Source organism: Clostridioides sp. ES-W-0016-02 (genome assembly GCF_020641035.1).
Lineage (GTDB): Bacteria > Bacillota > Clostridia > Peptostreptococcales > Peptostreptococcaceae > Clostridioides.
This window is the reverse complement of record NZ_CP061361.1, coordinates 1,228,597-1,343,939: the sequence shown is the minus strand read 5'-3', so window position 1 is coordinate 1,343,939 and position 115,343 is coordinate 1,228,597. Positions and strand designations below refer to the sequence as shown.

Genomic DNA, 115,343 nt, shown 5'->3' with positions numbered 1-115,343 from the left:
TTTATCTTTGCAAGCTCTTCTAAAAGTTCTGGTAATCTTTCTTTACCATATAAATCAAAACCATACTTTGTAGTATCTTGAGCTATAACTACGAGTTCTTTTACTCCAGATTCAGACAATTTATTCGCTTCTTTAATTATATCTTCAAATTTTCTACTTCTATATTTACCTCTAAGCTTAGGTATTATACAATAAGTACAATTATTGGAACATCCCTCTCCAATTTTTAAGTATGCCATATAGCTAGGTGTAGATAGATATCTTGGTAAGTCCTCATTAAATACAAACTCTATATCATCAAGGCTTACAATTTGATGTTTCTCACTCAAATCTTTAAGTATGTCATCTATATTTTGGTAGCTTCCTGTACCAACTATTGCATCTATTTCTGGAATTTCAGTTTTTAATTCCTCAGAGTATCTTTGAGCTAGACATCCTGTTACTATCAATAGCTTTAGATTACCAGTCTGTTTTAATTCTGCAAATTCTATTATCGTATCAATTGATTCCTGCTTAGCTGACTCTATAAACCCACAAGTATTTACTATAATTACATCAGCTTCTTCAAAATCTCCTATTAATTTATAACCCTTTTTATTTAAAATTCCCATCATTATTTCTGCATCCACCAAATTTTTTGAGCATCCTAATGATTCTAATGCTATCTTTAACATTTTTTCTCTCCTTCCAATATGCTCTCATATAAGCCTATAACATCTTCTAGGGCTTTTTGTGTGTCATCAAAATTTACAATTTTATTGTACTTATATTTTTCCACTGAATGCATATAAAGTGGGTCGTAATATTCTATAAGATATTTTTTTACAAGCTCTTCATATTTACCTGATTCTAATAAATCAATATATCCATCTACTTCTTTATGACCCAATCTTTTTCTGAATTTATTTATACACTCTTTTAAAACCAATATATTATCTTCACCTTTACCATAAATATAATCTCTACAAAGCCTATTGACTCTATTATCAATATCACATTCCAGTAGTATATGATACCCATCTCGTATCATTGCATCGAAGATTTCATTAGGAACTATGACACTTCCAACTCGCTTACTTTCACTTTCAACAAATATATAATCCTTCTTTGAGAAAAATATACTTTCAAATAAATTAGTTTCAAAGTTCTTTTGAGATGGTGGCTTCTCATCAAATGTTATAAAACCAAAGGTTGAACCACTATTTTTAGCTATACCTTCTAAATCTAATACATCTATTTCTTTTTTCTTCAATAAATGCAATAAATCAGTCTTTCCTGAACCAGTTAATCCATGCACAGATATAAAGTTCTTTGTATTCATTATATTTCTTAAGTAATCCAATACAAAGTTTCTGTAAGCCTTATATCCACCTTCAAGTTGATAAACATTTACACCTAATGATGACAATACATTTACTATACTTCCACTTCTCATTCCGCCTCTTGCACAATATATGACGATATTATCATAATTTGCTGCAAGCTCTGCTGCCTGTAAATATATATCCTTTAGCTTATATGATACATAATCAAATCCTTTTTGTATTGCTTCATGTTTTCCCTGCATCTTATAAATAGTTCCGACTTCATTATGCTCATTGTTTTTAAAAAGAGGCATATTAAAAGCATTTAATATATGGTCTTCTTCATATTCCCCTTCTGTTCTTACATCTACAAAAACTACTTTTTCTAGCTTAAGTGCTTTTTCTATTTCTATAACTGACAATTCTATTCACCTTCTAAATTCTGCAAATCTTGTTTGCTTATTAGTACCTTTCTCGGTTTGCTTCCCTCGCTAGCTCCAATTATACCTCTTTCTTCCATAGAGTCAATAAGTCTAGCCGCTCTATTAAATCCTATTTTAAATCTTCTTTGCAACATAGAAGCAGATGCTTGACCACTATCTACAACAAATTCTATTGCCTCACTTAAAAATTCATCCTCATCACTAGATTTTGATGTGTTAACTTTAGATATAGTTTCAATTATATCTTCCTCATACTTTATTCCATCCTTAACTTGGTCTTTTACAAAATCAATTACTCTTTCTGACTCACTTTCTGATATAAATGCACCTTGAAGTCTAACTGGTTTTGCCGCTCCAAGTGGGTAAAATAGCATATCACCTTTACCTAAAAGTTTCTCTGCTCCACCCATATCAAGTATTGTTCTTGAATCAGTTTGAGATGACACTGCAAATGCTATTCTAGATGGTATATTAGCTTTTATAACACCCGTTATGACATCAACAGATGGTCTTTGTGTAGCTACAATCAAGTGCATTCCAGCAGCTCTGGCCATCTGAGCTAGTCTACAAATATAATCCTCTACATCATTTGCGCTTGCCATCATTAAATCTGCTAACTCATCTATTATTATTACTATTTTAGGTAATTTTTCCTCTGATTTTTCATTATAACTTGTTACATCTTTTACTTGAGCATCTGCAAATAATTTATATCTTCTATTCATTTCTGTCACTGCCCAGTTTAAAGCATTAGCAGCTTTTTTAGGGTCTGTAACTACAGGTATCAGAAGATGTGGTATTCCATTATAATTTGCAAGTTCAACTACCTTTGGGTCTATTAAAAGTAATTTTACTTCATCAGGGTTTGCCTTATATAATATACTACTTATCAAAGTGTTTACACAGACACTCTTTCCTGAACCTGTAGAACCAGCTATAAGTAAATGTGGCATCTTACCTATATCTCCAATTATAATTTTACCTGCTACATCTTTTCCAAGTCCCATTGCAAGAGGTGAATCAAAATTATTAAACTCTTCACTTTCTAGAACTTCTCTTACTCCAACCATTTGAGCTTCCTCATTTGGAACCTCTATTCCAATTGCACTTTTCCCAGGGATTGGTGCTTCAATTCTTATACTTTTAGCTGCTAAACTCAAAGCTATATCATCAGTTAAGTTTACAATTTTACTTACTTTAACCCCTGGACTTGGTTGTATCTCATATCTTGTTATAGTCGGACCAACTGTAACTTGATTAATCTTTGCTTCCACTCCAAAATCTGAAAGTGTCTTTTCTAAAAGAGAGGCATTTTTTAAAACCTTCTTTTTGCCATTTTCATCAGATTTTTTATTTACTTTATTTAAAAGTTCAACACCAGGTTTTTTATAATTTGAATAGTCTTCATTATTTGACTCTGATACAATGCTTATTGGTTGAGTTTTTTCTACAGCTAAATTAGATTTGCTTATATCAACTTTCTTTTCTGGTTTAGTCTCTACAACTGAATTTTCATTTGTAGCTTTCTGTAACTCTTTTAAAACATCTAGTTCTGGCATACTTTGAGTTCCTTCTAATATTTCTAAATATTCATCTTCTGCCTTGTTAAAACCAACTATTTTAATAGTTTTATCGTCTACACCATCACCATTTTCTTCTTCTAAATATTCATCTTCTTCATCTTCATTGTCACGACCTTTTGACATTAGCCCTTTAAAAAATCCAGGCTTCTTGTTTACAGTAGTATCATCCACTTCATCAGTTATCATATCTATTGCAGATTTTTTCATATTTGAAATTTTATCTTTAAAAGTTAAATTACTGTCTTTTGATGTTTTAGATTTTGACTTTGCATTTGATACCAAGTCTTTTATAGAAATATTAAATATAAACATTATAGAAAGTATAAGAGCAAATATACTTATTAGCCATCCACCTGCTATACCAAATATTTTACTCATATAATACGCAATGGTTGTTGCTATTAAACCACTACCTTGTCCACTTACACCCAATTTCATAACATCATCAAACATATTACCTTTTAGTGGGCTATCTACAGGAAGAGTTCCTGCATTTAACAATCCATAAAATACAAAAATAAATAAAATAATTATGTAGTATAATTTAGTCTTTCTCAGTCTATATATATATTCATTTCCATCAAAAAATCCTAGAAGTCCTGTTATAATTACTATAAATGGTATTGCTATGGAAAGTCCTCCAAATAATCCTTTAAAGAGATTTTGCATTATCACAGGTATCCATCCCATAGAATTAGAATTTAAACTATATAATAAAAATACACCTATAAATATGGTTATCAAATTATGATATTCTGCATTAAAGCTTAAGGTATTTACCTTCTTTTTTTTCTTCTTTTTCGTGGCCATTAATATCACTCCTTATTTTTAGCAAGTTTTACCCCTTCATAGCAAAAAGTGCTAATGCCTTAACACTAACACTCCTACTTTATTACATCATTATATCATAAATTTTATTATTTAAACAAATTTTAATCATTATTTTTTTCTTCCTCTGACTCTTTTATAAGCTCTTTTAATTTTTTAATAGCATCTTTTAATCCACCAACTTCATCTATAAGCCCATAATCTACAGCTTCTTTTCCTATTAGAACACTACCCACATCACTTATAAGCTCATCTTTCTCATGCATAAGTTTATCAAGTATATCTCTTTCGATATTAGATGTTCTTATGATAAATTGAATTATTCTCTCTTGCATCTTTTTAAAATACTCGAAAGTTTCATTTATACCTATTACAAGTCCAGTTGTTCTTACAGGATGTATAATCATTGTTGCAGTTGGAGCTATAAATGAGTAATCACCAGCAGTAGCAAGAGGAACACCTATACTATGACTTCCCCCTAATACAAGAGTAACTACTTTTTTGGATGTACTATTTAAAAGTTCTGCAATAGCTAGACCTGCCTCAATATCTCCTCCAACAGTATTTAAAACAACTAGTACTCCTTTAACATCATTACTTTCTTCAATTGAATAAAGCATTGGAATTATATGTTCATACTTCGTAGCTTTTTTCTGAGGATTTCCTATAAAATGACCTTCAATTTCTCCAATTATAGTTATACATTGGGTATCTTTAGGAGGCTGAGGAGGCATCTCACTAGTGCCAAATTGTTTTATACATTCTCTTTCCTCACAGCTAGAATCTCTTCTACAATTATCTTTATCAAATGTTTCATTATCATCTTTATAATCTTTCATAAAAAAACTCCTATCAAAATATATTTAACTTAGTTTTACCAAATAAATCAAATATATTAAGATATAAGCAAAATTATTAAATTTTGAATAAAAGTAATTGTATTACGATTCTTATTTTACATAAAATTGTTGGTGTATTGCATGTACTGCTGTATGCATATCTTCTTCACTAACTAAACAAGATATAGTCATATTTGAATCTGATGTTTGTAAAAGAGATACTCCTGCTTTTGATAACCCTCTAACTACTTTTGACATGATACCAGACATTTCATCAGCTATTCTTGAACATATCAATGTTACTTTAGCACAATCTCTATTTACTTCATAATCTAATTCAAATTTATCTAGTATTTCTTTTAATTCTTTTATATCAGCATCTTCAATAACAAAGGCTTTTTCTGATATAAAGAAATTTATCATATCTATATTTATAAGTTTCTTTTCTATTTCATTTAATACTTCTGTAAACACTTCTTCTGCTGATTTAATCTTAACTTGAGCAACACTATCTTTATTTGCAACAGCAACTTTAAGGTCTTTTTCTTGTTCATATTCTATATTTTGTTCTAAATGCTTACATAAAGAACCTATTTTTGTACCTTCAAAAGTTGGATTCATTGTATTTTTTATTGCTAGAGTTATATTTCCACTTTTAGCCAACTGTACTGCTCTTGGATGTATTACCTTAGCTCCTTTATCTGCCATTTGAAATACTTCTTCATAATCTATAAAACTCAATACTTTAGCATTTGGTTCTACTCTAGGGTCTGCAGTCATTATACCATCTACATCAGTGTAAATTTCAACTGTCTCACATTCTAAAGATTTACCAATAGCAACTGCTGATGTATCACTTCCACCTCTTCCAAGAGTCGTTACTTCACCATCATCTGTTACACCTTGAAATCCAGCTATAACAACAACTTTACCATCATCTAATGCTCTTTTTACCTTTTTAGGGTTTATATATTTTATTTTTGCATTAGAATACTCATCACTTGTAATTATACCTGCTTGTTGACCAGTAAAGAAAACAGATTCTATACCTTTTGCATTTAATAAATTAGCAAGAACTGTCCCTGATATTATTTCACCACAAGACATTATTAAATCAAGTTCTCTTTTATTTGGTTCGTCATTTACTGAATTACATAGATTTATAAGTGTATCTGTGGCATATGGAGCTCCCTTTCTACCCATTGCTGAAACTACTAATACTAATTGTAACTCTTCATCATTATCTCTGTATGCTTTTACTATTTTACATACTTCATTCATTTTTTCATATGATTCTACTGATGTCCCACCAAACTTTTGCACTAAAATACTCATTTTTTCCTCCTAAATATATCCCTCATATTCTATAATTATCATATCATTGCCTATTTTTTTTACATTTCTCCATGGAACTTCTAAAAATGACTTATCTTTTCTTCTGGCAAAAAAGCCTTTTTCTTTTGGAATTAAAAGCGCCAATATCCCGCCTGTAGTTTCATCTAGTATAAGGTCACACTCTCCAATAACTCCTAATCTTTCTCCTGTGACTAAGTTAACTATTTCCTTACCTGCTATTTCAGATAAATTCATATTTTATACCTCCAGAGATTTACTTTTTAAGATATTAATCCAAGTGCAGAATATCTTCTACATCTCTTCCCACTATACATGTACCAATATTTTCTATATTGAATACCTTATCAACAACTTTTTTTACTGAATTAATATCAACATTATTTATACATTCAAGTATTTCATCTGTAGTTTTTACTTTTTTACTCAATAACATAGATTTACCAGTAGACATCATTCTACTGCTAGTACTTTCTAAATCCAATATATAATTACCTTTTAGTTGCTCCTTACTTTCAAATATTTCTTTTTCTGTAAGATAATTTTTTCTTATATTTTCAATTTCTTCTTTTATTAAATTATAAACATCTTGTAAATTTTCTGTACTCATACTTGCAAATATACCCAATTCACCACATTTTCTGTATAGTGTTTGTGATGAATATATTGAATATACTAACCCTTTTTCCTCCCTTATCTTCTGAAAAAGTCTTGAGCTTATACTTCCACCAAAAATATTGTTTACCACTGCCATTGAATAAACTTCATCATCATTTTCAAATGGAATACCTTTTAAACACATAGCCAAATTTACCTGTTCAGTATCTTTATTTTTTGATATAAAACAAGGATTAAACGTAGCCTCAGTTACGTCTATATTTAAATTTCTCTTTTTCCAGTTTCCAAATTTAGATTCAAGTTTATCTACCATATCATCAAAGTCAAAGTTTCCAACTATAGAAATGACTGCATTATTTGGAATATAATATTTGTTTAAGTACTCTAACATAGATTCCTTAGTTATATTGTATAGAGAATCTTTTGTCCCAATTATATTCATCCCTAAACCATCATTAGCATATATATTTTCGACTAATAAATCATAAGATAAATCGTCTGGAGAATCTTCATACATCTTAAGTTCCTCCAGTATTATAAGTCTTTCCTTATCTATATCATTTTTATCAAATCTAGAATTTAGTATCATATCACTTAATACATCTATTCCTGTATCTATATGCTCATCTATTAATTTTACATAATAACATGTACATTCTTTACTTGTAAATGCATTGATTTGCCCACCTAAATTGTCAATTGTGCTAGCAATCTCTTTTGAGGTTCTATTTTTGGTTCCTTTAAACATCATATGTTCTATAAAATGAGAAGTTCCACTTACCTCTTCTTCTTCTATTCTAGACCCTGCATTTATCCAAATACCTAATGTTATTGACTTTAGATATGGTATTTCTTCACCAATTATTGTAAGCCCATTTTCCAGTATTTTTGTCTTATACATTACATTCTCCTAAAAATTTATTCTTTATTTTACATTGGATTATTGAAAACACTATGTTCTAATTCTATTTATTTTTATATGTATTACATTATAAGTCAGTCTTTTAATTAATTCAACTACAACTTATACAATCTTAATCAAATTTTTATACTTTGTCTACTTAAATACATCACTAAGTTTACCTGGTTTTAATCCTTTTTCTCTTACAATTGCTATAATATCATCAATACATTTTGTCGTTGCATCAGTTGGATGCATTAAGATTATACTACTATCTTTAATATCTTTTTTCTTCATTCTATCTATAATTACTTCTGGTTGATCTTTATATTTCCAGTCTATAGTATCAGCATCCCATTTAATTGAAGTATATCCTAATTCTTTAGCTGCCTTCACTGTTTCTGCTCCAAAAGAACCTGCTGGAGCTTGAAAAAACTTAGTCTTTTCATTTATAATTTCTTCAATTATCTTTTTAGAGGTTTCTATTTGTTTATAGTTATCTTCATATGATAGTGTCGAATAATCTAAGTGTTTGTATCCATGATTTCCTATTTCATGTCCTTGTTTCTTTATCTTCAATAGTTCATCTTTGTTTTTTTCTGCCCACTTCCCAGTTACATTAAAAGTAATTTTTACATTCTCTTTTTTGAGAGTTTCCAAAATAGATTCTATGTACTCTGTTTCCCATCCAAGGTCTACGTTGCATGTTAATGCAACGTAGCCACTTTTATCTTTTGTGCCTCTCTCATATGGTAAATCTACTCCATTAAATAAGTTGAAAACGGGCTTATTGTTAAACAATTTTAATACCATTACCCCTCCTGACAATCCTAATAATATCACTAAAATTAGTATTATAATTTTTTTGAGCTTACTCTTATTAAGTACCATCATTATCATTAAAACTCCCCCTAATTATGTACAAATTGTTTCTTATTTAATACTATTAAAGGAAAGCTCTATTTATGCACTAAATATAACATAAACCTTTCTCTGTATATCAATAAAAAATTATCTTAAAAATCTCTTAACTAAACCTCTATTATTAAAAAAATTTTAAATTAGCTATTTATTTTTCCTATTATTTTAGAATTTCCTATAGTACTTCCTTCCATTACCTTTAATATAAGAGGACATAATACATTTTATATAAAAAGCCTCTGTTAGCAAAAGTAACATAGGCTTTTAATTTCATATTCAAAAGTTTAATTTCATACTTGAAAATTTATTATAATAACTAGAACATGTTTATGTAATTGTGCTTTTAAAATCTACAAATCAGCTTTAGTTTGTTGATTTCTTTAAACTTTTTCTTTCTATAAAAAAGAAAGCCACTAAAAGCTGAACTACTGCAACAATTGAAATACAAATAAATGCAACATCCATTCCAAATACATTTGCTGTAGCATTTGTCATACCTCGTGATGTTACTGTAGCAGTTGTCATTACTGCAACAAAAACTGCTGAGCCAATAGCACCAGCTATTGTACGCAATGAAGTAAGTAATGCTGTTCCGTGAGCAATATTTTTTTCACCAAGCACACTCATTCCCCAGGTAACAATAGGCATCATAATTAATCCAATAGCTATCAGACGTATAATATAAAAAGCAGAGATATACAATACTGAAGTATCTTCTCCTACAAAAGATACACCAAGACAACTTATTGCCAAGAATATACTTCCACATACAACTAGCTTTCGTATTCCAAACCTATCATAAAATCTACCTGCAAAAGGACTTATAAGTGCCATTACAAGAGAACCTGGCATCATAATGAGACCACACTTAGTTGCTGAAAATCCTCTTACTGTCTGGATATATATTGGAATTAAAGTGGATCCTGCCATCATTACAACATATAAAAGCATACTTATAATTACAGCAAGCCTATAACTTTTATTTTTAAGAATACGAAGTTCTAGAAATGGCTCTTTTGAGTGAATCTGACGTAAAGAAAATACTATAATTGATACTATCCCTACAAATAATGGTAAAGCAATATTTATACTAAAAAACTCAGTTGTCCCAATATTCCCAAGCCCAAGTAAAAGACCACTAAATCCTACTGCACATAAAATCATAGAAAACGTATCAAATGATTGTTTTTTTGTCTCTATTACATTTTGTAACACTCTAGATGCTATAATAATATCAATAATACTTATAACTAAAGAAAACCAAAAAATAGCTTGCCAATTAAAAATATCAATGACAATTCCTGCTAGAGTTGGAGCAAATATTGGAGCAGCACCAGCAGCCAAACCATATATACCCATTATAGAGCCCATTTGCTCTGCAGGATAAATTGTTAAAATTATTACTTGTGTCATGGATAGCAACACTCCATTCCCCATTGCTTGCAATATACGCCCAAACAAAAGGGGTGTAAATGAAGATGCACTAGCAGAAAGCAACAATCCTACAGCAAAAAGACTCATAGCACTAATGAAAAGTGGTTTTGTTGGAAATCTCCTAATCAAAAATGCAGTGGCAGGAACCATAATTCCCATAGCAAGCGTATATGCACTAGTAAGCCATTGAGCTGTTGTGGCTGATATATTTAAATCCCCCATCATAACTGGCAATGCAGTAGTAAGAGATGTCTGAAGTAATGAGCCAACTATAGAACCAATCAATAGTACAGCAAAAATCATATTTCTAGATTGCTTATTTAAACTCATGTCTTTACCTTCTTTCTGTTTTTATTAGCAACACTTAAGAAATATCTCTATTTTTTATCTTCAAAAAACTTTATAATCTTTTTTTGAATACGTATGTAAGCAATAGCATCTTCTGGACCTAGTGCTTTTAAAAATTCAACTGTATACTCTAAAAATTCTTTTTCATTTATTTTCTGCTGTTGTATTCCCTTAGGCATTAATTGAACTAGTGTCTGTCTACCATTTTGTGGGTCAACACAGCGTTCAATCATTTCCTTTGATTCTAATTGATTAAGAATAGCAGACATTCTAGCAGTACTAACATTCATAGTACTACTTATTTCTTTTGGATTTACTTTTTTATTATTTTTAGATAAATAACCCAATACAAATTTTTCACCACTTTGTATATCTGCAATTTTATCTTTATGCGGTATTTTTACCATCAACGTCTTAACCTTTCCAAGTTCAAGTGCTAATTTCATATAGTCCACATTATCACCTCCTTGATTGCTAATACTATTAGTAATTTACCATATGTTGTAAATAAAATCAATATTAACACGATATTTAATAGTCATTATCATATTAGCAATAAAAAAAAGCAAAACCCTAGGATTTTGCCTTTAATTATTTAATATATTATTTATTTTTATGCTCTGGTTTTGGTAAAAGAACTTTTCTGGATAAGTTAACTCTTCCTTTTTCATCTATTTCTGTAACTTTAACTTCAACTTCATCTCCTATATTTAATACATCTTCAACCTTAGCAACTCTTTCATGAGCTATATGAGATATATGAAGTAATCCTTCTTTTCCTGGAAGTATTTCAATAAATGCTCCAAAATTCATTATTCTACTTACTTTACCTTTATAAGTTTTTCCTACTTCTGGTTCAATAACTATATTATTTATAAGTTCTTGAGCTCTATTAATCATATCAATTTCAATACCTGATATGAATACTTCTCCAGTTTGTTCAATATCTATCTTAACTCCAGTTTCATCTATTATCTTAGTTATTATTTTTCCACCAGGTCCTATTACATCTTTTATTTTGTCAGGATTTATTTGCATTTTAACAATCTTAGGTGCATATGGTGAAAGCTCTGGTTTTGGTTGAGATATAGTTTTTCTCATTTCTCCTAGTATATGGATTCTACCTTCCTTAGCTTGTTTTAAAGCACGTTGTAGAACTTCTTTATCTATACCATCTATTTTTATATCCATTTGTATCGCAGTTATACCATGCTCTGTTCCAGCCACTTTAAAGTCCATGTCTCCTAAGTGGTCTTCCATACCTTGTATATCTGAAAGCACTGCTACTTTACCATCATGCTTTATAAGTCCCATTGCTATACCTGCAACCATGTCTCTTATAGGTACACCTGCATCAAGCAGAGATAATGTTGAGCCACATACACTCGCTTGAGATGTAGAACCATTTGAACTCAATACTTCAGAAACTAATCTAATAGCATAAGGGAAGTCTTCTTGAGATGGTATCACTGGTAGTAAAGCTCTCTCAGCTAAAGCACCATGCCCTATTTCTCTTCTACCTGGACCTCTTGATGGTCTAGCTTCTCCAACACTATATGATGGGAAATTGTAGTGATGCATATATCTCTTGTTTTCTTCTTCATCTAATCCATCTAACTTTTGAACATCTCCTAAAGCACCTAAAGTAGCTACATTAAGTACTTGAGTTTGTCCTCTAGTAAATATAGCTGAACCATGAGCTCTAGGTATCATACCAGTTTCACACCATATAGGTCTGATTTCTTCTAATTTTCTATTATCTGGTCTTACATTTTCATGCACTATAAGTTTTCTTACTTCTTCTTTTATTATATCTTGTAATACTTCCTCTATATCACCAATAAGTTCTTCAAAATTTTCAATAGTTTCTTCAAAATGAGCTAGAGTTTCTTCTTTAACTCTATCCATCTTTTCCATTCTTTCTAGTTTTTCAAAAGTTTGAACTGCGTCCTTCATCTTAGCAGTTGCAAATTCACGAACCAATTGAGTTATTTCTTCTCCTGCATGGTATAATTCAACAACAATTTTTTCTTTTCCAACTTCTGCAACTATACCATCTATAAATTCAACCACTTTTTTTATTTCTTGATGAGCGAATAAAATAGCATCAAGCATTATATCATCTGGAACTTCATCTGCTCCAGCTTCAACCATCATTATTGCTTCTTTTGTACCTGAAACAACTAGATGCATTGAACTTTTCTCTCTTTGCTCTGCATTTGGATTTACAACAAATGCACCATCTACAAGACCAACACATACTGAACCTGTTGGACCATTAAATGGTATATCTGATATAGAAAGTGCTATAGATGAACCTATCATTGCTACTATATCTGGTGTGCAATCTTGATCTACTGATAAAACTGTTGCAACTACCTGAACATCATTTCTAAATCCTTTTGGAAATAATGGTCTTATTGGTCTATCTATCAATCTTGATGTAAGTATCGCTTTTTCTGAAGGCTTACCTTCTCTCTTTAAAAAACCTCCAGGTATTTTACCTACAGAGTATAATTTTTCTTCATAATCTACACTTAAAGGGAAAAAGTCTATTCCGTCTCTAGGCTTAGCTGACTTAGTTGTATTTACCATTACCATACTGTCGCTGTATCTAACTATACAGCTACCGTTAGTCATTTCACAAATTTTTCCTATTTCTACAGAAAGTTCTCTCCCTGCGAAATCCATTTTAAATATTTTATGTTCAAACATTAATGCTTGTCCTCCTCTTATTAAAAACACGTATATCACTCTATTTACTATATTATCAAAAATACTATAAATTAACAATATAAAAATTATCTTTGCCTATATATGCAAGAAGCTTATATTCCTGCTAATTAGAACAACTTATAGCTAATATATCTGGCCCTGTATGAGAGCAAATAGAAACTCCACCTCTAGTAAACAAGACTCTTCTTGCTTTTATTCTTTTATTTACTTCTTCTTTTAATATTTTACAATCATGTAGATTATCTCCACAGCCTATTGTTACTATTTTCCCTTCTAAAGACCCTTCATTCATTTCTAAAATTATATCTACTAGTTTACTTGCTATATTTTTTACTCCTCTGACCTTGTTTACCAACTTAGCTTCCCCATTATCAAAGAAAAATATAGGTTTTATATTCAACATATTTCCTATTAAAGCAGTTGCTACTGGAACCCTTCCACTTTGTTTTAAGAAATCAAGGGTATATGGAGCAAAAAGTAATCTTATACTGCTACGAATGTTTTCTAACTCATTTATTATTTCTTCAAACCCCAAACCTTCTTCAACAAGTTCACAGGCTTTTATAACATATTGCCCACTACCAAGTGATAAGTTTCGAGTATCAAATATATGTATTTTTTCTTTTTCATTCATATCATTCTTAGCTATTACAGCACTTTGAAAAGTTCCTGAGGCATTTGATGCACCTGTTAAACAGATTATATGATATCCCTCTTCTATAAACTTATCAAATACTTCTTTAAACTCCATATATGTAGCTTGTGAAGTCTTAGGTATTTGTTTTATTTCTTTTACTTTCTTGTAAAACTCTTCTTTATCTATATCCACTCCTTCTATGTATTCTCTATCATTAAAAATAACTGTAAGTGGAACTATTTCTATATAATCTTTCTTTGATATTTCATCTGGAATATCGCACAAACTATCACATACTAACTTTATTTTCAAAATAATTTCCTCCTTATTCTAACTAAATATTATAGTATAAAGTTTCTATATTTATCTTGTCTTTCCTTTTTAATTGCTTATGTATTTATATATTACCTTATATTCTTACCCAATATTATTCATTTTATAATTTTTTATAATGTATAAATTACTTTTATTATTAACTATTTTACTCTATAATAAATTAACTATAAAAAAGCAGGTATACACTATACCTGCTTTTTTATAAAGAATGAAATTACTTTCTTAATCCTAATTTAGCTATTAATGCTCTATATCCTTCAAGATCTTTTTCTTTTAAGTAAGCTAATAAGTTTCTTCTTCTACCAACCATTTTTAATAGTCCTCTTCTTGAATGGTGGTCTTTCTTATGAGTTTTTAAATGTCCATTTAGATCATTTATTCTAGCTGTTAATAAAGCTATTTGTACTTCTGGAGAACCAGTATCTCCTTCAACTCTTCCATATTCTTTGATTATTTCTGTTTTGTTTATCATTTAGATTACCTCCGTATTTTTTTAGAAACGCCTATTACTAAGCATTGATTGGAGTATTCAAAAGCTGAGTAATGGTTATTTTCCTTAATCATTTTATCATACATTACCTGTTTTTGCAAACATAGTTTTCATATACATAGTTTATGTCATTAGACAATTGATTTTTTAAGTCATCTATTGAATTAAATTTTCTCTCATCCCTTATTCTTTCCAAAAATTCAACAATTATATTTTCACCATAAATATCTCTGTCAAATTCTAAAATATTTGTTTCAATAGACAAAGATTTTCCATTAACTGTTGGGTTGTAACCTACATTTGTAGCACCAAAATAAACCTCATCTCCAATATGTACAATAGAAGCATAGATACCTCTCTTTGGAATGAGCATATTATTCTTAAGGTCAATATTTGCTGTTGGGAATCCAATAGTTCTTCCAAGGTGTTTAGAATGTATAACACAGCCTTCCAACTTGTAATTACGACCTAAATACTCTTTGACATTAGTCATATCACCTTGGGATACTAAACTTCTAATATAAGTACTACTCACTCTTACATCATTTATTTTGATTGGTTTTATTACTTCCACCTCAAAACCAAATTCATCTTCTAAGCTTTTTAATAGATTGACATTACCTTCCTTCGCTCTGGCAAACGTAAAGTCATGTCCAATTACTATTTTTTTAGCTTTTAATTTTTTTACTAGTATCTCCTCTACAAAATCCTTTGCAGGTATTTTGGTCATATACTCATCAAATGGTATGATTACAACTATATCTATTCCCAATTCTTCCAATAATCTTATTTTGTCCTCATTGCTTATAATATTTTTTGTTGAGTTTGGTCTAAAGTAGTTTACAGGATGATTTGCAAATGTAAATACAATACTCTGTATATTTTCTTTTTTTGCATATTCAACTGCTTTTTTTATAAGAACTTGATGTCCTTTGTGTATGCCATCAAAATTCCCTATGGTAATGACACTTTCTTTTATGTTTGCTATTTCTGCTATAGATTTTATAATCACCATAATAAATTTTCCCCGCTAAAATTATAATTTACTCTTAACTTATTCACAAACTATTATAGCATAAGTAAAAGAGATAGACTATAGAAGTTATTATAGTACTATCTCTTTTGGTGTTTTTTCAAATACATTGATTATACAAACATCTTATCACTTTTAACACTTATTGTATTATTATGTTTTGATAATTTTCCTAATCCTAAGAAGTTATCTTTACTGTATACTCTTACAAATTCATCATCTTTACTGAGATTGTTCTTTAAAAATCTCTTATCATCTATTGAACCACCATTACTATAATATTTTATAGCATTAGGGTTTAATACAATATAATTAAACGAATCCAATACATAATCTATATCATATAAATGTTTATCCAGAGTTTCATTTGCATAAAATAATTCTAATTCTTCCAGCGTTATCGAATTTTCCAAGTTAAATTTGCCAGAAGATGTTCTATTTAAAAACGACATATGTCCTCCACACCCTAGATATTCTCCTATATCATGGCAAATGCTTCTCACATAAGTCCCTTTAGAACACTCAACATAAAACATTACTTTATTACCTTTTATACTAAGGATTTTTATATCTTTTATGTTTATTCTTCTAGTTTTTAAAGTAATCTCAGAGCCTCTACCACTTCTTACTAAATCACACATTCTCTTTCCATTTACTTTTAAAGCTGAGTAAATTGGAGGAAGTTGATCTATTTCACCTTTTTGCATATCAAAAGCTCTTTCTATATCTTCATTACTTAACTTAAAATCATCAACTTTTTTTATAATTTCGCCAGATGAATCATAGGTATCTGTACTTATACCTAAAGTAAGTTCACATATATACGATTTATCTTTGTTTAAAATAAGTTCACATACTTTTGTAGCTTTTCCTATACATATTGGTAAAACACCTGATGCATCTGGGTCAAGAGTACCTGTATGCCCAACTTTTTTCATATTTAAAATCTTTCTTACCCTACTTACAACATCATGAGACGTCATACCTGTAGGCTTCAATATATTTATAATCTTATTCATTTTATTGTCACCTTAAATTGATTTTAACACTGCCTCTAATACCATTTTTTTAGCATTATCAATACTATCTTTGATAGTGCATCCAGCAGCTCTTATGTGACCACCGCCACCAAATACCTTAGCTATTTCACTTACATCAACATAATTTTTTGACCTAAAACTCACTTTAATTTCATCTTGTTTTTTTTCTTTAAATAAAATTCCAACTTCAATATCCTTTATATCTCTAGTATATGTTGTTATACCATCAACATCATTGAAACTCATGTTATTCCTATTCATCATATCCTGAGTTAAAATTATACTAGATACCTTTGAATCAAATATCTCCAAAGATTTCAAAGCTTCACCTAATAATTTATAATAATCAGAAGAATTACTTTGATATATATTTTGTATTATAGTATTTTTTTCTGCACCCAAAATAAGTAAATCCTTTGCCATTTCAAAACTACTTGCATGCACATTTGAATAGGAAAAATTTCCGGTATCAGTTACAAGACCTGTGTATAAACATGTTGCTATGTCTTTATTTATAATCTTAATGTCTTTTATTTCTTGAAATCTAACCAATAAATTATACACTAGTTCACAAGTAGAAGATGCATCAATATCTACATAGTTTAAGTCTCCATATGAATCATTACTCGCATGATGGTCAATACAGATTACTTTTGATGCATTATTTTTGATTTCATCACTTACACATATTCTCATCTTATCTCCACAGTCAAGTGCAATTAGAGAATACTTATTTATATCAAATTCATGAGACTTATAAATTTCTATACCTTCAACTAAAAACTTTAAATTCAATGGAGCTTCATCATCAAGTACATAATATACATTTTTCCCTAAATTTTTTAGTGTATAATACATTGAAAGTGTGGAACCAATATTATCTCCATCTGGACTAATATGAGAGGTAACTATAAAATAGTCACCTTCATATATATAATTTATAATACTATCAATATTATTCATCATAATTTTCATCCTCATTTTTTTGAGTATTTTTTTCATTTACTCTCTTTATAAGGCTATCCATATACATTCCTTTTTCTATTGAATCATCAAGTTTAAATATTATCTCAGGAATATATCTAAGCTTTATATTTTTTCCTACTTCTCTTCTTATATACCCTCCAGCACTCTTAAGTCCTGCTAATGTGGATTCTTCATCTCCACCTAGAATACTTACATATACATAAGCATATCTTAGGTCATTTGTAACTTCTACATCAGTTACACTTACCAAAGATGTTATTCTAGGGTCTTTTACTCCATTTATAAGCATAGTGCTTACTACTTTTCTTATTTCTTCTGCAATTCTTCTTGTTCTATTATATGATGCCATACCATCGACCTTCTTTACTAACTGATTTTCTTTGATACGAATTTATAATTTTCTTTCTACTTCTTTAGTTATATAAGCTTCTACTATGTCGCCTTCTTTTATGTCATTATAATTTACAAAACTCATACCACATTCGTATCCAGAATTAACTTCTTTTACATCATCTTTAAATCTCTTAAGTGCTGCCAGTTCACCTTCATGTATTATTATACTATCTCTAACTAATCTTATTTTACAGTTTCTAAATATTTTACCATTAGTTACATAACATCCAGCTACTGTTCCAATACCAGATATTTTATATATTTCTCTTATTTCAGCTTTTCCTGTTTCTTCATCAACATATTCAGGGTCTAACATACCAGTCATAGCAGCTTGTATATCTTCTATAGCTTTGTATATTATAGTATATGTTCTTATATCAACATTTTCCTTCTCTCCTAGAGATTCTGCACCTGGAACTGGTCTTACATTGAATCCTATTATTATTGCATTAGAGGCTGCTGCAAGTAATATATCTGATTCTGTTACAGCTCCAACACCTCCATGTATTACTTTAACCTGTACTTCTTCATTTGATAATTTTTCTAAAGATTGTTTAACTGCTTGTACTGAACCTTGTACATCTGCTTTTATAACTATGTTAAGGTCTTTTATAGCACCTTCACTCATTTGACTAAATAAAGCATCTAGTGATAATCTTTGAGTTGATTTTAACATCTCATCTCTAAATAATTGTTGTCTTCTTGCTGCTACACTTCTAGCAATTTTATCTGTTGGAACCTCAACAAATTGGTCTCCACCTTGTGGAACTTCTGATAGCCCTAATATTTCCACTGCTGTAGATGGACCTGCTGTTTTTACTCTTTTTCCTTTTGCATTTATCATTGCTCTAACTTTACCACATGCAACACCTGCAACAATTGGATCACCTACTGTTAGAGTACCACCCTGAACAAGTACTGTTGCAACTGGACCTCTTCCCTTATCAAGCTCAGCTTCTATAACAGTTCCTACTGCTCTTTTATTTGGATTGGCTCTTAATTCTTCTATTTCAGCAACCAACAATACCATTTCTAAAAGTGTATCTATTCCTTCTTTTTTCTTAGCTGATACTGGAACTGCTATTACTTCTCCACCCCAGTCTTCAACTAATAATCCCTGGTCTGCTAATTCTTGTTTAACTTTATCTGGGTTTGCACCTGGTTTATCTATTTTATTTATAGCAACTATTAAAGGTACTCCTGCTGCTTTAACATGGTTTATTGCTTCTACTGTTTGAGGCATTATACCATCATCTGCTGCAACAACTAATATTGCTATATCTGTAACTTGTGCTCCTCTTGCTCTCATTGATGTGAAAGCCTCATGCCCTGGTGTATCTAAAAAGACTATTTTTTGTCCATTAATTTTAACTTCTGAAGCACCTATATGCTGAGTTATTCCTCCAGCTTCACCTGAAATTACATCAGTTTTTCTTATTGCATCTAGTAAAGATGTTTTACCATGGTCAACATGTCCCATAACTGTAACAACTGGTGGTCTAGGTTTTAAATCCTCTTCATTATCTTCTTCAATTTCCATTAAAGCTTCTATTTCTAAAGCTTCTGTATCATCACTTTCTGCTACTGTTAATTCAAATCCATAGTCTTTGGCAGCTAAAGCAGCAATCTCAAAATTTATCTCTTGATTTATTGTTGCCATAGTTCCCATTTTCATAAGCTTCATAATTATTTCTGATGGAGATTTATCTAATTTAGTTGCCAATACTTGTACTGTCAACTGTCCATCTATTTCTATAATATTTCCATTTTCTTGAGATGAATCTTCACTTAACACTTCAAGTGCTAATTCTAACGCTTCACCTTCTAATACTGAATCTTTGTCAGTTACATTAATATCTAATTCAGCTAACTTATTTATAAGCTCTTCATTTGATATATTTAATTTTTCTGCTATTTGGTATACTCTTGTTTTTGACACAAGATCACCCCCTATTTTATTTTAAATTTCTATTAGTTCAATTATCTTTTTAGCAAAATTTTCATCTTTTATTCCTACGACTGCTCTTGGAGATTTTCCTATTGCAAATCCTATTTCATCTTTTGTTGAAAAAAATAGATATGGAATATTTCTAAAAGTTGATTTATCTTTAAAAAGTTTTTTTGTGTTATTTGATGCATCTTCTGCAATTAAAATTAATTTTACTTTTCCTTTTTTTAAGTCAAGCAAAGTTGAATCATCACCAGACACTATTTTCCCTGCACGAGTTGCGAGTCCTAAGAACGAGTGTATCTTTTCTTTATTATTTTTCATATTCTTCTAACTCCATAAGTAGATTATCATAGACTTCATCAGGAACATCAATTTTAAAAGCTTTATTTAATGCTTTGCTTTTTATAGCTTTTTTTAGACATTCAGAGCTTTTGCACACATATGCTCCTCTTCCATTAGCTCTTCCTGTTGGGTCTAAAAATATTTTTCCTTCTTTATTTTTAACTATTCTTATAAGCTCTTTTTTAGAGTCTCTATCTTGACACGCTATGCATTTTCTTTGAGGCACTTTTTTTACTTTTTTCAAAGCCATCCCTCCTTACTCTTCTTCTTTGAAATTATCGTCTGAGATATCTAACTCATCTTGATTGATAAATTCAGCTTTAATACCCTCATCTTCTATTTCTTTGGAATTTTCAAGATTTATCATTTCTTGTTCTGCTTGAGATTCGCTCTTAATATCTATCTTCCAGTTTGTCAATTTTGCTGCAAGTCTTGCATTTTGGCCTTCTTTACCTATAGCAAGTGATAGCTGATAATCTGGAACAATAACTAAGGCAGATTTTTCATCTTCATTTATATCTACTTTAACAACTTTTGATGGGCTAAGTGCTGCTGATATAAACTCTGCTGGATTTTCACTATATTTTATTATATCTATTTTTTCATCACCAAGTTCATCCACTATATTTTTTACTCTAAGTCCTTTTGGACCTACACAAGCTCCAATTGGGTCTATTTTTTCATCTATAGATCTTACTGCCATTTTAGTTCTTGACCCAGCTTCTCTTGCTACTGATTTTATTTGAACTATACCCTCATATATTTCAGGAACTTCTTCTTCAAATAATCTCTTTACTAGACCTGGATGACTTCTTGATACAACTATTTGAGGTCCTTTGTTAGTCTTTTTAACTTCAAGTATATAGAATTTTATTTTTTGACCTGCTTTATAATTTTCAAATGGGATTTGTTCACTTTGAGTCATTATCCCTTCTATTCTTCCAAGATTTACATAAACAATATTTTTATTTGCTCTAGCAACCTCTCCTGTAACTATTTCATTTTCTTTTTCTATAAATTCATTATACACTATTTCTCTCTCAGCTTCTCTTATTCTTTGAACAACTACTTGTTTTGCTGTCTGAGCTGCAATTCTCCCAAAGTTTTTAGGTGTAACTTCATGCTCTATAATATCACCCAGTTCATAATTAGGGTTTATTTCTCTAGCATCTGCTAACTCTATTTCTAAGAAAGTATCATACAAGTCTGATTCATCGACAACTACTCTTTGAGAAAACACCTTTATATCGCCTTTGTCTCTATCAAACTCAACTCTAACATTTTGTGCTGAACCAAAGTTTTTTTTGTATGCAGTTAAAAGAGCTTGCTCTATAGTATCTATAAGTATTTCTTTATCTATACCTCTATCAACTACTAATTCATTTAGTGCTTCCATAAATTCATGATTCATTTTTTATTTCCTCCCTATTTAATATACCACTAAAACTTTATTGCTAATCTAACAATAGCAACATCTTTTCTATTAAATTCCATTTCTTCACCATTTATAATGATTTTTATATTATTGTCTTCTGTTAATCCTACAAGTTCACCTTCAAATTGTTTACATCCATTTAATGGTTTATATAATTTTAAATCTACATCTCTACCTTGGTATCTAGCAAAATCTCTGTCTTTTTTTAGTGCTTTATCAAGCCCTGGAGAAGATACTTCTAAGAAATAATTTTCTTTTATAGGGTCTTTTTCGTCTAATATTGGGCTTAGTTCTCTACTAACTAATTCACATTCGTTTAAAGATATTCCTTCTTCTTTATCTATGTATACTCTTAAGTAGTATTCTCCCGCTTCTTTTACATATTCAACATCAACCATTTCAAATCCATGTTCATCCGTTATTTTAGTTACAATTTCTTCAATTGCTACTTCTAAATCTTTTTTCATTAAATTACCTCCTATTCAATTGTAAATGACTATTTTAAATTTATTAAATAATTTTTAAATTAAATGTATTTAATAAATTTAAACTAGTTCTTAATAATATATTTAAAATAAAAGAGTGAGAACAGCTGTCTCACTCTTAGTTTCTGCAAAGTATACTATTTTCTATACTATGATATCATAAAATTCTTTTATTTGCAACTTTTTGAACTAACCTAAAACAGTGACAATTGGTTTTCATCACTCATATTTTCAAGTGAGCCATGATTAGTAAGTGTTTCTATTACTGTTTTTGATACTTTTGCTCTCTTTCTTAAATCTTCTTTTGATATAAACTCACCATTTTTTCTTTCATTTTGAATATTTAAAGCTGCATTTCCTCCAAGACCTTGTATTGCTGCCATTGGTGGAAGTAATGTTTTTTCTCCAACAACTATAAAGTCACTTGCATCCGATTTATATATATCAACTGGTAACAGCCTTATCCCCCTTGCATACATTTCAAGTGCAACTTCTAATACGGTCAACATACCTTTTTCCTTTGTAGTTGCATCATTTCCCAATGCTTCAATCTCATTTATTTTTGATTTTATAGTATCCAAACCTTTAACAATTAAATCTGCATCAAAATCTTCCACCTTTGTAGTAAAGTAAGTTGCATAAAAGGCTTCTGGGTAATGTACTTTACAATATGCAATTCTAAATGAGGTCATAACATAAGCAACAGCATGTGCTTTAGGGAACATATATTTAATCTTTTTACACGAACCTATATACCATTCTGGAACATTATTTTTCTTCATTTCTTCAATATGTTCTGGTTTTAAACCTTTCCCTTTTCTTACACTCTCCATTATTGTAAAACTCATCTTAGGAGGTAAGCCTTTAAATATTAAGTAGTTCATTATGTCATCTCGTGTAGATATAACATCTTTTAATCCCACTATATCTTCTCTAACTAAATCTTGTGCGTTATTTACCCAAACATCTGTACCATGAGAAAGACCAGATATACGTACGAGCTCTGCAAACGTAGTAGGTTTTGTATCAAGGAGCATTTGTCGTACAAACTTAGTTCCAAATTCAGGTACAGCAAGACATCCTATAGGACAATTTATCTCTTCTGGTGTAACTCCTAACGCTTCTGTAGATGTAAATAAAGACATAGTCTCTTCATCATCTAGAGGAATTTCAGTTATATTTATTCCAGTAATATCTTCAAGCATTCTTATGATAGTAGGACCGTCGTGTCCAAGTATATCAAGTTTAAGTATCCTACCACTTATTGAATGATAATCAAAGTGAGTAGTTATAACGCCACAAGAAGTATCATTTGCTGGATATTGTATAGGTGTAAAATCATATACATCTTTATAGTCTGGTATAACCATAACTCCACCAGGATGCTGTCCTGAGGTTCTTTTTACGCCAGTACACCCATTTGAAAGTCTAAGTACCTCCGCATTTGGTACACTTATATTATTTTCTTCTACATATTTTCTTGCATATCCAAAAGCTGTTTTTTCTGCTACTGTACCTATAGTTCCTGCTCTATATACATATCCCTCTCCAAATAATTCTTCGGTGTATTTGTGGATTGTTGGCTGATAATTTCCTGAGAAATTTAGGTCTATATCTGGTTCTTTATCTCCTTCAAAACCTAAGAAAACCTCAAACGGAATGTCATGACCATTTTTAGCAAGTTTTCTTCCACATTTTGGACAATCCTTATCTGGCAAGTCAACACCTGACCCCCATTCACCTATTTCATAAAAAAAGGAATATTTACAATCTTCATTTTCACAAATATAGTGAGCTGGTAGAGGATTAACTTCTGTTATATCACTCATAGTAGCTGCAAATGATGAACCAACAGAACCTCTTGAACCAACCAAATACCCATCTGAAAGAGATTTTGCAACTAGTTTTTGAGCTATAATATACATAACTGCATATCCATTACTTATTATTGAATTTAATTCTCTATCCAATCTTTTTTGAACTATTTCTGGTATTGGCTCTCCATAAATCCGTTTAGCTTTTTCATAGCACATTTCCCTTAATTCTACATCTGAACCTTCTATAATTGGTGGATATGTATCATCTGGTATAGGTTTTATATTTTCAACCATATCAGCAATCAAATTACTATTTTCAACCACAACTTCATATGCTAATTCTTCTCCAAGATAACTAAACTCCTCCAACATTTCATCTGTTGTCCTAAAATGTAAATAAGTCTCTTCTTCATCTACCTTAAATCCTTGAGAATACTTTAGAACTTTTCTTAAAACAGCCTCATGTTTATCTAAAAAATGCACATCTCCAGTAGCTACTGGAATTTTATTAAACCTCTTAGCTGTATCAATTAATTTTCTATTTAATTCTCTCAGCTCTTCTTCATCCTTTACTTCTCCTTTATCAATCATAAACCTATTGTTATCTATAGGCATTACTTCTATATAATCATATAAATCTATTATTTTTTTCATTTCTTCATCAGATACATTTTTCTTTACAGCTTGAAAAACAACCCCTGCTTCACAAGCGGAACCAATTATGAGACCCTCCTTATACTCATTTAAAATACTTCTAAGGATTCTTGGGGCTCTAAAAAAATGATTTACATGTGCATCTGAAATTATTTTATATAAGTTTTTTATACCTATAGAATTTTTTGCTATCAAGGTTATATGATTTGTACTAAGCTTTGTATAATCGATTTTTCCAAGAATATTATTCACATCACTTAAAGTTTTGGCACCTTTTTCTGTAAGCATCTGTAAAAATTTATTAAATATAAGTGCAGTTGCTTCCGCATCATCAACTGCTCTATGGTGGTTTAAAAGAGGTATGCCAAGCTCTTTAGCAACAACATTTAATCTATGTCTTTTTAACTTGGGAAGCATTACTCTGGCTAACATAAGTGTATCTACTTTTTTGTGATTATACATTATCCCCTGTTCTCTACACTTTTGTGATATAAATCCAGTATCAAACTCCGCATTATGTGCAACTAGTACACTATCTCCAACAAACTCCATAAATCTTGGAAGAACTTCTTCAATAGTTGGCTTATCTTTAATCAATTCATTAGTTATTCCTGTTAATTCTTGTATCTTATACGAAATATCTTTTTCAGGATTTATTAATTCACTAAATCTATCTACAATTTTAAAATTTTCTATTTTTACAGCACCAATTTCAGTTATTTTATCATTTGTATTAGAAAATCCAGTAGTCTCTATATCAAATACAACAAACGTCTGAGAAAGTTCTTTATCATTTGCATCTTCTATAATAAGAGAATCATCTTCAACTAAATACCCTTCTACTCCATAAAGTATTTTTATGTTGTTTGCCTTACCAGCATTCATAGCATCTGGGAATCCCTGTACAACACCATGGTCTGTTATAGCAACCGCTGGATGTCCCCATTTTGCTGCACGTTCTACAAGTTTTTTAACAGAACAAATAGCATCCATAGAAGACATCTGAGTATGTGCATGAAGCTCCACCCTTTTTTCTTCTGAAGTATCTTTTCTCTCTGGTCTAGCTTCTTGTCTAATTCCACTAATCATCATACTAATTTCTCTTTGATATGTATCATAAACTATGTCACCTTTAAGTTTTAAATAAGCTCCTTTTTTAACATTTTCAAGTACTCCATCTTTATTGGTATCTGTTAAAAATAGCTTACAACTTATTGAACTAGTATAATCTGTAATTGATGCTATCATAAGTATTTTTCCATTTTTAAGTTCTTTAGTCTCAACATCAAATATATCTCCAACAACTGCAACTGTTCCAGAAGAGGCATTTAAGCCAGATATATTTTCAATCATAGAATTTGCATTATCTCCATAGACTAAATTTTCGTCAACTTCTGATTTAATAACATAGCCTTCTTCTTCATTTTCTTCACACTTATTAATTTGTCCAATTTCCAATGCTCTAATTTTTTCTTCCATTTCTCTATCATTTATTCTTATAAGTCTTTCTACATTTACCTTTTCATCAACAGCTTTTTCAATAGTTATATCTAAATCCAATCCCAATTCTTCACTAAGAACAGTTTTAAGTACATGAACTACATTTTTTTTTATTAATCTCTCATAAAATATACCCTTTGGGAGTTTTATTTTTAATTCTTCATCTAAACAAAGAAATTCAACTTGCTTATACCATCCTGCAATGGATGGACACAGGTACTTTAATATATACAAGATATTATTCCAATATTTTTTTATAACATCTTTGTTAGATTTTCTTTCAAACCCAGTAAATCTTATTTTCATCTTTATATCTTTAAAATAATCAAGCTTATACATCAATTCTTCTCTAAATTTATCTAAAAGTTCATGTGAAACAATATCTTTAGATGTCAGGTAAAAATAAACAATTTTATTTTCTTTAAAATAAACTACTCTACTTATGTAAACTTCTTTAAGTTGCTTTCCAAGACCGCTGTTATTAATTTCTAATTTATCTAAATATTCCTTAACACTTTCCATTTATATCCTCCTTTCCTAACATTATATATATATTATTACCACTTTTTCTCTATTTCTATCTATTACTCATTTATATTTACTTAGAATTAATATTATAGCATAAAAATTTTGCTAATATTAAGATTTATATCTTGTAAATTATATACAAAAAGACTACAGATAATTTAAACAAAATGAAAAACTACCCATAGTCTATATTTTTTACTTATGTATTACTTATATTGTGGTACCTCAAAGACTAAACTACTTCCACCACTATAAAGGCCAATTAAATTTTCCATAATTCCAGAAATTCCATTAGCCCAATTTACATCAGTTGCATATTGGTGCCATGTATAATCATAATTCCACTTCATCTTGTAAATAGTATTTTGATTATACTTAGAACTATTTACATAGTTTTGAGATATCCATTTTGCAGAACCATCTATCGTAGCTTCAATACTAGTCCATCCATTAGAATATGCTGCCTCTGCTCCTGAAACATTGGCACTTTTATCTATTGCTCCTATTCCAAAAAAATTATACACTTTAACTGGTTTGCTAAGAGCTTGGCCTTTATAAGAAGTCAATGTCTGACCTTGTGCAAGTGTAGATTTACCATAAGCAGTTTCCCACATAGCATGAGATACTAGATATACTACATCTATATTATACTTCTTAGCAGCGTTTATAAATGCGGCTCCTTGATTCTTAAATACACTAGAAGATAATCCATTAAGGTATGAATTTAAGCTTGACTCTGATATACCACTTCTATAGCTATTAATTTTTAAGAATTGCATCATACCTTTTGTAGTATTTGTAAAGTTTTTAGGATTTAAATAATATTCTATGTCACTTGAACTAGCATTTACAAATGAACTTGTTCTTTGTGCTGAAAATGTACTAAATTCAGGACTTGGGGTACTTTTTCTATTACCTGGAGCTATTACATTCCCTCCTGCTGTTGCTTTCTCAACTTGTTTACTTACATGAGAAGCTAGTGTATAGTTTAAAGATTTGTAATCAATCTTAGCTCCACTTATATTTGCCATACCATTTACTTGTCCTGACGTTGTAGAATCATTATTTCCATTATTATTGGAATTGTTATTTGAGTTATTATTATTTGTATTATCATCTGATGTATCTGTCGAATCAGCTAGATAATTCCCCACAACAAATGCTTCTTTATTGTTAAAATTAATTTTAGCCCATCCACTACTTTCTGACATCACAGTTACTTTGCTTCCCTTATAGACTTTTCCTAATTTACTATATGTAGAGCCTGGACCACTTCTTACATTTAAAGAGGCTGTATTTACAAATTTATTAGTATTTTTTTTATCAGTATCTTGGCTAGAATTATTTGTATCACTCTGACCTGCATCTGATAAATACATACTAGATACATATCCATCTTTTCCATTATACTTTATTTTTGACCATCCATTAGATTCTGATATTACTTCTACCTTACTTCCTTTTTGTAACTTACCTAATACACCATAGCTTGTATTTGGGCCACTTCTTACATTTAGTGAAGTTGTATTTACCTGCTTAGTTTTTGATTTATTAGTTGAACTTGATACATCTCCTAGATAAGAACTCGATACATAACCTAGTCTTCCATCATATTTGATTTTTGACCAGCCATTGCTTTCTGATATTACTTCTACTTTTTGTCCCTTTTTTAATACAGTTATAACTCTATAGCTTGTTCCTGCTCCATTTCTCATATTTAAACTATTTGAGGTAACCTGTTTTTCTTTATTTGTAGATGTTCTTAAAAAGTCACCATTAGATTTTGCTATATATTTTGATGAAGCCCAACCTTCTTGTCCAGATTCAGCTTTTATTTTATACCATCCATTAGAAGAGTCTTTTATTAAAACTTTATCATCTTTTTTAGCAACAAAAGATATACTACTTTCGGCAGTTGGTTCATTTCTTACATTTAAATAATTTATAGTCACTATACCTATTTCTCCATCAGCATGTGCATTTACCATAGTTAATGGCAATACAGCTAATGTTGCTAAAGCTGCTTTTTTCTTCACTTACTTCCCCCGCCCTTCTTTTAACACTAAAACAATTTTAATATAATTATACGACAACTTATGATTTTAGTAAATATTGTCTATTTATATTATGTATACATTTTATTTATACTTTCTTTATTTTCATTTCTGATTTTAATTTATCTATTTATATATTGAAAAATATAAACTCTTTTAGCTCATATAATTTTATTTATGCCCACTCTTTAAATTGATTTGTAAAACATTAAGAAGATACTCAGAATCTAATAAAGTAACATAAACTTTATAATATGTAGTACAATCTATATATAATAATTTTGGAGGTGTAAACTATGGATGCAAATAACCTAAAAGACTTAATATCTAATCATAATAATATAGTATTTTTTGGTGGAGCAGGTGTTTCAACTGAATCTAATATACCAGATTTCAGAAGCTCTACTGGACTTTTTAGTCAAAAACTCAATAAACAATTTACTGCTGAGCAATTAGTTTCACATACTTTTTTTGTTAAATATCCAGAAGAGTTCTTTGAATTCTACAAAGATAAACTGATATATCCTAATGCAAGACCTAATAATGCCCATATAGCTTTGGCAAAGCTAGAAGAAATGGGCAAACTTAAAGCTGTTATAACTCAAAATATTGATGGACTTCATCAAATGGCTGGAAGTAAGAATGTTTTAGAACTTCATGGTTCTGTACATAGAAATTACTGTACTAACTGTGGTAAATTTTTTGATTTAGAAGCTATGCTAAATCTAGGAGGTAATATTCCTCATTGTGATGATTGTGGCTCTATAGTAAAACCTGATGTAGTGCTTTATGAAGAAGCTCTTGATGGTGATGTTATTACTAAGACAATTTCTGCTATAAGTAATGCTGATTTACTGATTATAGGAGGTACATCATTGGCTGTATATCCAGCAGCTAGTTTTATAGATTATTACAAAGGTAAATATATTGCTCTTATTAATAAGGCAAACACAGTTTATGATAAATCTGCATCTCTTGTAATTAATAGACCTATTGGAGAAGTTCTATATGAAGCTGTATTAAGACAAATATAGATTTATTTCAATATTTTTATTATATATATGAGTTTTTATGTTGAATTTAAAGTTTCTTTTTATTATTATTTTTGTTATAGTATTTTAGTATAAATATATAATTTGAAAGGAGCTTTTTATGAAACTAAAAACTATATCTTTACCAGAACTTAATAATTTAGACCCAACACTGGAATCTACATTTATCAAAATGGGTGAAGAGCAAGGCGAACTAGCTGAATGTATAGGCAAATTCAGAAATCTAAGTGGAGAAAATAATGACTTAGATGAAGTTGATATTATAAAGAAAACTGCTAAAGAATTGATGGACGTGGCTCAAACATGTGTAACTATGATGTTTAAACTAGAAGAACAATATGGTATTAATCTTGATGAAATACGCAAAGAACATATAAAAAAACTAGAAAAAAGAGGCTACATAAAAAACCTAGATAAGTAAACATTCTATCTCTAAATATTTATTAAAATAAATTTAAAGTCTGAAATGTTTAATTTCTATGTAAATTTGCTATTAAATGGTATCTCAAAATGATTTTTTAAATTGTAATTGAGATACCATTTTTTATTTTATTTGTGTATATTATTTAATATTTTCATAAACAATTAAATTTTATCCAGTATAATGAGTTTTTGTCAGCAAAATTTTATTTTTAACTTCTATATTGTTCTCTCTTATTTTCATAAATTTTACTATATTCTTCTATCGCTTCATCCCATGCTTCTATATCTGTTATCCCTTTTTCAATTGCTAATAAATGAACTATCTCAGCTAACTTTGATGCTGATTCTATTATTCCCATTTGTTACACCCTCTCTATTGTCAAATACTTACAAAAACTGTTAATTAGTTCTAATATTTGTTATTATTATTCCCAAAAACTTTAATAAATAAAAATATTTTTATTTTTTGACACGATTCTAATATGGCCACTATGACTACGAAATTTAAAAACTTTTATCTCTTTAAATTTTCTATATAAAATCTTAACTTTATTAAATTTTTTATATATTAAATTGACAGAGGATGAATATATTTATATAGGTACATATTAATTTATTATAGGAGAGAATGCTCTATGTTTAAAATTTTTCTTTTTTCTAGTGAACAGTTTGTAAGTCTTTTTATATTCGGATTATTTCTATATCATTGTCCAAAGCTAACAAAAAATATTTTACCCTATAGTTACACAGTTGAAAAAATACTTTGTACCTTAATGGTAATAGTCGTTGCTTTAGAACAAATTTTAATTATTTCTTCAGGGAATTATAGCACCTTGAATTCCTTACCAATTGGAATTAGCCATATTTGTATCTACATATGTATAGCTATATTAGTTTTTAAACAGTATCATTTTTTTAACATATTTTTTTCTTGGAGTTTAGTTTGTTCTGTTGGAGAACTTATTTTTTCTAAAAACTTAGGATACGAATTTCCTAGCTTCATATATTTTCTATTTATCTTCTCTAAATGTTTGATAATATATGCAAATATTTATATGGTTGATGTAAGAAAATTTAAAGTTAACAGACATGCATTTAGAGATAATTTTGGAATTTGTCTTATTTATTTTTCATTTATATTTTTACTAAATACATTTACTGATTCACAATATTACTATAGCTTTTTAAGTTACAATACAACTACCATTTTCATATTTATTTTTGCTACTAGCATTGTGTACATACTTCCTCTTTTATCCAATATAGATACCTTTATCCTTGAAAAAAAGAAAAAGAGTAAATAATTTGTTTAAATTTATAAATAAAGCCACTTAGATATTTTTTAAGTTTTAAAAATATCCAAGTGGCTTTACACATTAAACTATAGTTTTTGTAATATATAATTTTATACCTCTGCTAAATAATACAATGTCCTAACAGGCTCTCCTGTCGCTCCTTTTGATTTATATCCCTTTGATTTTGATGATGTACTTGTACCTGCTATATCCATATGTATCCATGGAGTACTGCCAACAAATTCTCCAATAAAGGCTCCTGCTGTTATGCATCCAGCATTTTTACCTCCAGTATTTTTAAGGTCTGCTTCTTCTCCCTTTACCATATTTTTAAACTCATCATAAAGAGGCATCTTCCAAACTCTTTCTCCAGATAAAGTAGATGCTTTTTCCAATTCACAATAAAAATCATCATTATTTGTTACTACAGGAGTTGCAACATTACCTAATAATGTTAAAGCTGCACCAGTCAATGTTGCTACATCAACAACTTTTGTTACTTTTTCATTATTAATAATGTAATATATTGCATCGGCTAATGTAAGTCTACCTTCTGCATCTGTATTTAAAACTTCGATAGTTTTTCTTGCCATAGAGTTAATTATATCTCCTGGCTTATATGAACCTCCCGATAAAGCATTTTCACATGCAGCTACTACTGCTATAACATTTTTCTTTAATTTACTCTGAGATATGGCACACATAGCTCCTATTACACTTGCAGCTCCAGCCATGTCTGTTTTCATATCTAGCATAGATGCATTTGATTTTAAAGAATATCCACCAGTATCATAAGTCAATCCTTTGCCCACTAGACCTAGTATATCTGAATTCTCTTCATCTCCAAAATATCTCATTACTATAAATCTTGGTTTATTAACTGAACCTCTTGATACAGCAAAAAAAGCTTCCATACCCAATGCTTTTATTTTTTCTTCTTCATAAATCTCAACATTAAATCCATACTCTGCCCCAAGTCTAACTGCCTCTATTGCCAATGTCTTTGGGTATATTATATTTGATGGTTCGTTAACTAGATTTCTAGCTATTATAGTTGAATTAGATAGTATTCTAGCTTTTTCTATTTGACAATCTGCTTCTTTTTCAGTGAATATAATTATATTCTCTATTTCTCTTTCTTCAAATTCTTTACTTTTTGTCTTATATTTATCAAATTTATAGTTTCCAAGCAATATTCCTTCTGAAAAAGCACCTATCTCTTCTATATCTAAATTAATATTTATTATGTTAATATCATTATTTTTACATACTTTATTTCTCAATATACTTTTTATTTTTTTACATAAATTGCCCCCTATGATTCTAAGTTTTTCCTTATCTAAAGATTCTTTCTTACCAAGACCAACTAGACAAATGTCTATTAGATTTTCATTTTCGAGCAATGTCACAATCTCTATGTTATTTTCTTTAGCACTGAAGTTTTTACTTACAATATTTAATTTATCAAACATTGTAGAAACATTCTCATCTTCAAACACAGTAACTACAGTTATAGCATCATCCAAGCTTTTTAATATTTCTTTAGAACATTTTATCTGCATATCAAATTCTCCTTTTTAAAATAATTGCTCAATTATATTTCTAGAGTCTTCCAAAGAATCAAATAATTTATCTTTGTTTTTTACATCTAAACAGTTCATTTTATCACTTATTATAGATATAAATTTTAATATTTCATCATCTAATATTTTTTCTCCACTTTCAGTTATTCCATAAAAAGTATTTCGTCTATCTCTACTATCTTCTTCTCTATATACATAGTCTTGCTCAACTAGCTTATTAAGCAATATACACAAACTAGAAGTAGATACATGTAAGTCTCTACTTAAATTTTTAAGTTCCATTTTATTATGCTTTCTTATACTTACTAAAGCAAAAAATTGCCTTTCTGTAAGTACTTTACCTTTTTTATATCTTTCATTATTAATAATCTTTATTAAATTATGAAAGTTATTCATACTTTCCAACAACAAAATAGATAACTCTTTATCACTCATAAAATTCACCTCAAAATTAATAATTGGGACTCCCTCTTATCCCCCCAATATGTTTATATATCTCTAATATAATACTTCTTTTCTTTTTATAATTATACTATAGATAAACTTTATTATCCATTTAAATTGTTTTAAACTAAAATATTATTAGGTATAAAGTAAAAAACATTTAAATTACATTATAAAATAGTGAGACTTATATCAATCTCACTATTTTACTTAAGGATATATTTTATTTTCAAAAGTATTCTAATCTTATACTACATATTATTCTTGTCTGTATTTTTATTATTTTGAGATATATTCTGAATTTTTTCTAATACTCTAGGAGTTATAGACAAGATATTATCTACTAGATTAATATTACTATCTAAACTCATTATTCTAGTTTCTCCACTTTCAACTACTACAAATGCTACTGGTTGTACAGATATAGCTCCTGCACTACCTCCTGCAAAATTTGTATCTGCTTTTTCACTTTTTATTTCAATATTTTTATCTTTCTCATCATATCCTTTTGAATATTCTCCTCCACCTATACCAAATCCAATTGTTACTTTTGATATAGGAACAACTACTGTAGTATCTGTTTTTATAGGGTCTCCTATAATAGTATTTGCATCTATAGAACCTTTAATAGTTTCAAGAGTTGTTTCCATAAGACTTTGTATCGAACCTGTTGCTCTCATTACTATCACCTCCCTTATAATTTCCTTTATTTTTATTCATAACCTTATTAACCATTATTATAAAATGAAATAAATCTTTTATTCTTGACCTTATATGTATCCTTACATTTCCCAAAAAGTAATCTTTTGTAAAATTTGGATTTACATTTAGATATATTTTTTCTGCATCAATTATATTAAATAAATTTCCATATAGAGTATTTATTAATACATACACAGAAGATGTCAAACTTACATTTTTAGTTCCAAAATCAATGTTTGAATAAAATTCATGTATTTTTATCTTTTTTAATAGTCTATAAATACTTAAAAGGTCATCAGCTAATAATATACTAGAGTCTATATTATTCTTCATCCCCTCTTTTTTATCATTATTGTTACTATTTTCAGCTGGATATAGTTGTCTATTTATATTTATTAAATCAAACATGTATTTTATATTAAGTTTTAAGCAAACATCTTTATTGTTTATATCTGCTATTAATAAGATATTTATATGAGACATTAAAAACAATACAATTATACTTATTATAAAAATTATTGCTATTATTAAGTATTTAAAATTAAGTAATTCATTAATCTCCATGTCTATATTATCATCAAAAAATTACTATTTATACTTAATTAACCATATTTATTTTACCAAAAGCACTTTTTTATATTCAAACAAAAAAACACAATAACTTAGAGTATTTTAAACCTTCTAAAAAATTTAAAAATATAAACTAAATTACTGTGTTCTCCATATTTTTATTTTAAAATTAACATTTCTATTGTAAAATTAATATTCTCTTTGTATAACATTTTATTCATTTGTTAATGCTTCTTGATAAGTTTCTATAGCAGGCAACTCTTCAAGACTTTCTATATTTAGCAACTTTAAAAATTCATCTGTTGTCTTATAAATTATAGGTTTTCCTATTTTATTAAGTCTACCAGCCTCTCTTATAAGTTGATTTTCAAATAGAGTTTGTAGCACCTTATCACATTTTACTCCCCTTATATCTTCTATCTCTACCTTCGTTATTGGTTGTTTATATGCAATTATAGTAAGAGTCTCTAGTGTAGCTTGACTCAAACTTTTCTTTTTCTTTGGTTCAATAATTTTTTTTATATATTCTGCATAATCTTCATTTGTACACATTTGATATTTGTTTTCCAATTTGATTATTTGAATACCTCTATTTTTTTCTCTATATTCATCAATAAGTAAATTTAACATAATCTCTATCTCTTTTGATGAAAGTTCTTTATTTATTATATAATTTAATTCTTTTATACTTATTGGGTCACCATATGCAAACATAATAGATTCTATAATACACTTTATATCTTCTCTTTTCATTTTAACACTCCGAACTTTTTCTAATTAAAATATCATCAAAAAATATATCTTGTACCACTACTATCTCTTTTTCTTTTATAAGCTCCAATATAGATAAAAAAGTAGCAATTATTTCATCATTTTCATATGATTTTATGATATTTGTAAAAGTAACTTCTATTTTCTCTTTTATGACATTTCTTATATACACTATTTTTTCTTCCACAGATATTATCTTTTTTCTCACTATTTTATCCAATTTTTCATCATTAGTATTTTCAATTTGTGATGTTTTAACCTTAAATATATATGGAAGTATATTTTTTATTGCCTCTATTGATATATCTTCTAAATCTACATTATCATCAATAACTATTTCTTCTTTAGTTCTATAAAATCTTTCATTAATATAAGTTATATTTTCCTTTATATCTTGTGATGCTATTTTAAATTTTCTGTATTCTTCTAATTTCTCCATAAGTTCTATTCTTGGGTCTTCTTCTTCATCCTTTTGTTTGTAAAGTAAGTATTTAGATTTTATCTCTAAAAGCTTAGATGCCATAGTTATAAATTCGCTAGTTATCTCTAAATCCATTTTGTCTAACATTTTTAGATAATTAAGATATTGCTTAGTTATATCTATAATTGATATATCTTTTATATCTATCTTATGTTTAGTTATCAAGTCATACAGCAAATCTAATGGTCCCTCATAAACTTGTAATTGTATATTATACTTCATATTAATCCCTCTTTAAGTTATTTATTTTATTAAACAAATAAATATACTATTCTTAGTAATACTGTATATATTGGTGTTAATATTATTTGATATATCCCTGTAAATAAAGCAATCAACAAAATTATATAACTCATATTTTCAAATTTATATACATATTCATTCCATTTATATGGAACAAGTGTAGATATAACTCCCCATCCATCAAGTGGAGGTATAGGCAGTAAATTAAAAGCTGCAAATCCCATACTATATAAGAATACATATTCAGCTATTGTATTTATCGCATACATGTGCACATATTTATTTATAATGACACAGACTATAGCGGTCAGAACATTACAGAAAACACCTGCAAGTGAAACTATCAAATTGCCTATCTTGTAATTTTTAAAATTATTAGGATTTACTGGGACTGGCTTTGCCCATCCTATTCTAAGAATAAACATAGCCAAAAGACCAATTGGGTCGACATGTCTTACAGGATTTAATGTCATTCTTCCATAAGCCTTAGCTGTATCATCACCTAATAAATGTGCCGAGTATGCATGACCAAACTCATGTATTGATATTGCCATGGCTATACCAACCAAACTTGCTACGATTTCTCCTATATTCATACTTAACATTAATGTACATCTCCTAAATTAAATTTTTAATACTATTATAACAATTAAATAACTTATAATCAAAATTATTTTATATTATAATAATTGTGTGTATAAGCATAAAATTAAAATTCATTTTTTACTTTATAACTTTTATTATTATATCATATTAGCTGTAAAAATATAATAATTACACTTATTGGTAGTATAATATTATATTGACATAAACTGACATTGTTGTTATCTTATTGGTGTATTACAAATGAAGGTAACAACAAAATGAATAGTACTGTAGAAAATAATGAACTAAAATTTAGATACACAGTTGAATCAGATACAAACCTTTTATTAAAATTTATAAAAGAACTTGCTTCTTATGAAAACATGTTAGACGAAGTTATTGTAACTGAAAAAATACTTAATCATTAACTATTTGTAAAGAAAAAGGCAGAAGTTTTAATTGGTTAGCAAAATAAATTACATATAAATATTATTTAATTTGACAACTAAAAAAATTAAGTTGTCATTTTTTTAGTTGTTCTTAATTTTTAGTCAATATCATACAAGAACTACAAAAAAATATATGTTACACTTTATACATTATGAAAGGAGGTTGTCCAGTTGAAACAAGAAGAACGCACAGTATGTTTTGATAGTGAATTAGAAATTGAAGCATATAGATTCAAAGGTATTATGCAAAATTTTCCAAACCATTTTCATGAACACTATGTGATTGGTTTTATAGAAAAAGGTCAAAGATATTTATCATGCAAAAACAAAAAGTATACCACAAGCACAGGAGATTTATTACTTTTTAATCCTTTTGATAGTCATACTTGTGAACAAATAGATAATGAAGTTCTTGATTATAGATGTATTAATATTAAACCAGAAATAATGCAAAAAGCTATATTAGAAATTACAGGGAAAAATTATTTACCTCAATTCAATCAGCAGGTAATATTTCGTAGTGAATTAGTACCTTTACTACAAGAACTACATCATATAATTATGGAAGAACAATTAGATTTTAAAAAAGAAGAAATATTCTTTTTCCTAATTGAACAAATAATCAATGAATATACAGAGCCAGTTTTACAATCTAACTCAGAAAAAATAAATACAGAAATTCAAATAGTCTGTGATTATTTAGAAAATAATTATGCTGAACGCATAGCACTTGATGAATTAAGTTATCTAGCAAAAATGAATAAGTACTCATTACTTCGTAATTTTACAAAATTAAAAGGTATTACACCCTATAGATACCTTGAAAATATAAGAGTAAATAAAGCTAAGAAACTTTTAGAAAATGGAATAGAACCTATAGATGCTGCTATACAAACAGGCTTTGTGGACCAAAGTCACTTTACAAATTTCTTTAAAAACTTTATTGGTCTTACACCTAAACAATATCAAAATATATTTATAAACAATGATAAAAATAATTTTAAAGAGGATAAAAAGGAGAATTGAAAAATGGAAAATAAAAATGTAAAATGTGTTATGGTAATAGATGAAAATTTACCAATGGGAATTATATCAAATACAGCAGCAGTAATGGGAGTTACACTAGGTAAATATACTCCAGAAATAGTAGGTCCAGATGTAGTTGACAAAACAGGTAATAATCATTTAGGAATTGTTGCTATACCTGTTCCTATCTTAAAAGGAAACAAAGAAATTATAAAGAATTTACGTAAAAAATTATACACTCCTGAATTTGAAGGATTAACTGTTGTAGATTTTTCAGATGTTGCACAAGGTTGTAATATTTATGAGGAATTCACACAAAAAATTGCCACTGTCCAAGAAGATGAACTACAGTATTTTGGTATAGGAATATATGGAAATAAAAAGCAAGTAAATAAACTTACAGGCAGTATGCCTTTACTTAGATAATCATTGTAAGCATATGCTTATAACAATCTTTAATATATTAAATAAAAATACCCATATAGTACTTCTATACGGGCATTTTTTATGTGAATTATAGCTGTATCTTATCGCAAGTTATTATATCATATTATCAATTATTCTTTGAAGCATTTGTAGGTAACTTGCCTTATTTATATCTTTATTATTTATTAATTCTACTTCACCTATTACTTTTTTATCTTTACATATCTTTATCTTTCCTAAAACAGTACCTTTTTTAATTGGCATTTTAGGATTTTTTACTATTTCTATTTTCTTTTCAAACTTTTTAGAACTTCCTTTTTTAATAAGAGCATTTAAGTCTTCTTTAGCAACTAATTTGACTTTATTTTCATCAGCTTTATCTAATGTAAGTGTAGCGATATTATCTCCCTTACTACACAGCTTAACGCTTTCATAATTTGCAAATCCATAATTTAAAAGACTAGATGCATCATTAAATCTTTCAGGAGAAGTTTCTGCACCCAAAGTCGCCGCAACTAAATGAGTATTACCTCTTTTTGCTGATGCTGATAGACAATATTTAGCTTCTTGAGTAAATCCAGTTTTAACACCAGTAGCTCCTTGATAATGCTTTATAAGCTTATTAGTATTTGCAAGACCTACTGTAACTTGTTTTTTACCTACTACAACCTTATCCATCCATGTAGTTAAGTATTTACTTATCATTTCATGTTTTAATAATTCTCTAGACATTAAAGCTATATCATGAGCAGATGTATAGTGATTTGCTACTGGAAGTCCATTTGTATTTGCAAAATGAGTATCATTCATATTTAGCTCCTTTGCTTTAGAATTCATCCTATCAACAAACCCTTCAACACTTCCAGCCAAGTGTTCAGCCATAGCTACACAAGCATCATTTGCAGACGCAACAGCTATACCTTTTAATAAAGTATCAACCTTTTGAGTTTCTCCTGGTTCTAAAAATATTTGACTACCACCCATACTAGATGCAGTTTCACTCACTTGTACTTCATCATCAAGTTTAATATCACCTGAATCCAAAGCTTCTACAATAAGTAACATTGTCATTACCTTTGTTACACTGGCAGGAGGAAGCTTCTTATGAGCATCCTTTTCATATAAAATTTGTCCACTACCAACATCCATCAAAATTGCCGATTTTGAAGATATATTTAGTTGGTTGGCATCAGCATTGTCCTTACTATTTGCAAAAGAAAAACTCAAAGGAGTAAATGCAAGTAATATAGCCAAAGCAGTACTAGCTAATTTTTTCATAGATGTCACCTCTTAAAGTTTATTTAAACTTATTTTCTCACAATTAACTTTTTTTATTCTAAATGCCTAGATATACCTTGACCTAAATTTTTTTTCTTTTCAAGCTTTTTAAAATAACCTTCTAAAACACCTTTATTTGATGCATTTTCTATTATTTCAAAGGCATCTTCATAATTCATTCCATATTCTCCTGCTATTTCCATCTTAGTTTGTTTTAAAGCTTTTCTAGCATTTTGTTTTGAAATATTATCCATAAATATCCTCCTATTAATAAAATTTATATATAAGTAGTTTTTACTAATAAAAGATTGTTATAATTGGTATTTTATGTAATATCTAAATTTTTCAATATTAAAAAGACCTCTTGTAATTCTTAAAATGATATCAATTTAATCTTTTGATATCATTTTAAAAATTACAAGAGGTCTACTTTTCAATTTTATAAACTTTATATCCTATACTTCCATTATTATAGGAAGTATCATTGGATTTCGCTTAGTTTTTTGATATAAATACTCTTTTAGGTTTTCTTTAATATTATTCTTTAAATAAGCCCATTCTTTAATATTTTTCTCTTCACACTCGTTTAGAACGTTTTTAATTATATCCTTTGCTCCATCCATTAAATCTTCAGACTCTCTTACATACACAAAGCCTCTAGATATTATATCTGGACCTGCTAAAACTTTGCCTTCATCTTTAGAAATAGTTACTACAACTATCATAAGACCATCTTCTGATAAATGCTTTCTATCTCTTAAGACTATATTACCTACATCTCCTACACCTAATCCATCAACTAGTATATTTCCTGTTTGTATACGATTTGCTACTTTAGCAGAGTTTTTATCTAACTCTAAAACATCTCCTGTTTGCATGACAAAAATATTTTCCTTGTCCATTCCAAGTTGTTCAGCTATTTCAGCATGTCTTTTTAACATTCTATATTCACCATGAGCTGGCATAAAAAACTTTGGTCTAACTAATGCATGTATAAGCTTTAATTCTTCTTGACAGGCATGTCCAGAAACGTGTATATCCGCTATATCACTATATACTACTTCTGCTCCTTTTTCAAATAAGAAGTTTATTACTCTTGATATTAATTTTTCATTTCCTGGTATTGGATGAGCAGATATTATAACTAAATCGCCACTCTTTATTTCTACTTTTTTGTGTTCTGAAAAAGCCATTCTAGCAAGAGCTGACATAGGCTCACCTTGTGAACCAGTCGTTATTATCACTAACTCGCCATCTTCATGCTTGTATATATCATTTAAATCTATTAGCATATCGTCAGAAATATCTAAATATCCTAATTCCTTGGCAACTCCAACTACATTTACCATTGAACGACCTGATATAGCAACCTTCCTATTAAACTTTTCAGCTGTATTTATTATTTGTTGTAATCTGTGTATGTTAGATGCAAACGTAGCAACTATAATTCTTCTACCATTTCCCTTTGCAAATAACTCATCAAGACCTACTCCAACAGTTTTTTCAGACATAGTAAATCCTGGTTTTTCTGCATTAGTACTATCTGCCAACATTAAAAGAACTCCTTTTTTGCTCAACTCACAGATTCTATGCATATCCATAACATCACCATCAATTGGAGTTAAGTCAATCTTAAAGTCTCCTGTATGGTATATTATCCCTTGGTCTGTGTGTACTGCAATAGAGTAAGCATCTGGTATACTATGGTTATTTTTCAAAAACTCTACTTCCATATTATCAAGCTTTATAACTTGTCTTGGAGTTATGACATTTAACTTAACATTATTCATCTTATGTTCTTTCAATTTTACTTGTATAAGACCTATACTAAGTCTCGCTCCATATACAGGAACATTTATCTTTTTTAGTATATATGGAAGAGCTCCTATATGGTCTTCATGTCCATGTGTAATAAATATACCCTTTATTTTATCCCTGTTTTTGACTAAATAAGTTATGTCTGGTATAACTATATCTACTCCTAACATTTCATCTTCTGGAAAACTAAGTCCAGCATCTATAACAATTATTTCATCTTTATACTCAACAACAGTCATATTTTTTCCAACTTCGTTAAGTCCACCTAAAGCCATTACCTTTATCTTGTTGGTGTTCTTTTTGAACAATTGCATCATCTCCTTCTGTCTATTTAATTTTTTAACACGTTCTACAATCTTAAATAATATCAAATCACGCACTCGCTACCAGTTATTCTTATTGTACCATAATTCGTATCATATTTTAAGCTATATTTAAAATACATTTAACGTATTATTTTGACAAACCTATTTTATTTTGATATCCTCTAAATATTATATGATTTAATATCTGATATTTTAGGAGGATTTATGCGTGGTAAAACTCATTGTGCAATAGGAATTTTAACAGCTATCCAGACATCTTTAATTTTTAAAATTCCTATATCTCTAGTAGATATTTTAGTTTCAGCTACTTTTGCAGTACTGCCCGATTTGGATAAATCTAATTCTATGGTCTCAAATTTCATTCTAAAAAACAATATATCCAAATACATATATAGAATTTTTATATACGCTATTAATATTATTATTTTCTTTATTTCAATAAATATAAATGATAATTTTTATTTAAGTGCAATAATTACATTTGTTGCAATTATAATTATTGAGGCAAAACTAACCCATACATTTCTGAGAAAAATCTTTCTATCATTAATATTTATACTATTAGCTATATGCTTATACATCGTAGAAGTTGAAATATATTTTATAATTTTTTGTCTAATGTTGTCAATTTTTCCCTGGCTAAAGCACAGAAGCTTTTCTCATAGTATATTTGCAACCATCATAATATATTTTTTACTAAAACAAATAGAATTAATCACTAGTATTAATAATTTATCTTTTTATGGAACACTTGGCTATGCAAGCCATATGTTTTTAGGGGATTTATTTACAAAACAAGGAATACCACTTTTTTATCCACTAAGTGAAAAAAAGATTTCCTTAGGATTTTTAACAGTTGGAGGACCATTTAGTAATTTTATAGAAAAATCATTTATTTTCATACTTATAGGATTAATTATATTTTCAATATTAAAATTATAAAAAGCTTTAAAGCTATTTATATTTATACTATATATTTAAATTTATAATAAAAAATGGAAGAATAGCATAGAATATAAAAGTTCTATACTATTCTTCCATCAACATTAAATTACAGAAGAATTATTCTTCTGAATCACTTATTTTATTGCACTCATCACATAATCCATAAAATTTAACATCATGATCAAGTATTTTAAATTTGTACAATGATTGTATTTCTTTTTCTATATTGTCTAAAAGGTCTTCTTTAGCTTCCATTATCTTTCCACAATTTTTACAAATAAGATGATGATGATTATGACAGTCTTCTTTATGTAGACTAATCTCATATCTTATACACCCATCATCTAAGTTTAGTTTTGATATTAATCCTATTTCGTCTAATAACTGCATTGTTCTGTATACAGTAGCTAGACCTATTTCAGGACAGTCAACCCTAACTAAATCATAGATTTCTTCACTACTTAAATGTGAATGGTCATGTTGAAGCAATATCTCAACTATTGCTCTTCTTTGTGGCGTAATCTTAAAACCAGTTTCTTTTAACTTGTCTTTTAATAAATCCATTGTGTTTGCCATAACATCACCCTTACTATTTTCAATTGATAATCTTTATTAAATAATATTGTAATTGATAATTCTTTTTTTGTCAAGACATTTGAAAAAATTTAATTTCTTCTCATAATATAAATATATACCCATAAAAGATATATTATTCACCAAAATCTATAAATTTTTTAATAAAAAACAAAAAAACAGATATATACTATAAATACTTTTTACAATTAATAATTCTTAATTAAAGTAAATACAGTAAAATACCTGATTTTTTATATACAAACTTAATTATTTACCTAGTTAAGTCCATTTGATTCATCTTCGTCGTAATTTAAACCTTCTTCTTCCATTATAGCAGTATATACAGCTACAACAGTTTCATACTCTTCATCACTTTCTAAAGGTATTAGTATTTCTCCTTCTTCATCTTCATCAATTCTAAATATTAAAGCTTCTTCAGCCTCTTCATCATCTAAAGGCATTAATATTGCATATTCTTTTCCTTCTGCTTCTAATGTTAATATTATTTCAAATTGGCTTTCTACACCATTTTCATCAATTAAATTTATTATATTTTCTTCCATAATGTCATTCACCTCAAATTTATTTTTATTTTTATTATTTATATTATATATCATAAGTATTCAATTTTATAGTTCTTTTATGAATTTATTTTAAAATCTAAATATCCTTGTAAAATTATTACTGCTGCCAACATATCTATAACCTTTTTTCTTTTTTGTCTACTAACATCCGCTTCTAACAAAGATCTCTCTGCCGCTACTGTAGAAAGTCTCTCATCCCAAAACTCTACATCAATTCCTGTTTCTTCTTTTAATAATTCACAAAACTTAATTACCTTTTCTCCTTGTGGTCCTAAAGTACCATTCATATTTTTTGGTAATCCTGACACAATTTTATTTACTTGTTTTTCTTTTATTATAGCTTTTAATTCTTCAATATCCTTCTTCTTGCCAACTCTTCTTACCGTTTTTATCCCTTGTGCAGTTAATCCCATTAAATCACTTACAGCAACTCCAATAGTTTTATCTCCAACATCAAGACCCATTATTCTTCCATCTAACATATTTTCTCCTTTTATTTACCTTATTTTATAAAACATATACATTTCATTAATTACAAAAATTGCAATATGAATTTTTGATGTAAGCTGTTTGGTTTACATTAATAATCATATTGCAACTTTTTATTCAAAGCATATATACATTAAAAAATTTTTAGTTATTTTTTTCAAATATTATCATGTTTATGCTTATTATTATAAGTGGTATAAGTATATATATAGATGCTGTAGATGCAGCAACTATACCAGAGTCATTAACTAAAAGAGTAATTATACAACCAACCATAGATGCAATGAATCCTTTAAACAAAATTGGAAAATTATTCATTATCTTTCTAAAGTGTCTAGATGGTTTAAATATAAGTACTGCAATCACAGCAATTCCCACAAGTAAAATATTTACCCATACACTTGTCTGTGCTAATTGCATATTCATTTGAATTTTTCTTCCAAATGTCTGCAATATCTCTCCTGGTCCATTTAAGAAAATTCTTTGTACAAACATTCCTAAGTGAGATTCACTACCTGAGATTATATCTAGAGCTGCAAATGCACAAACAACAACCACAGCTGAAATAGCTAATAGTGCAACTTTTTTAATATCTAGTTTAGCATCATATATAAGCATTATAAACAACAAATATGCTACACATTCTGATATTGCTCCACCAACATTTGCCCCCATAGAAGGATATGCGCTAGTTATAAGTATTATTAATGAAAATATTACAACAAGTGGCTTAGAAACCTTCTTGTAATGTAATAAAACTGCTAAACCAAATACTGCACTTGCTATGGTTACACCTTCATACTCATTTCCTACACCATAGTATCTGGCACCAATAACAGCATCATAACTCATTATATTATTTTGCATTAAGTATGTTCCAAATACAGAATCTATGACTATTATTAAAATAGTCAGTGTTGCAAAAAATCCCATATGTTTTATATCATTGTCTTTAAATAACTTTCGACCTAATAAGTATAACACTAGTGTAGTTACAAATATTCCCAAAGATATTGTAATTGGGGTCTTAAAATTCATCAAAGGAGCCAACATAAATGACAGAGGCATTATTATACCCAATTTTATAAACTCCTTAAGTACTTTGAATACACGCTCTTTATGTGGCATGTAATTTCTAAAGAATATTGCAAACATTGCAATCACCCAAGAGGCAGATATTACACCTACAAATCCATTTATGATACTTGACCTTATAGATGATATAGATACTATCTTTTTATAAAGTGATTTTAGGTAACTAGCATTATCTTCTTTGTCAACCAAAGTATAACTTCTACCCACCATTTCATCATTTTTAAGACCAAACTCATTTAATATGTCCACTCCAACATCTAAGTTTGCAACAATACCAGCTTTTCTTGTTGTAGCAGATTCCAATAGACCCTTTCCTTCTCCACTAAATTTTATTATTGGAGAAAGTCTTCTCTTATTTTTATAATCTAAATCACTTGGAAAAGCACTTGATACATAAACAGTATCATTTTCTCCAACCATAGAAAATACTTCTTTAAGGTATTTATCTATATTTTTTACAATATTTTTCTTCATTGCAGCATAAGTATTATCATTTAAACTCAATCTATACATATCTAATCTATATGTATCTCCAAGTTCTATAAATATAGCATCACTATTTTTATAAGACTTTTTAGTTTCATCTAATAACTTATCGTAGTCTGTAACTATTCCAAACGGCATCTTAGAATCTTTTTTGTTAATATCATCAATATTCCCAGAATCAATTCTTCCATATTGATCCATAGCAACTAAACATAAATTTCTATTTTTAACCAATTGGTTATTTTCAATTATATCAGCATTTCCAATTACGGATGTTTTTAGTCCATTTTCTGATAAAGTTTTTCCCAATGAACCTAAGGTTGCTCCATATTCTCCATACTCTAGATTTTCATTTATTGACCTATTAATACTTAAATTATTTATCTCTTTAGCTTTTTGACCTGTTGCAACTTCAAAAGTTTTAGCAGTATCTTGGTCTACTTTTTGAAAATTGATATAGTCTTCAGTAGTTACATCAGCTCTTACTCCTGCACCCATACTAGCATAAGACCTTCTATCATCAGTACCTTGATCCCCTCTTATATTCATAAGAGCTATATGACCTCTCTTTTCTAGCTCACTCTTTAAGATTGGAACCTTCAACATACTTCCAAGATTGGTCCTATTCATATCAATAAATATGACTTTGCCCTTTTCTTCAGCAGAACTGTAGCTAGCAGTTGATACAAAAATCATAATAACTACTGCCAACAATGACATAATCTTTTTTCTCATTTATTTGACCTACTTTCTATTCAGATAGTGCGTGATTACTTCTTCAAGTATCTCATCTCTTTCAAATTTTTTAATTATAGCTCTTGCATTTTTATGACTAGTTATATAACTAGAATCGCCAGAAAGGAGATACCCTATAATTTGATTTATAGGGTTATATCCTTTTTCAACTAGTGCTTTATATACAAAATCTATCGTATCTCCCACACTCATTCTATCTTCTGGTATTCCTTCAAATTTCATAGTGTAGTCTAAATCTTTTTCCAAACTAAAAACCTCCTTAAGTGAATGTTATTTAACTTGTGTCTTAATAACCTCACTTGCATAGCTTAGAGCTTGGTCAACCTTAGATATGTCACTAGCTCCTGCTTGTGCCATATTAGGTCTTCCTCCACCTTTTCCTCCAGCTATTTTTGCAACTTCTCTAACTATATTCCCTGAATGTATTCCTTTATCTAACACATCTTTAGTAGCAGTAACTACAAAGTTAACTTTATCATCTACTACATTTGCCAATACTACTACACCAGAGCCAAGCTTATCTCTTAAATTATCTGCTGTTTCTCTTAGTGTATCCATATCCATACCTTCAAATTTATTAGTTATTAAGTTAACTCCATTTACTTCAAGCTTAGAATCAAAAATAGAATCAGCTGATTGTAAACTCATTTTAGTCTTTATATCATGTAATTCTTTAGATAAATTTTTATTTTCTTCTAATAAAGAACTTATTCTTTGAATTAAATTATCTTCTTTAGATTTTAAATTTACACAAACTTCAGATATAATTCCTTCTTTTTCTTTTAAGTATTCATAAACAGCTTTTCCTGTTATTGCTTCTATTCTTCTTACTCCTGCTGCTACTCCACCTTCAGACAATATTTTAAACATTCCTATCTGAGAAGTATTTGTCAAGTGAGTTCCTCCACAAAGTTCTGTAGAATAATCTCCCATAGAAACTACTCTTACTTCATCACCATATTTTTCACCAAATAGTGCTGTAGCTCCTTTTTCTTTTGCTTCTTTTATATTCATAATATCACATTTTATGTCTAAAGATGATAAAATAACATTATTTACTTTTTCTTCTATAACTTTTAATTCTTCATTTGATATAGCTTCAAAGTGAGTAATATCAAATCTTAATCTATCTGGAGTAACTAAAGAACCAGCTTGATTAACATGCTCTCCTAATACTTCTTTTAGTGCTTTATGAAGTAAATGTGTAGCACTATGGTTTCTTGCAGCAGACATTCTAACATCTCTATCTACTAATGTCTTTACTTTATCTCCATTACTTATTTTTCCTGATTTTATTATACCTATATGTTTTATACTATTATTAGCACCTTTTTTAGTATTTAATACTTCCACTACTAAATTTTCGTTGGTTATTAATCCACAATCACCAACTTGTCCTCCACCTTCAGGATAGAAAGTAGTATTGTCTAGTACTATAGATACTTTATCACCTTCTTTTGCATTTTGAACTAATTCATCCTCTTTAACTATAGCTTCAATAATTCCTTCACCATATAATTCACTATATCCATTAAACATACTATCTATAGTAGACTCTAATTTTGATAGAGGGTCTTCCTTCCAACTTTCTCCATCCATATTTCCTCTAGCATTTCTAGCTCTTTCTTTTTGTTTTTCCATTTCTTCATTGAAAGACTCTTCATCTACAGATAAATGTTCTTCTTCCAAAATTTCTTTAGTTAAGTCTATAGGGAATCCATAAGTATCATACAGTTTAAAGGCTTCTTGACCACTTAAAACAGTTTTCCCTTCATTCTTTAATACTTCTATATATGAGTTCAATATTTCTGTTCCTTGGTCTATAGTTTCATTGAATTTTTCTTCTTCTATTCCAACAACTTTTTTAATATAACTTTCTTTTTCAACTAAAACTGGATATGCTTTATCATTTACCTTTATAACTTCATATATCAGTTTTTGTAAGAATAATTCTTTTACACCTAATAGTTTACCATGACGAGCAGCACGTCTAAGAAGTCTTCTAAGAACATAGCCTCTTCCCTCATTTGATGGAAGTACTCCATCACTAACTAAGAATGTCACAGCTCTTATATGGTCAGTTATTATTCTTATTGATATATCATTTTTTGGATTTACTCCATATTTTACTCCTGTTAACTTTTCAACTGCTTCCAATATAGACTTAATAGTATCTACTTCAAAGATAGTGTCCACACCTTGCATGATACATCCCATTCTTTCAAGGCCCATACCTGTATCTATATTTTTACTTTCTAATAAACTATAGTTTCCTTCTTCATCTCTATCAAACTGAGTAAATACATGGTTCCAGAATTCTAGGTATCTGTCACAATCACAACCTGGTTTACAGTCTGGATTATCACATCCATATTCTTCTCCTCTATCAAAATATATTTCTGAACAAGGACCACAAGGACCTGTACCTATCTCCCAGAAGTTATCATCTTTACCAAGTCTAACCATTCTTTCTTCTGGAAAATTCATTTCTTTTGCCCATATATCATAAGAATCGTCATCTTCTTCATATACAGTTACCCATATTTTATCTTCTGGGATACTTAGCCATTCTGTGACAAATTCCCATCCCCATTTAATTGATTCTCTTTTAAAGTAATCTCCAAATGAGAAGTTACCCATCATTTCAAAAAAAGTGGCATGTCTTGCAGTTATACCTACATTTTCTATATCTCCAGTTCTTATACATTTTTGAGATGTACACATTCTTAAACTTGGAGGTACTTCTACACCTGAAAAATAATTTTTTAAAGGTGCCATACCTGAGTTTATAAGCAATAAACTCTTGTCATTGTTTGGTACTAAAGAATAGCTATCTGCTACATAGTGACCTTTTGACTCAAAAAATTCTAAAAACTTACTTCTTATCTCGTTTAGTCCCATCTTTTCCATATTATGTTCCTCCTAATAAATTATATTTTTTCGTTTAAATAAAAAACCTCGTCCCTATAAATAAATTTATAGGGGCGAGGACAATCGCGGTACCACCCTAATTATCATAAAAAATTATGATATCTTCGGAAAACCTTAGCTATAACGTAACTACCGTCAATCTCTACTTAAATCTACCTTGTTAATTCAAAGTACATTGTTCAAAATTGCTACTAAAAGGCTGCTTCAAATATTTTATTCTAAGGGCTTTCAGCATGTTCCCTCTCTCTGTAAGACATCAAATACTTTACTATTCCTTATCACTGTATTTGTTTTTAATTAATATAATAATTATATTACTAAATTTTACAAAATTAATCAATACTATATTTTCATATACAATAAATTTATTTTATAAACTTTGTTTTAGATTTATAGACTATATTACTTATTTTATAAGTTTCTTGGATATTTTTATAAACTTTTCTCTATTATTCCTCCGCCTACTACAATATCTCCATCGTACATTACAACAGATTGACCTTTTGTAATAGCTCTTTGAGCTTCATCAAATACTATTTTAATAGTATTTTCTCCAACATTATAAATAGTAGCTGGTGATGGTTTTGCAGAGTATCTTATTTTTGCTTGAACTCTTAATGGCTCTTCTAGTTTGTCTATTGATATAAAGTTAACATCTTTTGCAATAAGTTCTTTTTTAAATAATTCTTCGTTGTCTCCAAGGACAATAGTATTATTTATTGGATTTATATCTACTACAAACATTGGTTTGCCAAAAGTAATTCCAAGACCTTTTCTTTGTCCTATTGTATAGTATAGTATCCCTTTATGTTTTCCAAGTACATTTCCTTTAGTATCTACAAAAAAACCTTCTTCAATACGCTTTTCAGAATGTTTTTTTACATAATTTGCATAGTCATTATCTTTAACAAAACAAATTTCTTGACTATCGGGTTTATTATGGACTGCCATTCCCATTTCTTTAGCAATTTCTCTTACTCTATCCTTTTCATAATCACCTATTGGTAGTAGTGTATGTTTTAATTGTTCTTGTGTAAGATTATAAAGTGCATAAGTCTGGTCTTTTTTATCTGTAACAGATTTTTTTAATAAATATCTTCCTGTATCTTCATCTTTTTCTATTTTTGCATAGTGACCTGTAGCCACATAATCACATCCTATTTGTCTAGCTCTTTTATAAAAATCGTCAAATTTTATATGTTTATTACAAGCTATACAAGGATTAGGAGTTTTTCCTTCTAAGTATTCATCTATAAAATAATCTATTACTTTTTCTTTAAATACTTCTCTAAAATTAAGAACATAAAATGGTATTCCTATTTTATTTGCTACTCTTCTAGCATCTTCAACTGCTGATAAAGAGCAACAACCACCTTCATTTTCAACTTCGTCATCGTCTTGCCATAATTTCATAGTAACACCAATGACGTCGTATCCTTGCTGTTTTAAAAGATATGCAGCTACAGAACTATCTACTCCTCCACTCATACCTATCATTACTTTTTTATTCATAAACAAATTTCACCTCATCTTTTGCATTACTTATTATTATACCATATAGAGCAAGCATTGTATTTATTTAAAATATAGCTTGCTCTATTTTCTAAAAAAAATAATATTATTAGGTAATTTTAAAAGATTTAAGGGTAATTTTTTATTTATTAACTACCACTACTGACGCTGTTGTTTCTGTTATTATATTCTTAGAATTACTAACATCAACTAGTTCTATTTTCACCTTATAAGTACCTTCTTTATTTCCAACTAGATAAACTTCTGTTGTTGCACCTTGTAATGGAAAACCTTCCATTGGTCCCCATCCTGTTTTTACTATGTTAAACCAGTTTCCATTGCTATCCTTAGCAATTAGTTGTATTCCACCTAACTCTGCTGAACCTTCTTCTGGTCTTATTTGAACTCTTACATTATTATAATCATTTTTGCCTTTATTTAGTGTAATCTTTACAGGAGTTCTACCATCTACACTTTCAAACTTAGGTATACTGCCATTTTCATCCTCATCTATTTTATTCTCTTCCGTTATATTAGCTATATCATTATTTTCATTTATAGTTATAGAAGCTTTACCCCAAGTAGCAGTTTTTGAATCTTGTAATAATATACAATCTCCATATCCATTAACAATCACTTTATCTTTATCATAGTTATCAGTTTTTATTGGAGTATATTCACTTATCTTACAATCACCTATTAAATCTAGACTTGCATTAGTTTCATTTACAATTCCATCATCTTTTACATATTCTACATTAACTCCATACCATCCGTTTCCACTTGTTACAAGATTTGAAGCTATTACTGATGAACCATTTACTATTAAACCTGCCCCTTTATTATTATTTAAAGTTACATTGTTTAATTCAACATTTTGTGATAAATAAACATGCATTCCTGATTTATTTAATTTGTCTGAATCTAAACCTGTTACTTTTAGATTGTTTATTTTTACACCATCTTTTCTGTCTATTGTTACTATATTTTCGTACCCTGGTTTAGTATCAGTAAATTCTACAGCTTTTTTCAATTCAGCATTATTAATACCATTTATAACTATTTTTTTATCTATAACAACTGGCTTTTTAACATCTATTTGTCCACTTATTTCCCACACTTGACCATCTTCTTGTAAAGCAAGTGCTTCTTCTAATGTATCAGTATCAGTAATCTTTATTGTCTCCACTTTAGCAGGTTCAGCTACCGTTACTGTAATAGTTGGAAGTGATACTCCTTCTGATAGCTTATATCCACTTGATAGACTTGCACTAAATATATACTTTCCTGCTACTTGGCTAGCATATTCTGGTGTACTTTTCCAAGTTACACCTACTTTTGTATTAGCCACTCCAGACACAGTTGCTGATAACTCTTTTGGTAAGTTTAACTTACTTAATTCTGTTCCATTTTCTACATTTTGTACTTTTATTGAATTATCAAGTGCTGTTATTGATGTTATCAATTTATCTTTTACAGATGAACCACCACTTGAACTTCCTCCACTTGATGAAGAGCCTCCAGATGAACTTCCACCTGGTTTAGTGCCATCTACACTTGGAGTCTGAGAACCTTCTACTTTGTCAGTTATTGTTCCTTCATTTTTTATATTTGTTCCTGTAGCATCATTTTTTATGTTTGTTATTTTTCCGTTGTTTTTAACTACAACATTGCTAGAATTATTTTGTATTTCTACTTTTTCTATTTTTGCTCCACTTTCATTTATTATTGTTCCACCTTTACTATCCTTAACCAAAACTTTATTTATTGTACCTTTATTTACTATATCTGCATTTGGAGCAGTTACTACTATCGTACCTGTATATGTACCATTTAAATTTACAGAAATTGAATTATTAGTACTCAATGATAAATCATTTGACATAGTTCCTGATGGCTTAATATTTATAATATCATTTGCATCAGCTTTATCTAAAGCTATTTTTAACTCTTCTATATTTTTAACTTCATATGTTGTTGTAGATTGTGATTTTTTTATCTCAGAAAAAGCATTCTCATTGCCTGAACCACCAACCTGTGTAACTGTTTTTAAGCTTTTAGTATTTAATACTTTTTCTTGTTCTTTATTTAATTTATTTCCAACTAAAACTACTGGTGAATTATTTTTTGCTGCCAATGAACCTACTGCTAATGAATCTATAAGATCTCCTTGTTTATTCATACCATCTTTTGTTATATATGCATTTTTCAACTCTTTTGAACCATATAATCCACTTATAACAGCCGCATTAGTTTCATTTCTATCTTTTCCTGATAATCTTTTAGGACTAGGTAAAGTGCTTTTTGTAGCTTCTGAAATCGACTGCACTCCTCCTATTACATAAGATGTTTTTATACCTTTATCTTTTATAAATTGATTTGATTGTTTTATTCCATCTTCTGGACTAGAAAGAATTATTGGCATTTTATTTTGAGCAGCCGCAGCTCCTACACTTACTGCGTCAGCAAGACCTTTTTCTCCATTAACTACAACTATCTCTGAAATATTACTACTTGTTTTTCTTCCAAGAGACTCATCTAATTTTTTAGCTATTTCTAAAGAAGTTTGATATCTATCATTTCCTGAGATTCTTTCTGTATCAATTTTTAATGATTTTAATTGTGTCTCTACCTCTGAACCTAAAGTTTTTGTCCCGCCTATTAAATATACTTTTTCTGCTTTTAACCTTATTATTTCTGCTTTAGCTCTATCATCTAATTTATTGTTTTGTGTCAAAAGAATTGGTGCATTCTTAGAACCAGCAAAAGGAGTTGCAGTCAATGCGTCTACTATAGTATTATCATTAACTAATATCACATTTTTAGATGTATCCCATCCTTTTTTACTTATTTGTATGGCAGTTTCCCATCTACCTGAACCTTTAAGTGTATCACTGTTTGTTTGAGCACTTGATATGCCTGCTGTCGCACTACTAGCTACTAATGATATAGTAAGTATTGCTGCTATCCTCTTTGGTATTTTCATAACTGTTCCCCCTAATATTGTATTTAGTTGAAATGTGCCTTTTTAAAGAAAATAGCATTTTTAAGTAAAAATTTCTGAAAATATATTTTTATATGAAATCCTCGTAAACGATTGATTTGCTGAGATTTTTTATATTTTTTAATGTTTAAATATTATGGATGTGTATATTTTTTTATTATTTCATTAATTTCCAAAACGGGCTAGAATGGCAGTTTTAACAATAAAAAATAGCCGTTTTCTTTAAAACGGCTATTTTTCATCTTACTATACCATTATACACTTTTTTAAAATGATTTTAAACTTTTTTTGGAAAATTATTCCTTATTTTATTCTTCTTCCTCAATATCATGGTCATGAGCATCATCTATAACATATCCATCTAATTCTGGTATATGGATATTATTCTTTTTAGCATAGTCTATAAGTGCTGCTTTTACAGCTTGTTCTGCTAAAACTGAACAGTGCATTTTTACTGGTGGTAAACCATCCAAAGCTTCAGCAACAGCTTTATTTGTAAGGTCTAATGCATCTTTTATAGTCTTTCCTTTTATCATTTCAGTTGCCATAGAAGAACTTGCTATAGCTGAACCACAGCCAAATGTTTTAAACTTAACATCTTTTATTATGTCTCCTTCTATGTCTAAAAATATCTTCATTATATCTCCACATGTAGGATTTCCAACTTCACCTACACCACTTGCACCTTCAATTTCTCCCATATTTCTTGGGTTCATAAAATGTTCCATAACTTTATCACTATATTGCATTATTTTTTCCTCCTACATTAATTTATGCCTATTTTTTATGTCTTATCTATTTTGTCTATTTTACTAATCCTTGTTTCTTTGCATCATCGTAAAGTGGTGACATACTTCTAAGTCTTTCTATAACTTTTGGTAAATTTTCTAATATATAATCTATATCATCATCCGTTGTAAAATCTCCAACTGTAAGTCTCAATGAACCATGTGCTATTTCATGTGGTAAACCTATTGCAAGTAATACATGTGAAGGGTCTAATGAACCAGAAGTACATGCAGAACCACTTGAACCAGCAATTCCTAACATATCTAATAGTAAAAGTATTCCTTCACCTTCTATAAATTGGAATGCAAAGTTTGCATTTCCTGGTAATCTATTTTCTAAACTACCATTTATTCTTGTATAAGGTATTCTTTCTAAAACACCATCTATTAACTTATTTCTAAGACGAGTTAAAGTCTCAACATGGTTTTGCATATTTGCTTTAGCTAATTCTGCTGCTTTTCCATATCCAACTATTGCAGGTATATTTTCTGTACCTGCTCTTTTACTTTTTTCTTGTGCTCCACCATGGACAAAGTTATGAAGTCTTACACCTTTTCTTATGTATAAAGCTCCAACACCTTTTGGTCCATATATTTTATGTGAAGACATACTCATTAAATCTATTCCTAATTCTTTAACATCTACTGGAATATTACCTGAAGCTTGTACTGCATCAGTATGGAATAATATACTGTGTTTTTTAGCTATTTCAGATATTTCTTTAATAGGTTGTATAGTTCCTATTTCATTATTTGCAAACATTATACTTATTAGTATAGTAGTATCTTTTATTGAATCTTCTAATTGTTTTAAATCAATTTTTCCTTCGCTATCAACATCTAAATAAGTTATTTCAAATCCATGATGTTTTTCTAAGTATTCACATGTATGAAGTATTGCATGGTGTTCTATTTTTGAAGTTATTATATGATTACCTTTATTTTTATTAGCATAAGCTACACCTTCTAATGTCCAGTTGTCACTTTCTGAACCACCTGCTGTAAAATATATTTCATTAGGTTCAGCATTTATAAGGGCTGCTACTTGTTCTCTTGCTTTATCTAAAGCATCTTTTGCTTCTCTTCCGAATGTGTGAAAACTAGATGCATTGCCAAAATAATCTGTTAGGTATGGCATCATTGCATCTAATACTTCTTTTTTAACAGGTGTTGTTGCAGAATAATCCATATACAATCTTCTTTTTTCCATTACATTCATCTCCAAATCTATTTTTTAGTTATATTTGTTATATCATTTTCTAATTTATTTTTGTTATAGTCATTTATCATATCTTTAAGAGTAATTGAATCTATAACATCTTCTATACCCTTTTTCATCTTTTCCCAAACTATTTTTGTTACACACATGTTTGAGTTTTCACAGACATCTTCATCTAGTACACAGTCAGATAATGCAACTGGACCTTCCAATACTACAAGTATATCTCCTACTGTTATGTCTTCAGCATTCTTTGAAAGCAAATATCCTCCTTGAGCACCTCTTACACTTTTTACTAGACCCGATTTTTTTAAAGATGAAAATATTTGTTCTAAGTACTGGTCCGATATTTTTTGCTTTTTAGCAATAAATTTTAATGACACTGGTCCATTATCTTGATTTAGTGCTAATTCAAACATTGCCTTTAGTCCATATCTACCTTTAGTAGACAACTTCATACATTATCACCTCTATATAGAAATCTAATTCATACTGTTTTAGTAGGAATTACTTTCAACATAATTTTATTATACCCTACTAATTTTGTCAAGATTAATTTTAATTTTTTTATTTTGAATAAATCCCCCATTTTCCAATGTTTTCAAATCCTAATTTTTTATATATCTTTCCAGCTTCTTCATTATCATAAAACAAACAAGGCATTTTATTCTCTCTTAAAAGTTCTGAACATAGTTTAATTAAACATTTTGTAGCAAGCCCTCTAGCTCTATATTTAGGATGTGTACCTACTCCAATTATCATTGCATGAGTCCTGTTTTCTGATGTACTCTTTGCCATTGATACTACTTCTTTGTTAATCTCTATACAATATCCTCTACCTGTTCTTAAACCATTTTTTAAACTATCTAAAGTTGTACTGTGGAATTCATCTATCAAATCATAAAGCCTAACTGTTTTCTTTAGATTTCCAAGTCTAATTCTCTTGACCTTTTCATTACAATGATTGTCAACTAAAAATTTTTTAGTTCGAAGCTTACAAAAATCAACTATTTTTAGATTATTAAGTCCTAATCGCTTTGCTAAAGCATCTACAGCACTTATTTTTCCAGAAATTTCTTCGTAATCAGTGTCACAAAGCAATTCATAAAAGCCTTCAACATCATACTCTCCATCTGAATAAAACATCATAAATTCAAAATATTTAAGTAGTACTGCTCTGATTTCACCATTTAAACCTATATCTGCCCATAAATTTAAAAAGTTATTTCCATATCCATATCTTTCAATATCCCCTATTATAAATAAATTGTACTCAGGTTCTTTTTTTAAATATTTCATAACTCTACTATGATAACTTGAGTTAACCTTTATAATCATAATATCTACCCCCGATACATAAAATTCAACTTAAAAATCGCTATCCAAATATTCTAGATATTTCTTTATATTTTTCTCAGTTTTGTTTTCTTGTGGTATGTAGTAAATACTATCTTTTATGCTATCTGGTAAATACTGTTGTTTTACATAATGATTTTTAAAGTTATGAGGATATTTATATCCACATCCTCTACCTATATCTTTAGAACCAGAATAATGAGCATCTTTTATACTGTTTGGTATGTCTTTAACAAATTCTCTATCTAATTCATCTAATGCTTTCATTATTGCCATACATGCAGAATTAGATTTTGGCGATGTAGCTAAAAGAACAGTAGCTTCTGCTAATGGTATTTTTGCTTCAGGAAATCCAAGTTGCATAGCTGAATCTACACAGGCTTTTACAATAACAACTGCATTTGGATAAGCTAAACCTATATCTTCACTAGCTATTACTAAAAGTCTCCTACAGATACTTATTAAATCTCCACCTTTTATAAGTCTTGCTAAATAGTGTATGGATGCCTGCGGGTCACTTCCCCTTATAGATTTTTGAAATGCACTTAAAATATCATAATGACTATCACCATTTTTATCATAGTTTATAATTTTATTAAATGTAGATTTTTTTACTACATCTGAATCTATATAGATTATGTTATCTATATTTGGTTTAGTTGAATAAACTACTAATTCTAAAGCATTTAAAGCCCTTCTCATATCTCCATCAGAGATAATAGCTATATCCTCAATAGCATCATTATTACATTCAATATCCATATAACTATCTTCATTTAAAACTTCAATTGCCCTTCTTAAGCCTTTTTCTATATCTAATTTTTCTAAAGGCTTAAATTCAAATATAGTCGCTCTACTTAGAAGAGCTTTATATACATAATGATATGGATTTTCTGTAGTACTAGCAATCAAAGTTATACTACCATTTTCCATAAATTCTAATATCGACTGCTGTTGTTTTTTATTAAAACTTTGTATCTCATCTATATATAGTAAAACCCCATTTATATTACTTATACTTCCAAGTTCTGCTATTACTTTTTTTATATCTTCTAGTGATGAATTAGTGGCATTTATTTTATAAAAATTTTTATTGCTTTTTTCTGCGACAATTTCTGCTACAGTAGTTTTTCCAACACCTGGTGGACCAAAAAATATCATATTTGGCAAAAAATTAATCTGTAATATCTTAGACAGTATTTTTCCATTACCAATTATATGACTTTGACCTATTACATCATTCATTGTTTTTGGTCTTATTTTATCTGCTAAAGGCATATTCCCACTCCTATTCAAAAAAAATATTTCATGATTATTATCCCAATAATCCGTCTAAAAAAGGTATCTATTTGAAATAGATACCTTTTCTAATCACAATCTATAAAATTTAGATTATTGATTGTTTTTTAATTTTTTTAATTCATCTGTAAGTTTATCATTAAGTATTCTTATATGAGTTCCTTTCATACCTAATGATCTTGATTCTATCACACCTGCACTTTCAAATTTTCTAAGTGCATTTACTATAACTGACCTAGTTATACCAACTCTATCAGCTATTTTACTTGCTACAAGTAAGCCTTCTTTACCGTCTAATTCAGCAAAAATATGTTCAACTGCTTCAAGCTCAGAGTAGGACAGAGTGCCTATTGCCATTTGAACTACAGCTTTTTTTCTCATTTCTTCTTCTAATTCTTCACCTATTGCTCTTAATATCTCAAGACCAACAACAGTTGCACTGTATTCAGCTATCACTAAATCATCATCATTAAATGACATTGAATATCTTGAAAGTACTAATGTTCCAAGTCTTTGTCCACTTCCTAATATTGGTACTACAGTAGTATATTTTTGTAATCTTCCTTGTTCTTCAGGGAAAATCTCTAATATCTTCTCACCATTTAAGTTTTCTAGTGTCTCATCAATTTTTAATAAGTTTTGAGTATATTCTTCTGAGAATTTTTTTTGCTTAGTATATTCGTCTTCTATAACTGAGCTATCTTCAATATCATTTAAATGAAGCCCTAGAACTTTACCTTTTGCACTTACTACATAAACATTAGAATTTAATACATCTCCTAATGCTCCGGCCAGTAAATCAAAAGAGACACTGCTTCCACCACTTGTTTGTAATGTTTTATTTATTTTTCTTGTTTTTTGTAATACTTCACTTGCCATTTAATCATCTCCTCATGAAATTTAGGCCTTTTAATAACCTTTATATTTTCTAATATTATTCTCACTTTTAATGAAAATTTATTTTTATATTAGTTGTTCACACTTGAAAGATTATCATAGTTTGGAACCTTTTTCAAGATAATTATGTGATTTTTTTCAATTTTCACTCTTTTCCGTCATTATGCTCTTTTGACTCTTTGTTACATTCTTTATTGGAGCATACTGTTTTCGTTTCAGATTTAGTAACTTTTTCAACCATATATGAACCACACTTTTCACAAAACTCTCCTGTTGGCTTATTCCAAGCTACAAAGTCACAGTTTGGATAATTAGAACATCCATAAAAAGCTTTCCCTCTTTTGGATTTTCTAAGGATAATTTCTCCTTCTTCACATTTTGGACATTTAACACCAATTTTATTCATAATTGGTCTAGTCGTTTTGCAATCAGGATAGTTTTTACAAGCCATAAACTTTCCAAACCTACCATATTTTATAACCATATTAGAGCCACAGTTTTCACAGATTTCATCAGTTTCTTCATCCATATTTATTTTTTCTATATTCTCAAGTGCTTCTTCAATGGCTTCTTTAAGTGGTGCATATGCTTCAGATACAATTTCTTTCCAATCTGTATTTCCCTCTTCTATGACATCAAGCTTACTTTCCATATCAGCAGTAAAATCTACATCTATAAATTTATGAAAATTATTTTCTAAAATATCAGTAACTATTATTCCAAGTTCTGTTGGACATAGACTTGTGCCTTGCTTTTCAACATATTCTCTATTTAATATAGTAGCTATTGTTGGAGCATACGTACTTGGTCTACCAATTCCCAGTTCTTCCAATGTTTTTACCAAACTGGCTTCTGTATATCTTGCTGGTGGTTGTGTAAAATGTTGGTCTGGCAATATATTTTCTATACTTAATATATCTCCTTTTTCTATACTTGGTAGAATCTTATCTTCTCTTTCTGAAAAATTGTATACCTTAGTATATCCATCAAATTTCATTTTTGAACCAGTGGCTTTAAATACAATATCTCCAGCCTTACATTCTACATTTAGTATATCGAATACTGAATCCTCCATTTGACTTGCTATAAATCTTCTCCAAATTAAATTATACAGCTTATATTGGTCTTTACTCAATGAAGCTTTTATGCTATCAGGAGTTCTATCAACGGAAGTTGGTCTTATTGCCTCATGTGCATCTTGAACCTTTTTAGTGTCTGGTTTTTCTTTTTTTTCTACAGGGTTTTTATAATAATTTTCACCTAAGTCACTTATTATATAATTCTTAGCTTTTTCTTTTGCTTCATCAGATATTCTCTTAGAATCAGTTCTTATATATGATATAAGACCAACAGTGCCTTCACCCTCTATATCTATACCTTCATATAGTTCTTGGGCTATCATCATTGTTTTTTTAGTAGTAAAAAACAACTTATTTGCACCTTCTTGTTGAAGCATACTTGTTGTAAATGGTTTTGGAGCTGATTTACGTCTTGATTTAGATTCTATCTTTTCAACTTTTAAATCCTTTCCTTCCATTTCTTTTAGTATTACATTAACAGCATCTTCATTTTCTAATTCAATTTTTTCATCGTTCTTTCCATAAAATTTTAAAGTTATATCTTTATCTTTTGCTGTCTTTGCTTCAACATCTATTGTCCAATATTCTTTTGGAATAAACGCTTTTATCTCTTTTTCTCTATCGCAAATTAATTTTGTTGTTACTGATTGTACTCTACCTGCACTAAGCCCTTTTCTAACCTTTTGCCATAATATAGGGCTTATTTGATATCCTAAAAGTCTATCCAATACTCTTCTAGCTTGTTGTGCATCTACTAAGTTTATATCAATATTTCTAGGATGCTTAATTGCTTTTTTAATTGCATCTTTAGTTATTTCATTAAACTCAATTCTACAATCATCAGATTCATCTAAATTTAGTATATGAGCTAAATGCCATGATATAGCTTCACCTTCTCTATCAGGGTCAGTTGCTAGATACACTTGTTTAGATTTTTTAGCTTCTTTTTTTAATTCCTTTATTACATCGCCTTTTCCTCGTATATTTATATATTGAGGTTCAAAATTGTTTTCTATATCTACACCTAATTTACTTTTAGGTAAATCTCTAACATGACCAACTGATGCTTTTACTGTATAATGACTTTTACCTAAAAATTTTTCTATGGTCTTAGCTTTTGCAGGCGATTCTACGATGACTAATGTTTTGGCCATAAAACCACACACCCCCACTACCTAATCTTAATTTATACATTTAAACTGTACGTTTTATTATTCATCTCTATTACTAACTCATTTAGTACTAATTCATTGATTATTGAATTTACATACTTTATTTCTATACCAGTATAATCACAAATACTATCTATATGCAAGCTTCCTTCTCTTTTTATAGCTTCAATTATTTGCTTAGACTTGGCATTTAAACTTATATTATCATATTTTTGATTTATTTTTTTATTGATAATATTAAATATGTTATACTCATTCAAAATATCATCTATATTTTCAATTAATTTCGCACCTTCTTTTATAATTTTATGACATCCTCTACTCATTTGAGAATTTATATTACCAGGTACTGCAAAAACATTTTTTCCATGTTCAAGAGCAAACTCTACTGTTATTAATGCACCACTTCGTATTGCTGCTTCTACAACCACTACTCCATCACTTAATCCACTAATAATTCTATTTCTATTAGAAAAATGATATGGAGCTACTGTTGAGTTAATATTATACTCTGATAATAATAGTCCCCCATTTTCTAATATTTTATTTGATAAATGTAAATTTTGTTTTGGAAGAGGGTTGTCTACTCCTGAACCAAGAACCGCTATAGTCTTAGATTTTCCATTCATACAACCTATATGTGAATATGCATCTATTCCTATGGCTAATCCACTTACTATATTAACTCCATATTGAGACAATTGACAACTCATTGTTTTTGCACAATTAATTCCATAAGCTGTAGGCTTTCTTGAACCTACTATAGCTATATTGAAATTATTATTAACTAAACTTATGTCACCTTTGTAAAATAATAACTTTGGAGCATTGTATATATTCTTCAAATTTTCAGGATATTCTTCGTCATATTGGCAAATATATTTAATTGTTTTTTTGTAAAGTAGTTCTTTTATATTTTCTAAATAAGCGTGACCTCTATATTTTACTATATTTTTTCTAATATTCAAGCTTATATTTTTTAAATTATATATTTCTTTTTCAGAAAAATCAAATATATCTTCAATATTTACTATATTATTTTCTATTATTTCAATTGTTTTTGTTGTTATTCCACTAATTGATTTTAACCATAAATAGATATCTTTTTTCTCCATAAAATACACCTCAAAAACTTATTTAAAATAGCTATAATAAGCTCTTCTAAATGAAAAAGCTTCTATAATACACTGTGAATTTATCAACTCTATTCCTTCTAAATCAGCTATTGTTCTTGCCATCTTTAAAAGTTTTGTATAACTTCTACTACTTAAGTTATATTTATTAAATATTACTTTAGCCATTTTTGAAGCTTCTTTTTCTAATTTACAATATTTTAATAAATTAGAAGCCTTAATTTCACTATTATTTTTTATATTATCTTCTTTAAATCTATTTATTTGTATTTTTCTAGCATTTTCTACTCTCGTCTTTATTTTTTGAGAACTTTCTTCTTGTTTTGATGAATTTAAATCATCATATTTTACAGTATTTACTTCTACAAAAATATCAAACCTATCTAATAATGGTCCTGATATTTTATTTATGTATTTATTAATTTCATTGCTCCTACATCTACACTCTGTATTTGACATATAATAACCACATGGACATGGATTCATAGCTGCAATTAGTAATACTCTACAGGGATATTTTGTACTGTACTTTACTCTAGATATATTTACATACCCATCTTCTATAGGTTGTCTCAAAGTCTCAAGTATTTTCCTATCAAATTCAGCGATTTCATCTAAAAACAAAATCCCCCTATGTGCTAGTGCTACTTCTCCAGGTCTTGCATCTGTTCCTCCACCAATTAAAGACTGCTTTGTAGTTGTATGATGAGGCGCTCTAAAAGGTCTCTTATCGATTATGCCTTTATTTTCATCTATCATACCCAATACACTATAAACCTTACTTACTTCTATCATCTCTTCTATACTTATATCTGGCAAAATTGTTATTACTCGTTTTGCAATCATTGTTTTACCTGAACCTGGAGGCCCAATCATAAGCATATTATGATTTCCAGCAGCGGCTATCTCTGCGCTTCTCTTTATAAAATAATTTCCTCTAACATCCTTAAAATCTTCATCATGTTTGCTTTCTTTTGTATCATAAAACTCAGGATATTTACAATATGTATAATTCCCATTTGTTTCTATTTCTTCATTTAAAAAAGACATTATTTTTTCTTTATCGACTTTTATTTCTCCATTTAAAAACCCTATACATTCTTTTAAACTTTTAATAGGTATTATATCAATTTCTTCTATAAATAAACTTTCTCTTATATTGTCAACTGGTATAAAAATACGCTTTATATTTTGGGTTTTTGCACCTATAATTATTGGTAATATCCCTCTTACTTTTCTTATTTTTCCATCTAGTGATAATTCTCCTATAAACATACTTTCTCTTATATAATTTTCATCTTTTTCTATTAACCCTCTTAAAAGACCTATACTTATTGATAAATCTAAAAAAGCACCTTCTTTTTTTATATCTGCTGGTGATAAATTTACAACAATTCTTGTATTTGGAAATTTATATCCACTATTTATAATAGCTGATTTAACTCTCTCTCTCGCCTCTTTAATTTCCTTACTTGGAAGACCGACAATATTAAAGCTAGGTATACCATTACTTGTATCCACCTCAACCTTTACTAGAAAACTTTCAATTCCTATTAAATTACTTGAGTTAATAATACTTAACATATAATAATCCTTTCCAAACCTTTATCTTTCTTAAAAAGCATTCATTATGTGATTTACTCTTTTTTCTGATAAATAAACTTCTACAATATCAAATCTTATGGGAATATTATGTAAATTATTTTTTGTGATATAGTATTTAGCAATCTCAACTATCTTTTTTCTCTTCTTGAAATTTACAGATTCACAAGGATAACCATACCTTAAACTAGACCTTGATTTTACTTCTACAAATACAATCTCATCATCTATCCTTACTATTATATCGACCTCTCCAATCTTTAATCTGTAGTTTTTTTCTAATAGTTTTGCGCCTTTTGACAATAAATAATTAATTGCTACTTCTTCTCCAAAATCACCTTTTTCTTTGTTATTCATTTTTTACTCCAATACATTAAATTTTTACTTTTTGATTATGGTCAGTATACGATTTAACTATTCAAATTTTTTAGATTGATTTTATTTCTATTAATATTAATAGATACTTCTATTGACTTTATTCTTTTATGATATTATCCTAGTTTTCATAAGGAAAGTTTATTTTTATGGAGGAGTCCTTTTAATGAATAGAAAAAAATTAGTTACTTTTATACGATATTTGTCCCTATTTATAGTACTTGTAAGTTCTTTAAACACTACTGAAAATATATTGTATCCAGTTATAACCATAATAATATTATTTCTAATTATAATAAATAATCAAGTCAGATTTTTTTCTTTATCAAATAATAGTAGACTTGTACTTATTTCTTATTTTTTAGAATTTGCTTTAATTTTCATATTATATAATTGTACAAAGACTTTTAATTCAGTTTACTTTGTTCCTTTAATTTTGGACATATCATTTTTTATAAATGAAAAATACAAATACATATTATTATTTTTCATTATAGTATCTTCTTTTATTATTAGTTTAGACAAAAACTTGTATCTAGCGTTGGAATCAAGTTCAATATTATTGATTATATCTATACTTTCTATATATATAGAAAGTGAAAATATATCTAAATTATACAATCAAAACCTTTATGATAAACTTAGAATTTCTAAAGATAAATTAAAAAAATCTAATTCTGATTTAGAAATTTATGCAAGTTCTATAGAAGAACTAGCCATTTTAAAAGAGAGAAACCGAATATCTAGAGAAATACATGATAGTGTTGGACATTCTCTTTCTACAACAATAATACAGCTAAGTGCTATAGAAAAGCTCTTAACTGATAAGCCAGAAGTATCTGATTTAGTACATGAACTCAGAGAATTCGTAAATGAAAGTTTTCAAGATGTTAGAAGGGCTATATCTGAGTTAAAACCTATTGAATATGAAAATTATCAAAATTTATTTAAAATTAAAGAACTAATTAAAAGCTTTATTAAGCTTACAAATATTAATGTAAGACTAACTATATCAAAAAACACTTGGAACCTATCTAGAGCTCAGTCTATAGCTTTATATAGACTTATTCAAGAATCGCTTTCCAATGCATCAAGACATGGAAAAGCAAGTAAAATCAAAATTTTTATAACATTTAATCCTTCAAATCTTATAGTTACGATTAGTGATAATGGTATAGGATGTGAAAATATAAAAAAAGGAAATGGAATTAACAGTATTAGCGAAAGAATATATGAACTAAATGGAAAAGTTGAATTTGATAATCACAATGATGGATTTACAATTAGAGCTTCTTTTCCCAAATTTTTAGGGGGTGATTTTTTTGAGTAAAATCAAAGTTCTTATAGTTGATGATGAAAAACTAATTAGGAAAGGTCTTAAGATTATATTGTCATCTTATGATGATTTGGAGATAATTGGAGATGCCTCTAATGGATATGAGGCTTTAGAATTTTGTAAGTCAAATGAGGTAGATGTTGTTCTTATGGATATTAGAATGAATATTTGTGATGGTGTTTTAGGTACAAGACTTATAAAAGAATATGATGAGTCAATAGCACTATTAATTTTAACTACATTTAATGATGATGAATATATAAAGGATGCAATGAAATTTGGAGCTTCAGGTTACCTTTTAAAAGACAGCTCTGATGAAGTGTTACATGAGGGAATACGCTCTTCATTTTTTGGCAATGTTGTACTTGACAAAAATGTAATTGAAAAAATTATGTCAGTTGAAAAAACTGTCGAACACGAACATATTTCTAATATATATAATTTAACTGAAAAAGAAATATCCATAATTAAGTTAATTGCAGATGGGCTTAGTAATAAAGAAATAAGTCAAGAATTATTTTTATCTGAGGGTACCATAAAAAATAATATAACTAATATTTTAGGTAAATTGGAACTTAGAGATAGGACTCAATTGGCTATATTTGCTTTCAAAAATAAAATTGTAATATAATATGTCAATAAAAAAGCTAAACTATAAACAAAATTTTAAAAAACTTAACTTATAATAAATATAAAACTATAAAGTGACTTAAGTCACTTTTTTTAGTGACTTATAGTAATAGAAATACACCTATTAATTCTTTATTATAATATTATAGATTTTTAAATTACACAAAAATATTTTGGGAGGGATTTTTATGGATATAGTTAAAGTAAATAATATAACAAAAAGATTTAATGATAAGTTAGCACTTGATAACATTAGCTTTTCTGTTAAAGAAGGGGAAATATTTGGACTTATTGGTCCAAATGGTGCTGGTAAATCTACACTTATAAGTATAATTACCAATCTTACTTTACCAAATAGTGGTAATATTCAAATAAATGGTATAGATTTGTCGGCAGATCCTATGAGTGCAAAATCTATAATAGGATTAGTTCCACAGGAATTAGCAATTATGGAAACACTAACTCCTTTTGATAACTTAGAATACTTTGGAGCTTTCTATGGATTGAAGGGCAAGTTACTTCAAGATAGAATCAATGAGGCCTTGGAAGTTACAGGTCTAGCTGAAGTTAAAAAGAAAAAAGTAAAAAAATTATCTGGTGGTATGCAAAGAAGATTAAATATTGGGATAGCACTTTTAAACCACCCTAAAATATTAATATTAGATGAACCAACTGTAGGTGTTGACCCTCAATCAAGAAATCACATTTTTAATTTTATAAAAGATATATCTGAAAAACAAAAAACTACTATTATATATACATCTCATTATATGGAAGAAGTTGAACATCTTTGTTCTAAAATCTTTATTATGGATGAAGGTAAAGAAGTTGCTTTTGGGGATAATAATTATCTAAAATCAATAGTATCTACAAGTACAAAATTAATTATGGAAATAAAAAATATAAATGCTCAACTTATATTTGATTTAAAAAATACTAAAGGAGTTATATCTGTTTTAGAAAATACTTCAGTAATAGCATTAGATGTAGATAAAAACTTTCTGCTAACAGATGCACTTTCTGCTGTTGATAAAAACAATTCAAAAGTAGTACGTATATCTTATGAAGAACCTAGTTTAGAAGATGTATTCTTAAATCTAACAGGTAAAAATTTAAGAGACTAATGGGGGTGATTTTATGAAATTATATATAAGTGTAAAAACTATGTTAAAAGGTCTGAAAAGTTCCTTCATGATTAGTTTGCTATATTTCTTGGCTCTTCCTTTACTTTTAGCTTGGTTCCTTGGAATGGTAACAGGAGATATGTTTCAAAATCCTATAAAAACAGAACCTATATCAATCGTTGTATATGACAAAGATAGTTCCAAGTTATCAAGTAATTTGACAAACTTTTTAAAAGTTGATTTATCTTCTGTACTAAAAATAAACAAAGATGATTCTGATGCAGATTTAAAACTTACAATACCTAAGGGATACGAAAACAATATTCTAAATGAAAAATCAAATACTTTAAATATAGAAAAACTTGGAACTAATGATGACTTAGCAATACTACTTCAAAACATATTAGATACTTATCATGAAAAATTATATTTAAATAATTCTCAAAAACTAAGTTCAGAAGATTTTTCTAAGTTGTTTAATAAAAGTTCTATTGCTACTTCTATAATAAAAAGCGATATCGAACAAAACTCATATGAATACTTTGCTTTAGTTTCATTGGGATTCCTTGTAATAATTTTCATAATGAATAATATTTTGTCAAATTATATAAGTGAATCAAAAGGGCTTTCAAAAAGACTTTATTCTATGCCTATAACTAGAGTGCAGTATTTAATTTACGACTTTGTAGGTTTATGGATTTACTCATTTATATTTCTATTATTATATGTTTTATTTTTTAGAATACTAGGAATAGCATTTAAAGGTAATCTTGCCATATTGACCTTACTATGTGCTTTATCATCATATTTTATGACTTCGATATCTACTTTTGTAACTAGTTTTTTTAGTAAAAAATATGGTACATTCATAGTTTATATGTTACTTTTCTTACAGACAATTTTTGGAGGTATTTTTAACATGATAAGTGAAACTTTTACTAAGTTTACTAGTTTATCTCCAACTTATTTGATAGGAGCTCTATATAGTGACTATGAAAGCTTCAATACTTTAAGTTCAATAAGTAATTTAATTGTAACATGCTTAGTTGCCTCTACAATATTGATTATATTCTCTATTGTAAAAGAAAAATATAAATGGAGGGAGATTTAATAATGATTAGATTAATTCTTGCAAATATAAAAAGATATATAAAAAATCCTTCTCTTTTAGCTAGTATGGTTATGATTCCTATTATATTAGTTGTTTCTCTTAACCTTTTTTCTAGTAAATCAGACAATCAATCTATGTACTTTCCTCCAGTAGCAGTTGTATCTAACTCTTCAGGAAAATATGAACATAAATTGATAAATAATTCAAAGTTAAAGGAAAACACATTTAGATTAAATGAAGAAGATAAAGCTATGAACTTACTAAAAAATAATAAAGTTTCTGCAGTATTTGTTTTAGACAAAAATTTTTCAACTGATATAGATAACTTAAAAAGACCTGCTGTTAAATGTTTTAAAACTGAAAATGGTGGTGGTAGTCTTTGGGCAGAATCAGAAATAGAATCTTTTATCAATAATTCTTTAAAATCAAAAATAGATAGAAATCTGGATGAAAAATTAACTAAAACAACTATAGTTGATAGCAAACCTGATAAAAACACAAATTTATTTTTACCAGTTTTCTTAATATGTTATTTTATGTATATTAACGCAGCGCATCTTGCTTCTGACTTATTTTCATTAAAAAAATCAAATGTTTTAAGAAGGCTTATTTCTACAAAACATAAAGATATAAAAATAATTTTTAGCATACTCTTAGGTTTATTTTTTATTCAAGCAATTGTATACACTTTAATACTTGGATGCCTTACATTTGTTGGAGATTTTAAATTAACTCTAAATGTATTAATGATTGTACTAGCAAATAGTTTTGTTTCCACTGGATTTGTATTTTGTATAGCTAGAGTATTCAAAAATGAAAACTCTATAAGCCTTGTAACTACATTTTATTCTTTAATAGGTTTAGCTATATCTATATCTAGTCTGATACCATCAATGAGTGAATTATCATTTATGGCTAATCTATCAAAGCTTACACCTTTTTACTGGACTATAAACGCTATTAAAAGCAATGATAGCATTTTAATAAATGTAATCGTTCTAATACTTATTGGAATAGTATTTGTAACAGCTGGAAGTTTTAAATTAAGAGATTTTGCAAAAAACTAATGATTACTAAATATAGTTAGTATATAATTTTATACAATACTAACATAATATTTCAAGATGTTAAATTATTTTATATTATATTTTTATAGTTAGTTTTATAGTTGGTTTTAACCACTTTTGATGCTAAACTTAGTATTATATATTAATATTTTTGACTTGTCAATAGTTTTATGATATAATATTAATTATTAGATAATTAAAGCATTGTACCCAAATTGCAATATCTAAAATTCAGTTTGGAGGTATAACTAACATATGTATAATATCGGTGAAAGTGTGATGTATCCAAAAGAGGGAGCCTGTTATGTAAGTGATATTGTAACCAAGGAAATAAATAAACATATGCAGAAATACTACGAATTAACTGTCATTTTCAATAGTACTCTTAAAATTTCTATTCCTGTTCTGAATGCTGACAAGATTGGTGTCCGTCCAATTATGAACGAAAATGAAATTGATAATTTTATCCAATCTATTAACAAAACAGATGCTATATGGATTTTTGATAGAAAGAAGCGGCTTAAATTATACCATGATAAATTTCATTCAGGAGATATCTTTGAGATTGTAAAATTAATTAAGATGCTTATGATACAAGATTGTTCAAAACAATTATGTAGTACAGATAAGGACTTTTTAAATAAAGCTCAGAGATTTGCTTTGTCGGAATTAGCTGCTGCTCAATGTAAATCCTATACAATCGTATTAGAAGAAATGAAAAAACATATTCTAAATCCGAAAAATAATAATTAAACCAGTCTTTAAGACTGGTTTTATTTTTTAGATTAATCATATTTACTACCATATTTTACTTTAGATTTCATAATCTAGTGTTCCTAATCTAGTGTTTATAAAGCCATCTTAATTAGAATATATTTTATACAACAAAAAACCAAGTGTAAGTCAGTAATATGATTTACACTTGGTCAACAAAATCTAATCTTCCTCAAGTTCCTTTTTTTCTTCCAATAATACATTCAATTCATTTGCTTCTAAAATCTGTGCTTCTGCAATGTCAAGTAACTCTTGTTGCCATTCCACACATTTATCTTTGTAATCAAAAGGTAGCGTTCTGTCAACTATGTACTTATCGATACATTCCTCCGCACTTTTAACTATTTGCTTTCTCTCATCAATAAATTTTTCCAATTCTACTAAGGCTTCTTCATAAGCTTTTTTACTCATATAAATTCCCCCTTTGTATAATTGTTCTACATTAAAATAATTTTTCCTCTTTTTTGTATAAAAATTTATTTGTATATAACTTTTCCATCAATATCTTTTATAGTTTGACATCCAGTTAATATCATAGAACCACTTAATTCTGATTGAAGTTTATTTACATAAGTTTCTACACCATCAGTTGCTCCACCAAATGAAGCTGTTACAAAAGGTCTTCCTATTAATACTGCATCTGCCCCTAGACCTATCATTTTTAATACGTCCAACCCTGTTCTAACTCCACCATCTGCAAGTATTGTAACTTTACCTTTAACAGCCTCAGCAATCTTTGGTAAAACTTCACATGCTCCTGGAGTACAGTCAAGTACTCTTCCTCCATGATTTGATACAACAATTGCATCTACACCTGCTTCAACTGCCATTAACGCATCTTCTACAGTCATTATTCCCTTTAATATAAATGGTAATTTAGTAGATTTAACTAATTCTTTTATTTGGTCAACATTTTTAGGAAGTACCGGTTTTCCATGTAGTGATAAAGTTACTAAACCACAAGCATCTATATCAACTCCAACTGCAAACGCTCCAGCTTCTTCAGCCAATCTTATTTTTTTTATAATATTTTCATTGTCCCAAGGTTTAATAAATACAATTCCAGCACCATTATACTTTTTAACTACATCTAAATTTTCCATTAAAAATGCATCTACTGCTGTATCTCCAACCATTGCATAGATACCACTATTGACACATCCTGCAACTACTGGTTCTATGTAATCTCTTTCATTTATTTTTCCACCCATATTTAAAGTAGTTCCTGTTACTGGAGCTGCAAATATAGGAGCACTCATTTTTTTTCCGAACATTTCTATAGATGTATCAGGATTTGAAACATCATGTATTACTCTCATATTTACTTTTACTTTTTCTAAACTCTTGCTATTTTCTATAAAAGAAGAACCACTTCCTTTACCTCCCATACCAGGTACTTCACCTGCACAGACAACTCCATTACAAACTTTACAAACTTTACAACTTCCATTTAAATTTTCTCTAGCATTTTTTAATAGTTCATTATAATCCATCTCTAATCCCCCATTAATTATAGTAATTTATATAATATATATTATATCATATTATGTTTATAGTATATTTTTCAAGAAGCTTTTTCTATGTATAGGAGTTATCCCATGTTTTTCAATAGCTTCATAGTGTTCTTTTGTTCCATATCCCTTATGAGATTTAAATCCATATTCTGGATATACTCTATCATATTGATACATTATACTATCCCTAGTAACTTTCGCTAATATACTTGCTGCTGCTATTGATATAGATTTTGAATCTCCTTTTATAATTGGATTTTGAACTATATCAATTCCTGGTATTGTCGCTGCATCAACAAGTAAGTAATCTGGTGTTTGTTTTAAACAATTTATTGCTTTTTTCATTGCCATATACGTGGCATTTAATATGTTAAATTCATCTATTTCTTCGTTATTTACTATCCCTATTCCATAATCTAATGCTTCTTTTTTTATTACTTCAAAAAGCTCATCTCTTTTTGCTTCACTTAGTTTCTTAGAATCATTTACGCCTTCTATTTTTGTATTTTTCTTAAACACTACAACAGAAGCTACAACAGGACCTGCAAGTGGTCCTCTTCCAGCTTCATCAATTCCTCCAATATATAAATATCCTTTACTATATCCTTCATTTTCAAACGTATTTATAGTTTCTAATCTTTCTGCTTCTTTTCTAATATTATCTAGTTTCTTAGCAAGTTTTATAGCCAAACTTTGAACAGATTTTCTTTCGTCCACTCTTAATATTTCTATATATTCCATATACTTTTCAACTTCTAAAGCCTCAATTATTTCTTTAATCTCCCTCACACTCTTGTTCTGCATGCTATCCCCTCATCTTTCACCTGTAAAAATATTCTTCTCTTAAATATATTAAAAACTCACTAACTTAGAATTTAATTGCATCCACTATATCCACATTTTAAACATATACTACATCCACCTGTATGTGCTATTCCTTCACTACCACACTCAGGGCATACAAACTTTTCATCTTCTTCAAAATTTTTACTTTTTAATTCTTTGGCTTTTTCTTCTTTATTATCTTTTTCTTCTTTATTATCTTTATGAGATTCTTTTTTATTATCTTCTTTTTTGTTATTTTCTTTTTTATTATCTTCTTTTTTTTCATTTATTAAGATTCCACTCCTTTTGCATCCATCTCTAAATATTGTCACTCCCTTAAGACCAGCTTCCCATGCCTTAACATATATGTTGAAAACATCTTCAATTGTAGTTTCAAAAGGTATATTTATTGTAGATGATATAGAAGCATCAATATACTTTTGCCATACTTTTTGCATATTTATTCTTTCTTCATATCCTATATTCATAGCAGTAACAAAAAAATTTGGTAAACATTCTTCATCTGTAATGCCTTTTTTATCCATATATTCTTTAACTATTGGAGTATATACTTTATAATACACATCTTCATCATGCAAACTTTCAGTTTTTCTTATATATGAAAGATTAAATATAGGTTCTATTCCTCCACTAATACCTATCATTGTAGATATAGAACCTGTAGGAGGTATAGTTAAAAGTTGTGAGTTTCTAAGCCCATACTTTTCAACCATCTCTTTAATATCATCATTTAGGTTTTCTATAAAGAATCTAGATTTAGAAATATTTTCATATTTATACTCACTAAATGTGCCATATTCTTTAGCAATCAAAGCTGATTGTTTTACAGCTTCGTTAAGCATAGTCTTACCAATTAAATCACACAATTCTAAAGATTTATCAGAACCATATCTTATCCCCATCTTTATAAGCATGTCAGCAATACCCATTACACCTAATCCTATTTGTCTATATTTATAGACACTATCCCTTTGTTCTTGTAATGGATGTAAATTTAATCCCTCATCTAATACATCATTTAAAGCTACCACAGCTTCTCTAACACAAGATTTTAACTTATTAATATCAAAGGTAGCATGTTCCCCAAATGGTTGTATTACAAACTCTGATAAGTTTATTGAGCCAAGCAAACAGCTTCCTCCACTTGGAAGTGGCTCTTCTGCACAAGGATTTACACCTGAAAAACAAAAAGACTTATCTTCACTCATAAGGTTATATGTTTTTATTTTGTCCCAAAATAATATTCCTGGTTCTGCATAATCCCAGTTATTTTTAACAAACTTATTAAACAAATCATATGCATTTACTATTTTGACTATTTTTTCTCCAGTAGTTTCAACTTCAAAAGTACAATTATACAGCTTTTTTTCCTTTACAGCTTGCATAAACTCATCTGTTACTCTTACAGAAATATTTGCTTTAGTAACCTTCTCCAAATCAGTTTTTATATCTATAAATTCCTCTATTTCTGGATGATTTACATCCATAGAAATCATAAGAGCTCCTCTTCTACCTCTTTGACCAATCAAACCTGTCGTCATGCTATAAAGTTCCATAAAAGACACTGCTCCAGTTGTATATTTTGCAGCATTATTTACTTTTGCACCTTTGGGTCTTAATTTTGAAATATCAATTCCAACCCCTCCACCATAACTAAAAGTTCTAGCAAGTTTTTTTGCAGTGTCAAAAATATCTTCTATACTGTCTTTTGGTGGCTCTATTACATAACAATTAGAGTAAGTTACTTTTTTACCTTCTTTATGTAAACCTCTATTTGCTAAAATTCTACCTGCAAATAAAAATCTCTTTTGTCTTATTAACTTTGATATTCTTGGACTATTATTTGAAATTCTCTTTATCCATTCATCAAAACTTTCTCCATCGTGTCTATACTTATTTTTCCATATTGATTTTTGTAATTCATCAAACTCCCAAGCCTTATGTCTTATTTCTGAACGTCTTTCTCTATATAATATGTAGTGTTTTGCTATATCTTTTCTATTTGATTCCATAAGTAATACTTCAACTATATCTTGGATTTCTTCTACAGATAAACATTTTTCCATAGAATTATAATCATTAGCAATTTTTCTTGATATATCATATGCTAAATCTCTATCTACTCCACCTTCACTATTTATACTAGCTTTATAGACAGCATCTTCAATCTTACTTTTACTAAAAAGTTCTTTTGTCCCATCTCTTTTTATTATGTACTTCATTTTTAGACCTCCAATAAATTAGTATTACATTAATACACCTATTAGTTGTAATTCTAAACAAACTTTTTTCTATATTTGCATGTTTTCATATTAATTATCTTACACAATATATATTATACTATTTTATATTCAATATAACACGCTTTATAGTTTTCTCAATTAAGTAAATGAATTTTTTATATTCTAAATATCTTCTATTAAAAACTTAAAAATAACATAAAAAAGTATATAAAAGTGTAATTATACTCTTATATACTTTATTTTTTTATAAATTTTATCCTTATTGTTCCATTATTTTCCATTGAAATTATTAATAAATTCTTTATATTTTCCATACAAATATGCTACATCCCATAAATATTATTTGTAAATATATATAACAAAATTCAACCTAACAATAATCTATCTTTAATCTACTTAATTTAATATCCATTTACATATAAATACATATAAAGTTTTACATATCAAAAAGGAATTGCCTCCTAAATGATTTTAATCACTTTAAGGCAATTCCTATATGTATGAATTATTCTTTATTATTGTACAGCTTTACTACTTTGAGATGGAATAAAGTTTCCTATTATCCCTGCTATTACAACTGGAACTACCCAGTTAAATCCTAATGAAGCTAGTGGTAAGCTATTAACTAAAGGTATATTTATACCAAAGCTTGTTGCAACTGTTAATACACTTACTAACAATGCCATATATGCAGCGCATTTAAATACGTTATCATTTTTAATTTTATTACTAAATAATGCTAGTATAACTAGAGTTATAGTTGCTGGATATACCATACTTAATATAGGAGAAGAGAATTTTATTATTGTACTTACTCCAAAGTTTGATATGATTGCACTAAATACACAAACTACTATAACTATATGCTCATATTTTAATTTTCCATCTGTAAGTGTTGAGAAATATTGACCTGCTGCTGAAGAAAGACCTATAGCTGTTGTTAAACATGCTAATGCAACTATAATAGCCAATAGAATTTTACCTGTATTTCCAAGTAATGATGCTGTTATTGAAACTATTAAAGCTGTTTGTTGAACATCTTGTCCATATATCTTAGATACAGTTGCTCCAAGGTAACATAGTCCACCATAAACTAGTGCCATACCTATTACCGCTATAACACCTGCACTTACTGTAGCTTTCATCTTTTCTTTTTCACCTGTATAACCTTTAGCTATTACTGACATGATTATAATTGATGCAAATACACTAGCTGCCAATGCATCCATTGTTTGATATCCTTGAGTTATACCTTCTGCAAATACATTTTGTATTAAAGAAGTATCTCTTATGTCTCCTAGTGGAGATACAATACCTTTAACTATTAATACTGCTAAAGCTATAAGTAAAGCTGGAGTTAAAATTGATCCAACTATATCTACAACTTTTGATGGTCTTATTGTTAAAACCAATACTATAGCAAAGAATACTATAGAGAATATTACTGGGCTTATTCCTGAACCTATTGTAGGTAATATACCCATTTCATAAGTTGTTGCTGCTGTTCTAGGTATTGCCAAAAGTGGCCCTATACAGATTACCATTGCACATCCTAATACAACACTTAATCCTTTACCAGCTCTTGAAAACATTTTTGATGTGTCTCCATTGAACTTAGTTGCTGCTATAACTGCTAATAATGCCAAACCACCATCTGCGAAAAGGAATCCTATGAAAGCTACTAGCCAGCTACCTCCGGATAAAACTCCTAGATATGGAGGGAATATTAAGTTCCCAGCACCAAAAAACATTGCAAATAGTGCAAATCCAATTACAATTACATCTTTAAACTTGATTTGTTTCTCACCCATTTAAAGCACCCCCATTTGAATTTTACTACTTTTTATTACATTTTACCAAAAAATAAGTCCAATCTCTTCTTAAATGAAAACCTTTTGACGAGATTTTATTTAATTATACATTTTTGACTTAAACTTGTCAATTATGTTTCATAATTTATAAAATCTTCGCAATATTTAGTACAACTTTCTTAATTAAATAAAATTAACATGTATACTTTAAACATATATGCTTTTTTTATTTTTATTTAATTTTTCTTGACAAAATTAAAACTTTTAAATCATCTTAATTGTGCGACTTTTTCAATTATTTGCATTATTTCCAATTTATATTGCTTTATAGACAATATTAATGTATACATCACTCTCCTTTTTGTTTTGTATAATCTTTTAATTTCAATTTAAATTTTAAATATTTTGTGTTTATTATATAATCTGAAAAAAAAGCAGTCAATATGATTTTTAATTTTTTTAATTTTCAAAATTATGATACTCAGAAAATCGTTTTCCTTTTGTCATAACTTCTATTTACGTTAATTCTTGTAGTATTTTGTATTTATTTTGCTAAATTCACTATTAATTTTACGTAATTCCAATTCTACGCTTATAGACTTTTTACTTGCTAGAGTGCTTCCAAATCATTTTTTCTGAAAATTTTTTATTATGATTTGTTGATTTATTTTTCTTCATAGAAACTATATTATAAGTTCCAACTTGTTAAAACTTTGCAGTTGCTAGTATTCATCTTAGTTTACTTATTTTTTAGAATTTACTAAATAATCTTAATATAATCCAATTAAAAAACAATTTAGTAATTTACATAAGTTATTTATATGTTCAAATGCCTTAAATTTTATTTTATTATTTTATTATTGTCACAATTTTATTTATATAATATTTTTGTAAAAGTCAACTAATACACATATCTGAACTTCTAATATTCCTTTAAATAGCTTTTATAAATACTCATTATTGTTAAAAAATAAACATTATTTTTTTTTAATACTTCTAGCTAATTTTTACTATATTAAATGCAAATAATTAGTATATACTCAAAAATAAAAAGAGTTATCTATATAAATAGTTTCATTTATTATAGATAACTCTTTTATTTTCAGATGCTTATATTTCAATTAAATAAGTTTTAATTTGTACCAAGTGTATTAGATTGACTCTTTGATGGTATAAAATTACCAATTATTCCAGCTATTATAACTGGAACTACCCAGTTAAATCCTAATGAATGAAGAGGTAAAGAATTTACTACTGGAACGCTTACTCCATAACTAGATATAACTGTTAATATACTTACAAGCAATGACATATATACTGCTCCTTTGTATACATTATCATTCTTAATTTTTTCATTAAAGAAAGCCAATATTATTAAAACAATTGATGGTGGATAAACTATACTTAGTATAGGAGATGCTATCTTTATTATAGTTCCAACACCAAAAGATGCTACTACTGCACTGAATACAGATACGGCTAATACTATTTTTTCGTAACTTAACTTACCTTTTGTAAGTCTAGAAAAATATTGCCCTGTTGCAGATGTAAGACCTATAGATGTAGTTAAACATGCTAGAGATACTACTACCGCTAAAATCGCTTTCCCAACATTTCCAAGCAATCCTTGTGTTATATTTACTATTACTTGTGATTGTACTGCATCTGTTCCATACATTGTAGATACAGTTGCACCAAGGAAACATAATCCACCATAAACTAGTGCCAATCCTCCACAAGCAAGAACACCTGCTTTACCAATCATCTTTAACTTTTCACTAATACTAGTATATCCTTTTTCATTTAGAGATACTATCAGTACTGATGCAAGCGCTATTGCTGCAAATGCATCCATTGTCTGGTAACCTTGACCAATACCTTCTGCAAATACATTAGGTATCATAGGTTTATCTATTACCTCTCCAAGAGGAGATATAACACCTTTTATAATTATAAATGCTAAAGCTATTAGAAGAGCTGGAGTTAAAAATTGTCCAACTATATCTACGACCTTAGATGGTCTTATTGTTAATACATATGATATCGCAAAATAAACTATACAGAATAATAACACTGGAATTGAACTTCCAAACAAAGGCATTATACCCATCTCATAAGTTGTTGCACCTGTTCTTGGTATAGCTAAGAATGGCCCTATACATAAAATATCTACACAACCTATAAGAATTCCCAATTTCATACCACATCTTTTAAACATTTCTACTACGTTTCCATCGAATTTAGCTGTAGCCATTACTGCTAGAAGTGCCAAACCAGCATCAGCAAATGTAAATCCTAAGAAGGCAATTAACCATTCTGGACCTGTAATTATTCCCAAGTATGGTGGAAATATTAAGTTACCTGCTCCAAAGAACATTGCGAATAATGCAAATCCAAATACTATTACATCTTTGGTCTTACCCATTATAAAATCCCCCTTTTTAACCTTATTAAATTAACAAAATTTCTCAATTGTTCACGTTTGCATAAATAAATTAACTAAAACAATAAGAACCTATTATTAAATTAATAAAATTAAATAAATTAAATTTTTAATATATTGTATTTATTTGTGCTTATTATATATTATATGAAACAAGCAAGTCAATATGCCAAAATTACAAATTATCATACTGATTTTAATTTTCAAAAAATTAGGTATATTTGTCTTAAATTAATATTTTTGAAAGTTTTCTAATCTAATTTATACTTTTATGTGACAATTTTTGTCTATATTTCAGAAAATAAAAAAAACCTTTTAAAAAAAGGTTTTTTTTTACTTATAATATTAATTTTTTAAGTCAGCTTTAAAATCTATCTTTTAACACTCTCTGGTACTTCTAGTGTTATATTGCCTATCTTTCCATCTCTAAATTCATTTAAGACAGTTACAGCTATGCGTGTATAATCAAGTTCTTTCCCACCTGTTATGAATCCTCTTTTATGACCAATCATATCCATTGTTTCAATTGGAGTTTCTCCTAAAGAATCTAATTTATATCTAGCTTTCAACTTTTCTGGCTCTATTATCATAAGTTTTTCTATAAGTCTTAAAGCTAAGGTCTCAACGTCTAAAATCTCATCTTTTATAGCTCTACTAAATGCTAAGTTTAAAGCAACTTCTTGGTCTTCAAACTTTGGCCAAAGTATTCCAGGTGTATCTAAAAGTTCAAGATTTCCCTTTAACCTAACCCATTGCTTACCTTTAGTTACTCCTGGCTTATCTCCCGTTTGAGTACTTTTTCTACCTGTTAATTTGTTTATAAGAGATGATTTTCCTACATTTGGTACACCAACTATCATTATTCTTATAGCTCTTTCTTTTCTTCCTTTATCTTTTAAAGAACTCATTTTTTCTCTAGTTACATTCTTACATTCTTCTACTATCTTATTTACACCTACACCTTTTAGTGTATCTACTGGTATAGCTTTTATATTATTCTTTTTATAGTACTCAATCCATTGATTTAACTTATCTCTATCTGCCATATCGCTTTTATTTAATACAACTACCCTAGGCTTATCTCCTACAAGCATATCTATATCTGGATTTTTGCTACTAAATGGTATTCTAGCATCTAAAAGTTCAACCACTACATCAATTAGTTTTAAGTTATTTTTTACTAATTCTTTGGTTTTCTTCATATGACCTGGATACCAGTTTATATGTAGATTATTATCCATAAGATACTCTTCATATTCATTTGACACGTATATCACTCCTTTAAAATAGTATGTTATTATTACCTAATTTTACTTAAAAATATATCTACTTAAAATCCTACATTGTCACCCTTTTAACATCATACTTTACATAATATTATTTTCTTATTTTTAGTATTATTTCAAAATATAATCCAATATTTATTGATTTTATTTTCAATTTTAAAATTCCTAAATCTATCAATAAATAGTATATTTTCAACAAATAATCATATGCGCTTACAATTTAATTATTTGTTATGATTTTAGTTAAAATAGAAAGAGGACTGATAAATCAGCCCCCCATTTATAAGTAAAGTTTTTAATTATCTATTTCTAGCTTCTTTTATCTTAGCAGCTTTACCTACTCTACCTCTTAAGTAGTTTAGTTTAGCTCTTCTTACTTTACCTTTTCTAGTTACTTCTATTTTTTCTATTTTTGGAGAGTGAACTGGGAAAGTTCTTTCTACACCAACATTGAAAGACATTTTTCTAACTGTAAAAGTCTCTCTTGCTCCTCCACCTTGTCTCTTTAATACTACACCTTCGAATATTTGTATTCTTTCTCTTTTACCTTCTATAATTCTAACGTGTACTTTAACTGTGTCCCCAGGTCCAAAATTAGGAACTTCATTTTTTAATTGTTCTTGCTCAATTGCTCTTAACATTTCATTCATCTTTCTTCCTCCTAAATATCATAGACGTTCTTAACTACCCGACCAGTGTAAACAGAGGAACGCCCGTATTTCCAACATTTTATATTATACTATACTTCTATAGTTATTACAAGCATTTTTATATTTTTAATTCCATTTATAGCCACTTTATTGTATACATGTATATTAAATTTTTATTGTATATGTTTTTATTTTTCTTGAGATTTTTTATATAAGTCTAATCGTCTTTCCTTAGTTATTCTTATAGATTCTTCTCGTCTCCACTCATCTATCTTTTTATGATTTCCTGATAAAAGCACTTCTGGTACTTTTAACTCTTCAAACTCTCTAGGTCTTGTGTAATGAGGATACTCCAATAGATTATCTTTAAATGACTCCTCTTCAAATGATTCGTCCTGATTTAATACTCCTGGAATTAATCTTGATATAGAATCTATCATTATAAGTGCAGGCAGTTCTCCTCCAGTTAGTACATAATCTCCAATTGAAATTTCATCAGTTACTATTAAATCAATAATTCTCTCATCTATTCCTTCATAGTGACCACATAGAAGTATTATATCCTCTTGGATAGACATCTCTTTGACTATAGATTGATTGTATACTTTACCTTTGGGAGTTAAATAAATTACTCTTGGATTGTTTATATTATGAGTTTTTATTATATGCTTATATGTGTCATATATAGGTTGAGGAGTCATCACCATACCAGCTCCTCCTCCAAATGGATAATCATCTACTTTTTTATGTTTATTATTAGAAAAATCTCTTATATTATATATATGCACATCAATTATGCCTTTTTCAACTGCTCTTTTCATTATACTTTCATTCATGTATGAATTAAATATTTCTGGAAAAAGCGTCATTATATGAAATCTCATATTACCACCTAATCTATCATACCCTTAATAGGGTCTATAATCATTTTTCTTTCATCCATATCTATAGTAGGTACAAATTTTTTTATAGCTGGTATCATAAATTCTTTATCTTCTTCACCTTTTATTACATAGACATCATTTGCAGAATATTGAAGTACATCCTCTAAGACTCCTACATACTTTCCTTCTATAGTTAAAACTTCCAAACCAATCATGTCTGCTATAAAAAACTCGCCTTCTTCAAGGTCTCTACTCTCTTCTCTAGACACATACATAAATTTATTTTTTAGCTTTTCTGCTTTTTCTATAGTGTCTATATCTTTTATCTTCATTATAACCATAGAACCTTTATATCTTACATTTTCTACAGTCCACTTGTTGTTTAAATCTTTTCCTAAATAAAAATCTTTCAATTCATCAAATCTATCTATATCATCAGTAAGTGGATAAACTCTTACCTCACCTTTTAGACCTTGTGTGTTTACTATTTGCCCTACCTTAAAATGAGTTAATTTTTCTTTCATGTTATCACCTTCTCAAAAAAATTTAATCTTATGTTACCATATCATCATAAATTCTCAAAACTGTACACAGTTATACAAAAAGGACTAGGCACTATACCTAATCCTCCTCTTTACACTATCTCAAGAGAAACTTTTATGTTTTCTCTATTTGCAACAGATCTTACGACAGTTCTTATAGCTTTAGCTATTCTTCCCTGCTTCCCAATAACCTTACCCATGTCATCTTGAGCAACTGTAAGCTTTAAGACGATACCGTCATTGTCTTTAAATTCCTCAACAACAACTGAGTCAGGATTATCAACTAGAGCCTTAGCTATATCTACAACTAGCTCTTTCATATATTTCATCTCCTAAAGTAACCTCAACAATAAGTATTTACTTATACTAATTGCTAAGAGAAAATTATTTTGCTTGTTTAGAAGCTTCGAATTTTTCTATTACTCCATTTTTTACAAGTAATTTTTTAACTACTTCTGTTGGTTGAGCACCAGTAGCTAACCATTTTATTGCTTTTTCATCATTTATTCTTACTTGTTTAGGTTCAGAAATTGGATTATAGTATCCTATTTCTTCTATGAATTTTCCATCTCTTGGAGCTCTTGAATCAGCTACTACTATTCTGTAGAAAGGTTTTTTATTAGCTCCCATTCTTTTTAATCTTATTTTAACTGCCATTACAGTCACCTCCGAATAATTTTTACTATTTTTTATATTTTATTTAAAAAAAGGTAAACCGCCTAAGCCGCCCCTTTTCTTCATACTTTTTTGTGAACCAGCAAACATCTTCATCATTTTTTTCATTTCATTAAGTTGTTTTATAAGTCTATTTACATCTTGAACAGTAGTTCCACTACCTCTAGCTATTCTTTTTTTCCTAGAAGCATTTAATATTCCTGGGTTACGTCTCTCATATGTAGTCATTGACTGAATTATGGCTTTAGTTCTATTCATTTCTTTACCATTCAAGTCTACATCTCCAAGTTGGTCTTTTATATTTCCCATACCAGGCATCATACCAAGTATCTTGTCTAGAGGTCCCATATTTTGTATTTGTTCCATTTGTTGTAAAAAATCTTCAAAATCTAGTTCTTGTTTTTTGATTTTTTGTTCTAATTCCTTAGCTTTTTCTAAGTCCATACTTTCTTGTGCTTTTTCTATTAGGCTTAATACATCTCCCATACCTAATATCCTTGATGCCATTCTGTCTGGGTGGAAAGGTTCTATATCATCTAGTTTCTCTCCCATACCCATAAACTTTATAGGTTTTTGTGTTACTGCTCTTATTGAAAGTGCAGCTCCACCTCTAGTATCTCCATCTAATTTAGTTAATACTACTCCATCAACACCAAGTGCTTCATTGAAGCTTTCTGCAACATTTACTGCATCTTGCCCTGTCATAGAGTCTACAACTAAAAGTATTTCATGTGGCTTAACTTCTGACTTAATTGACTTTAACTCATCCATAAGCACTTCATCTATATGAAGTCTACCAGCAGTATCTATAATAACCAAATCGTTAGCATTTTTAATTGCATGACTTAAACCTGCCTTGGCAATATTTACTGGACTTTCTTTATCTCCCATATTGAATACAGGTATATCCAATTTTTCACCAACAACTTGAAGTTGCTTTATAGCTGCTGGTCTATAAATATCACAAGCCACCAATAGAGGCTTCTTGCCTTGCTTTTTAAAATATCCTCCAAGTTTTCCTGCTGTCGTAGTTTTACCTGCACCTTGCAATCCAACCATCATTAAGATTGTAGGAGGTTTTGAGGAAATCATTACTTTACTTTGTACATCCCCCATTAAACTTGTAAGTTCTTCATTTACAATTTTTATTACATGTTGAGCTGGTGTCAAACTTTGCATAACCTCTTGTCCAACACATCTCTCTTGAACTTTTTTTATAAAATCTTTAACTACTTTAAAGTTAACATCTGCTTCAAGAAGAGCAAGTTTAACTTCTCTCATAGCATTTTTTACATCTGCTTCTGTAAGTTTTCCTTTTGACTTTAACTTACTGAATGCCCCTTGTAGTTTATCCGACAATCCTTCAAATATCATTTTATCATCTCCCTACATACATCTTCTATATTTTCTAGCTTAGGGATTAAATTAGCACAATCTCTATTGTGCAATAAATCTTCTTTAATGTCAATAATTTTATTTCTTATAAATTTAATATTTTTTTCCTGTTCTTGAAGCTTAGATACTAAATGTAGCTTTTCTTCATAATCTCTTAGTATCTTTTCTGAACGTTTCAATGTATCATATACACCTTGTCTTGATACACTTAAATTCTCACTGATTTCACCTAAAGAGTAATCCTCTTCATAGTATAGAGCTACTATCTCTTTTTGCTTATCAGTTAGTAATTCTTTATACTGTTCAAATAACAATCCAATTTCGACCATTTTTTCTATATTCATATCTTACACTTCCTAGCAGTATACTGTAAAGGTTATTTACTTTACACTATTGTATTTTATATCATATAAACACTCTTGTCAACCATTATTTTTAAAAGAATGCTAGTTACCAAATAATGCATCTGAAAATGATTTTGCATCAAAATCCTGTAAGTCTTCTACTCTTTCTCCAACTCCAATAAGTTTTACAGGTACATCTACTTCTGACTTTACTGCAAGCACTACTCCACCTTTTGCTGTTCCATCAAGTTTTGTAAGTACTATACCTGTTATATCTGCAACTTCTTTAAATGTTTTAGCTTGAACAACTGCATTTTGACCTGTTGTGGCATCTACCACAAGAAGTACCTCACGCTTTGCTTCTGGAAATTCTCTATCTACTATTTTAAATACTTTTCCAAGTTCATTCATAAGATTAGCTTTGTTGTGTAACCTTCCAGCTGTATCACATATCAATAAATCTGTCTTTCTAGCTTTTGCTGCCTTTATGGCATCAAACACTACTGCTCCTGGATCTGCTCCTTCTTGATGCTTTATTATGTCTACATTAGTTCTATTTGCCCAGATTTCTAATTGCTCTGTTGCTGCTGCTCTAAATGTATCTGCTGCTGCTAATAAAACTTTTTTCCCATCTTTTTTATATCTATTTGCCAATTTTCCTATTGTAGTAGTTTTGCCCACTCCATTTACACCTACCATTAGAATTATACATGGAGCTGGTTCTATGTCTAATGTAGAGTTTTCATTTGTAAGGATATCTTCAACTATAGATTTAAGTTCTTCTCTTACCTTTATTGGTTCAGTAATTCCCTTTTGCTTTATCTTATCTCTTAGTTTCTCAATTATGTCCATAGTTGTATTTACACCAACATCTGCTGTTATTAAAATTTCCTCTAAATCCTCAAGCAATTCTTCATCTATTTTTGTATATGATTTTAAAACCTCATCTATTCTATCAGTTATTCCTTGTTTTGCCTTTGTTAATCCTTGTTTTAATCTTTCAAACAAATTAACTTTCTTTTCTTCATATTTCTCTTCTTTATTTTCATAATCTTCATGTTCAGTTTCTTCATCATTATTATCATTGTTTAATGCTTCTATTTCACTATCTAGAGAATCATTATTTATTATCTCTTCTACATCTTGTTCATTAGTATCTATCTTATCTTCTATCTCTCTATCTTCTTCAGCACTTTCATCAACAACTTCTTCTTCAGTTTTTTCTGGAATATCTTCTACTTTATCTACAACTTCCTCCTCAAACCCTGAAAAAATTGTTTCTTCTACATTTTCTAAGTTGTCAGCACCAGTTTCTATTTCTTCTTCTGAGCCAACATCTTTTTTTTCTAATTCCTTATCCTTGTCTTTGCCAAAACCAAATAATTTTTTTAACACTATTCTTCCTCCTATGTCAATCTAAGTTATATAATATCAGTTATCTCTTGAGCTTCTTTTAGTTTTAAACTAATAACTTTTGAAATAGCTTTTTCTTGCATTGTAACCCCATATATATAATCAGCAGCTTCCATAGTTCCTCTCCTATGAGTTACTGATATAAATTGTGTCTCTTTAGATAAATCTTTTAAAAATTCTCCAAATCTGAATATATTTGCATCATCAAGTGGAGCCTCAATTTCATCTAATATGCAAAATGGTGTTGGTTTTGTAATTAATATTGCAAATAATATACTTATTGCAGTTAGAGCTTTTTCTCCACCAGACAGTAGATTTAAATTCTTCATTTTTTTACCAGGTGGTTGAGCTGTTATTAGTATATCACTTTCTAATAAATTTTCTTTATCTAAAATAGTTAATTCTCCACATCCACCACCAAAAAGTCTTTTGTACACATACTTAAAGTTTTTACTTATTTCTTCAAATTTAACCTCAAATTCAGATTTCATATTTTCTTCTAATGTATGTATAAGTTTTTCTATTTCCTCCATAGATTCTTCTAAATCTTGTTTTTGTTCACTATAAAAATCATATCTTTCTTTTATTTCTTCATATTCTTTGATAGAATCTATATTTATATTCCCAAGACTTCTTATTTCTCTCTTTAAATTTTCTAAGAATTTTCTATCTATCTCTAGATTTTCATCTTTGATTTCCAATGCTTGTACTAAAGTCATTTCATATTGTTCAAATAACTTATTTATATATGTGTCTTGACTAGTTTTTAATCTTTCTAATCTTCCACCAACCTTAAATAAACTTTCTTTAAGTTCTATATGTTGTCTATCTATAATTTTTAACTCTTTACCAATTTCATCAAAGTTATTTTTCAAGTCATCTTTAGCTATTTTTCTAGTTTCAAGATTTCTATTGCTGTCCCCTAATTGCTTAATTAAGTTTTCTTTTTCTTTTTCTTCAATAGATATAGAGTCTTGTAACTTAACTATTTCTTGTTCTTCATAATTTAATGATTCATCTAATTGTTTGGTTTTTTCTTCTAACTCACAATTTTCACCAGATATTCTTTTTATATCTCTAACTATACTATTATAAGCTTCTGTTTTCTTTACTAAAGTTAGGTTTAATTCATCAAATTCAGATTTTTCTTTATCATACAAATCATTATATTTTTTTATTTCATTACTTAATATGTCAATTTTTTCTTTATTTTGATTGTATGTATTTTCTAATGCTTCCATCTCTTTTTTAACAATGTCACTTTTTTCGAGAGTATAATTCAAGTTAGAACCCAAATCACTTTTCTCATTATCTAGTCTAGTAATACTAGATTTTAAAGATTCAATCTCAGATTCGATATTTTCTATACTTGTACTCTTTATTATAATGCTTTTTTCTAAATCTTTTACTTCATTTTCAACTAAGTCAATTTCACTTTTTATATTTTTTATATTTTTATTTAGAGATTCTTTTGTAATTTCTAGACCTGAAATCTCAACCTTAACATCATTTATTTTTTCTGTATATTCGTTAATAAATCTTTTTCTTGATAATATATTTCCGTTAGTTTTTAAACTACCTCCTGTTAAAGAACCTCCTGGATTTAAGATTTCACCATCTAAAGTTACTATTTTAAATCTATGACCAGTTTCTTTTGCAAATTTTATCCCTTCATCTATATTATTTATAAATATCGTTCTTCCAAGTATATTTTCAATTATATTTCTATATTTTTCATCAAACGTAATTAAATCACTTGCTATTCCTATAAATTTAGTATTTGCTTTTAAATTTCCCAAACTTATTTTATTTGATTTAATTATATTTAATGGCAGAAATGTTACTCTTCCTAAATTATTCTTCTTTAAATAGTTTATTGCAGATTTAGCACTAAACTCATCGTCAGTTATTATATTTTGCATATAAGCACCAAGTGCTGCTTCTACGGATTTCTCATATTTTTCAGGAACATTTATAATCTGTCCTAGCGCTCCATGAATACCTCTTAAATCCTTATTTTTTAATACTTCTTTTACACCTCTATTAAATCCCTCATAATGATTTTCCATATCTATATAAACATTTAACTTTGAGTTATATCCATTTAGATTGTATTTACTTTTCTGTATTTCATCTTCTACCTTATTGAGTTCATTAATAGAATGTTGTAAATCAGCAGTTAATTTTTTATTTCTGTTATTCACATTGTTTAAAGTTTCTTTTTTCATATTAAAGTCTTTATTTATACTATCTAATTCAGAAGATTTTGTTTGGACATTTTGGTTTAACTCTGCTATTTCTGAGTTTATGTTTTCATCTCTGATATTCATATTTTCTTTATTTGCATTTAAAGCAGATAACTTATTACTAAATTCTTGCTTCTTATTTAATATATCTATTATATTTTCTTTAAATAATTCTATATCATTATTTAAAGATTCCAACTTCATCCTTTGATTTTCTTTACTAGATTCTAACTTTTTTATATTCTCTTGTAATATCGATAACTCTTCGCTATTTGAAGACTTATTACTTTCTAATTCTTTTATGTATACCTTATTTTCATTTAGCTTTTCTTTTATATTGTTTATTTCAGAATTTTTTCTATGAATTTCATTTGTAAAGTTTTTTATTCTTTCTTTAATTAAATTTATCTGTGACTCTTTTTTTGATATAACACCTTTAATTGAATTTATATAATCTACAGATTTTTCAATTACATCTTGTAGTACCTCTATCTCCTTATCAACATCTTCTTGTTTTTTCTCTACAACATTTTTTTGTTCTTCTTTTTCTTTAAGTTCTTTTTCAAGAACTTTACTATGCTCATCAACTTCACTCAGTTCTTTTTCTATTCCTTCAATTTCTCTTATAAAATTATTGACTTCTAATATTTTTAATTTTTCACTTATTTCTAAATACTTTTTTGCTTTTGTTTGTTGATTAAAAAGAGGTTTTAATTGATTTTCAATTTCTATATATATATCATCTATTCTTTCTAAATTTTCTTTTGTATTACTTAAATTTCTTTCTGCTTCCTGTTTTTTATATCTATATTTTGATATACCACAAGCTTCATCAAAAACTTTTCTTCTACTTAAAGGATTATTACTCAATATTTCATCTACTTTTCCTTGCTCTATGATTGAATAACCATCTTTTCCAATACCAGTATCTAAAAAGACTTCTTTTATATCCTTTAATCTGCAACTCTTATTATTTAGAAAAAATTCACTTTCTCCATTTCTATAGGCTCTTCTTCTTATAGTCACTTCTGTAAAGTCTAATTCTAATTGATTCTCAGAATTGTCAATAGTAAGAGCTACTTCACAGTAATTCATGGGTTTTTTTGTATCTGTACCTGCAAATATTACATCTTCAAGTTTGTCTCCTCTAAGACTTTTGATACTTTGTTCTCCTAATACCCATCTTACGGCATCAGATATGTTACTTTTTCCACTTCCATTTGGTCCTACTATCGCTGTTATTCCTTCTTTAAAAATAATATCTGTCTTTACTGGAAAGGATTTAAATCCCTTTAACTCTAGTCTCTTTAAATACAAATCGTTTCTCTCCCTTCATTGTTAAAACTAAAGGTTATAAATGTCATACAATTTTCTATGGATGTCTCTCATATTAGCAATAATTAAACTTTTCCCATCTAACACAATTTCTAATTGATTTATATCTAAATCTGATTCTTGTGTTTTTAAAATCACACCAAAATTTTCTTTCATATATTTAATATTTGTTTTTTTATTTCCTATTATTTTAGAAATATTCTTTTTATTAGACTTCACCAACACGTTATTTATATTTTTATTTTGTAAAATAAGAAATTCTAAATAATCTTTTATCATCTCAGCTTCTACTAATTCTCTAAAAGCAGGGTGATATGGACCCGCTAAGACAGCTTTTCCCATTTGTATATCATCAGTAGCTTGAAGCCCGACTCTTATTACATTTATATCATTAACATAAAATAATACAAGTACTTTTTTTACTATTCTTATACTCTCGTCAAGTGTAAATGGCTTATATTCGTTTTGCTCCATCAATTTTTCCAGACCAGTCTCTTTTACCACTAAAGTTGGATAAATTCTTACACAATCTGGTCTAAGCTCTACAAATTTTTTGGCTGTAAATATGCATTTTTCTTCTGTATCAGCTGGAAGCCCAACCATCATTTGTAAACCAAGTTTAATTCCACTATTTTTTATCAACTTTGAACTCTTATATACAATTTCTGACTGATGACCTCTAATACTATCTAACAATACTTTTTCATCTAAGGATTGTACTCCAAGCTCTATTATACTTGTCTTATATTCTTTTAACATTTCCAATATTTCTTCACTAATACAATCTGGCCTTGTGGACATTCTAATATCTTTTATAAAACCTTTTTCTACATATTCTTTGGCAACAGCTAATAAACTTTTTTGTATATCTACATCTATAGCAGTAAAACTTCCACCAAAAAATGCTATTTCTACATCAGCATCCTTATCTATAGTCTTTAGACATTCTTCAATTATATTTCTTGCATCTTCACTAGTAACATCAGTACTCACACCTGTTATTTTTTTTTGATTACAAAATATACAATCATGAGGACAACCTTTGTGAGGAACAAATATAGGTATAATTCTCTTTTTCATCTACAACATCCTTCTAATCTAAATATTTCTTTTTATATTTTTACATATTATATTTATTTTTCCCATAATTTTTTCTTTAAAGCTACTTTAGCAGCCAATTGTTCTGCTTCTTTTTTACTTTTACCTTCTCCTATCCCCAAAACACCTTCATTAATTCCCACTTCCATAACAAACCTTTTATTATGGTCTGGTCCTTTTTCTTCTATAAGCCTATACCAAATATTATTTTCTCCATTTCCTTGTAATACTTCTTGAAGATGTGTTTTATAGTCTCTAAATATATTTCCCTTTCTTGAATCGTAAATTATATTTTCCATATGGTGTAATATAAATTGTCTTGCACTTTCAAATCCTCCATCAAGATATATTGCTGCTATTACAGCCTCAAATGCATCTGCTAATATTGAAGTTCTATGTCTACCTCCAGTAGCTTCTTCACCTCTACCCAGTAACATATGAACCCCTAAATTTATATCATTTGCAACTTCACTTAATGAATCCTCACAAACTATATTTGCTCTAAGCTTAGTCAATTCCCCTTCGGGCAGATTAGATTCTTCATTAAATAAATAATCACTTATTACTATGCCTAAAACTGAATCTCCTAAAAATTCTAATCTTTCATTAAAATTATATCTCTTATTTTCATTAGAATATGAACTATGTGTAAGAGCTTCTAGTATATATTCTTTATTTTTAAATTTATAATTTATAACATCTTCAAATCTTTGTATATTATCTAGTAATTTTTTACTTATCTTCATTATTACATCCCTCCAAAATCCTATTCTATAAATTCTAGTGTACTATTTTTGTGCAACTATTGCAAAACCAAAATCTAAAATACTTGTCCTCATAAAAATAAAACTACCTATGAAACAAAATATCTCATAGGCATCATAGGCAGTTTTATTTCTTATGAATTTTTATTCTCTATCATCACAATTCGAACAACCACCACATGTACAATCATCATCATCATAATCATCTTCTGATGATAATATTACAGCCTTACAATCAGGACAAACAACATCTACGTCATCATCATATAATAAATCTTCGTCTATTTCTACTAATTCTCCACAATTTGGGCATTCCATTTCTATATAGCTGAAGTCCTCATCGTCATCATTTTCTTCATCTTCTTCGTAAAGGTCATCTTCCATGTCAGCAATATCTTCTTCTAAATCTGCTAAATCTTCGTCTATAGATTCAACAAAATCTTGAAGTTCTTCCTGTTCTTCATCCAATGTTACAATAGCTTCTGCAAATACTTCTAATGCATCAACTATTTTATGTATCATTTTCCCTTCTTTACTTTCAGTGCTTATTTCTAAACCTTCTGCTAAACCTTTTAAGTATGCAACTTCTTCATATAAATGTTTCATGTAACACCCCTCGCTTTCTTTTTAATATATAAACTAAAAGCTCATATATCTTATATTATTAAGACATATAAGCTTTTATATACATAAATTTTTATACTCTTGATAAATATTCACCTGTTCTAGTATCTATCTTTACTTTATCTCCAGTATTTATAAATAATGGAACTTGAACAACTGCACCAGTTTCAACTGTAGCTGCTTTAGTTACATTACTTGCTGTATCACCCTTTATTCCTGGCTCTGTATCTACAACTTCTAGCTCTGCAAAGTTTGGAGCTTCCACTTGGAATGGTTGTCCTTGATAAAATCTTATTGTAGCAACTTCATTTTCTTTTAAGAATTTAATTGCATCTTCAACTTGATCATAGTTTAATGGTATTTGTTCAAAATTTTCTTGGTCCATAAAATAATATAACTCACCATCATTGTATAGATATTGCATTTGTCTTGTATCTATTACAGCTTTAGGGAATTTTTCACTTGGATTAAAACTTTCTTCTCTTATAGCTCCTGTTTTTAAATTTCTGTATTTAGTTCTAACGAAAGCAGCTCCTTTACCTGGCTTAACGTGTTGAAAATCAACTACTAAACATGGTTGTCCATCTTTTTCAAATGTAACACCTTTTCTAAAATCACCTGCTGATACCATTTTTTGTTCCTCCATATTAAAATAAATTTCTTATTTTTTAGTAAATTTTACATTACTATGCCTTTAAAATTATATCTCTTACTTGAATTCTGTCAAGTCAGGATTACAAATTTTTACTAATATCATAATATCATAAGTTATACAATATAAACAAGTATTTGGCAGATTACTTATCCTATATTTTTATTATTTACATCTATAATCACACTTTATACATTTTATATGTTGATATTATTTATCTCTACAACTATACTTTCCACTATTACTCATTACTTTTTATTTAAAAACAATGGATAAACATAATTTTTTAGATTTTTACAGAATAACTTTTATGAAAATTTAAAACATTTTTCTTCATTAATAATACTGTTACTTAAAAATTATACTGTTACTTAAAATTATACATTTTTAATAAAATTCCATATTTTTACTTTAAACTCAGTTTCATATCTTTGATTACGTTTTGATAATTTCAAGATTATATTAATATATTCTCCATTATTAGACATTGAGACATACATTTCATCTACATAATCACCAATTTCATATCCACCAGCTTGACTACTTTCACCATTTAAAGAATTTACAAACAACTTATTTCGTCTCTCATTTAATATAATTTCTTTGTTGCTTGTATATTCTTCATTATAAGTTGTATTTTCATCTATATATCTACATTTTATGGATGTCATTTTTTTTAAACCTTCATCATTAGAAGATAAGTTTATTATCCCCTTAGAATTACCAATGATTCCTTCTATAGATTTTGTAATTTCAATACTTTGTTGTTGTAACTCTATTTTATCTTCTATTTTAACTTTTAAATTCATTGTAAGTATAAATATAGAATATAAAGTTATCACCAGTACTACAATTACAGTTAAAGATACTGCACTTTCTAAAAGTAAATATCCACATTTACGTTTCATATTTTCCCTCTTTCAAAAGTACTCTTCCACTTACAGGTGTTATTGTTATAGTTTTATTTAATCTACCATTATATATCTCTATTGTAGTTGCTCTTTGAGGTGAGCCATCAGATTTAAATTTTATAGTTTCAATACTTCTTGCGATTCTTACATTTCTAGGCAATACTATGGATTTAACATCTTTGCCATCTTTTCTCAATACATATCCTTCTTGTTCCTTTTGCTTTATATAGTATATATATGTATTGTAGTTGCTAAACATATTAATTCGTCTAACATACCTTATATCTGAACAAAGTTGACGTGCAAATAAATTTATTTTATGATTTTCAAGATTATCTTTTGGAAAACATATTGTAGTTATCAATAGTATTATACTTATGGATACTACTAATTCTATTACAGTCACATTCCTTCTTTTTTCAAAGTTATACACCCCTATACTTATATATATATACTAAGTTTTTTTCATTAAAGTTCTTTTTTATATTTTCTATTATCTCTTGGTCGATTTCTTCTTCTCCATTAGTGTTTTGATTATCAAAATCTTTACTGTCAGTCTCAAATATAGTTGAAAGTTCTATTTGGTCAAACGATTTAGACTCATCAGATGTTTCAATAGAATCTTTATCACTATAATCAGCCTCTGTATAATCTTTAATATCAACTCCTACCCATGGATTTTTAATTTTCACGCTCACTTTTATTACTTTTAAAAAGTCTTTCTCTCTAGCTGTACTTGTTATATCAAACTCAAAAAAATCTCCTTTGTCATATATAGTATTGTTTTCTATTTTTAAATGAACTTCTTCTAAATTACTATAAGATATATCTTTTATTTTTTTTATACAATCAATCATATTATTTCCTAAGAAATAGTCTCTAAATTCTTCTTCATTATTAGATATATTAATAGCTTCTTCCACACAGCAAAGGACATTACTTATTGATATTTCTATACCACTTAAAGAAACTTCCCTTAGCTTAGCATCTTTATATTCTAATTCAAATAAGTTATCATTACTATAAATTAAACCTATACACATAATACATACAGTGCTTATAATAGAAAATATTATCAATGTTATTATTAATATAGAACCTTTATTATTTCGTAACATAACTCTTAAATCTTAATTGTTTTAAATCACTCTTAATTTCCATATTTATCTCATAACATTGATAATAGTTTAAAATTTGTTTCACTGTGCTATTTATCTCATAACCTTTTATGTAGTTTTTATTTATTTCATCCTCAGTCAATTGATATTCATTATTTTTTATTTTATATTTCTCATCTTCCAAGTATTTCTTTGCAATATTTAACATTTCTCTATTGGATACATTTTTACTAATAAAACTATAGCAGTTATATAAAGATGTAGATACCAAATACACAGCTACATATAATATGGCGATACTCATTATACATTCAATTGATATAAAACCACTCTTTTTCGTTTTCAATAATAAAAAACCTCTCATTAACATTTTTATTCTATAGATTAAATCTTAAGGATTTAGTTATAAATTCTTTTCATAAAGCTCTTTTATACAACTATTTTCATTACTATCTAACTTTATTCCAGTCCATATACAAAATGCACTTAGACCTTGATTTATTAACATATCAATTCCAAATATAACATCTAAATTGTATTTTCTCGCCCATTTTATAAGGCTTGTTTCATGAGGCTTGTATACTATATCACATACTAGTATTTTTTTGCTTGGAATCAATGATTCATCTATTGGACATAAGTTATTCCCCATACCTATTGGTGTAGTATTTATAAGTATATCAATTTTGCTTAAATCATTTTTATCAACTTCTTTAGTGCTATAGACTACATCTAATTTAAAACTGGATTTTATTATATTTGATATTTCCCTTGCTTTATCTATACTTCTATTTCTTATTTCTATAGATTTTACATTGTTAAATGCAAGTTCAATAGCAATACTTCTACACGAACCTCCACAACCTAATATCATGACCTTTTTGTCTTTTAGGTCAAACCCATTTTCAATTACAGCTTTTACAAATCCAACTCCATCAGTATTATATCCTTTTAATCTACCTCCTTCATTCTTAATCGTATTAACTGCTCCAACTAATTTTGCTTTGTAATCAATATAATCCAAGTATTTAATTATATTTACCTTATGAGGTATTGTCACATTACAACCCTCTACACCCATACTTTTTATGGACTCTACTGTTTTCCATAAGTCTTTTGACTCTACATCAAAGCATACATAAACATTATTTTGTTTGTATTTTTCAAATAAGTAATTATGCATGATTGGTGAAAAACTTTGTTTCACTGGATGTCCTAAAAGACATATAAGCTTTGTTTCGCTATTTATAATCATATCTTTCTCCCTTTTATTTATTGACATCTAAAATTCAATTTATACCAAATAAACTAATAATTTATCCGTCTTATTTTTTATATATTCAACAAAAAATCAAACTTAAATTCTTCTTTTTAATGTTATATTACAGCCAAAAGTTTGTAAATATATGTTTTAAATTCTAACAGTATACATATTATTTTATTGAATAACAGTCAACTTGGATAAGTCTCCTTCATATAATTTAAAGTGACCGTTAAAAAGGGGGGTGACTTATTGGCAGCGCTTAAATCTTTTGAAAAACCCTTAACCCCTGAAGAAGAGATTGAGTATTTAACTAAATTTAAAATAGAAAATGATAAAAGTGCAAAAGATATATTGATTGAAAGAAACATGAGATTAGTAGCTTATATCGCAAAAAAATATAACAATTCGACAGAAGATCAAGATGATTTAATATCTATAGGTACAATAGGATTAATAAAAGCTATAGAAACTTATAATATAGATAAAGGAACTCGATTGGCAACATACGCTTCTAGATGTATTGAAAATGAAATTTTAATGAATATCAGATCTAACAAAAAAAACAAATCACAAGTATCTCTACAAGACCCTATCGGAACAGATAAAGAAGGTAATGAAATAAACACTATTCTTTATATGTAATTTTTTATTATCTATTATTTTGTTTTCACCTATCTTAGGCTTTGGTTACAAAGTAGTATTTTCACCTCTTTTGAATGTCAAATATGGTTCTAAACTATGCACATGAGAATTTTAGATTCTACAATAAATCCATAAAATATCATATAAATAAAGAATTATTAAAAAATTAGTATAAAGCTTTTTAAAAAACTAAGTGTATGAATTAAGATCTGTTATCTAGATACAAGTTATTGATAAATAAGTATTATAGATATAAAAAATATGAAAAAAGTATCTCAGGTTTAAAGAGATACTTTTTTGTAGTTAAATTATGATTTTTTTTAAAACATAACTGATGAATTTTAATATATATTTTTAATTTAAAAGTTGGTACATTAATATTTTAATGTCATTATAATTCTTCATATAAATCAGTACTCAAGTATTTTAAGCCACTATCATTAAGAGTAAGAACTATATTTTTACCTTTTTCTGAACTCTCTAATAATTTAATTGCTGCGCATACATTTGCTCCAGAAGAAAAACCTGCAAATACGCCTTCTAATTTAGCCAATTTTCTAGCTACATTAGTTGCTTCATCATCTGTTACCTGAATATAACCATCAATAAACTTTTTATCTACTAATGGTAAATCCATAGAATAACCTCCACCTTGTATTTTATGCCCTTGATCAGTTATTTCTTTGCCTGAATAAATTGCTGCTGTTGAAGGTTCAACCACATAGCATTTAATAGAAGAATTGTGCTTTTTAAGTGTTTTCGAACAACCAGCAAAAGTACTACCACTTCCAAGGAAATCTACAAATACATCAATATTCCCATCTAATTGTTTCCACATTTCTTCTGCTGTATAATATTCATGTGCATGATTACAAGCTTCTAAATTAAATTGATCTGCTCTAAATGCATTTCTTTCTTTTGCAATTTTTTGAGCCTCAACTTCTACAAGTGCTAAATCTTCTCCAGAAACTTGTCCATGAACTGAATTAGGCATTTGGTCTACAAGAACTACTTCTGCTCCTAAAGCTTTCATCATTCTTGCTCTTTCCATAGAATTTCCTTTTGACATGCATGCAATAAACTTATAACCCTTACATGCACAAGCTATTGCCAATCCTGTACCTGTATTTCCACTTGTCAATTCTACAACTGCTTGTCCATGAACTAATAGCCCTGCATTTTCTGCTTCTGTAATCATTTGTAATGCTACACGGTCCTTTTTACTAAATCCTGGATTTAAATACTCCATCTTTGCATAAATATTACCATCTACTCCAAATTCCTTCACTATTTTAGATAAGTGTAACATTGGAGTATTTCCTATTGCTTCTGTAACATTATTAAGTACATGCATCACAATTCCCCCTTAATCGATTAACTATCATCTGTTGAAAAACAATTATTTATACATTATAATGTATATTACGGATGTACAGTATATTTAACATTTAATCTATTATGCATTCATAAATTAGAAATAATGTTAAATAAATTATACATTCGTAAATTATATTTGTCAATAATTTACAATTTAAGGAGTACATATGAGTATTAATACTATTATTGCAAAAAATTTAAATCGATTACGTAATGAACGTAATTTAAGTTTAGGTCAACTTGCTGAATTATCTGGTGTAAGTAAAGTAATGCTATCACAAATTGAAAAGGGTGATTCTAATCCTACAGTAAACACAATTTGGAAGATTGCAAATGGACTAAATGTACCATACACTGCAATACTTGACCAACCACAAGATAAAACTTTTATTGTTTCAAAATCTGACATAGATGTTCAAATTTCAGAAAGTGAAGACTATCGTCTTTATTGTTATTATCCTAATACACCAACTAGAAATTTTGAATTATTTCAAATGGAATTAGAGGAAGGTCACAGTTATACATCTATTGGTCATTCTGAAAAATCTCAAGAATATATTATGATTCTAGAAGGTCAGTTAGGATTAGAAGTAAATGATTCTGTTTATCAACTTAAAGAAAATGACTCTATCTGTTTTTCAGCCGAATCAACACATACATACCATAATCAAGGAAAAAAAACATTGAAAACAGTGATAATAAATTACTATCCAGTTTAAAGATATTGATTCAAAATTAGGATGATGATTTTCTCATATAAAAAGGTGAATCTTCATAGATATGATTTATCTTTTTTGTTTTCTTACACTCTTTTTCATAATTTATTGATGATGTTACATAAATATTATTGCTACCTAACTTCTAAAACCTTGAACTCCAATGAACTATTTTTTAACTGAATAACTAAGGCTCTAATTATTAGGTATTATATACTTTACAAAAATGTTATCAAAACTCTATGAAAATACTTGTCCAATTTCTTTACAGCGAAGTGCTAAGTATTAGCAACTTCTCTATTTTTTTAACTTTCAACTGTCTCAGCTTTTTTCATTGCTATATTAATAGCTATTTCTTTAGCTACAGCATCAAGTTCATTCCATCTTCTTTTGTTTTCTTCATCAGAGATACGTGGATATATTATATAAACTTCTGTATTTTGATTAGCTATGATTTTCTCATCATATTCTATATCTTTTTCAGCATCATATTTAAATGGTTTAAATTGTTGTAGTATTTTCACAATATCACCCCTTATTATAAAATATGAGGCTATAAACTTGTCTTATACTTAATATTTTAAGATGTATTTAATTTTAAAATTCTATATTAAAAAATTGAATATAATAAAATCAATGTAAAGTGTAGTTCATAAATAAAAATAGAGTAGTTTAACCTACTCTATCCTTCTCTAATTAATAAATATAAAATTATTATTTTTGAATATTTATACCAACTTGTGATATAATAAAAGCAAGAAGAACTACAATCTATTTAGCAGTAGAGTGGAGTTCATCATAAATGATATTATTTGAATTTATGGAATTTGATTTTTAAATCAAACTCCCAACCACTCTTAGTGCCAGCTTTGAGTGGTTTTTTACATTTTCTAAATAACTTACTTATTAAGTAAACTATATAGCTAGCTAGAATACTAGCTAATATGCTCAGTAAAAAATTATCCATACATAATCACCTCCCTCCATTTTTGTTGGGAGGATAATCTTTTGTTTGTATGAACTCCACTCTATAAATTGTAGATTACATCTTCTTGCTAAAAATATTATAACATAATTTGGTAATCTATCTAATAAAAAATGTACACTTAGATATTCTAATTTTAGTTATAAATTTTTCCAGTTTTTATATCTATAAAAAACCAGCCAAAAGTTCCATTGCTATTTTTTGAATTGATTTTAACAGCATAAACATTACCACTATATATATCATCTCTAAAATCTATCATATCAACTATTAAGTTATTGATATTGATTTTATGTCTCTTCGCACATTCTTTTAATGCTATCTGTTTTGCTTGTTCCTCTGTTATACTTTCTTTATTTTTATAATCATCAGGATTACATACTTTCATATTACCATTAACATCATATGTATAAACTTTACTCATATCATTTTTTTCTACACAATATCTAACATCACCCTCTGCGCCTTGTTTGATATAAGCAAATGCATAGTACTCTTTTCCTGAAAAAGCAAAGTTTTTATCTAGTATAAATATTAAATCTTCATCTTCTGAATAATTAGGTTCATAGTAAAACTTATTTACACCTAACAATTTTTTTACTGCATTAGCAGCATCTTCTACTTTATATTGTCTTCCAGTATTAGAATCTCCTATATTTTTTGTCACATTTAAACACTGTTGTAATATACTATCACTCAAATTTCCTATAGCAGTTAATTTAGTTGTACTTTTCAATACACTTTTATTACTATCATTATCAACTAACACAATAGCATTATTTTTAGCAATAGTAGAGCCAACAAGCGCATACACTAAATCAGTACCACTTGCTATATAAAATTCTTTTACTCCACTATAAAATTTATTTATTATTTTTTCATTAGTATCATATCTATCAGTCCCGCCCAATCTAGTTGAATTAGTATCATTAACTAGTTTGTCATTCATTGATGAATTGCCACCTATTACATAACTTTCCACACCAGTTGTATTAAATGATACACTTTTTCCATCAGTTAATACTATAGCTGCTTTATCTCTAACAGCTACAGGTGCAGCACTCATTGCATCAGGTTCTCCTTTAAAAGCATTAGTCAATATTACTTTATTTACTTTGTTAATTGAATTTATTTCTTTTGCAACATCATAGCTTGTCTTAATTCTATCACTACCTTGAAGTCTTTTAATCTCTATCCCTTTATCTTTTAGAACAGTTTCTGTTGCTTTATCAATAGAGTTTTCTCCTCCGATTATATATACTTTTTTTGCCTTTTCTACTCTTTTAAGTGTAGCATTTGGTATACTATTTTTCTTAGTTAAAAGAATAGGTGCATTTGTACTACCTGCAAGCCCACTTGCAGATAATCCATCTGCCATTGTACTATCTGCATTAATCAGTATAGCTGTTGTATAGTTTTGCTTATCTGCGATAAGTCCAGCAGTTTCATATTTATCTACACCTTTAATTGTATCAATCTTATCAAGTGCATTTGCAGATATAGGGCAACTAGCAATAAACATAGATAAAGATAACCCTATTGTTAATAATTTTTTAATTTTCATAATATCTTCCCCTCCTAAATATTTTCACTTAAATTATATAACACTTTATAGAAAAAAGTTGTCATAAATTAGGAAAATTATTACTTAATATAAATATTAACTAAATTAACATTGATTATTATACATCCTTTTCATGTAGCTGAATTAATATAAAATAGTTATATAGTCTTACTAAAAATAGACTAAAAATCTATCCTCTTAAATTAGCTAATACTTTCTATATATTTTTAGATATAAATTATCTATTCAGTTATACTATAATTGTTTGCAGAATAATGAGGCGTCCACTCTATTTTTTCAAAATCCTTATCTGTATTAAACTCAAGTCTAACTTTTTGACCTTTCTTCCAAGTTCCATTTACTGATGTTGATGTTTGTGTCTCAATTATTACACCATCTTTGTCTATTAAATTTATATCTAAGTAAAAGTCTTGAAGATCTAAATCACCTGTATTTTCTACAGTAGCTTGATAAGTCTTCCAATCATATTCATCTTTTACTTTTTCAAATTTTATACCTTTTACCATAGCATCAATTTTTTCTTTTGAATCGTTTTCTTCATTTACAACTTGTGCATTGTCTTTTAATACCTTAAACTCTTTTTCATCTACTTTCAAACCAAACTTGTCAACTAAAGTCAACAATATTGTACTTCTCTCATTATAAGGCTTTTCCCAAAGTTCTGAAAACTTCAATGGGTCGTTTGAATAATATTTTATGGCTTCCTTTGAATCTTCAAGAGCTTTTATATAATCTTTTGCCAATTTACCAAGTTCTGGGCTGTCAAACTCAGCATCTTTATATTTTGATACAGCATCCATTTCTGCTTCTACAAATTTTTCATAAGCTTCATTCTGCTCTAAGTTTAATGTTCCAGCTTCTTCTTTAGATGCCAAATCCCATCTTTTTTTTAAACCTTTTCCTAAATCCTCGATAAATTGCTTGTCCTTACCTTTGCTTTCATCTTTTGAATCTCCCCCACTAGAGCATGCTACCACAGAAACTGATAACATAATTATCATAAACAAGCCTAGTATTTTTTTGAAATTACACATATAATTCCCCCTTAAAAATTGTTTTCAATTGAATTATACTATATTTACCTACTGAATGCTGTCGATTCATGCGAAATTTTCATACTATTTTTACAATTATATCAAGTTTTAATTATCATAAATTATACCCTTATATACTTAATATAATATATAATATATTCAAGGAGTGTGATTATTTATATGAGTGTTGCTATATACTTAAGAAAATCTCGTGCTGATGAAGAGGCAGAAAAACAAGGAGAATTTGAAACTTTAAGTAGACATAAATCAACCCTACTAAAACTAGCAAAAGAACAAAACTTGGATGTATCTGAGATAAAAGAAGAGCTAGTTTCTGGTGAAAGTATAATACATAGACCTAAAATGATTGAACTCCTAAAGGAAGTTGAAGAAAATAAATACGATTCCGTCTTAGTTATGGACTTAGACAGACTTGGTCGTGGGGATATGAAAGACCAAGGTATAATATTAGAAACTTTTAAAGAAAGTAAAACCAAAATTATAACACCTAGAAAAACATATGACCTAACAGATGAATTTGATGAAGAATATTCAGAATTTGAAGCCTTTATGGCAAGAAAAGAGCTAAAACTTATATCTAGACGTATGCAAAGAGGAAGAATAAAATCAGTTGAAGAAGGTAATTTCATAGGAACTTCTGCTCCATTTGGATATGATGCTGTAACAACAGGCAGAAAAGAAAGAATACTTATACCAAATAATGATGCTGATGTAGTTAGGACTATCTTTGACTTATATATTAATGAGGATATGGGTTGTAGTAAAATATCAAAATATCTAAATAACTTGGGCATTAAAACTGCTACAGGTGCTAACTGGTATAACTCTGCAATCACAAATATAATAAAAAATAAAGTTTATTGTGGATATATTCAATGGCAAAAAAAGGACTATAAAAAATCTAAAAATCCAAACAAAATAAAAACAGTTAAGCTAAGACCTAAAGATGAATGGATTGAGGCAAAAGGAAAGCATGAACCTTTAATAAGTGAATTAACATGGAAAAAGGCTCAAACTATACTCAAAAAAAATGGTCACATCAGCTATGGTAATCAAATAAAAAATCCACTTGCAGGAATAATAATTTGCAAAAACTGTGGTAGACCATTAGTACATAGACCATATGCAGACCACGACTATATAATTTGTTATCATCCTGGTTGTAATAAAAGTTCTCGCTTTGAATTTATTGAAGCTGCCATTTTAAAATCTTTGGAAGACACTGTAAAAAAATATCAATTAAAAGCATCTGATATAGACTTAGATAAAAATAATAAAGACAGCAATATAGAATTTCAAAAGCGAGTATTAAAAAGCTTAGAAACTGAATTAAAAGAATTGAGTAAGCAAAAAAATAAGTTATATGATTTATTGGAGCGAGGAATATATGATGAAGATACATTTATTGAAAGGTCTAATAATATAAGTTCAAGAACTGAGGAAATTAAAGATTCAATCAAGACAGTAAAAAATAAATTAAATACTGTTAAAAAAGATAATGCTAAAATGATAGAAGATATTAAAACTGTACTATCACTTTACCACGATTCAGATTTACTTGGAAAAAATAAACTCCTAAAATCTGTAATTGATAAAGCAGTTTATTACAAATCTAAAGAACAAAAACTAGATTCTTTTGAATTAATGGTTCATTTGAAATTACATGAAGACCAGTAATACCAATAACATATAAAGAGTAGTATGTAATGAAATAAGTCTTTTGGATATACTTGGTACAGATGTCAACTATGTTCTTGACGAAGTTGAGTTAAAAGTTCAAGTTGGAAAACTATATGAACAACTTAACAAAATCCTTACTCCTAGAGAAAGAGAAATTGTCCAGTTAAGATACGGGTTAACTCCTTATGGGTATAAAACTCAAAGAGAAATAGCACAAAGACTTGATATCTCTAGATCATATGTGTCCAGAATCGAAAAAAAAGCTCTTAAAAAACTAGAAAAAGAGCTTGTTCAAGAAAATTAATATTATATTTTTAGAAGGATATATCGTATAACATTAGACAAAACAACTTGCCTAAAAATTAAAATTACGATATATCCTTAAATTTTATAATACATGACTTTATTTTATACTTTCACATATTTCTTTAAATATAGGTATTGCTGATTTACTTTCCTTTTGAGTTCCTTCTACTAGCACAGTTATTACATACTTAGGTCTTTTCTCTGGATAAAATCCAGTTATCCAACCATGATCTATTGGCTTTTTATTCAGACTACTTTGAGCTGTACCAGTTTTTACCCCACATCCTCCTTCTAAATCCTTTAGGACTTTAGCTGTTCCAACTTTAGAAACAGATTTCATAATTTCTTTTACTTGTGTGCATACATAAGGAGAAATAATTTCTTCTTTTTTTGAAGACTTATAGGTTTTTACTGTCTCCATATCATTATTTACAAGACTTTTATATAAATATAATGGTTCAAATGTTCCATTATTAGCTATTATCTGGGTCATTTGATTTATTTGGAGTGGTGTAAATTCTATATTTTCTTGACCTATAGCTAAATTACGTATTGATATATTTTTTGGAGCTTCTCTAATTCGTTCTTCATCAAGACCAATATCAACCTTTTCAAATAAATGTAATTTTTCAGCAGATTTTAATATCTTCTCTTTACCAACTTTCATTGCTATATCTAAAAATGCTGGATTACATGAATTAGAAAAAGTTTGCTGTAAGGATTGAAGACCATGTCCATCTAGTTTATTGCATCGCAATATTTCATTACTATTTCCAACTTTAGTTTTACCTTTGCAATTATAGGTATAATTCTCATCTACAACTCCATTTTCAAGCGCAGAAAATAGCACTACCATCTTAAACACAGAACCTGGCGGATATGTCGATTTTATGACTCTATTCTCAAATTCTCCATTTTTACTCTTTAAACTCTTTGCTATGTTATTTTGGTCAAAATTAGGTCTAGAACACATAGCAAGAATTTCACCTGTAGATACGTCTGAAATCACTGCTGCTGTTGGATTTTCTTCTTTATTTAGTATTTGCTCTAAATTTTTTTGAATATCATAATCAATAGTAGTTTTTAAATGTTTATCTTTATCTTTTTCATCAATTGTTTTTACACTTCCCTTTAAAATATTTAGAGATTTTTCGTTTCCCGCATCTCCTGCTTTAAAGGCACTTATATATTTTTCATTTGAGTTTCTAAGCACACTATCCATACTTTTTTCTATCCCCAATTGACCTGATTTATCATCATCTTTTATATAACCTATTGTATGTGATAATAAACCATCCTGTGAATATCGCATAGTCTTTTCTTCTAACATTATACCATTCTTCTCAAGTTGTTTTTTCATGCTCTTATCAATATTTTCGGTCTGAATTTGTATTATAGGATGTGCCAATTGTTCTTGTATAATTTTATATATTTCCAAATCATCCATCTTCGTAGCCTTCTTAACAAGTTCCAGTATTTTATAGTTGTTATTTAATTTTTCTTTCTCAACAACTAAAATCTGAACTTTACTTGTATCTGTAAGTTTCTTATTATTTCTATCATAAATTATGCCTCGTCCACTATTTAACTCTACTTTCTCAACACTCTGAGATTCAACATTTTTTTTGTACTTATCACCTTTTAATACCTGTATATCAACTAGCCTATATATTAAACCACTATAAATTATTAAAATTATAGTAAATATATACCAGCTTCTCTTTCCCACTTTTTTAAAAAATGGAGTCTTTTTTTTTGACATGAAATCACCCCTTAGATAATTTCATTATTGACAATTTCTAAGGGGCTAATACTATTTTTATTAAATTTTTATTACTCTTCAACTTTTTCTTCTATAACTTTTCTAAGCATATAATCTTTCTCAACTTTTACAGATAGTTTTAACTTAACTATCTGTCTAGGGTGAGGAGCTGATTCTATAGGCTCTCCTTCTTCGTTGTACATTTTTTCTATTTTAGTAAACATAGTTTCTTTATAAGGTCCCATAACTTCTATTTCATCACCAACACACATTTTATTTCTCTGTTCAACTACAATAAGCCCATTTTCATCCTCTGTCTCTCTAACTATACCTATAAAATCATAGTTTCTAACATATGATGCTGATTGATAATTTTGGTCTTCTGTTGTTGGCTTATTCAAGTAAAAACCTGATGTGAAATGTCTATGACTCCCTTTCTTCAACTCTTCCATCCACATAGGATTAAATTTCCAGTTCTCAGGGTCCTTATAAAATTCATCTATTGCCATTCTATATGCTCTTACAACTGTTGCTACGTAATACGATGTCTTCATTCTTCCTTCTATTTTTAAGCTTGTTATACCAGATTTAATTAATTCTGGTATGTATTCTATCATACACAAATCTTTTGAGTTAAAAAAGAATGTACCTCTTTCATCCTCATATATAGGGAAATATTCACCAGGTCTTTTTTCTTCAACTAAATGATATTGCCATCTGCAAGATTGAGCACAAGAACCTTTGTTTGCATCTCTTCCAGTCATATAATTACTTATCAAACATCTTCCTGAGTAAGAGATACACATAGCTCCATGCATAAAAGCTTCTATATCCATATCTAAAGGTGTTTTAGCTCTTATTTCAGATATTTCATCAAATGATAATTCTCTTGCCACTACAACTCTTTTTATTCCATGTTCATACCAAAAATTGGCACTAAGATAATTAGTTGTATTTGCTTGTGTACTTAAATGTATTTCCATATTTGGAATTACTTTTTTAATTACACTAAGAACACCTGGGTCAGCTATTATAACTGCATCTATTCCTATCTCTTCTAACTCCAATAAATAAGCTTCTAATTGTAGGAAATCTTCATTGTGAGGTATTATATTTACTGTTACAAAGACTTTCTTCCCTCTCTCATGTGCAAAAGCTACACCTTCTGCCATATCTTCTTTACTAAAGTTTTTTGCAGCAGACCTCATTCCAAAGATTTCTCCACCTATATAGACAGCGTCTGCTCCATATGTTATAGCTATTTTTAATCTCTCCAAATCACCTGCTGGAGCTAAAAGTTCAACTTTATTTAATTCCATCTACGTCACCTCTTTTACTTTCTTTATAACTTAATGCCACACCATCTCCGATTGGTATCAATGATGTACTCAAATAATCACAATTACATATATAATCTAAATAATTTCTCATTCTTTTTACTATGGTTTTCTTTCTTCTTACAACAAAATCATCATGTGCAACCATTCCTTTATATAAAATATTATCAGAAACTAATAGTCCACCATCTTTTAGCTTATCTATAACTAAATCAAAAAATAGCTTGTATTGACCTTTTGCTGCATCTATAAATATAAGGTCAAATTCACCTTGGATTTGACTCAATTTTTCTTCTGCATCTCCTTCTAGTATAGTTATGTTATTTTCAAATCCAGCTAATTTTATATTTTCTTTTGCTTTTTCTATCATTTTTTCGCTTCTTTCAACAGTTATTATATCTGCACCTTTTCCTATGATTGTTGCAAAGAAAATAGAAGAATAACCAATTGCACATCCTACTTCTAAAACTCTTTTCGGCTTTTGAATCTTTAATAAAACTTTTAACAAGTCTGAAACTTCTTTGTGTATTATAGGAACACTATTTTCTTCAGCATAAATTTCCAAATCTTTTAAAAGTCCTTCTTTTTCTTTTAATGTTACTCTTATATAATCTTCAACCAAGTCATTAACTATATTACTCATAAAAACACTCCCTAAAATAATAAACATCAAAATTTTGTCTTAATTTATTATTTTTTAAATTCATATTGCTCTGTATATTTACACTTTCTTTATTATAAATCTAAGAATAACAATTTTCAATAAAAAAGCCCAACATTATTCTTACCCTGTTAGACTTTTTATAATCATTGTTTATTTTGTGGTATTTTCATTATTTGTTGTTTTTGTATCTTTACCTTGTTTATCTCTCGCTTCCTTGTACTCTTTAACATATTTTAAATGGTCTTGATAGTTTGTACTATAGTTATTTCCTCCATCAATCTTTGCTACAAAATACAAGTAATCTGTTTTATCTGGATAAAGTGCTGCCTCAATAGATTTTATACCAGGATTTGATATTGGTGTAGGAGGTAATCCTTTATTTTTGTAACTATTATATGGTGAATCAATTTTTAAATCATTATAAGTTACAATTTTCTTTCTTTCTTCAAATATATATTGTATTGTTGCATCTGATTGAAGAGGCATACCTACTTTAAGTCTATTGTAAAATACACTTGCAATTATTGGTCTATCTTTATCAAGTACAGCTTCTTTTTCAATTATTGAAGCCATCTCCATTACTTCTTGAAGAGTCATCTTTGATTCTTTTTGTTTCTTTTTAAATTTGTCTGTATATTTACTATCAAATACGTTTAACATTTCATTTAAAATATCTTCCTCTGATTGTTTCTTTGAATTAAAATAATATGTTTCTGGATACAAAAATCCCTCTAAAGAAGTTATTCCATCTTCTTTTAAGAATGTAAACTTGTCATAAAACTCTTGAGGTTTTTTTATTAGATTTTCAAAGGTAGTTTTATCTCCTAAGTTTTTATTTACTAATATTGATATAATTTCTTTAGATGTAGACCCTTCTGGAATAGTTACTTTTACACCATCATGATATATTTTTCCTGAAGCTAAAAGGCTTATTATATCATTATTTGAATACGATTGATTAAGTAAATATGTTCCTGATTTTATAGATGGTGCCTTATTACTTATTTTTACTATCAATTTAAACAATAATTCATTTTTTATTAATTTATTTTCATATAGTGTGTCAGATATTTTTCCAACTGATGCTCCACTTGGAATGTCAATAATTACATCTTCTTTGTTATTTTTGTCATAAGGACCTATTTGCATAGACACAAATATACCTACCACAACAATTAAAATAACAACTATTAATGCTACTATTTTCAATCTATTTTTTTTAAAATTCATAATATAATCTACTCCTTATGTATATTTGTCCATTTTCTATTATAAAACTAAGCACTGTAATTTTCAATCATCTTGTCGAATAAACTTATTTATATTATAAAAAAATACTTTAAAATATATTTTTATTATTATATATTTAATACTTCTCAAACTTTTCAAAAAAATAAAAAACCTAACACTATTTTTAACATGTTAGGCTTTTTATAATCACTTTTTCTAAAATTTTTTAATTTCATCTTTAGTTACAATACCATATACTAATTTATTTTTTTCTATTTCTTCATCTACAATAGAATATGAATTGACGAATCTATCCTTTGCTAATGTAAGTTTTTTCTCATCATCATAGTGCATATGTGCTAAAACTTCACCCTTTTTTACATAATCTCCAACTTTTTTTTCTAAAATTATTCCTGCTGATAAATCTAAAATATCATCTTTAGTTTCTCTACCAGCTCCAAGAATCATAGCTGATATGCCTATATCTTCTGCCTTAATCTTACTTATATACCCAGATTTATCTGATTTGATTGGATACTTATACTTTGATTCTTTAAATAGAGAATAATCATCAACTATATCTTTATTTCCACCTTGATTTTCTATGAACTCTTTAAGTTTATCTATAGCTCTACCAGATTTTATTGATTCTTGTATCTTTTCAATACCATCATTAAAGTTACATGCAACTTTTGCTAAAACCAGCATATATGCTCCTAAAACTTCACATAATTCAACAAGGTCTTTTGGTCCATTTCCTTTTAAGGTTTCAATTGCTTCTATAACCTCTAAAGAGTTCCCAACAGCAAAGCCTAGAGGTTCATCCATATCTGTCACAATTCCTATGGTATCTTTATTCATACCAACACCTATATCAACCATAGCTTTTGCCAATTCAAAAGACTCCTCTAAAGTCTTCATAAATGCCCCATTTCCAGTTTTCACATCTAATACGATTGCATCAGCTCCGGAAGCTAGCTTTTTAGACATTACACTAGATGCTATCAATGATATATTGTCTACAGTTGCTGTAACATCCCTAAGAGCATAGATTTTTTTATCTGCAATTGCTACCTTTGCACTTTGACCACAAACTGCTATTTTATGCTTGTTTACAGAATCAATAAATTTATTTATATCCATTTCTGTAGAAAAACCTGGTATAGCTTCCAATTTATCAATAGTTCCTCCAGTATGTCCGAGACCTCTTCCAGACATTTTTGCAACTGGTGCTCCACATGAAGCAACTAAAGGAATAAGAGCTATTGTAGTCTTATCTCCGACACCACCTGTACTGTGTTTATCTACTTTTATACCCTCGATATCTGAAAGCTCTATCATATCACCAGAGTGCATCATTGCCTCTGTAAGATATACAGTTTCTTGTCTATTCATCTTATTTAAATAAATAGACATTAATAGTGCAGAAGCTTGATAGTCAGGTATATCTCCTTTAGAATAGTTTTCTATAAAGTAATTTATCTCTTCTTTGCTAAGTTCTAAATTATCTCTCTTTTTTTTTATAATATCATACATTCTCATACTTGAAATCTCCATTCTAACCTGTAATAATGTAAATAAATTTATAAACATATTTATATATTATAATATTATAAAAAACTGTCTCTTATTAGAAATACTTTTCTATATCAAGACAGCTCCTTATTAATTATTTTCAAATTGTACATTATCTATTTTATAATAAATTTACTTAAATCCTCTATAAATTCTTAACTGTACTCTTAACTAAGTTCAAAAACTCTGATTTGACTTTTTGAGTAGTTTGTATAACTTCTTCATGACTTAATGGTTGATTTAAGATACCAGCAGCCATATTAGTTATACAAGATATACCAATAACATCAATATTAGAATGTGCTGCTACTATAACTTCTGGAACTGTTGACATTCCAACTGCATCAGCCCCCAATATTTGAGCCATTCTTACTTCTGCTGGTGTTTCATAATTGGGTCCACTAAAGAACATATATACACCTTCTTTTACATCTATATTGTATTCTTTAGCACACTCTTTAACTATATCTATATATTTACATGAATATGCATCTGACATATCTGGAAATCTATCTCCAAGTCTATCATCATTTTTTCCTACTAATGGATTACTACCACTAAAATTTATATGGTCTCTTATAATCATCAAATCCCCTGGTTTAAATTGCTTATTTACACCACCAGCAGCATTAGTTACTACAATAATTTCGACTCCAAGAGCTTTCATAACTCTAACTGGAAAAGTGGCTTCTTTTTGAGAATAACCTTCATAGTAATGAAATCTTCCTTGCATAGCAATTACTTCTTTTCCTGCAAGCTTTCCAATAACAAGTTGCCCAGCATGTCCTTCTACTGTTGAAACAGGGAAATTTGGAATTTCGCTATATTTAATTATGACAGAATCTTCTATATCATTTGCTAAATCACCAAGCCCAGAACCTAATATTAGACCAACTTTAGGCTTTATATTAATTTTAGAATTTATAAATTTACTACTTTGTTCTATCTTTTCAAACATTCCAATCCCTCCATTCATTCTATTAAGATAATTTTTATTAGCTTATATATTTATCTTCTATTTAATATTTAAAATAAATCTTTTTTAAAACTCGTTCCATGTTTAGGCAGTTTTACATCCAATATATCTGCAACAGTTGCTCCAATATCAGCAAAAGTATCTTTTATTCCTAAATTAAATCCTTTTTTAATCTTACTACCATAAATCATTACTGGAATATATTCTCTTGTATGGTCTGTACCTTTATATGTTGGGTCATTTCCATGGTCTGCATTAATTATAAGAATATCATCTTCCCTCATATTGCTCATTATCTCAGGAAGCCTATTATCAAACTCTTCAAGTGCTTTCTTATATCCTTCTGGGTCTCTTCTATGACCATATTTTGAATCAAAATCAACAAGGTTTGAATATATCAAGCCTTTATTATCTTGTTTCATATATTTTAAAGTTTCATCTACTCCATCCATATTACTTTTAGTATGAATAGCTTCTGTAATTCCTTTACCATTAAAAATATCTTCTATTTTTCCAACAGCTAATACTTCAAGACCTGATTCTTTTATATTATCAAGTACAGTTGGTTCAAATGGGTCCAGTGAATAATCTCTTCTATTTGAAGTTCTAACAAATTCACCTGTTTTTTTACCTATAAATGGTCTGGCAATTACTCTAGCCACTGCATTATCACCCATCATTATTTCTCTAGCTATTTTACACATACTATACAACTCTTCTAGTGGAATCACCTCTTCATTAGCTGCTATTTGAAATACACTATCAGCTGAAGTATATACTATTACATCTCCAGTTTTTATTTGATGTTCTCCATATTCATCAATTATCACAGTCCCTGAAGCTGGCTTATTTCCTACTACTTTTCTTCCAGTTTTTTTCTCAAACTCTTCTATAATTTCTTTTGAAAATCCATGTTCAAATGTTTTAAAAGGTTTATCAACTATTATCCCAGTCATTTCCCAGTGACCAGTAGTAGTATCTTTTCCTTGAGACATTTCTTTACATTTTCCAAAGCATCCTATTGGCTCTTTTTCATCTTCAAAAAAATCTACACCATCTATATTTCCTATACCTAATTTTCTCATATTAGGAATTTGTATTTCTGGATATTCTTTAAATATATTTCCAAGAGTACTTACATCCTTACTGTCTCCAAAATTTTCAGCATCAGGTAATGCTCCTATTCCAACACTATCAATTACAATCCAAATTACTCTGCTCATATAAATATGCTCCTTTTAAATTATAAAATTTGCTATATAGTCTATTTAGCTTCTACTTTTTGTAACTCTATATCAATATCATTTCTAGGATGTTTTTCTTTTATTTCTCTTCTCACGTTTTTATCTATGTGGTTTAAATATACTTGTAAACTAGACAAATTAACATTTCCTAAGATTTTACTTACAACAGCAATGTTAGCACCTTCATTCAAAAGATGAATAGCAAATGAATGTCTAAGCATTGTAGGATTTATGTTTTTATCTATATTAGCTAAATTAGAATATTTTTTTATAACTTTCCAAAGACCTTGTCGTGTGAATCTTTGTCCTAATGAACTTACAAATAATGACTTTTCACCTTCTACAGCTA

Annotated in this window: 107 protein-coding genes and 1 other annotated feature (2 of these 108 only partly in view); of the genes, 16 read left to right on the top strand and 91 right to left on the bottom strand. The window is 28.4% G+C overall.

What is annotated here, in order from left to right; genetic code table 11:
• The 24 genes from rimO to IC758_RS06435 all read right to left on the bottom strand — a co-directional run.
• Positions 1–674: the 5' portion of a 30S ribosomal protein S12 methylthiotransferase RimO gene (gene rimO, locus IC758_RS06550; RefSeq protein ID WP_227860827.1), read on the bottom strand. 661 nt of this gene lie to the left of the window's left edge; only the first 674 of its 1,335 coding nucleotides appear in the window; its start codon is at positions 672–674; its stop codon lies beyond the left edge, outside the window.
• Positions 668–1,726: a tRNA 2-selenouridine(34) synthase MnmH gene (gene mnmH, locus IC758_RS06545; RefSeq protein ID WP_227434234.1), complete on the bottom strand. Its 1,059-nt coding sequence runs from the start codon at positions 1,724–1,726 to the stop codon at positions 668–670. Before mnmH ends, rimO begins: the two co-directional genes overlap by 7 nt.
• A gap of 2 nt (positions 1,727–1,728) precedes the next feature.
• Positions 1,729–4,140: an FtsK/SpoIIIE family DNA translocase gene (locus tag IC758_RS06540; protein WP_227851623.1), complete on the bottom strand. Its 2,412-nt coding sequence runs from the start codon at positions 4,138–4,140 to the stop codon at positions 1,729–1,731.
• A 122-nt stretch (positions 4,141–4,262) separates the two neighbouring features.
• Complete coding sequence (locus IC758_RS06535; protein ID WP_227434232.1) at positions 4,263–4,997, bottom strand: ClpP family protease; 735 nt, start codon at positions 4,995–4,997, stop codon at positions 4,263–4,265.
• Between the two features lie 111 nt (positions 4,998–5,108).
• Positions 5,109–6,332 carry an aspartate kinase gene (dapG, locus tag IC758_RS06530; protein WP_227434231.1) on the bottom strand — a complete coding sequence of 408 codons (1,224 nt, stop codon included), beginning with the start codon at positions 6,330–6,332 and terminating at the stop codon, positions 5,109–5,111.
• 9 nt (positions 6,333–6,341) lie between these two features.
• Complete coding sequence (locus IC758_RS06525) at positions 6,342–6,587, bottom strand: YlmC/YmxH family sporulation protein (RefSeq protein WP_003419503.1); 246 nt, start codon at positions 6,585–6,587, stop codon at positions 6,342–6,344.
• A 34-nt stretch (positions 6,588–6,621) separates the two neighbouring features.
• Positions 6,622–7,869 (bottom strand): M16 family metallopeptidase, encoded by a 1,248-nt coding sequence (locus IC758_RS06520; RefSeq protein WP_227482252.1) that lies wholly within the window; start codon positions 7,867–7,869, stop codon positions 6,622–6,624.
• 156 nt (positions 7,870–8,025) lie between these two features.
• On the bottom strand, positions 8,026–8,769 hold the full coding sequence (locus IC758_RS06515) for a polysaccharide deacetylase family protein (protein ID WP_227434229.1): 744 nt from the start codon (positions 8,767–8,769) through the stop codon (positions 8,026–8,028).
• Between the two features lie 384 nt (positions 8,770–9,153).
• On the bottom strand, positions 9,154–10,554 hold the full coding sequence (locus IC758_RS06510; RefSeq protein WP_227482251.1) for an MDR family MFS transporter: 1,401 nt from the start codon (positions 10,552–10,554) through the stop codon (positions 9,154–9,156).
• A 47-nt stretch (positions 10,555–10,601) separates the two neighbouring features.
• A complete protein-coding gene (locus IC758_RS06505; RefSeq protein ID WP_227434330.1) occupies positions 10,602–11,018 on the bottom strand; it encodes a MarR family transcriptional regulator in 417 nt (138 codons plus the stop codon).
• Between the two features lie 157 nt (positions 11,019–11,175).
• The gene (gene pnp / locus IC758_RS06500) at positions 11,176–13,287 is read right to left on the bottom strand and encodes a polyribonucleotide nucleotidyltransferase (protein ID WP_227823662.1); all 2,112 of its coding nucleotides are present in this window, start codon (positions 13,285–13,287) and stop codon (positions 11,176–11,178) included.
• A gap of 124 nt (positions 13,288–13,411) precedes the next feature.
• On the bottom strand, positions 13,412–14,257 hold the full coding sequence (locus IC758_RS06495) for a DegV family protein (RefSeq protein ID WP_227860826.1): 846 nt from the start codon (positions 14,255–14,257) through the stop codon (positions 13,412–13,414).
• Between the two features lie 238 nt (positions 14,258–14,495).
• Positions 14,496–14,753, bottom strand: coding sequence for a 30S ribosomal protein S15 (gene rpsO, locus IC758_RS06490; protein WP_227434225.1), 258 nt, complete (start codon positions 14,751–14,753; stop codon positions 14,496–14,498).
• A 103-nt stretch (positions 14,754–14,856) separates the two neighbouring features.
• Complete coding sequence (locus IC758_RS06485; protein WP_227434224.1) at positions 14,857–15,786, bottom strand: bifunctional riboflavin kinase/FAD synthetase; 930 nt, start codon at positions 15,784–15,786, stop codon at positions 14,857–14,859.
• 131 nt (positions 15,787–15,917) lie between these two features.
• Positions 15,918–16,823 carry a tRNA pseudouridine(55) synthase TruB gene (gene truB, locus IC758_RS06480; RefSeq protein ID WP_227834640.1) on the bottom strand — a complete coding sequence of 302 codons (906 nt, stop codon included), beginning with the start codon at positions 16,821–16,823 and terminating at the stop codon, positions 15,918–15,920.
• A gap of 12 nt (positions 16,824–16,835) precedes the next feature.
• Entirely contained in the window at positions 16,836–17,807 is a 972-nt protein-coding gene (locus tag IC758_RS06475; RefSeq protein WP_227434222.1) for a DHH family phosphoesterase, read from the bottom strand.
• Positions 17,800–18,180 (bottom strand): 30S ribosome-binding factor RbfA, encoded by a 381-nt coding sequence (gene rbfA / locus IC758_RS06470; RefSeq protein ID WP_227434221.1) that lies wholly within the window; start codon positions 18,178–18,180, stop codon positions 17,800–17,802. The genes IC758_RS06475 and rbfA overlap by 8 nt, the downstream gene beginning before the upstream one ends.
• A 42-nt stretch (positions 18,181–18,222) precedes the next feature.
• Entirely contained in the window at positions 18,223–20,163 is a 1,941-nt protein-coding gene (gene infB, locus IC758_RS06465) for a translation initiation factor IF-2 (RefSeq protein ID WP_227434220.1), read from the bottom strand.
• Positions 20,164–20,184: 21 nt separating this feature from the next.
• Positions 20,185–20,496 carry a L7Ae/L30e/S12e/Gadd45 family ribosomal protein gene (locus IC758_RS06460; protein ID WP_227434219.1) on the bottom strand — a complete coding sequence of 104 codons (312 nt, stop codon included), beginning with the start codon at positions 20,494–20,496 and terminating at the stop codon, positions 20,185–20,187.
• Positions 20,486–20,767: an RNase P modulator RnpM gene (gene rnpM, locus IC758_RS06455; protein ID WP_227434218.1), complete on the bottom strand. Its 282-nt coding sequence runs from the start codon at positions 20,765–20,767 to the stop codon at positions 20,486–20,488. Before rnpM ends, IC758_RS06460 begins: the two co-directional genes overlap by 11 nt.
• Before the next feature lie 6 nt (positions 20,768–20,773).
• Positions 20,774–21,928 carry a transcription termination factor NusA gene (gene nusA, locus IC758_RS06450; RefSeq protein ID WP_227434217.1) on the bottom strand — a complete coding sequence of 385 codons (1,155 nt, stop codon included), beginning with the start codon at positions 21,926–21,928 and terminating at the stop codon, positions 20,774–20,776.
• 29 nt (positions 21,929–21,957) lie between these two features.
• Positions 21,958–22,419 carry a ribosome maturation factor RimP gene (gene rimP / locus IC758_RS06445; RefSeq protein ID WP_227434216.1) on the bottom strand — a complete coding sequence of 154 codons (462 nt, stop codon included), beginning with the start codon at positions 22,417–22,419 and terminating at the stop codon, positions 21,958–21,960.
• Between the two features lie 212 nt (positions 22,420–22,631).
• The gene (locus IC758_RS06440) at positions 22,632–26,930 is read right to left on the bottom strand and encodes a PolC-type DNA polymerase III (RefSeq protein WP_227836149.1); all 4,299 of its coding nucleotides are present in this window, start codon (positions 26,928–26,930) and stop codon (positions 22,632–22,634) included.
• A 212-nt stretch (positions 26,931–27,142) separates the two neighbouring features.
• On the bottom strand, positions 27,143–28,972 hold the full coding sequence (locus tag IC758_RS06435; protein ID WP_227831211.1) for an SH3 domain-containing protein: 1,830 nt from the start codon (positions 28,970–28,972) through the stop codon (positions 27,143–27,145).
• Between the two features lie 314 nt (positions 28,973–29,286).
• Here IC758_RS06435 and IC758_RS06430 point away from each other — a divergent pair, with 314 nt between their 5' ends.
• Together IC758_RS06430 and IC758_RS06425 are read left to right on the top strand one after the other, a co-directional pair.
• Positions 29,287–30,024 (top strand): NAD-dependent protein deacylase, encoded by a 738-nt coding sequence (locus tag IC758_RS06430; protein WP_227823660.1) that lies wholly within the window; start codon positions 29,287–29,289, stop codon positions 30,022–30,024.
• 118 nt (positions 30,025–30,142) lie between these two features.
• Positions 30,143–30,463, top strand: a complete 321-nt coding sequence (locus tag IC758_RS06425; RefSeq protein WP_227831212.1) for a MazG-like family protein — start codon at positions 30,143–30,145, stop codon at positions 30,461–30,463.
• A gap of 211 nt (positions 30,464–30,674) precedes the next feature.
• On the opposite strand, the gene IC758_RS06420 is transcribed toward IC758_RS06425, so the two are convergent.
• The 8 genes from IC758_RS06420 to IC758_RS06380 form a co-directional block, all read right to left on the bottom strand.
• Positions 30,675–30,824 carry a hypothetical protein gene (locus tag IC758_RS06420; protein ID WP_227434212.1) on the bottom strand — a complete coding sequence of 50 codons (150 nt, stop codon included), beginning with the start codon at positions 30,822–30,824 and terminating at the stop codon, positions 30,675–30,677.
• A gap of 1,046 nt (positions 30,825–31,870) precedes the next feature.
• Entirely contained in the window at positions 31,871–33,322 is a 1,452-nt protein-coding gene (locus IC758_RS06410) for a leucyl aminopeptidase (protein ID WP_227434210.1), read from the bottom strand.
• A 15-nt stretch (positions 33,323–33,337) separates the two neighbouring features.
• Positions 33,338–33,778, bottom strand: coding sequence for a MarR family winged helix-turn-helix transcriptional regulator (locus IC758_RS06405; RefSeq protein WP_227434209.1), 441 nt, complete (start codon positions 33,776–33,778; stop codon positions 33,338–33,340).
• Between the two features lie 260 nt (positions 33,779–34,038).
• Entirely contained in the window at positions 34,039–34,467 is a 429-nt protein-coding gene (gene ytfJ / locus IC758_RS06400) for a GerW family sporulation protein (RefSeq protein WP_227434208.1), read from the bottom strand.
• Positions 34,421–35,053 carry a DUF2953 domain-containing protein gene (locus IC758_RS06395; RefSeq protein WP_227434207.1) on the bottom strand — a complete coding sequence of 211 codons (633 nt, stop codon included), beginning with the start codon at positions 35,051–35,053 and terminating at the stop codon, positions 34,421–34,423. Before IC758_RS06395 ends, ytfJ begins: the two co-directional genes overlap by 47 nt.
• 219 nt (positions 35,054–35,272) lie before the next feature.
• Entirely contained in the window at positions 35,273–35,812 is a 540-nt protein-coding gene (gene scpB / locus IC758_RS06390) for an SMC-Scp complex subunit ScpB (RefSeq protein ID WP_227434206.1), read from the bottom strand.
• Position 35,813: 1 nt separating this feature from the next.
• Positions 35,814–36,533 (bottom strand): segregation and condensation protein A, encoded by a 720-nt coding sequence (locus tag IC758_RS06385; RefSeq protein WP_227434205.1) that lies wholly within the window; start codon positions 36,531–36,533, stop codon positions 35,814–35,816.
• Positions 36,534–36,562: 29 nt separating this feature from the next.
• On the bottom strand, positions 36,563–37,159 hold the full coding sequence (locus tag IC758_RS06380; RefSeq protein WP_227434204.1) for a site-2 protease family protein: 597 nt from the start codon (positions 37,157–37,159) through the stop codon (positions 36,563–36,565).
• Between the two features lie 258 nt (positions 37,160–37,417).
• On the opposite strand from IC758_RS06380, the gene IC758_RS06375 reads away from it, so the two are divergent.
• From IC758_RS06375 to IC758_RS06365, 3 genes are all read left to right on the top strand, one after another.
• Complete coding sequence (locus IC758_RS06375) at positions 37,418–37,567, top strand: hypothetical protein (protein WP_227831213.1); 150 nt, start codon at positions 37,418–37,420, stop codon at positions 37,565–37,567.
• Positions 37,568–37,759: 192 nt separating this feature from the next.
• Positions 37,760–38,614, top strand: coding sequence for an AraC family ligand binding domain-containing protein (locus tag IC758_RS06370; RefSeq protein ID WP_227482244.1), 855 nt, complete (start codon positions 37,760–37,762; stop codon positions 38,612–38,614).
• Between the two features lie 3 nt (positions 38,615–38,617).
• Positions 38,618–39,040 carry a DUF2000 domain-containing protein gene (locus tag IC758_RS06365; protein ID WP_227434201.1) on the top strand — a complete coding sequence of 141 codons (423 nt, stop codon included), beginning with the start codon at positions 38,618–38,620 and terminating at the stop codon, positions 39,038–39,040.
• Between the two features lie 114 nt (positions 39,041–39,154).
• On the opposite strand, the gene IC758_RS06360 is transcribed toward IC758_RS06365, so the two are convergent.
• From IC758_RS06360 to IC758_RS06350, 3 genes are all read right to left on the bottom strand, one after another.
• Positions 39,155–40,318, bottom strand: a complete 1,164-nt coding sequence (locus IC758_RS06360) for a D-alanyl-D-alanine carboxypeptidase family protein (protein WP_227434200.1) — start codon at positions 40,316–40,318, stop codon at positions 39,155–39,157.
• A 53-nt stretch (positions 40,319–40,371) separates the two neighbouring features.
• Positions 40,372–40,572, bottom strand: a complete 201-nt coding sequence (locus tag IC758_RS06355; RefSeq protein WP_227434199.1) for a CD1290 family small acid-soluble spore protein — start codon at positions 40,570–40,572, stop codon at positions 40,372–40,374.
• Positions 40,573–40,773: 201 nt separating this feature from the next.
• Entirely contained in the window at positions 40,774–42,450 is a 1,677-nt protein-coding gene (locus tag IC758_RS06350) for a ribonuclease J (RefSeq protein WP_227434198.1), read from the bottom strand.
• 216 nt (positions 42,451–42,666) lie between these two features.
• Here IC758_RS06350 and IC758_RS06345 point away from each other — a divergent pair, with 216 nt between their 5' ends.
• Positions 42,667–43,404, top strand: coding sequence for a metal-dependent hydrolase (locus IC758_RS06345; RefSeq protein ID WP_227827181.1), 738 nt, complete (start codon positions 42,667–42,669; stop codon positions 43,402–43,404).
• Between the two features lie 120 nt (positions 43,405–43,524).
• On the opposite strand, the gene IC758_RS06340 is transcribed toward IC758_RS06345, so the two are convergent.
• The 18 genes from IC758_RS06340 to IC758_RS06255 all read right to left on the bottom strand — a co-directional run bounded on the left by IC758_RS06340 (position 43,525) and on the right by IC758_RS06255 (position 65,742).
• Positions 43,525–43,983 (bottom strand): Fur family transcriptional regulator, encoded by a 459-nt coding sequence (locus tag IC758_RS06340; RefSeq protein WP_227434196.1) that lies wholly within the window; start codon positions 43,981–43,983, stop codon positions 43,525–43,527.
• 275 nt (positions 43,984–44,258) lie between these two features.
• Positions 44,259–44,546, bottom strand: a complete 288-nt coding sequence (locus tag IC758_RS06335; RefSeq protein WP_009889069.1) for a DUF1292 domain-containing protein — start codon at positions 44,544–44,546, stop codon at positions 44,259–44,261.
• 77 nt (positions 44,547–44,623) lie between these two features.
• Complete coding sequence (ruvX, locus tag IC758_RS06330; protein ID WP_227434195.1) at positions 44,624–45,049, bottom strand: Holliday junction resolvase RuvX; 426 nt, start codon at positions 45,047–45,049, stop codon at positions 44,624–44,626.
• 151 nt (positions 45,050–45,200) lie between these two features.
• The gene (locus tag IC758_RS06325) at positions 45,201–47,372 is read right to left on the bottom strand and encodes a hypothetical protein (RefSeq protein WP_227834642.1); all 2,172 of its coding nucleotides are present in this window, start codon (positions 47,370–47,372) and stop codon (positions 45,201–45,203) included.
• 9 nt (positions 47,373–47,381) lie between these two features.
• A complete protein-coding gene (locus IC758_RS06320; RefSeq protein WP_003419418.1) occupies positions 47,382–47,639 on the bottom strand; it encodes an IreB family regulatory phosphoprotein in 258 nt (85 codons plus the stop codon).
• Positions 47,640–47,663: 24 nt separating this feature from the next.
• Entirely contained in the window at positions 47,664–50,303 is a 2,640-nt protein-coding gene (alaS, locus tag IC758_RS06315; protein ID WP_227860825.1) for an alanine--tRNA ligase, read from the bottom strand.
• 67 nt (positions 50,304–50,370) lie between these two features.
• Positions 50,371–50,615, bottom strand: a binding site (T-box leader).
• A 141-nt stretch (positions 50,616–50,756) separates the two neighbouring features.
• Entirely contained in the window at positions 50,757–51,836 is a 1,080-nt protein-coding gene (mnmA, locus tag IC758_RS06310) for a tRNA 2-thiouridine(34) synthase MnmA (RefSeq protein ID WP_227482242.1), read from the bottom strand.
• Between the two features lie 142 nt (positions 51,837–51,978).
• A complete protein-coding gene (locus IC758_RS06305) occupies positions 51,979–54,822 on the bottom strand; it encodes a cell wall-binding repeat-containing protein (protein WP_227834644.1) in 2,844 nt (947 codons plus the stop codon).
• Between the two features lie 326 nt (positions 54,823–55,148).
• Complete coding sequence (gene nifU / locus IC758_RS06300) at positions 55,149–55,589, bottom strand: Fe-S cluster assembly scaffold protein NifU (RefSeq protein ID WP_227434190.1); 441 nt, start codon at positions 55,587–55,589, stop codon at positions 55,149–55,151.
• Between the two features lie 55 nt (positions 55,590–55,644).
• Positions 55,645–56,838 (bottom strand): cysteine desulfurase NifS, encoded by a 1,194-nt coding sequence (nifS, locus tag IC758_RS06295; protein ID WP_227834645.1) that lies wholly within the window; start codon positions 56,836–56,838, stop codon positions 55,645–55,647.
• Positions 56,839–56,855: 17 nt separating this feature from the next.
• Positions 56,856–57,305: an RrF2 family transcriptional regulator gene (locus tag IC758_RS06290; RefSeq protein ID WP_227434188.1), complete on the bottom strand. Its 450-nt coding sequence runs from the start codon at positions 57,303–57,305 to the stop codon at positions 56,856–56,858.
• A gap of 109 nt (positions 57,306–57,414) precedes the next feature.
• Positions 57,415–58,185, bottom strand: coding sequence for a GNAT family N-acetyltransferase (locus IC758_RS06285; protein WP_227834646.1), 771 nt, complete (start codon positions 58,183–58,185; stop codon positions 57,415–57,417).
• A 30-nt stretch (positions 58,186–58,215) separates the two neighbouring features.
• Positions 58,216–59,481: a replication-associated recombination protein A gene (locus IC758_RS06280; RefSeq protein WP_227860824.1), complete on the bottom strand. Its 1,266-nt coding sequence runs from the start codon at positions 59,479–59,481 to the stop codon at positions 58,216–58,218.
• Positions 59,482–59,595: 114 nt separating this feature from the next.
• On the bottom strand, positions 59,596–60,381 hold the full coding sequence (codY, locus tag IC758_RS06275) for a GTP-sensing pleiotropic transcriptional regulator CodY (RefSeq protein ID WP_227434185.1): 786 nt from the start codon (positions 60,379–60,381) through the stop codon (positions 59,596–59,598).
• 163 nt (positions 60,382–60,544) lie between these two features.
• Positions 60,545–62,632, bottom strand: a complete 2,088-nt coding sequence (topA, locus tag IC758_RS06270; protein WP_227823650.1) for a type I DNA topoisomerase — start codon at positions 62,630–62,632, stop codon at positions 60,545–60,547.
• A 32-nt stretch (positions 62,633–62,664) separates the two neighbouring features.
• Complete coding sequence (gene dprA / locus IC758_RS06265; RefSeq protein ID WP_227434183.1) at positions 62,665–63,765, bottom strand: DNA-processing protein DprA; 1,101 nt, start codon at positions 63,763–63,765, stop codon at positions 62,665–62,667.
• An 18-nt stretch (positions 63,766–63,783) separates the two neighbouring features.
• A complete protein-coding gene (locus tag IC758_RS06260) occupies positions 63,784–65,367 on the bottom strand; it encodes a YifB family Mg chelatase-like AAA ATPase (protein ID WP_227482238.1) in 1,584 nt (527 codons plus the stop codon).
• A gap of 30 nt (positions 65,368–65,397) precedes the next feature.
• A complete protein-coding gene (locus IC758_RS06255) occupies positions 65,398–65,742 on the bottom strand; it encodes a YraN family protein (protein WP_227434181.1) in 345 nt (114 codons plus the stop codon).
• Positions 65,743–65,926: 184 nt separating this feature from the next.
• Between IC758_RS06255 and IC758_RS06250 the strand changes: the two genes are divergently transcribed.
• The 6 genes from IC758_RS06250 to IC758_RS06225 all read left to right on the top strand — a co-directional run bounded on the left by IC758_RS06250 (position 65,927) and on the right by IC758_RS06225 (position 71,781).
• Positions 65,927–67,090 (top strand): sensor histidine kinase, encoded by a 1,164-nt coding sequence (locus IC758_RS06250; RefSeq protein WP_227434180.1) that lies wholly within the window; start codon positions 65,927–65,929, stop codon positions 67,088–67,090.
• The gene (locus IC758_RS06245; protein ID WP_227434179.1) at positions 67,083–67,727 is read left to right on the top strand and encodes a response regulator transcription factor; all 645 of its coding nucleotides are present in this window, start codon (positions 67,083–67,085) and stop codon (positions 67,725–67,727) included. The genes IC758_RS06250 and IC758_RS06245 overlap by 8 nt, the downstream gene beginning before the upstream one ends.
• Positions 67,728–67,914: 187 nt before the next feature.
• Positions 67,915–68,850: an ABC transporter ATP-binding protein gene (locus IC758_RS06240; protein WP_227434178.1), complete on the top strand. Its 936-nt coding sequence runs from the start codon at positions 67,915–67,917 to the stop codon at positions 68,848–68,850.
• A gap of 13 nt (positions 68,851–68,863) precedes the next feature.
• On the top strand, positions 68,864–69,961 hold the full coding sequence (locus IC758_RS06235; protein ID WP_227860823.1) for an ABC transporter permease: 1,098 nt from the start codon (positions 68,864–68,866) through the stop codon (positions 69,959–69,961).
• 2 nt (positions 69,962–69,963) lie between these two features.
• Entirely contained in the window at positions 69,964–71,028 is a 1,065-nt protein-coding gene (locus IC758_RS06230; protein ID WP_227860822.1) for an ABC transporter permease, read from the top strand.
• Positions 71,029–71,283: 255 nt separating this feature from the next.
• Positions 71,284–71,781: a CarD family transcriptional regulator gene (locus IC758_RS06225; protein WP_227434175.1), complete on the top strand. Its 498-nt coding sequence runs from the start codon at positions 71,284–71,286 to the stop codon at positions 71,779–71,781.
• A 183-nt stretch (positions 71,782–71,964) separates the two neighbouring features.
• On the opposite strand, the gene IC758_RS06220 is transcribed toward IC758_RS06225, so the two are convergent.
• The 25 genes from IC758_RS06220 to aroE all read right to left on the bottom strand — a co-directional run bounded on the left by IC758_RS06220 (position 71,965) and on the right by aroE (position 97,851).
• Positions 71,965–72,213, bottom strand: a complete 249-nt coding sequence (locus IC758_RS06220; protein WP_227434174.1) for a hypothetical protein — start codon at positions 72,211–72,213, stop codon at positions 71,965–71,967.
• 65 nt (positions 72,214–72,278) lie between these two features.
• Positions 72,279–73,295 (bottom strand): alpha-hydroxy-acid oxidizing protein, encoded by a 1,017-nt coding sequence (locus tag IC758_RS06215; RefSeq protein ID WP_227823647.1) that lies wholly within the window; start codon positions 73,293–73,295, stop codon positions 72,279–72,281.
• 57 nt (positions 73,296–73,352) lie between these two features.
• Positions 73,353–74,120 carry a ribonuclease HII gene (locus tag IC758_RS06210; protein ID WP_227434172.1) on the bottom strand — a complete coding sequence of 256 codons (768 nt, stop codon included), beginning with the start codon at positions 74,118–74,120 and terminating at the stop codon, positions 73,353–73,355.
• Positions 74,121–74,191: 71 nt separating this feature from the next.
• On the bottom strand, positions 74,192–76,384 hold the full coding sequence (locus IC758_RS06205) for an adenosylcobalamin-dependent ribonucleoside-diphosphate reductase (RefSeq protein WP_227860821.1): 2,193 nt from the start codon (positions 76,382–76,384) through the stop codon (positions 74,192–74,194).
• Positions 76,385–76,920: 536 nt separating this feature from the next.
• The gene (brnQ, locus tag IC758_RS06200; protein WP_227434170.1) at positions 76,921–78,216 is read right to left on the bottom strand and encodes a branched-chain amino acid transport system II carrier protein; all 1,296 of its coding nucleotides are present in this window, start codon (positions 78,214–78,216) and stop codon (positions 76,921–76,923) included.
• 1,132 nt (positions 78,217–79,348) lie between these two features.
• A complete protein-coding gene (gene brnQ / locus IC758_RS06195) occupies positions 79,349–80,641 on the bottom strand; it encodes a branched-chain amino acid transport system II carrier protein (RefSeq protein WP_227831225.1) in 1,293 nt (430 codons plus the stop codon).
• Between the two features lie 389 nt (positions 80,642–81,030).
• Positions 81,031–81,927, bottom strand: a complete 897-nt coding sequence (gene ylqF / locus IC758_RS06190) for a ribosome biogenesis GTPase YlqF (RefSeq protein ID WP_227434168.1) — start codon at positions 81,925–81,927, stop codon at positions 81,031–81,033.
• A gap of 317 nt (positions 81,928–82,244) precedes the next feature.
• Positions 82,245–82,595 carry a 50S ribosomal protein L19 gene (gene rplS, locus IC758_RS06185; RefSeq protein WP_227434167.1) on the bottom strand — a complete coding sequence of 117 codons (351 nt, stop codon included), beginning with the start codon at positions 82,593–82,595 and terminating at the stop codon, positions 82,245–82,247.
• Between the two features lie 188 nt (positions 82,596–82,783).
• Positions 82,784–83,479 carry a tRNA (guanosine(37)-N1)-methyltransferase TrmD gene (trmD, locus tag IC758_RS06180; protein WP_227434166.1) on the bottom strand — a complete coding sequence of 232 codons (696 nt, stop codon included), beginning with the start codon at positions 83,477–83,479 and terminating at the stop codon, positions 82,784–82,786.
• Between the two features lie 8 nt (positions 83,480–83,487).
• The gene (gene rimM / locus IC758_RS06175) at positions 83,488–84,003 is read right to left on the bottom strand and encodes a ribosome maturation factor RimM (RefSeq protein WP_227482227.1); all 516 of its coding nucleotides are present in this window, start codon (positions 84,001–84,003) and stop codon (positions 83,488–83,490) included.
• Between the two features lie 110 nt (positions 84,004–84,113).
• Positions 84,114–84,341 (bottom strand): KH domain-containing protein, encoded by a 228-nt coding sequence (locus tag IC758_RS06170; RefSeq protein ID WP_227434164.1) that lies wholly within the window; start codon positions 84,339–84,341, stop codon positions 84,114–84,116.
• Between the two features lie 64 nt (positions 84,342–84,405).
• Positions 84,406–84,678 (bottom strand): 30S ribosomal protein S16, encoded by a 273-nt coding sequence (rpsP, locus tag IC758_RS06165; RefSeq protein WP_003419338.1) that lies wholly within the window; start codon positions 84,676–84,678, stop codon positions 84,406–84,408.
• A 39-nt stretch (positions 84,679–84,717) separates the two neighbouring features.
• Positions 84,718–86,070 (bottom strand): signal recognition particle protein, encoded by a 1,353-nt coding sequence (gene ffh, locus IC758_RS06160; protein ID WP_227434163.1) that lies wholly within the window; start codon positions 86,068–86,070, stop codon positions 84,718–84,720.
• The gene (gene ylxM / locus IC758_RS06155; RefSeq protein WP_227482226.1) at positions 86,067–86,435 is read right to left on the bottom strand and encodes a YlxM family DNA-binding protein; all 369 of its coding nucleotides are present in this window, start codon (positions 86,433–86,435) and stop codon (positions 86,067–86,069) included. Before ylxM ends, ffh begins: the two co-directional genes overlap by 4 nt.
• Before the next feature lie 102 nt (positions 86,436–86,537).
• A complete protein-coding gene (gene ftsY / locus IC758_RS06150) occupies positions 86,538–87,830 on the bottom strand; it encodes a signal recognition particle-docking protein FtsY (protein WP_227823642.1) in 1,293 nt (430 codons plus the stop codon).
• A gap of 26 nt (positions 87,831–87,856) precedes the next feature.
• Entirely contained in the window at positions 87,857–91,411 is a 3,555-nt protein-coding gene (smc, locus tag IC758_RS06145; RefSeq protein WP_227860820.1) for a chromosome segregation protein SMC, read from the bottom strand.
• A 27-nt stretch (positions 91,412–91,438) separates the two neighbouring features.
• Entirely contained in the window at positions 91,439–92,509 is a 1,071-nt protein-coding gene (locus tag IC758_RS06140; protein ID WP_227434159.1) for an elongator complex protein 3, read from the bottom strand.
• Positions 92,510–92,562: 53 nt separating this feature from the next.
• Positions 92,563–93,273, bottom strand: coding sequence for a ribonuclease III (gene rnc / locus IC758_RS06135; RefSeq protein ID WP_227434158.1), 711 nt, complete (start codon positions 93,271–93,273; stop codon positions 92,563–92,565).
• Between the two features lie 162 nt (positions 93,274–93,435).
• Positions 93,436–93,897 (bottom strand): CD1247 N-terminal domain-containing protein, encoded by a 462-nt coding sequence (locus tag IC758_RS06130; protein ID WP_227434157.1) that lies wholly within the window; start codon positions 93,895–93,897, stop codon positions 93,436–93,438.
• Between the two features lie 91 nt (positions 93,898–93,988).
• Positions 93,989–94,546, bottom strand: coding sequence for an elongation factor P (gene efp / locus IC758_RS06125; RefSeq protein ID WP_227434156.1), 558 nt, complete (start codon positions 94,544–94,546; stop codon positions 93,989–93,991).
• 398 nt (positions 94,547–94,944) lie between these two features.
• Positions 94,945–95,475 (bottom strand): hypothetical protein, encoded by a 531-nt coding sequence (locus IC758_RS06120; protein ID WP_227823639.1) that lies wholly within the window; start codon positions 95,473–95,475, stop codon positions 94,945–94,947.
• Positions 95,465–95,884, bottom strand: coding sequence for a hypothetical protein (locus IC758_RS06115; RefSeq protein WP_227434154.1), 420 nt, complete (start codon positions 95,882–95,884; stop codon positions 95,465–95,467). Before IC758_RS06115 ends, IC758_RS06120 begins: the two co-directional genes overlap by 11 nt.
• A gap of 19 nt (positions 95,885–95,903) precedes the next feature.
• On the bottom strand, positions 95,904–96,596 hold the full coding sequence (locus tag IC758_RS06110; RefSeq protein WP_227860819.1) for a hypothetical protein: 693 nt from the start codon (positions 96,594–96,596) through the stop codon (positions 95,904–95,906).
• On the bottom strand, positions 96,583–96,942 hold the full coding sequence (locus tag IC758_RS06105) for a hypothetical protein (protein ID WP_227823637.1): 360 nt from the start codon (positions 96,940–96,942) through the stop codon (positions 96,583–96,585). The genes IC758_RS06110 and IC758_RS06105 overlap by 14 nt, the downstream gene beginning before the upstream one ends.
• Before the next feature lie 57 nt (positions 96,943–96,999).
• A complete protein-coding gene (gene aroE, locus IC758_RS06100; RefSeq protein ID WP_227434151.1) occupies positions 97,000–97,851 on the bottom strand; it encodes a shikimate dehydrogenase in 852 nt (283 codons plus the stop codon).
• Positions 97,852–98,109: 258 nt separating this feature from the next.
• Between aroE and IC758_RS06095 the strand changes: the two genes are divergently transcribed.
• Complete coding sequence (locus IC758_RS06095) at positions 98,110–98,502, top strand: sigma-70 family RNA polymerase sigma factor (protein ID WP_227834654.1); 393 nt, start codon at positions 98,110–98,112, stop codon at positions 98,500–98,502.
• 391 nt (positions 98,503–98,893) lie between these two features.
• Here the strand turns inward: IC758_RS06095 and IC758_RS06090 are convergent, their stop codons facing one another.
• Entirely contained in the window at positions 98,894–99,856 is a 963-nt protein-coding gene (locus IC758_RS06090; RefSeq protein WP_227834655.1) for a PLP-dependent cysteine synthase family protein, read from the bottom strand.
• A gap of 190 nt (positions 99,857–100,046) precedes the next feature.
• Here IC758_RS06090 and IC758_RS06085 point away from each other — a divergent pair, with 190 nt between their 5' ends.
• Positions 100,047–100,598, top strand: coding sequence for a helix-turn-helix domain-containing protein (locus IC758_RS06085; RefSeq protein WP_227437623.1), 552 nt, complete (start codon positions 100,047–100,049; stop codon positions 100,596–100,598).
• A gap of 302 nt (positions 100,599–100,900) precedes the next feature.
• Here the strand turns inward: IC758_RS06085 and IC758_RS06080 are convergent, their stop codons facing one another.
• From IC758_RS06080 to IC758_RS06065, 4 genes are all read right to left on the bottom strand, one after another.
• Positions 100,901–101,119: a hypothetical protein gene (locus IC758_RS06080; protein WP_227437625.1), complete on the bottom strand. Its 219-nt coding sequence runs from the start codon at positions 101,117–101,119 to the stop codon at positions 100,901–100,903.
• 284 nt (positions 101,120–101,403) lie between these two features.
• The gene (locus tag IC758_RS06075) at positions 101,404–101,562 is read right to left on the bottom strand and encodes a type I toxin-antitoxin system toxin (protein WP_227437628.1); all 159 of its coding nucleotides are present in this window, start codon (positions 101,560–101,562) and stop codon (positions 101,404–101,406) included.
• A 154-nt stretch (positions 101,563–101,716) separates the two neighbouring features.
• Positions 101,717–103,144: a cell wall-binding repeat-containing protein gene (locus IC758_RS06070; RefSeq protein ID WP_227437630.1), complete on the bottom strand. Its 1,428-nt coding sequence runs from the start codon at positions 103,142–103,144 to the stop codon at positions 101,717–101,719.
• A 242-nt stretch (positions 103,145–103,386) separates the two neighbouring features.
• Positions 103,387–104,199 carry an FxLYD domain-containing protein gene (locus IC758_RS06065; RefSeq protein WP_227437631.1) on the bottom strand — a complete coding sequence of 271 codons (813 nt, stop codon included), beginning with the start codon at positions 104,197–104,199 and terminating at the stop codon, positions 103,387–103,389.
• Positions 104,200–104,379: 180 nt separating this feature from the next.
• Here IC758_RS06065 and IC758_RS06060 point away from each other — a divergent pair, with 180 nt between their 5' ends.
• Positions 104,380–105,897 carry a recombinase family protein gene (locus tag IC758_RS06060; RefSeq protein ID WP_227437633.1) on the top strand — a complete coding sequence of 506 codons (1,518 nt, stop codon included), beginning with the start codon at positions 104,380–104,382 and terminating at the stop codon, positions 105,895–105,897.
• A gap of 43 nt (positions 105,898–105,940) precedes the next feature.
• On the top strand, positions 105,941–106,204 hold the full coding sequence (locus IC758_RS06055; protein ID WP_413927177.1) for a sigma-70 family RNA polymerase sigma factor: 264 nt from the start codon (positions 105,941–105,943) through the stop codon (positions 106,202–106,204).
• 99 nt (positions 106,205–106,303) lie between these two features.
• Here the strand turns inward: IC758_RS06055 and IC758_RS06050 are convergent, their stop codons facing one another.
• From IC758_RS06050 to IC758_RS06015, 8 genes are all read right to left on the bottom strand, one after another.
• Positions 106,304–107,968, bottom strand: a complete 1,665-nt coding sequence (locus IC758_RS06050; protein WP_227434149.1) for a peptidoglycan D,D-transpeptidase FtsI family protein — start codon at positions 107,966–107,968, stop codon at positions 106,304–106,306.
• 71 nt (positions 107,969–108,039) lie between these two features.
• Positions 108,040–109,287, bottom strand: coding sequence for a peptidase U32 family protein (locus IC758_RS06045; protein WP_227434148.1), 1,248 nt, complete (start codon positions 109,285–109,287; stop codon positions 108,040–108,042).
• A complete protein-coding gene (locus tag IC758_RS06040) occupies positions 109,274–109,948 on the bottom strand; it encodes an O-methyltransferase (RefSeq protein WP_227434147.1) in 675 nt (224 codons plus the stop codon). The genes IC758_RS06045 and IC758_RS06040 overlap by 14 nt, the downstream gene beginning before the upstream one ends.
• A gap of 171 nt (positions 109,949–110,119) precedes the next feature.
• Positions 110,120–111,199, bottom strand: coding sequence for an endolytic transglycosylase MltG (gene mltG, locus IC758_RS06035; RefSeq protein ID WP_227434146.1), 1,080 nt, complete (start codon positions 111,197–111,199; stop codon positions 110,120–110,122).
• 216 nt (positions 111,200–111,415) lie between these two features.
• Complete coding sequence (locus IC758_RS06030) at positions 111,416–112,741, bottom strand: pyrimidine-nucleoside phosphorylase (RefSeq protein WP_227434145.1); 1,326 nt, start codon at positions 112,739–112,741, stop codon at positions 111,416–111,418.
• A 178-nt stretch (positions 112,742–112,919) separates the two neighbouring features.
• Entirely contained in the window at positions 112,920–113,732 is an 813-nt protein-coding gene (locus tag IC758_RS06025) for a purine-nucleoside phosphorylase (RefSeq protein WP_227434144.1), read from the bottom strand.
• Positions 113,733–113,800: 68 nt separating this feature from the next.
• Positions 113,801–114,973 (bottom strand): phosphopentomutase, encoded by a 1,173-nt coding sequence (locus IC758_RS06020; RefSeq protein ID WP_227434143.1) that lies wholly within the window; start codon positions 114,971–114,973, stop codon positions 113,801–113,803.
• A gap of 41 nt (positions 114,974–115,014) precedes the next feature.
• Positions 115,015–115,343, bottom strand: the 3' end of a protein-coding gene (locus IC758_RS06015) for a tyrosine-type recombinase/integrase (RefSeq protein ID WP_227434142.1). It continues 586 nt past the right edge of the window; 329 of the gene's 915 nt are visible here — the last part of the coding sequence; its start codon lies off the right edge, out of view — the gene reads right to left on this strand; the stop codon is at positions 115,015–115,017.

Coding starts and splice junctions, on each gene's coding strand:
- IC758_RS06540 (WP_227851623.1), bottom strand. CDS start 4,140: ATGGCCACGAAAAAGAAGAAAAAAAAGAAGGTAAATACCTTAAGCTTT.
- IC758_RS06535 (WP_227434232.1), bottom strand. CDS start 4,997: ATGAAAGATTATAAAGATGATAATGAAACATTTGATAAAGATAATTGT.
- dapG (WP_227434231.1), bottom strand. CDS start 6,332: ATGAGTATTTTAGTGCAAAAGTTTGGTGGGACATCAGTAGAATCATAT.
- IC758_RS06525 (WP_003419503.1), bottom strand. CDS start 6,587: ATGAATTTATCTGAAATAGCAGGTAAGGAAATAGTTAACTTAGTCACA.
- IC758_RS06520 (WP_227482252.1), bottom strand. CDS start 7,869: ATGTATAAGACAAAAATACTGGAAAATGGGCTTACAATAATTGGTGAA.
- IC758_RS06515 (WP_227434229.1), bottom strand. CDS start 8,769: ATGATAATGATGGTACTTAATAAGAGTAAGCTCAAAAAAATTATAATA.
- IC758_RS06510 (WP_227482251.1), bottom strand. CDS start 10,554: ATGAGTTTAAATAAGCAATCTAGAAATATGATTTTTGCTGTACTATTG.
- IC758_RS06505 (WP_227434330.1), bottom strand. CDS start 11,018: ATGAAATTAGCACTTGAACTTGGAAAGGTTAAGACGTTGATGGTAAAA.
- pnp (WP_227823662.1), bottom strand. CDS start 13,287: ATGTTTGAACATAAAATATTTAAAATGGATTTCGCAGGGAGAGAACTT.
- rpsO (WP_227434225.1), bottom strand. CDS start 14,753: ATGATAAACAAAACAGAAATAATCAAAGAATATGGAAGAGTTGAAGGA.
- IC758_RS06485 (WP_227434224.1), bottom strand. CDS start 15,786: ATGGTGATTATAAAATCTATAGCAGAAATAGCAAACATAAAAGAAAGT.
- truB (WP_227834640.1), bottom strand. CDS start 16,823: ATGAATAAGATTATAAATATATTGAAGCCTACAGGTATGACGTCTCAT.
- IC758_RS06475 (WP_227434222.1), bottom strand. CDS start 17,807: ATGAATAATATTGATAGTATTATAAATTATATATATGAAGGTGACTAT.
- rbfA (WP_227434221.1), bottom strand. CDS start 18,180: ATGGCATCATATAATAGAACAAGAAGAATTGCAGAAGAAATAAGAAAA.
- IC758_RS06460 (WP_227434219.1), bottom strand. CDS start 20,496: ATGAAAAATAATAAAGAAAAGATACACTCGTTCTTAGGACTCGCAACT.
- rnpM (WP_227434218.1), bottom strand. CDS start 20,767: ATGGCTTTGAAAAAAGTAAAAAAAGTGCCTCAAAGAAAATGCATAGCG.
- nusA (WP_227434217.1), bottom strand. CDS start 21,928: ATGAATCATGAATTTATGGAAGCACTAAATGAATTAGTAGTTGATAGA.
- rimP (WP_227434216.1), bottom strand. CDS start 22,419: ATGAAAAAAGATTTAGAAGTAGCAATTGAAGAAATTGTAACTAAAATA.
- IC758_RS06440 (WP_227836149.1), bottom strand. CDS start 26,930: ATGGAAAGTGTTAAGGAATATTTAGATAAATTAGAAATTAATAACAGC.
- IC758_RS06430 (WP_227823660.1), top strand. CDS start 29,287: ATGGATGCAAATAACCTAAAAGACTTAATATCTAATCATAATAATATA.
- IC758_RS06425 (WP_227831212.1), top strand. CDS start 30,143: ATGAAACTAAAAACTATATCTTTACCAGAACTTAATAATTTAGACCCA.
- IC758_RS06420 (WP_227434212.1), bottom strand. CDS start 30,824: ATGGGAATAATAGAATCAGCATCAAAGTTAGCTGAGATAGTTCATTTA.
- IC758_RS06410 (WP_227434210.1), bottom strand. CDS start 33,322: ATGCAGATAAAATGTTCTAAAGAAATATTAAAAAGCTTGGATGATGCT.
- IC758_RS06405 (WP_227434209.1), bottom strand. CDS start 33,778: ATGAGTGATAAAGAGTTATCTATTTTGTTGTTGGAAAGTATGAATAAC.
- ytfJ (WP_227434208.1), bottom strand. CDS start 34,467: ATGAGAGCAACAGGTTCGATACAAAGTCTTATGGAAACAACTCTTGAA.
- IC758_RS06395 (WP_227434207.1), bottom strand. CDS start 35,053: ATGGAGATTAATGAATTACTTAATTTTAAATACTTAATAATAGCAATA.
- scpB (WP_227434206.1), bottom strand. CDS start 35,812: ATGAAAAGAGAAGATATAAAGTGTATTATAGAATCTATTATGTTTGCA.
- IC758_RS06385 (WP_227434205.1), bottom strand. CDS start 36,533: ATGAAGTATAATATACAATTACAAGTTTATGAGGGACCATTAGATTTG.
- IC758_RS06380 (WP_227434204.1), bottom strand. CDS start 37,159: ATGTTAAGTATGAATATAGGAGAAATCGTAGCAAGTTTGGTTGGTATA.
- IC758_RS06375 (WP_227831213.1), top strand. CDS start 37,418: ATGAATAGTACTGTAGAAAATAATGAACTAAAATTTAGATACACAGTT.
- IC758_RS06365 (WP_227434201.1), top strand. CDS start 38,618: ATGGAAAATAAAAATGTAAAATGTGTTATGGTAATAGATGAAAATTTA.
- IC758_RS06360 (WP_227434200.1), bottom strand. CDS start 40,318: ATGAAAAAATTAGCTAGTACTGCTTTGGCTATATTACTTGCATTTACT.
- IC758_RS06355 (WP_227434199.1), bottom strand. CDS start 40,572: ATGGATAATATTTCAAAACAAAATGCTAGAAAAGCTTTAAAACAAACT.
- IC758_RS06350 (WP_227434198.1), bottom strand. CDS start 42,450: ATGCAATTGTTCAAAAAGAACACCAACAAGATAAAGGTAATGGCTTTA.
- IC758_RS06345 (WP_227827181.1), top strand. CDS start 42,667: ATGCGTGGTAAAACTCATTGTGCAATAGGAATTTTAACAGCTATCCAG.
- IC758_RS06340 (WP_227434196.1), bottom strand. CDS start 43,983: ATGGCAAACACAATGGATTTATTAAAAGACAAGTTAAAAGAAACTGGT.
- IC758_RS06335 (WP_009889069.1), bottom strand. CDS start 44,546: ATGGAAGAAAATATAATAAATTTAATTGATGAAAATGGTGTAGAAAGC.
- ruvX (WP_227434195.1), bottom strand. CDS start 45,049: ATGTTAGATGGAAGAATAATGGGTCTTGATGTTGGAGATAAAACTATT.
- IC758_RS06325 (WP_227834642.1), bottom strand. CDS start 47,372: ATGAGAAAAAAGATTATGTCATTGTTGGCAGTAGTTATTATGATTTTT.
- alaS (WP_227860825.1), bottom strand. CDS start 50,303: ATGGAAAAGATGGGACTAAACGAGATAAGAAGTAAGTTTTTAGAATTT.
- mnmA (WP_227482242.1), bottom strand. CDS start 51,836: ATGAATAAAAAAGTAATGATAGGTATGAGTGGAGGAGTAGATAGTTCT.
- IC758_RS06305 (WP_227834644.1), bottom strand. CDS start 54,822: ATGAAAATACCAAAGAGGATAGCAGCAATACTTACTATATCATTAGTA.
- nifU (WP_227434190.1), bottom strand. CDS start 55,589: ATGCAATATAGTGATAAAGTTATGGAACATTTTATGAACCCAAGAAAT.
- nifS (WP_227834645.1), bottom strand. CDS start 56,838: ATGGAAAAAAGAAGATTGTATATGGATTATTCTGCAACAACACCTGTT.
- IC758_RS06290 (WP_227434188.1), bottom strand. CDS start 57,305: ATGAAGTTGTCTACTAAAGGTAGATATGGACTAAAGGCAATGTTTGAA.
- IC758_RS06285 (WP_227834646.1), bottom strand. CDS start 58,185: ATGATTATAAAGGTTAACTCAAGTTATCATAGTAGAGTTATGAAATAT.
- IC758_RS06280 (WP_227860824.1), bottom strand. CDS start 59,481: ATGCCTTTAGCAGATAAAATAAGACCAAAAACAATGAATGATGTAATA.
- codY (WP_227434185.1), bottom strand. CDS start 60,381: ATGGCAAGTGAAGTATTACAAAAAACAAGAAAAATAAATAAAACATTA.
- topA (WP_227823650.1), bottom strand. CDS start 62,632: ATGGCCAAAACATTAGTCATCGTAGAATCGCCTGCAAAAGCTAAGACC.
- dprA (WP_227434183.1), bottom strand. CDS start 63,765: ATGGAGAAAAAAGATATCTATTTATGGTTAAAATCAATTAGTGGAATA.
- IC758_RS06260 (WP_227482238.1), bottom strand. CDS start 65,367: ATGTTAAGTATTATTAACTCAAGTAATTTAATAGGAATTGAAAGTTTT.
- IC758_RS06255 (WP_227434181.1), bottom strand. CDS start 65,742: ATGAATAACAAAGAAAAAGGTGATTTTGGAGAAGAAGTAGCAATTAAT.
- IC758_RS06250 (WP_227434180.1), top strand. CDS start 65,927: ATGAATAGAAAAAAATTAGTTACTTTTATACGATATTTGTCCCTATTT.
- IC758_RS06240 (WP_227434178.1), top strand. CDS start 67,915: ATGGATATAGTTAAAGTAAATAATATAACAAAAAGATTTAATGATAAG.
- IC758_RS06235 (WP_227860823.1), top strand. CDS start 68,864: ATGAAATTATATATAAGTGTAAAAACTATGTTAAAAGGTCTGAAAAGT.
- IC758_RS06230 (WP_227860822.1), top strand. CDS start 69,964: ATGATTAGATTAATTCTTGCAAATATAAAAAGATATATAAAAAATCCT.
- IC758_RS06225 (WP_227434175.1), top strand. CDS start 71,284: ATGTATAATATCGGTGAAAGTGTGATGTATCCAAAAGAGGGAGCCTGT.
- IC758_RS06220 (WP_227434174.1), bottom strand. CDS start 72,213: ATGAGTAAAAAAGCTTATGAAGAAGCCTTAGTAGAATTGGAAAAATTT.
- IC758_RS06215 (WP_227823647.1), bottom strand. CDS start 73,295: ATGGATTATAATGAACTATTAAAAAATGCTAGAGAAAATTTAAATGGA.
- IC758_RS06210 (WP_227434172.1), bottom strand. CDS start 74,120: ATGCAGAACAAGAGTGTGAGGGAGATTAAAGAAATAATTGAGGCTTTA.
- IC758_RS06205 (WP_227860821.1), bottom strand. CDS start 76,384: ATGAAGTACATAATAAAAAGAGATGGGACAAAAGAACTTTTTAGTAAA.
- brnQ (WP_227434170.1), bottom strand. CDS start 78,216: ATGGGTGAGAAACAAATCAAGTTTAAAGATGTAATTGTAATTGGATTT.
- brnQ (WP_227831225.1), bottom strand. CDS start 80,641: ATGGGTAAGACCAAAGATGTAATAGTATTTGGATTTGCATTATTCGCA.
- rplS (WP_227434167.1), bottom strand. CDS start 82,595: ATGAATGAAATGTTAAGAGCAATTGAGCAAGAACAATTAAAAAATGAA.
- trmD (WP_227434166.1), bottom strand. CDS start 83,479: ATGAGATTTCATATAATGACGCTTTTTCCAGAAATATTTAATTCATAC.
- rimM (WP_227482227.1), bottom strand. CDS start 84,003: ATGAAAGAAAAATTAACTCATTTTAAGGTAGGGCAAATAGTAAACACA.
- IC758_RS06170 (WP_227434164.1), bottom strand. CDS start 84,341: ATGAAAGAGCTAGTTGTAGATATAGCTAAGGCTCTAGTTGATAATCCT.
- rpsP (WP_003419338.1), bottom strand. CDS start 84,678: ATGGCAGTTAAAATAAGATTAAAAAGAATGGGAGCTAATAAAAAACCT.
- ffh (WP_227434163.1), bottom strand. CDS start 86,070: ATGATATTTGAAGGATTGTCGGATAAACTACAAGGGGCATTCAGTAAG.
- ylxM (WP_227482226.1), bottom strand. CDS start 86,435: ATGAATATAGAAAAAATGGTCGAAATTGGATTGTTATTTGAACAGTAT.
- IC758_RS06140 (WP_227434159.1), bottom strand. CDS start 92,509: ATGAAAAAGAGAATTATACCTATATTTGTTCCTCACAAAGGTTGTCCT.
- rnc (WP_227434158.1), bottom strand. CDS start 93,273: ATGAAGATAAGTAAAAAATTACTAGATAATATACAAAGATTTGAAGAT.
- IC758_RS06130 (WP_227434157.1), bottom strand. CDS start 93,897: ATGAAACATTTATATGAAGAAGTTGCATACTTAAAAGGTTTAGCAGAA.
- efp (WP_227434156.1), bottom strand. CDS start 94,546: ATGGTATCAGCAGGTGATTTTAGAAAAGGTGTTACATTTGAAAAAGAT.
- IC758_RS06120 (WP_227823639.1), bottom strand. CDS start 95,475: ATGAAACGTAAATGTGGATATTTACTTTTAGAAAGTGCAGTATCTTTA.
- IC758_RS06110 (WP_227860819.1), bottom strand. CDS start 96,596: ATGTTACGAAATAATAAAGGTTCTATATTAATAATAACATTGATAATA.
- aroE (WP_227434151.1), bottom strand. CDS start 97,851: ATGATTATAAATAGCGAAACAAAGCTTATATGTCTTTTAGGACATCCA.
- IC758_RS06090 (WP_227834655.1), bottom strand. CDS start 99,856: ATGCATGTACTTAATAATGTTACAGAAGCAATAGGAAATACTCCAATG.
- IC758_RS06085 (WP_227437623.1), top strand. CDS start 100,047: ATGAGTATTAATACTATTATTGCAAAAAATTTAAATCGATTACGTAAT.
- IC758_RS06075 (WP_227437628.1), bottom strand. CDS start 101,562: ATGGATAATTTTTTACTGAGCATATTAGCTAGTATTCTAGCTAGCTAT.
- IC758_RS06070 (WP_227437630.1), bottom strand. CDS start 103,144: ATGAAAATTAAAAAATTATTAACAATAGGGTTATCTTTATCTATGTTT.
- IC758_RS06065 (WP_227437631.1), bottom strand. CDS start 104,199: ATGTGTAATTTCAAAAAAATACTAGGCTTGTTTATGATAATTATGTTA.
- IC758_RS06060 (WP_227437633.1), top strand. CDS start 104,380: ATGAGTGTTGCTATATACTTAAGAAAATCTCGTGCTGATGAAGAGGCA.
- IC758_RS06050 (WP_227434149.1), bottom strand. CDS start 107,968: ATGTCAAAAAAAAAGACTCCATTTTTTAAAAAAGTGGGAAAGAGAAGC.
- IC758_RS06045 (WP_227434148.1), bottom strand. CDS start 109,287: ATGGAATTAAATAAAGTTGAACTTTTAGCTCCAGCAGGTGATTTGGAG.
- IC758_RS06040 (WP_227434147.1), bottom strand. CDS start 109,948: ATGAGTAATATAGTTAATGACTTGGTTGAAGATTATATAAGAGTAACA.
- mltG (WP_227434146.1), bottom strand. CDS start 111,199: ATGAATTTTAAAAAAAATAGATTGAAAATAGTAGCATTAATAGTTGTT.
- IC758_RS06030 (WP_227434145.1), bottom strand. CDS start 112,741: ATGAGAATGTATGATATTATAAAAAAAAAGAGAGATAATTTAGAACTT.
- IC758_RS06025 (WP_227434144.1), bottom strand. CDS start 113,732: ATGTTTGAAAAGATAGAACAAAGTAGTAAATTTATAAATTCTAAAATT.
- IC758_RS06020 (WP_227434143.1), bottom strand. CDS start 114,973: ATGAGCAGAGTAATTTGGATTGTAATTGATAGTGTTGGAATAGGAGCA.